Genomic DNA, 104186 nt, shown 5'->3' on the forward strand with positions numbered 1-104186 from the left:
GGCCTGGTAGAGCTTATTGACGTTGTCATGCCGATTGGCGCGGGAAATTATGCGCAGGTTTTTATTTAAATGCCGGCTGGTTAAGGTCACATAGACGTTAATCACATCGTCGCCGGTGATGCACAGAATGGCGCTGGCACCGCGGCAAATACCGGCGTTGATCAACACTTCATTGTTACTGGCATCGCTTTCTATCGCCAGATAACCGCGTTTCTTGGCCAAATCAATCCGCGCCGGCACTCTATCGATGATTAAAAATTTTTGTCTGTCGTTGTGTAAATGCCGGGCAATTTCCTGCCCTACCCGGCCAAAACCGCAAATGATGATGAAATTGTCATAGCGGTCCAGTTCGGCGTAGGTTCTGGATTCACGAACCGACAACATTTTCTCGCTGAAGGCGGCAATCAGGATGGACGTGAAGAACGACAACACGCCCAAGCTGGCCAGTATCAAAAAAATTGTCACCCAGCGGCCGCCTGTGGTTTGCGGGGTAATGTCGCCAAAACCCACCGTCGCCAAAGTCACGATGGTCCAATAAAAGGCGTCGAATAAATTATGGATGCCGCTATCGGTAGCTTGATACTCGAACATGTAAATCGACACGCTGGCGATAAACACCAAAAAGCAGGTGAATATCAACAAAGTCATCAATTCGAAGCGTTTGCTGGCCAAAGCGTCGGCGAACAATTTGGCGCTATTGGAGTATCGAAATAGTTTGAATAGCCGGAAAATGATGAAGATACGCAGGATTGCCAACGGCCGGTAGCTGGGCAAAATGGCCAGAATATCGATAATCGCAAACGGCGAGGTGATGTACTCAATATCCCTGACGAAGGCTTTGCGAAACACCCCGAGCAGATTGAAATCCAGATTCAAATACAGCGCTTTCTCGTATTCCTCAATGATGACTTTATAGGTGTCCGAATAAATCCAGCCCCTGATCAGATATTCGACGATGAATACCATCAAAATTGCCAGCTCGAAATAACCGCCCATCTTGCTGTCTTCGTGCTCTATATCGTAAATCAGAAAAATCACGCTCAAAATCAGCAAGCCGATCATTGTCGCGTCGAAATATTTCTTTTTGCGGCTATGGCTGTTTTCTAACAAATCGTAAAAAAACAGCTTAGCTCTGCGATACCCGTCGGCGGATTTGAGGTAATAAGCGCAATAAACGATGAGTTTGGCTAGCATGTGGGGTTATTTCTTAAATTCGATCACTTTGCTGGAGGGATTTAAATTGATTTCGTCGATGACGCAGTGCGGGCCGGCTTGCAGGATATAAGACACCGCGTCGGCAATATCCTCCGCCAGCAAGGCTTGGCCGGACTGTTTGCCGGGCGCGAACGACAATGCATCAAAAAACGCGGTGTCGACCATGCCCGGATTGACCAAAGACACCCGCACCGAGCTTTTACCGCATTCGTCGCGCAAGGCCTGGCTAAAGCCGCGTAAGGCAAATTTGCTGGCGCAATAGAGGCTTCCGTTGCGGCTGCCTTTTAACGCGGCTTCCGAACCGATATACACCAAGTTGGCGTGTGCTTTTTGCTTCAATTTCGGTAACAACGCCCGCGTCAGATAGGCTTGGGCGGTAAAGTTGACGGTCATCAGCGTCTCGATTTGCGCGTAGGAAAACTGCTCCAATCCGCCGAATTGGCCGTAACCGGCGGCAAATACCACCGCATCCAAGGCCGGGAAATCGCTTTGCAGCTGCTTGGCAAACGGCGGCAGGTCGGCCAATTGCGCTAAATCCAGCTCGCGGCCGATAAACTGGGGGTGATGTTTGGAAAACTTCCGGCAGTCGCGCGATGTGCCAATCACTTGATGACCTTGCGCCAGCAATTGCCGGGCAATCGCCCGACCGATGCCGGAACTGGCGCCGGTCACCAATACCGTGCGCTTTACAGTGTGCATGGAAAATAGGCGCTGTGCGGGATATATTCCAGCAGCATTTGCGCGCAATCGGCCATCATCGCCTGTTCCAGATCGGCGCGGTAAGACACCATGCCGGACGCGGTTTGCAGCGGGCTGGCGAACAATCTTTCATCCGGATATAGCTTATGCATTTTTTTGAAATATTGCTCCGGCAAACGAAACACCCCCAAGCTGACCGAATGCAAGGCTTGCGCGTCGATCACCGCGAATACCTGTTCGAACAAGGCCCGGTATTGCTGCCGATAATCGTGCTGATAAATCAACGGGTCGAAACGCAAACCGATTTGCCAGCCCTGTTGCTGCAACTTGGCAGCGGCTTCGATGCGCTTGGCTACGTTTGGCGCCTTGGCTTCCACTTTATCGGCCACCGCATCCGGCGACAGGCTGAAAGCCACCACGCAGCGCGGCACCACCTCACGGTTTAATAGGCTTCTGATCTGTGTGCTCTTGGTACGCAATTCCAGCCAGGCATTGGGCAGTTCGGCAAACACCGGCAGAAATTGTTCGGCAAAGTCGGTGACCGGTTCAAAAGCCAAGCTGTCGCAATCGTAACCCGAGAAAAAATACACATCCTGATCGGGCGTTTGCAGACAGGTCTGGCGAATCTGCTCCTGAAAGTCCTCGTAATTCACAAACAGCACATAGTTGGCCGACTGGTACATGCCCTGCAAAAAGCAATAGCGGCAGTCGTACAAGCAATTCAGCATGTGCGAAAAATAATAATTGCGCTGGCCGCCGATACCGTAACCGGCCGGCGCGGGCAACACGAACTTTTGGTACTTTTCCGCCAGAATCAGGGCCGGATGTTGCTTTTGTAAGCGAAAGTTTTGCGCCTTGGGATTGAACACCTCGCCGCATCGCTCGCAAACCACTGTCCGTGCTTGCGGAAAACGCCGCCGAATCGTCGCTACGCGCGGGTGCTGCTCGATAGCGGATTCGATGTATAGCGTGTCTATCATGATGGCTGAATGCGGCAAAAGGCGGGAGAGCATTATAAATGATTGCCAGCGACGGGGCGCCAGCTTGCGCCCGATAAATCTGCAAATCCGCGCGTTGCGGCCACTTGTCGCAACTACCCGGCGCAAATGGTCCGTTGCCGGCACGCTAAATCCGTTATGATGGCTCCTGAAAAGCAATAACGTTTTTCAATTGGACCCAGTAGGAAAAAAGATACTTCCCATCAGCATGGATTTGCTTCAAGCCTTTTGCCGGCTATATGGCAAAAGGTGCTGTACCGGTGCTACTTCACGACGAACTTAGACCTATAAGTTGCCGGTGCAAAAAATCTATTCTGTGATGACGTGTTTTTTAGGGCATTGGACCTATTAACCATCACACAAAATCTACTTAATGAAATCATTTACAAAAGCAGTTTTAACGCTGTCATTGGCAGCATCTTTGAGTCTGGTCAACGTTTGCGCCTTTGCTGCTGAAGAAGCGCCAGTTGCAGCAGCACAATCAGGCGCCGCAGGCATCATCGCTCACATCGAAAAAGCGCTGGTTGAAGTGAGCAAAAGCGATTTCTCCGCTGCGCAGATTCATCTGAAAGCCGCCAGAACCAGTTCCGAAGCGATTGCCGGCAACTCCGAAGCCGCGAAAAAAGCTCACGCCTCTTTGATGCAAGGACAAATCCAGTCTAAAGCCGGTAACGTAGCTAAAGCCACTGAAGAATTGACCAAGACTATCGAACTGTATAAAGCGCTGTAAGGCTTGAACAGGGCTGGGCTGTAATGTCGGTCCAGCCTAATTCAGGGGCAAACCATAGCCCCTACATCCCAAAATAGGCATAGCCGCTCACAGCTATAACGCCGATTCCGACAATCTTGATCTTATCCACCAGCGCTTGCTGGCTCCAAAAATAAAGACAACTGGCTTTTTTGCGGCACCAGAAGGCTATCAGGCTATTGCCGGCCCGCCGACAATTCCGGGGAATAACGCGCCAAAGGAAGTACAGGCCAACCAGGCCTAGCGTACACAGAATGTAAAAAACGATGACTTGGGTAGTATGCGTATCGGTATGGAATGCGTGTTCTATGACATGATCCAGATTATATTCGGCATACTCGAACATCAAGTGTGCCACATGCAAAACCACTTCGAGAACATGATGGATCAAGCCCATCAGCAGCCCGAATGCGGCATCCGGCATGGCCAGAATTAATAAGGCCAGGCTTAACAGCAGGCCGTTCACGGCCCGCTGTTGTGTTTTGGTTTTGTCGATATGCTTGTTTAACAGCGCCGTGTCTTCAGGCGTCAAATTGACGAATTGGGCGCCGATTAAATACGGATAACGGTCGCTTTCGTAAGGGTTGCTGGGCTTGCAATACACTACCTTACAGCAGGTCATGATTGCGGTCATGCTGGATAACAGCAATATTCGCAGCATTAGATAATCGCCGGTTTGCAGCGGCTCTTGCGCAGTAAAGGCGATACCGCTGGCGCTGATATTGACGTTGAGCGTGTCGTTTTCCTGGCTTTGCGAATCGGGTAGCGCTTGAGGCGAGACGGTATCGGGCGGATTGCTGTTGCCGAGTAAATCATGGAAATTTTCCGGCGCTTGCATTTGTCCATCGTGATCAAGCTTGCGATAGAACAGATTGGCTTGCTCATGGATGCGAAAAGCCACTCTGCGATTCAATTTCTTGCCGTTTACCTTAGCCATATTCATCAAACCCTAAAAATCGCCTGTTACGTAGTGTCGATGATAGTCCAAGACCGTAAACTCTCAATCTGCATAAAAAAAGCCCTGACGCAGACTGGCGCGATTGTTCAGGTGTCGTCTTTACTGACCCACTGTTTTACGGCGGGCGGCTGGTAATTGACATAGCGGTCCAATAACAAATTTGGATCGGACTCGACCATCAACATGTCGCGATGATGCGGTTTGACGAATTGTTCCGCCGCGACGTGGTCCAGGAAATTAATCAAGGCATCGTAATAGCCCGCCACATTTAATACGCCGCAGGGCTTTTGATGAAAACCCAGCTGCGCCCAAGTCCAAATCTCGAATAACTCTTCAAGCGTGCCGATGCCGCCGGGTAGCGCGATAAAGCCGTCCGCCAGTTCGGCCATCAGCATTTTTCGCTCGTGCATGGATTGGGTGACGTGCAATTCGGTGAGGTTGGGATGGGCGACCTCCTTGTGCGCCAAGGCTTTGGGTATAACGCCAATGGCTTGGCCGCCGAGCTTTAACACCTGATCCGCCACCGTGCCCATGATGCCGATGCCGGCGCCGCCATAAATCAAGCGGATGTTGCGGCTGACCAGGGCTTGGGCCAGCGCCTGCGCGGCCTCGCCATACGCATCAAGCCGGCCGGGACTGGAGCCGCAATAGATGCAAATGCTGTTTATCGTTGTCATGTCGGATATGCCGGAGAATTAGGGTGGCTTATATTCGGTGGAAAACCATGACGCGGCAAGACGAAATTTACTGCCGCCCCATGCACGGGCAACAGCCGGCATGGTCGCTCAGCGGTGGTTACTGATAGAATTAGGCTTTTTAGTCAGACAGCCATCATGCGCCTAATCAGGGGTTTAAATCATCTTGAGCCGTTACGCGACGGCTGCGTGTTGACCATAGGCAACTTCGACGGTCTGCATCTTGGGCACAAGTTGGTCATCGAAAAGCTGGCCGAGCATGGCCGGCGGTTGAATTTGCCAACGGTGGCAATGGTCTTTGAACCTCAACCGTTGGAGTATTTCCTCGGCGACCATGCGCCATCCAGACTGACCCGGTTGCGCGAAAAAACCATTCAGTTTGCTAAATTACCGGTCGACGAATTACTGGTTTTACCCTTTAACCGCAGCCTGGCCGATTGCGATGCGGAGCATTTCATTCGCGATATTTTGGTCGAGCGCTTGCGCGTCAAGCATTTGGTGGTTGGGGACGATTTTCACTTTGGCAAGGCGCGGCGCGGCAATTTTGCGCTGTTGCAGCATCGCGGCGAGGAGTATGGTTTTGCGGTAGAAGATAGCCATTCTTTCGAGCTGGCCGGTTTGCGAGTCAGCAGCACGCTGATTCGCGATGCCCTGGGCGAAGGCCAATTGGAGCAGGCCAAGCTGATGTTGGGCCGGGACTATTCGGTCTGCGGCCGGGTCGCACACGGCGACAAACGCGGCAGGGAGTTGGGCTTTCCTACGGCCAATGTCAGAATGTTTAGAAAGAATACCCCCGTCGTCGGCGTATTCGCGGTGACGATGACCGGCTTGAATGGCAACGAATACCAAGGGGTCGCCAATGTCGGCACCCGCCCCACCTTCGACGGTGGCGCTAAAGTGGTCTTGGAAACGCATTTATTCAACTTCAATCAAGACATTTATGGCCATTACGTGGAAGTGCATTTTAAAAAGAAGCTGCGCGACGAAATCCGTTTTGCCTCGCTGAGCGAATTGAAACTGCAAATCAGCCGGGATGTCGAACAGGCTCAGCAGTTTTTCAGTGAAACATTGGATATGAAATGATTAACTCCGCAAACTTCCCGGCATCGCCTTGTGTCCGTAACTGTTGCCTGAACGACGAGGATATTTGCTTGGGCTGTTACCGCTCCCTGGATGAAATCCGCCTGTGGTCTAGCGCGGATACGCAGACTCGCGAACTGTTTTTGCAGCAGGCTGCCGAGCGGCGTAGCAAGATTTTGCAGGCCGCTCGGTTGAGGTCTGCTTATGTCGAACAGTTGCCGAAAGCTTAAGCGCTACGCCGCCTTTGTAATATCGGCCTGACATCCAGCCAAGCCGCAATGCCTATGTAAGTAGCCAAGCCCAGGCTACCGGCCAGCCAGACATTCACCTGATAAATATCCAACACGTAGCGATTGGCAAAATATAGCGCCAGACCCAATGCAAAATAACCGGTGATCTTGAAGAGCGGATAGCTCACCGGATAATAGTGCCGGCCCAAAGCCCAAGATAAAACCACCATAAACAAATAACAAGCCAGCGTTGCCCACGCCGAGCCGACATAGCCCCAAACCGGTATCCAACAGATATTCAAAACAATCGTCAGGCCTGCTCCGGCCAGCGATACCCAGGCGCCCAAGCCGGTGCGGTCGCTCAGTTTGTACCAGACTGACAGATTGACATAGATCCCCAGCAGCAAATTAGCCATCAGTAATATCGGCACCACCTCCAGGCCCACTCGATACTCCTCGCCGATAAAATATTTGAACAGGTCGATGAACAGCATCACCACTAAAAAAATAAACACTCCGGCAATCACAAAATACTGCATCACTAGTGCATAAGCGCGTTTGGCGTCGGCACGACCGGCATAGGAAAAGAAAAACGGTTCGCCGGCGTAGCGAAAGGCCTGCACGAACAAACTCATCAAAATCGACAGCTTGTAGCAGGCGCCGTAAATGCCCAGCATCTTCAGGTTGGTGGGTAAATCGTAAGGCAGCAAGACTTTCAGAATCGCCCTATCCAGCATTTCGTTGACCATGCCGGCAAAGCCGATGATGACCATGGGCAGCGAGTAACGCAGCATGGGCCTGAGCACGCGCGGGTCGAGCTGGAAGCGCACCGCGCGAAATTGCGGCAGTAACAGCAGCAGCTTGCAAACACTGGCGGCCAGATTGGCTAAAAATATGTAACCCACGCCCAGTTTAGGGTCGTAATAAGCGGCCAGCTCGCTATCCGGCCATAAAGTATTCAGCTTCGGCCAGACCAGCAAAAACAAAAGATTCAAGCCGATGGCGATGAATATCTCGGTCATTTTGATGCCGGCGAAACGCCAGGCCCGGTTCTCGGCGCGCAATCGGGCAAACGGCAGTGCCGACAGGGCATCCAGCGCCAGAATCCAACCGAACCACAGCAAATACTCCGGATGTCGCGGATATTGCAGCCAGTCGGCCAATGGCTGTTGCCAATAGTAGATTGCCGCGATGAAGCCGAGATTGGCGATCAGCAAAAAGCTTAAAGCGCCGCGGTAAACCTCATCGCCGCTAAACTCCGGCCGCTGCCGAAAGCGGAAATAACCGGTCTCCAAACCTAGCACCAACAACACCGCAAAAAATCCGGCATAGGCGTAAAACTCGGAGACCACGCCGTATTCGCCGGCGCTGAAGGTGTAGGTGTACAGCGGCACCAGCAGATAATTCAAAAAACGGCCGACGATGCTGCTGAGACCGTAGATGGCGGTTTGGGAGACGAGTTGGCGTAGTGAGCTCAAATGCGCTTAAGTCCAAAGAATGATGGGACCTCCGGGTGAGGCCTAAGGTAGCCATATTGTAAGGTAGTTGCCGGCTTACCGCTCTATACGACACAGCCAGCTGCCCGGGCTACGTTTATTCTGCGCAGGCTAAACTTTGCTCGATCAGGACTTTCGCTGCGGCGGCGGCGGTGCGCATTGCCCCGGATTCTCGGCGTCTCTGTTCGCTAACCATGGCCCCGGAAATCAGCATTGCCAATTGTTGGGACAGTGCTTCCGGATCCCGCGCGCCGGCTTGTCGGGCTAAATCTGTCAATACTTGTTGAAAGGTGTCGGAAAACTCGGCGGCGGCCCGTTGAACAGGATTGGCGGCCTCGGCAAATTCGGCAGCGGCATTGATAAACGGGCAGCCACGAAACTCCGGGCTGGATGATAATTCATCGAATACCGCAAACACCGCCAGCAACTTTTGCTTGGGTTCGCTGGCGCGCTGTTCCATACCGATAAGGATACGATTCAGCATGGCCTCTCTGCTTTTGCTTAGATGTGCCAATACCAGATCGTCTTTTGACGGAAAGTACTTATACAGACTCATTTTGGTGGTGCCGGCGGCTTTTACTATTGCATCGACGCCGGTGGTCTTGATGCCTTGGCTGTAAAACAACGCAGAGGCAGTTTGCAAAATGTGATCTTGGAGATTACGGGCCATAATTTAAGTACCTGGAAAAAACAGCTTGCAACTATACAGACCGGTATGTATTATTTCAATAGACTGACCGGTCTGTTATAGCGCAGTCTTTAATTCAACTACTGGAGATTATTCGATGATTACTTTGTACGGCGTGGCAATCAGCAACTATTACAACAAAGTCAAATTTGCGTTGATGGAAAAGGATATAGCATTCATCGAAGAGTTTACCCCACCCAGCCAGAGCGAGGATTTGTTGCAACGATCCCCGCTGGGAAAAGTCCCGTTCATCAAAACCAGCGACGGTTATCTATCCGAATCGCAAGCGATACTGGAGTATCTGGAAGATGCATTTCCGGAACATCCGCTGTATCCGGCCGATGCTTATGAGCGCGGCAAATGCCGGGAGTTTATCCAACATCTTGAATTGAACGTCGAACTGATTGCGCGCCGCCTGTATGGGGAGTTTCTGTTCGGCAACACCGTATCGGCAGAAACCAAGGACGAAGTCAGAGCCAAGCTCGATACCGGATTAAAGGGCTTAGCCAAACTGCTGAAATTATCGCCCTATGCCCTGGGCGACCGTTTCAGTACGGCAGACATCGTAGCCTGGCCGCATCTGCAATTGGTGGGTTTTGCCACCCAAAAAATCTACGGCGAGAACTTGGTGAATACGCATATTCCGGGCATTGAAGCTTATATACAACTGATCGAAAGCCGGCCGCACGCGCAAATCGTCGGTGCCGACCGGGCAAAGGCCTTAGAAGCCTTTTTTCGGAATAAATAGGCCCCGCTCTGCTATTCCTCAGGTGATTTAGCACAAGACCCTCTTATCACTTTCTGGCATTAAGCCGTCGGCGTAATGATGCCGGCGGCCACTCCATAGTGATTTGCGTATTCCGATCAAATCAGTCAAGGCGGACCGACCGAGTGGAGTCCCTGCTGTGCTAGGGCTTCGGCGCCTGCTATTCAGGACATTTACGCATAGACCAATTCAGAACTAATTGTCTATACTTCGCTTCCTAACGGCTATCACAATTTGTTTTCGAACATTTAGCGGGAGCCAAGCTCCGCAACCTTCAATTTAGGAATTTACTCATGCGACTATTAGCCACTGAACCCGCCAGTATTGCGAAAATTTTGGATGCCAGTATCAAACTGTACTCGGCCTGCTTCAGCAGACTATGGGGCATTCTTTCAATACTTGCCGTGCTGTATATCGCCATGGGTTTGCTGACTGCAACTTTGCAGCCCGATCCGGCCGCACCACAGACTGCGGCGCTGGAATTATTGTCTGAGAACCTGTTACTGATATTAGCGTTTGTCATTGTTTTCTCCTTGGTGTCTTTCGTGCTCTATGCCGCCCTTATTTACCGCTTGGATAATGTGACCAATGAACGGGAAGACAGTTTTTCCGAAGCGATAACGGCTGGATTCAGAGCCTTTCCCTCAATGTTCCTCGCCGCGTTCCTGTACATGGTTGTGATAATCGTGGGCTATATCCTGCTGCTGATACCGGGCTTGATCGTGACCTTATCGCTGATGTTTTATCTCTATTTCATCGTCATCGACGGCCTTGGCGGCTATAGAGCTCTTAGAGCCAGCCACTCTTTGGTTTGGGGAAATTGGTGGCGGACTGCGACAATCTTTACCGTACCGATGATCATCTGGATGGCAGTGATGTTTGCGCTGGGGTTTTTGATGGCTTTTCTGGCGCCGGCAGACAATCAAGTCTTGATGCAGATTTTGATGAATTTATTGTCGGTGTTTTTCATGCCCTATTTTTTCGCGCTGGGTTACGTGCAGTTTCACGACTTGAAGTTGCGTAAATCGGGCAGCGACCTTGCCTCTCGCCTAGGCAGATAATGCGGTTTGCTGCTTTACTGCTGTTGTGTCTGGCCGGCTCATCCCAGGCGCAAGACAACAGCTTACAAGCCTGCCTGAACCTTGCCCGGCAACAATCCGGGCAACAGCTAGATATTAAAAAACACTGTCCGGCTCTGTTCAAGGAATTGGCAAACCAGGGCCTGCTGACCAGTTTCGATCCACCATTAACTGCCGACGTTAGTGCCACGCAACTGGCGCTTTTAGCCGACAGCCTGAATAATTCTGGGACCATCCGCCAGGAAGGCCTGACGCTATTGTTAGCTGAAATTTTGATCACGCCAACCGACGACTCGCAAGCGAATTGGTGGCAAGCCGTCCTGAACTGGCTGAATAGCCTCAAGCCGGCGGACCATGAAGACCAATACCAGCAGTTGCAGCGCTGGCTCGCGGCCTTGAAGCCATCGCAACAAGCGGCCGAGATTATCATCTACGTGTCGATTGCCTTATTGCTGGGGCTATCGGCCTGGCTGGTGATTAGCGAGTTGTATCAGGCCGGGGTTTTTCGCAAATTTTCCGGCAAGCGCCAGCCCGTCACTCCCGCCGATAAGCTCGCTGAAACGCAGTCATTAGCTTCGCATCCGACGATTAAGACCGTAACCCCGCAAGCTCAAATCGGCGCCTTGCTGGCGCAACTGATAAACGCACTAATCCAGCGCCAACTGCTTCCGGCCGACCCCAGCCTGACCCATCGGCAACTCGTTAGTCATTTTCAACAACAAGCCCGACAAGCGGATTCGGCATTTTCCCGTTTGGTCCGCCAAGCCGAACCCTTGCTTTACGGCCATCGCCCTGTTGATGCGGACTTGGTCGGCAATTACCGGCGCGAGGTGCAGGCGCTATTGGGCAATTTGCGCTCATGAAAGAACGCCTGATTACCCTTCTAACCGCACTGGCGGCATTGGCGCTGGTGATTTTGTTGTTGTCGCCGCGCCATCCCGATGCGCAGAAGCCGCTATCGCTACCGACTAGCGAAGACCGCGGAGCAGATGGTCTGAAAGGGCTTTTTACCTGGCTACACCGCGAAGGACTGAATGTCGTCAGTTTTCGCAAACGCTACAGCGATCTGCATAAGGACAAAACCCTTCCGGAGCGCGGCAATGTGCTGATTGCCAGCATGCCCGCTTCCAAAGAAATCCGAGAAACGGAGTGGCCGGCGCTGGCGGACTGGCTGGAGCAAGGCAACACGCTGATCGTTCTAGGCGCCGTGTATCAACACCCGGGCTGGGCCGCTGCCGAGGATTGCTTTTGCGATGTTAAGGAACTTTTGTCACGCTACGACTGGATCCTGGATTCCGCAGATCAACAAGACGAGCCAAACACCCCGGAAACACAGACGGATCAAACCCTGCAAAGCACCCTAAACACCCTACAAAACAGCCTCAAAGGCGCTCTCCCGCAAGACAGCCAGTTGCTTGCTCAATCCTCGCACCCCCTGCTGCAGGGCGTAACCATCCTACAGACCCAAACCTCGGCAGACTTGTTAAAAGCCGCATGGACGCTAACCGGCAGCGAACCTGAGAATCTCTCGCTGCGCTTGCTGTCCGAGCGCGATAGCCATCTCACCACCGCCTGGTGGATGAATGCCGGCGCCGGCCGGATCGTGTTGCTGCTGACCCCGGATTTGTTTAGTAACCAGCGGTTGGGGCAAGCAGACAACGCCCGGTTTATCGGCAATTTGCTCAAGCAATCCCTCGCGCCAGCAGGCCGATTGCTGTTCGACGATTACCATTTCGGCTTGTCCGAACTATACGATCCCGAGCACTTTTTTAAAGACCAACGGCTGCATCAAACCTTGTGGTGCTTTGGCATATTCTGGCTGCTTTACGTGGCCGGCTACACCAGCCGCCTGGCGCCGGTGCGCCAAGCCGGCAGTCAACTATCCACCCGGGATTTCATCAAGGTTACCGCCGAATTTTTCGCGCGCCGCCTGAACCAGCCTGTATTGGCCGAGGCCCTGGTTAAGCATCTGCTGGCGGATATTCATGCTCGGCGGGGCATGCGCAGCGAAGCGGAAGTCTGGCTTTGGCTGGAACAGCATAGCCGGGTAAGCAACGATCAGATCACACTATTAAAACGGGCGTTAGCCAAACAACGTCTTTCATTACTGCGTTTATCCAACACTATTACTTACATCAGGACAGTCACGCTATGAGCAACAACGCGGCGCAAAATTTGAATCTCCACCTGCGGCAACAAATAGGCAAGGTGGTATTCGGCATGGATGAGGTGCTGCATGGCTTGGTCATCGTCTGGATTGCCGACGGCCATGTGCTGCTGGAAGGTGCGCCGGGCCTGGGGAAAACCCTGTTGGCCAAATCACTGGCGCAATTGATGAGCGGCAGTTTCGGGCGCATCCAAGGCACCGCCGATCTGATGCCGTCCGATATTACCGGTCTGCATATCTTCAACACCGAGGCTAACAGTTTCGAATTCGTCCCCGGCCCCTTGTTCAACGAAGTGGTGCTGGTTGATGAAATCAACCGCGCCGGCCCCAAGACCCAATCGGCATTGTTGCAGGCAATGGAAGAAAAACTGGTGACGCTGGATAGAAAAACCTATCCGCTAGCAGAAAACTTTTTTCTGATTGCCGCTCAAAACCCCTTCGATTTCGAGGGCGTTTATCCCTTGCTGGAATCGCAACTGGATCGCTTTTTGGTGCGTCTGGACATTAACTATCCGCAACTGCCGGCGGAGGTGGCGGTGCTCAGGCACTACGATAAACCGGGCGGCGGGCACAGCACGGCGTTGCAACAAATCCAAGCCCTGCCCGATACGCTACTGCAGCAAGCGCGCCAAGAAGCCGCCGCTGTTCACGTTGAAGACTGTTTGTACCAATATGCCATCATGCTGGCGGAAGCCAGCCGTAACCATCCGCGTTTAAGCCTGGGCCTGTCGACCCGCGGCGCACTTGCCATCATTCGCTGCGCACGGGTTGAAGCGGTGCTGGACGGCCGCGATTTCCTGATCCCCGATGACATCAAAGCGGTCGCGCCGCTGGTAGTCGGGCATCGTTTACTGCTCAGTTCCGAAGCCATGCTGGAAGGTTACTCCGCCATTCAAATCTACCGGGAAATCGAAAATCAGGTCGCCGTTCCCCGCAGTGCGGAAGCGAAATAATGTCGATATCGCGTTTGACACTGCTGCTGGCCGGCTTGATTGTTCTGCTGGCCATCGCCGGTATCTGGAGCGGCGAGCCGCTGCAAGGTTTCTGGCGATGGCCGGCGGCCTTGCTGATAACGCTGATGGCTTGGGAACGCTTCAGGTTGATGGACAATATTGAGTTGCATAGACAAGTTCCGGCCACTTTGGCACTGGGCGAGTCAGTCGGCTACAGCATTCAAGTCTGCAATCGGGCCGGCGCCAAGGTCCGCTTCGAAACCCAAAGCGACTACCCTGCCGCGATTGTCGGCGACAACTCGCTGCAGCGTTGGCTACTGGGCGCACATGAAACCCAAAGCCGGCAGTTTTCGATTACGCCCACCCGCTTGGGCGGCACGTCCTTGGGCAGTTTGTATGTAAAACAGCTGGGCGCGTTCGGCTTGTGCTGGTGGACGCGGCGGATAGACGACGATATCGCCATGCGGATAGAACCCGCCCGGCTGAACAACTTTGTAGACCTATCCGGCATGCAGCAGCTTGGTAGCCGCGGCAGCGTCCAGGCTCGCAGTAGTGGCGTCGAGTTTTTGGATTTAAGCGAGTATCGGCGCGGCGATTCCTTGCGCAGCATAGACTGGAAGGCCACGGCCCGGCGCGGCAAGCCGATGGTGCGGCACTTCGAGCGCGAACATTTGCTGGAAATTGCGGTGCTGATCGATTGCGGTTTGAGCAGCCGCCTGCAAAGCGAACACATGGACCGCTTACATCATTACATCAATGTCGCCGCCAAATTGACGGAATTTGCCAGCTACCAAGGCGACCGGATCGCCTGTCTGGCCTACGCCCAACAAACTGTCGATAAAACGCCGATGGCCGGCGGCATGAACTCGGTCCGGGCCATACGTCAGCTGTTGAGCCGGCTCACAGTGTTTAACGAGAACGGCAATGCCCTGAATGCCGCACTGGAGGTCAAGCAACTGCTGAAACGGCGCGGTCTGGTGATTTTCCTGACCGAACTGGAACAGCCGGAAGCCGCTTTGCAGTTGGTTCAAGCCGGGAAATTACTTTCCACCAAACATCAAGTCCTGGTCGCCACAGTCGATGAGCCGGCGATTGGCGACGATCTGAAACAAAACGGGGTCTACTGGCAGGACCCTTATCGGAAATTCGCCATTCTCGAATACCTGCGCGGCCGCGAGTTGACCCGCAAGCGTTTACAGGGCAGTGGGGTAGCGGTAACCAGCGCCACCGCACAGAATCTGGACCGGCGGATACTGGCTTATTACCGGAACAAGCGCGACACCATCGCGGCAGCCTGATGTTAAATACCCGGTACCAACCTGTGTAAACAACTGACCTGTTTTTAATAAGATGATGAATAACCCCCTGAATAAACCCGGTTCGTTCCAGGATTATCTGCACATACAATCGGCAGACGGTATGGATTACCAGTTGGAAATTGCCGGAATGGGCGCACGTACCTATGCCTTCGTCATCGATTGGCATATACGGCTGTTGTTGGCGATCAGTTGGGTTGCGATCTGCGGCGTGGCGTTTTTTAACTGGGAAGAACTGCGCAACGTGTTTAAACCGGGACATCCCGGCTATACCGGCCTGATTTTAATCTTGCCGACCCTGCTGATATATTTTTTGTATCACCCGGTGCTGGAAATCCTGATGGCCGGACGAACGCCGGGCAAGCGCATGACCGGGGTTCGCCTGGTGGATTTACAAGGGCATACCCCCGGCATCGGCGCGCTGTTGTTGCGCAATGTGTTTCGCCTGATCGACTCGCTACCCGGCTTTTATTTTCTTGGCCTGGTGGCAGTCGCCTTCACCGGCAAACACCAGCGGATCGGCGATTTGGCGGCGGGCCTGGTACTGGTGTATGACAACGTCGACAAGACCCATTCCTTGCAGCAAATTTCCACGTTAACCCTGCATTCCCGTTTAAGTGGCGACGATCAGACCCTGCTGCTGGATCTGTTGAAGCGCTGGGACGAACTGGCCTCCGAACGCCGGATCTTGTTCGCCACACAATTTTTAAGCCGAATCGGCCGCGACATTCCTGAAGCAAGTGACAAACAGACGCAAGAACAGGCCTTAAAACGGGCTCTGAAAAGCTTGTTAGGCGAACCCTGAGCCGACGATGCAGCAGTTAAACAACCAATCTCAAGCATTGTCTCACTGGTTAAATGCCCGGAAAAGCCAATGGGAAAGCCTGGAAAACACCCTTAAACCGACGGCTAGCCGCCGCGCCCAGGAAATCAGTGATGCCCGCCAGCTGCTGTCAGGCTATCGCGCCCTGTTGAGCGATTTGTCCTTGTCGCGCCGGGTAAACGGCAAAGCCATGATTACCCGTTACCTGGAAAACCTGTTCTTAAAAGCCCACGAAGAAATCTACCGTCCCGCCAATCATCCTTTGGCGCGTTTGATCGATTTATATCATTGGGAAATACCGCGGCTGATGCGAGAATTGAAAACCGCAATTTTCAGCGCCTTTGCGCTGTTCGCACTGGGTATTGCCGCCGGCTGGTGGCTGATTGGCAGCTATCCCGATCTGATCGGTCTGCTGGCCTCGCCGAAGATGATAGACCACGTTCAGAAAGGCGAATTATGGACCGACGGCCTGCTCAACGTCGCGCCGTCCTCGGTATTGTCGCTTAGCATTGCCGCCAACAACATCACGGTGACACTCTTCGCTTTTGGCTTGGGGGCATTCTACGGCGTCGGCACCCTCTACATCATCGGCTTCAACGGTTTCATGCTGGGCGGAATCTTTGCCTTTACCGCCGCTTACCAGCTGGACGGGCGGTTGTTTGCCTTCATCATTGGCCATGGCGTGGTCGAATTAAGCGTCATCATCATCGCCGGCGCGATGGGCTTGCAACTCGGCGAAGCCCTGATACGGCCCGGCGCCCGCAATCGACTGCAAGCGTTTCAGGAAACCAGCATCAGTGCCGGCAAAGTACTGCTTGCGGTAACCCCGTTTCTGATTTTTGCCGGTTTGATCGAAGGCTTTGTCTCTCCCGATCAAGCCTTCAATTTGCCGCAAAGAGCGGTGATCGGCTGCTGCAGCGGCATGATATTCTGGCTGATTCTGTTGTTCGGCGTGCCGGGAAAATCCAGACAGCAGTGACAGTACTTCGCAGCTATTCGGTATAGGCTAATACTGCTTAAGGTATTGCCTTGCCGATAATAGCGATAGCTTGGTTGTCGAAACGATAGGTTGAATTGGAGAGGACGAGGTAGAGGCTTGCTGCTTTTTAAGCTCGGCTAGCGCCAGTCTTGTATTGAAAAGCCCGAGTAATAAGTCTGGCAAAAGTGGCGCGGACGGGCCTGTGAGGACGCCGGCCCGCGCCTTCTAAAGCTTAAGCTTCGTAGTTGGCGCTGGCAAATTCCCAGTTAACCAAGGCCCAGAACGCTTCCAGGTATTTTGGGCGCAGATTGCGGAAATCGATGTAATAAGCGTGTTCCCAAACATCGCAAGTCAACAACGGCGTTTGGCCGGCGGTCAACGGGCAACCGGCGTTACTGGTGCTAACCAGTTCCAAGCCGCCTTTATCGTTTTTCACCAACCACGCCCAGCCTGAGCCGAAAGTGGTGACCGCGCATTTGGTGAATTCTTCTTTGAATTTCTCGAAAGAACCGAAAGTTCTGTCAATGGCATTTGCCAGACCACCGGTAGGTTCGCCGCCGCCGTTGGGAGACAGGCTGTTCCAATAAAAGGTGTGGTTCCAGATTTGCGCTGCGTTGTTGAATACGCCGCCAGAGGATTTTTTCACGATCTCTTCCAGAGACAAGCCTTCAAACTCGGTGCCGGGAACCAGATTATTCAGGTTGGTAACATAAGTTTGGTGATGTTTGCCGTAGTGAAATTCGATCGTTTCTGCGGAAATGTGCGGCGCCAATGCGTCTTTTGCGTACGGTAATGCAGGTAATTCAAAAGCCATCTTTATTCTCCAGATTGATTGAACAGCAGCAGTGATTAGGCGCGGGCTTACCGCCCAAACCTAATTACCCAGCATTATAATAAAGAATTATTGCTTAACACTACCTAATCTAAGGAAAACAACGATGGCACTTGAGGTTGAACATAAGTTTTTGCTGGCGAACGACGACTGGCGCGGCGAAATCGATCATTCCGTACACTACAAACAGGGCTATTTGAGTAGCAGTCCGCTTAGCTCAGTAAGGGTGCGGATTTCCGATAGCCAGGCTTGGCTGAATATCAAGAGCGCCACTATCGGCACCCATCGTCAAGAATTTGAGTATGAAATCCCTTTGCCTGACGCCAACAGTATTCTCGACGAACTATGCCACAAGCCGTTGGTGGAAAAAACCCGTCATTTTGTTTATCGGGATCGGCACGTTTGGGAAATTGACGAGTTCATGGGCGATAACCAAGGTTTGATTGTCGCCGAAATCGAATTGTCGACAGTAGGCGAGGCCTTTGTTAAGCCGGACTGGGTCGGCATGGAAGTTACCGACGATATACGCTATTACAACAATAATCTCTGCAAGTATCCGTTCAAGGATTGGGATAAATAAGCGGCAACAAGCCAGATAGGCGATAAAAGTTGCCGTTTTCCGAGGTTTGCGGCGCTTGTTGCAAAACTGGGACAAGATATTCGCAGAATCGCTACAGCGCTACAAATGCATACCTAGCCTGCCTCACTAAAGCCTGGCGCTTAGCGAATTTTTGCGATAGGTAATACTTTGTTAAAACAATAATTTAAAGGACGTATTGAAATCCAAAATGCAATGCTCTATATTGAATGTATGAGCAAAGCTACTTTTGTTGTTTTATTGATACTTTTTGCCGGTCCGCTGCATGCATCGGAGCTGGCGACCGCTATTGCCCGTTTGGAAAGCGAGTGGGCCAACGTTTATTATCAAAGCGACGAAACCCGGCAAAGACAAACTTATCCGCAATTACTGGAAACAGCCGCGGAATTAACCAAACGCTACCCGAATGCCGCCGAGCCGAAAATCTGGCAAGCGACGATTATCGCCACCAATGCGGCGTTTCAATCTTCGTTGAGCGCCTTGTCCAGCCTGCAAACCGCCAAGACACTGTTGGAAGAAGCCATCGCCCAAAATCCCAATGCGCTGGATGGCGCGGCCTATGTCACGCTGGGCACACTGTATTACATGGTGCCTGGCTGGCCGGTATCTTTTGGGGATAATCAGCTTGCGGAGCAAATGTTGAAAGCCAGCTTGAAAATCAACCCCAACGGTATCGACGCCAATTACTTCTACGCCGATTATTTGCTGCAACAGGATCGCAGCGCGGAAGCTGAGGAATATTTGCACAAGGCCGTCCAGGCCCCGCTGCGCAAACAGCAAGTATTTGCCGATACCCAGTTGCAAAACGAAGCCAAAATGGCGCTCGCACACACCCAGCAACGTAAATCCAACGCCGGCAAAAATAAATTTCAATCGTTGTTCACTTCCGCGACAGCCGACTAAATACGCCTGGCCCGTTTGCCTTTGGCTGTAGAATAACCCTACTTTCAAAACAGGCCACGACTGGCATTTATGAAAAAAACCATTTTCGGACTGTCCGCGGTATTTTTTTTACTGTTTTGTACGTCCAGCGCCGCCGGCACACCCGCAGCAAACCGGCCGCTGGAACCAGTAGCGCTGCAATTGAAATGGTTTCACCAGTTCCAATTTGCCGGTTATTACGCGGCTATCGAGCAAGGCTATTATGCCGAGGAAGGCTTGCAGGTAGAGATACGTGAGCGCAATCCTGACCAGGACTACGTAGAACAGGTCGCATCCGGGGGAGCCGAATACGGCATCGGCGATTCCGGCATCATTGCCCAGTATGCCAACGGCAAGCCCATCGCGGCTCTAGCCGCCCTATTTCAGCACGATGCGCTGGTGCTGTTCAGCAAACAAGCTTCCGGCATCGTCAGCCCTTATGAAATGGCCGGCAAGCGCATCATGTACGATGTGGTCGGCGAGAATAATGCCCAGATTCGCGCCTTACTCGCCGAAGCCAATCTAAACGAAAGCCGCTATCAAAAAGTTGCCGAGACCTTTAACAACGCCGACTTTATTGCGGATAAAGTCGATGTGATGTCCGGCTATATCACCGACCAGCCATTCAGCTTTCGCGCCGCCGGCATCAAATTCAATATTATCAATCCGCAAAATTACGGTATCGACTTTTACGGCGACTTGCTTTTCACCAGCCGCAACGAACTAAAGCAACATCCCGGCCGCGCCGAGCGCTTCCTCCGGGCCAGCCTGAAAGGCTGGGAATATGCGCTGTCTCACCCCGATGTACTGATCGATCTGATCCAGCACAAATACCCAAGCAAACTTAGTCCGGAACAACTGCGCTACGAAGCCGAGGAAACCCGTAAGCTGATCATGCCGGACTACATCCCGCTGGGCCAGATAGAAGCTACCCGCTTACGCCGGGTAGCCGACATTTATGCCAACCTGAAATTAGCGCGTCCTTTAAGCGACGGCCAACTCAATGAGTTTGTCTATGGCAACAAACAATCCGCCGATTTGCCATTGAACGACGCGGAACGGCAGTGGCTGGCCGAGCATCCAGAAATTCGGGTGGGCATAGACAGGAATTTTCCGCCATACGAATGGCTGGATGCCGCCGGCATGCATCAAGGCATGATTGCCGAACATCTCAAGCTAATCGAACAGAAACTGGGGGTTAAGTTCGTCCTGATCATGGACAAATCCTGGCAGGAAGTGCTGGACATGGCCAAACGCGGCGAACTGGACATGCTCGCCGGGGTGACCAAAACCCCGGATCGCGAGCAATATTTAAGCTTTACCCAGCCTTATATCAGCACGCCGACGGTGATCATCGGCGACAAAAGCAGTGCTTATATCGATTCCCTGCCACTACTGACGGGGAGACGGGTCGCTATCGAACAAGGGTATTTTGTGCAGGAATTGCTGAGCAGAGACTACCCAGGAATACAGTTGCTGACAGCCCCCTCGGTGCAAGAAGCGCTGAATCTGCTGGCCGAAGGCAAGGTGGATGCTTATATCGGCGATGCGGCTTCGGCTAGTTATGTGATCAAACAACAAGGCTTATTGAATCTGCATATTGCCGGCCAACCTGGCTACGTCAACGAAACCCGGATGGCCGCACTCACATCTCAGCCGCACTTGCGGTCGCTACTGGAGAAAGCTCTGTCCAGTATCAGCCAAGCCGAACATGACGCCATTATTAACCGCTGGATGGCTTTGAAGGTCGAGCAAGGCATTCAACTGGACGCGCTATTGAGATCCGCCGCCGTTGCGCTGCTGGCCCTGTTGTTTTTCGTCTATTGGGTGTTCAGGCTGCGTAAGGAAATCAAGGCTCGCAAACGTAGCGAGGCCGACCTGGCGCGGCTTTACACCAATATGTCGCTGGGCTTTGCGCTACATCAGGTAATACGCGACGACAGCGGCAAAATCGTCGATTATCGCTATCTGGATATCAACCCGGCCTTTGAAAAAATGACCGGCATTGCCCGCGAGAACTGGATAGGCAAAACCGTGAAGCAGGTTTTGCCGAATACCGAGGGAGCCTGGATCGCCAGTTTTGACGGGCTGGATACCAGTGGCGAGCCGCAACATTTTGAAAACTGTGTGACCGATCTGGGCCGCTGGTATGCCATCGATAGCTATAAAGCCGGCCCCGACCGTTTCGTCGTGTTAGTCCAGGATATTACCGAGCGCAAACAGACCGAACTGGCACTAAAAGAGAGCGAAGAACGCTTTCGGATCAGCCAAATCTATGGCGGCGTCGGTATTTGGGAAGCAGATTTGTTGAAAAACCGCCAGTTCTGGTCGGAAATCGTCACAACTGAATTGGGTTTTCCGCATAAGCCACTCAATACCTGGAATGATTTCCTGGAAGTGGTTTGTCCGGAGGATAGGCCTTTAATTTTGGAAGCGACCCGCGAGCACCTTGAACGCGGCGCCAATTACGATGTGGAGTACCGCATCCAAACCCCTAACGGCGAAAAGCGCTGGATGCGCTCGGTGGGCCAGGTCGAGCGCGACGGTAACGGCAAACCGGTGCGGATGCGCGGGATTGTCCATGATGTTAGTAAACGCAAAGCGGCCGAGGAAAAACTGCGGCTGTCGGCGCGGGTCTTTTCGGACGCCCACGAAGGCATCATCATTACCGACCTCAACGCCTGTATCATCGATGTCAACGCCGCCTTCACGGACATCACCGGCTACAGCCGCGAGGAAGCATTGGGACAAAATCCCAGCTTTCTGAAATCCGGCCGGCAAGCGCCGGAGTTTTACGAAGCCATGTGGGCGATCATAAACCAGACAGGGCATTGGCAAGGCGAAGTCTGGAATCGGCGGAAAAATGGGGATTTGTATGCCGAACTGTTAACGGTTTCGGCTTTGCGCGATGACACCGGCAATATCATCAATTATCTGGGCTTGTTCTCGGACATCACCGAGAGTAAACAGCAGCAGCAGGCGCTGGAAGTGCTGGCGCATTTCGACCCGCTTACCCAATTGCCCAATCGCGCCCTATTTGCCGACCGCTTTGCCCAGGCTATCGCCCACAGCAAACGCGCCGAATCGCTGTTGGCGGTGTGTTATCTGGATTTGGACGGATTCAAGCAGGTTAACGATAACTTCGGCCACGAAACCGGCGACCAGTTATTGGTGGAAGTCGCCAAACGCATCAAGTTAAAGCTGCGCGAAGGCGATACGGTTTGCCGGCTGGGCGGCGACGAATTTGCGTTGTTATTTGAAAACTTGCAATCGGTGCAGCAATGCGAGGATGCCTTGACCCGCATTCATCAGGCCATGGCCGAACCGTTCGAGTTAGAAAACCGCCATGTGCGGATTGCCGCCAGTAGCGGCGTGACCATCTATCCGCTGGATTTGGAAGATCCGGATATTCTATTGCGCCACGCCGACCAAGCCATGTATCAGGCCAAATTGGATGGCCGCAACCGCTATCGGATTTACGATCATTTGCCGGGACAATCGAGCAGCATCAATCATCGCCCCAGCCGTTTGGAGCAAGCCTTGGCCGAAGTCGGCCAAGCGCTGATGGATAACCAGTTTTGCATGTACTACCAGCCCAGAGTCAATATCAAAACCGGCGAAGTGGTCGGCGCGGAAGCGCTGATCCGTTGGCATCATCCGCAACGCGGCGTATTGCCGCCGGCCGAATTTCTGCCCATAGTCGAAAACACTACCTTGGAAATTGACCTGAGCAACTGGGTGCTACGGCAAGCCTTTAAACAATTGCAGGTCTGGCACGATCTCGGCCTGAATCTACAAGTGAGCGTGAATATTTCCCCGCGCCATCTGCAATGGCCGGATTTCATCAAAACCCTGGAAACTTTACTAACGGAATACCCGCAAATTCCTTCCTGGCAATTGGAATTAGAAGTATTGGAGAGTAGCGTACTGGAGGATTTGATCTCGGTTGGGGAGACGCTGAAACAATGCTTTCACGACCTGGGCGTACCCTGTGCGCTCGACGATTTCGGCACCGGTTATTCGTCGCTGGCGCATTTGCGGCATTTGACCATCAATACGGTAAAGATCGATCAGAGTTTTGTCCGCAACATGATAGACGACCCGGATGACATGGCCATCGTCGAAAGTGTGATTGCGCTGGCTAAAGCCTTCAAACGCGAAGCGGTTGCCGAAGGCGTGGAAGATATAGAACACGGGATTTTTCTGATCGATTTAGGCTGCAGCATCGCCCAAGGTTCCGCCATCGCCGAAGCGATGCCGGCCGACGCGCTGTTGACTTGGGTCAACAGCTATCGCAACCCTCAGGCCTGGACCGATTGCGCCAGACTTTCGCTGACTAATTGGCAAAACCAATTGGAATTACTGAAACTTCAGCAGCAGTATTGGTTGCGCCGTCTGGAACAATGTCTGCATCCCCCAACCGGCAGCAGTCCGCGCTGGCCTATCCTGAACTCGAAAAAATCGCATCTGGGTAGATGGCTGGAACGGCTCAAACACGAACGCGGCATTGATGCGCGCTTACTGGAACAACTGGAGCGGGCCCAAGCCCGGCAACAAATCCTAGCGGAACAACTCCAACGTCATCGGCTGGACGGCAGAAACGGCGACAGCGCAGATTTCAGCCAATTACGCGAAGTCAATCTGCAAATAGTGCAGCTACTGGAGCGCCTAGAACCCGCGGCTTAAGCCTGTTCTGATCACCCCCAGCAAGCTGCCGATACAACGCCAGGCGGATTTTGAACCCGTTAGACCAGCCACAATCCGCCTGACGAAACAAACACTTGACGGGCCACCTCCACATGCTTAAGGGCAAAGCCACAAGGCTTGCGCGAATCGCTTATTAGCCTGCACACGAGGCTTTCAGGTTTGGGGTTGCGCCCATTTGGTTTAGCCGAATCGCTTTTTACCTGGCCCGCAACGTTATCGTGGCTTGCGGTTAAAGCAATTTGCTATCGGCGAACACTGTTTCTGCTTACGCGCTTGCCCAGACAGCTTTGCGATTGAAGCAATTTGCCTTGCACGAACGGCTAAATGGCTTGCGCGCAAGGTTGAGTAGGCTTGGGTTTGAACCAAATTGGCGAAGCCGAATAGCTTTTTGCCTCGCGCGCAAAGTTATATTGGCTGGCAATTAATGCGATTTGCTATGGGCGAGAACGGTATTTGCTTGCGCGCTTGCTTGAGCCAGTTTGCGATTGCAGCTATTCGCCTTGCGAGCATAGCATTTTGGCTTGCCGCCATTCCACATTGCTTATCGGTTAAGGCTAAAAGGCATTCGGGAAGGGCAAAAAGCCTGGCGTGAGTAGCGTTAAAGCTCAGCGGTATAGCACTGCGGTCGGCCGTCCCCCGCGGCCGGTTGCAAACTCCACCGTCAAGCTTAGCCGGCGGTTGGTTCGACTTTGCTCTTGGCGCCGCGATTGAAGCGCACCGCCATCGCTTGCCGTAGCGTTTCCAAAGCCGCGCCTTTGCCGGCGATTTTTAAAGAAGCGTAGGCGTCCAGGCAAAAGCTATAAATATCGCTGCCCAGCGCCATGTCGGTATCGTCGCCGCGCACCTGCAAATCCCGCAGCCGATGCAAGCGCGGCCGGAGTTGATCCAGACTGGTCATGTCGGCTTGCGCCTCAGGCATGTTCAGATTGGGCGGAATCGCCTGAGCATTTTGAGCCGCCAGCAGCATAGTCTGCCGGCAGAACGCTTCAGTCTTATCGCCCATCTTCAAAATATTGCGGCGCTGGTCGGGCGACAGCGATGCAAAGCCGGCGAAATGGGTTTCCAGGGTATTCAAAGCCGCGTCGATCTCCGCCAGCGCGGCGTCAGTGAACGTTAAAGATAATAAGTTCTGACTCATCTTAATCTCCTACATGGTTGCCGAATACGCGAACCGGCAAAACCAGTCCGCAGAGAAAAAGCGTAGGCTATTTTTCTAAAAAGGAGTGATTTTATATGTTAGATACGGGTGTTTTTATTTGGTAAGGTGCGTAGTCTGGATGAAGCGGAATCCGATTGAACTGCAAATTTCCATGGATTACTTTGATCCTGTCTGACCGGCCGCCCTCAGAAGGGGAAAGCACAAAGCAGCCATAAGCGCTGGACGAATTCAAGAGTGCCAATCGCAAATGCCTACAAAGGCAAGCGTAGGGTGTGGAGAGTTTACGAACCGCCACACATCGCGACCGATGCGCTTCACGCTGTTCAGCACATCTTGTATGCCATTGTCAGCGGCGGTAAGCGCTCTGGCGTACAAATCGGCCCTTAATCCGATTTTCTCGGCCAGCACGGCATTGTCAGGATGGCCGTCTTGCCACAGTTGATCGAAAGTCTGTATAACTTGGCTGAGACTCGCGCCATTGTTTAAGCCCCCTGTGCCTGCGGAGTTGAACAGATAGGCATGGTCGATTGTAATCGGCAAATTTCGTTCCTGGACCAGCATCGTAAACGCGGTGGCCAAGTGGCCGCCCAACGAATAGCCGGTGAGGGTGACATGCGCACCGGCAGGCAAATTTAAGCCTTGAAACCATTTCATCATGTCGCTGATCTGACCGAAGGCCCAGCCGTAATCGCTGATCGAGTTGTTGGTGCCGAAGCTGTCGCGAATGTTGTCGTCGACGAATTCGGTGCTGCGGAAGGAGATGACGTATTCGCCGTCCGTACTTTTGAACAGCGTGCCGCTGAAGCCAGTGTCGGTGTTGGCTTGTTGGGCGAGGACTGTCCAATCGGCTTTGAAAGCCTCTATTTCGGTTGTGGTGAGTTTGCTGGTGTGGGTGTTGCCGTTTATCAAGGCCTTCTCGTATTCGCCTTGAGGCATGCCCGGAGTTAAGAGGTTGCCGAATTCGTCGGTCAGAAATGCCTCCGCTACCACCTGCAGTCGCATGTATTTCAAATAGCTTGTGATTGGCGATTCAATCATGGATTATCTCCTTGCTTGGATGAAGTATTTTGAAAATAAAACCAGGTTTATTATTTGCCGGTGAAAACCAACTTGGGCACGACCAGCCTTTTCCTCTCATAGCGTGAGCCCATGGTTGCCGGGAGGAGCCACTAGCACCGCCGCCACCGTCATGCAGATAGCCGATGCGCTGTCCCAGCAACTCGCCGGTTCCGAGATCGATCACTTTCAGCGAGCTACCGGCGATCCACATCTTGCGTTCTTCCGGGGTTTCCAGATCATCGTAGGTCACGCCGTAGCGCGGCGGCGGATTGCCGGCCGGTTCTCGGCTCAATACGAATTCGACGCGGACGCCGTCTATCCAATCAACCGGCTCCAGCATCTCTCGCGGGATATATCCCCACTTACGGATCAGTTTTCGCCATCTATCCCAATCATTGGTATCGACCTTTTGCCAACTGCCGGTGTAGCGGTAACGTCGATGGTCCGAGGGGTCGATGGCTTCGACGTAGCGGAATGCCGGTAATGGTTTGATGTTTTTGACATCTTCAATTGGAAATCTGTCGGAAATCGCTTTGTCACGCAGGAAAGATGCTATATAGCCGTCGAAGCTCATATAACCGACCGCATGGTCGTTTTTATAAAGCCCGCTTTTGTCGAAATCCCCGAGACTTTCATACGGACTCTTGGCATCGATGCTGTACTGGCTGATGCCGGAACTTTCATCGAACTCAAGCTTCATCAAAAACACGCCGTCGACATCGTCAACCGAGCGATAAATCTTCTCGCCCGCGCCATTACACAGTTCGTGATAGCGATCCAAGGCCTTGGTCATGGTGGCGAGCTTGGTGTCGATTGCTTGTTGTTTCTGTGAGCGATGATTGGCGAAGTAACCGGTTGGCAAAACCAGCAACACCGTCAATTCCAACACCACGGCCAAGTAGCGGTATCTGCGCTCGCGCAGCCAGCGCCAAGTGGCGGACACGGTGAGCCAGACCACGATCAAATAAGCCGCCAGGGTGATCAACAACGCCACAAATTTGAACGGTCCACCCGCCCCCAACAAAACCAGCCAAGTCAATATCTCAACCATATTTAGAGTGCTCTGGAATGTGCTTGTAGCATTTGACGAAGGTCGGGATGCGTATGTGGCGAGTTATCCATTTCGTGCGTTCATCCCTGATTTGTAGATGGGTTAAATAAGACCGTAAGGCGCAATAGCCCACGGGGATTGCTGTTAGTATTGAAGTATTCAATTTATATTAATCTCAGTTATTCCCGTGATCATCCAGGGCCGTAGGGTGGATAAGCGAAGCGCCATCCACCTATTTAAAAATCTTCTATTCTTGGTGGATGGCGCCTCGCTTATCCACCCTACAACTTCCGAAATTTGAATGGTCAATTTAAATTTCAAACCGACATTCAAGAATAAATATACCAATTTCCGCTCGGAGTCGATCGACCTTCCCCCGTCATCATCTAACTAGATGTTCAACGACTAGACCGCAACTCGCAAAAAAGGGTTTGCCGAACCCGACAAACCCTTAAATTCAAACTGAACAAACACAGAATCCGTTCCGTCAAATCCTCCGCTATTCCACCGTCACCGACTTGGCTAAATTGCTCGGCTGGTCGACGTCGGTACCTTTGAGTACGGCGACGTGGTAGGACAGCAGGACCGTAGGGTGGATAAGCGCAGCGCCATCCACCTAATTTAAAATTCTTCTACTCTATGGCGGATGACGCTACGCTTATCCACCCTACAACTTTCGTTATTTGAATATCAAACCGGCGTGCCGGATTAAATACACCAATTTCCGCTTGGGTCCGATCTCTCCTCCCGGTCGTCGGAAAATTCAAAACACAACGAGCAAATCACAGCCAATAAAAAAGGATTTGCCGAGACTTAACCCGACAAACCCTTAAACCCAAACCCAACATATTCGGAATCCATTCCGTCGAATCTTCCGCTATTCCACTGTAACCGATTTTGCGAGGTTCCGTGGTTGGTCTACATCGGTACCTTTCAGTACGGCGACGTGGTAGGACAACAGTTGCAGCGGGATAGTGTAGATGATCGGCGAGATGGCGTTGGCGACGCTGGGCATTTTGACGATTTGTACGTTCTCGTCGGCGGCATCGCTTTCCGCCAAGTCCTCGTCCATGAACACGATCAACTGCCCGCCGCGGGCGCTGACTTCCTGGATATTGGATTTCAGCTTTTCCAGCAGATTGTTGTTAGGCGCCACCGTGACCACCGGCATTTCGGCGTCGATCAAGGCCAGCGGGCCGTGCTTCAATTCGCCGGCCGGATAGGCTTCGGCGTGGATGTAGGAAATCTCTTTCAGCTTCAACGCGCCTTCCATCGCGATCGGGTAATGAGTACCACGGCCGAGGAACAGCGCGTTGTGCTTGTCGGCGAAACGCTGCGACAACAGTTCGATGGCATTGTCCAGCTTCAACACTTTTTCGATGTTGCCGGGCAGGGCGAACAGTTGCGAGACGATGTGTTCCTCTTGGTCAGCGCTTAGCTCGAAGCGGCGGCCGACCGCGATGATCAGCATTAATAAGGCCACCAACTGGGTAGTGAAGGCCTTGGTCGAAGCAACGCCGATTTCCGGGCCGGCGCGGGTCATCAACACCAGATCGGATTCGCGTACCAACGAGCTTTCCGGAGCGTTGCAGATCACCAACGAGTGGCTGACGCCGAGCTTTTTGGCTTCCTGCAATGCGGCCAGCGTGTCAGCAGTTTCGCCGGACTGGGAAATGGTGACTACTAATGTATCCGGTGCCACCACCGGGTTGCGGTAGCGAAATTCGCTGGCAATTTCGATCGAGCAGGGCACTCGGGCGTATTTTTCGAACCAGTAGCGAGCGACCAGTCCGGCGTGGTAACTGGTACCGCAGGCCAGGATCAGCACCGATTTGATCTGGTCGAACACTTCGCCGGCGTTGTGGCCAAAGGCGTTGTCCTGCAAACGGTTGTCGATGAAGCGGCCTTCCAGGGTTTCGGAAACCGCCCAGGCTTGCTCGTAGATTTCCTTGAGCATGTAGTGGCGGTATTTGCCTTTGTCGACCGAGTCGGCTTTCAGCTGGCTTTCGATGACCGGGCGGACCACGCGGCGGCCTGCTTCGTCGAAAATGGTAACACCGTTGATGGTCAATTCGGCCACATCGCCGTCTTCCAGGAAGATGAAGCGCTGGGTAACCGGCAGCAAGGCGGCAATGTCGGAGGCGATGAAATATTCGCCGATGCCGATACCGATGACCAGCGGGCTGCCTTTACGGCAGGCAACCAATAAATCCGGTTGTTCGCTGTCGATGACGCCCAAGGCATAAGCGCCGCGTAGGCTTTTGACGGTTTTGGTGACGGCGTCGAGCAGGCTGTCGGCGTCTTTCAGTTCTTCAGCAACCTTATGCACGATGACTTCGGTGTCAGTCTCGGAGGTGAAGACGTAGCCGTTTTCCTGTAATGCAGTGCGTAAATGATCGTGGTTTTCAATGATGCCATTATGTACCACCGCGACACGGTCCTTGCTGACGTGGGGGTGGGCATTGCGAGTGCTGGGCTTGCCGTGAGTAGCCCAGCGGGTGTGGGCGATGCCGATGCGGCCTTCGATTGGGTCGGCGGAAATCAACGCTTCCAACCCTTTAACCTTACCCAACTCGCGCTTGCGGAATATTTCTCCGCTATTGACGACGGCCAAGCCGGCAGAGTCGTAGCCCCGGTATTCCAGACGCTTCAAACCCTCTATCAATATCGGTACCACATTGCGTTGGGCAACGCCCGCGACTATCCCACACATACTATTTCTCCGACTGACTAGGAGCTAACGAGTGCGGAGAATTGTCGGGAACAATCTCCGCCAGTTTGACCGGACGCTGCCAGCTAGGCACGCTAAGCTGCTTACTCCGGCTAAGGGTTAATTGATTTTCCGGCGTATCGCGGGTAATAGTGGAACCGGCGCCGATTGTCGCATTTTTTCCGACCGTTACCGGCGCCACCAATTGGGTATCGGAGCCGATAAACGCGCCGTCTTCGATGATGGTTTTAAATTTATTCACGCCGTCGTAATTGCAAGTAATGGTGCCGGCGCCGATATTGACCTTGCTACCCACTTCGCTATCGCCAATATAGCTTAAATGGTTAATTTTGCTGCCGGTGGCGACAGTGGATTTTTTGATTTCTACGAAATTGCCGATATGCACGTGGTCGGCCAGTTCGGTTTGCGGCCGCAGCCGGGCGAACGGACCGATGCGGCTGCCGGCGCCGACCGAGGCGTCCTCGATTACGCTGTTAGCCAGAATTTCAACATCGTTGGCGATGCTGGCGTTTTTAATCAGACAATTGGGACCGATTTTTACATTGGAGCCGATGCAATTAACGCCTTCGAAAATCACGTTGATGTCCACATCAATATCCTGACCCAGTTCGGCAAAACTGCCTCTGACATCCACCCGAGCCGGATCGCGCAGTGTGACGCCTTTTTCCATCAATGCTTGCGCCTGTTCCGCTTGATACACGCGCTCTAGATGCGCCAATTGGCTGCGATTGTTTACACCCAGCACTTCGTCCTGGCTACCGGCTTGAGTGGTTTCAACGGTTAAGCCATCTTCCACGGCCATTTCGATAATATCGGTCAAATAGTATTCATTTTGCGCGTTGTTATTGCTCAGCCTGGACAACCACTGCTTCAACTGGCTGCCTTTGCAGGCCAGGATGCCGGTATTGCCTTCGCTGATTTGTAATTCCACTTCGTTGGCGTCTTTTTGCTCGACTATTTTGACAACGGCATGATCTTTATCGCGGACTATGCGGCCGTAGCCGGTGGGGTCGTCCAGGTTGACCGTCAGCAATGCCAAGGACGTCAAGCTAACCTTGTGCAATAAGGTTTGGATGGTTTTTGCTTTTAATAAAGGTACATCGCCGTATAGAATCAATACGGTGTCCGGATCGTCGACGTGGTGAATGGCTTGCTGTACCGCGTGCCCAGTGCCTAGTTGCTGCTTTTGCTCTATCCAGGTAGCGTCCAAGCTACTCAACGCTTGTTTGACAGTCTCACCGCCGTGGCCGTAGATGATAAAAATCTGATTATTTTCCAGCGAAAGACTTGTTTCGTAGACATGCTGCAACAACGCTTTATTGGCGATTTCATGCAGTACTTTAGGCCGCGAAGAACGCATTCTGGTGCCTTGGCCGGCCGCCAAGATGATGGTTTTAATCGACATTGCTATTCCTTAAAACAAAAAAAGCCCGATAACGTTGCGTCATCGGGCTTATATTTTTACGCGATAAATGGTTTACGCACCACGTTTTCTTAATCTTTCCAAGGTTCTTAATTGGTTTACAGCTTGCGCCAATTCGGCTTGCGCAATCGCGTAATCGTATTTACCCGATTTATCGCTGAGCATTTCTTCCGCTCTGGCTTTGGCTTGTAACGCCGCCGCTTCGTCAATGTCTTTTGCTCTGATCGCGGTATCCGCCAAAACGGTCACCAAATGCGGCTGCACTTCCAGAAAGCCACCGGACACGTAAAACGCTTGATAATCCTTATCGCTCAGCTTAACCCGAACTTCACCGGGCTTAAGCTTGGTGATTAACGGCGCATGGCGCGGCGCAATGCCTACATCACCCATTTCCGCCGGTGCAAAGACCATTTCAGCCAAGCCGGAAAAAATTTCCTGCTCCGCGCTGACGATGTCCACATGAATTGTCATTGCCATGTTAAAACTCTCCTATGAGGTGGTTTACATGCCTTTGGCTTTTTCAATGGCTTCGTCGATTGTGCCGACCATGTAGAAAGCTTGCTCGGGAAGACTGTCGTATTCGCCGCTGATAATGCCTTTGAAACCGGCAATGGTATCTTTCAGGGACACGTATTTACCTGGTGAACCGGTGAAAACTTCGGCAACGAAGAACGGCTGAGACAAGAAGCGTTGGATTTTACGCGCTCTGGATACGGTCAGTTTGTCGTCTTCCGACAATTCGTCCATACCCAAGATGGCGATAATATCGCGCAGTTCTTTGTAGCGTTGCAAAATACCTTGTACCGAACGGGCTACTTCATAATGCTCTTGGCCGATAACCAAAGGATCCAGCTGACGACTGCTGGAATCCAGCGGATCAATAGCCGGATAAATACCCAGCTCGGCGATTTGGCGGGACAATACGACGGTCGCGTCCAAGTGAGCAAATGTTGTAGCAGGCGACGGGTCGGTCAAGTCGTCCGCTGGTACGTATACCGCTTGGATAGAAGTGATGGAACCGGTTTTGGTGGAAGTAATCCGCTCCTGCAGTACACCCATCTCTTCAGCCAGTGTAGGCTGATAACCTACCGCGGAAGGCATACGGCCCAGCAGCGCCGATACTTCGGTACCCGCCAAAGTGTAACGATAAATGTTGTCAACGAAGAACAGTACGTCACGACCTTCGTCACGGAAAAACTCCGCCATGGTCAAACCGGTCAGCGCGACGCGCAAACGGTTGCCAGGTGGCTCATTCATTTGACCGTAAACCAGTGATACTTTGTCGATAACGTTAGAGTCGGTCATTTCGTGATAGAAGTCGTTACCTTCACGAGTCCGCTCACCGACGCCAGCAAATACCGAGAAACCGCTATGCTCAATCGCGATGTTACGGATCAATTCCATCATGTTAACAGTCTTGCCTACGCCGGCACCGCCGAACAGACCAACTTTACCGCCTTTCGCGAACGGGCAAACCAAGTCGATTACTTTGATACCGGTTTCCAACAATTCGTTGGCTGGCGCTTGTTCGTCGTACGAAGGCGCGTCACGGTGGATAGTCCACTTCTCTTTCTCACCGATAGGCCCTTTTTCATCGATCGCTTCACCGAGGACATTCATTATGCGTCCCAGAGTTGCTTGACCGACCGGTACCTTGATCGCTTCGCCAGAGTTGCTGACTTCAACACCACGGCTCAAACCGTCGGTGGAACCCATCGCAATGGTCCGGACTACGCCGTCGCCCAATTGCTGCTGAACTTCCAAAACCAGACCGCCCTTAACATTTAACGCATCATATACTTTCGGCAGGTTATCGCGTGGAAACTCCACGTCTACGACCGCACCGATGATCTGAACGATTTTACCCAAACTCATTATGTCGTCCTCTTTTAAAATCTCTAAACTTGTCTTGATGCACTAAACAGCGGCAGCGCCGGCCACGATTTCGGAAATCTCTTGCGTAATTGCCGCCTGTCTGGCTTTGTTATAAACCAGTTGCAATTCTTTAATGATATTCCCGGCGTTATCGGATGCGCTTTTCATTGCCACCATTCGGGCAGCCTGCTCGCAGGCGTTGTTTTCCACTAAACCTTGGAAAACCGCGGATTCCACATATCGGATCAATAAACTGTCCAATACTTCTTTAGCATCAGGTTCGTATAAGTAATCCCAGCGACCTTTGGACTCATCAGCCAAGTCACTCACAGCAACCGGCAACAATTTTTGTACCACCGGTTTTTGTGTCATGGTGTTTACGAAGTCATTACTAATCAAAAACAACTCGTCAATTTCACCGGCGGCAAACGCATCCAGCATGATTTTGATCGTGCCGATAATTTCGCTCTGATGCGGTGTATCCCCCAATTTCGAGACTTGTCCGATCAGGTTAGCTTTGATCATGCTGAAAAAACCCGCCGCTTTGCTACCGATGGTGCAGACGTCTACTTCAATCTGGCGGCTTTGCCATTGCTGCATTTCGCCTAAAACTTTTCGAAACAAGTTGGCATTCAGACCACCGCACAAACCTCTATCGGAGCTCACTACGATGATGCCGATGCGCTTCACTTCGCGTTCGATCAAAAACGGATGCTTATATTCGGGATTGGCATAAGCCAGATGTTTGATGATCTGGCCTATCTTTTTCGCGTAAGGCCGGGTGGCCTGCATTCTGTCTTTGGTTTTACGCATCTTGCTCGCCGCCACCATTTCCATGGCCCGAGTAATCTTCTGAGTATTTTTAATACTCGCGATCTTGGTACGTATCTCTTTGCCAACAGCCATGTGCGGACCCTTTACCAGCTACCGGTTTTGACGAAACGTTCAATGGCGTTGTGGATGCCTTTTTGAATGTCGTCGTTGTAGTCGCCTTTCTCGTTGATTTTAGCCATCAAAGCAGATTCGTCGGCATGCATGAAGTCCAGCAAGGCCGCTTCGAAATCGCGGACTTTTTTAACTTCCAGACCATCCAGGAATCCAGCGTTAGCCGCGTACAAGGAAACACTCATGTCCGCAACCGACATCGGCGCGTATTGATTTTGTTTCATCAGCTCGGTAACCCGTTGGCCGCGTTCGATTTGCTTGCGTGTGCTTTCGTCCAAATCGGAAGCGAACTGCGCAAAAGCGGCCAATTCGCGGAACTGCGCCAAATCCAAACGAATACCGCCGCCCAGCTTTTTGATGATCTTGGTTTGTGCCGCGCCGCCAACCCGAGATACTGACAGACCGGCGTTAACCGCAGGACGAATACCCGAATTGAACAGACCGGTTTCCAAGAAGATCTGGCCGTCGGTGATGGAGATTACGTTGGTTGGTACGAAAGCCGATACGTCGCCGCCTTGGGTTTCGATAATCGGCAATGCAGTTAATGAACCGGTCTTGCCTTTTACTTTTCCGTTGGTCAGTTTTTCGACTTCAACCGCGTTAATACGCGCAGCGCGTTCCAGCAAACGTGAGTGGATGTAAAACACGTCACCAGGGTAGGCTTCACGACCTGGCGGACGACGCAACAGCAAGGAAATTTGGCGATACGCCCAAGCTTGCTTGGTCAAATCGTCATAAATGATCAGCGCATCTTCACCAATGTCGCGGAAATATTCGCCCATTGAGCAACCGGTGTAGGGTGCAATAAATTGCAGCGCTGCCGATTCAGAAGCCGAAGCCACCACGATGATAGTGTGCTCCATCGCACCATGCTCTTCCAGTTTGCGAACCACGTTGGCGATAGAAGAACGTTTTTGGCCGATAGCGACATAGATACATTTGATGCCGGTGCCTTTTTGATTGATGATCGCATCAATCGCAATGGCGGTTTTACCGGTTTGTCTGTCACCGATGATCAACTCACGTTGGCCGCGGCCAACCGGAATCATCGAGTCAATCGCTTTCAAACCGATTTGCACCGGTTGATCTACCGATTGTCTGGCAATAACGCCGGGGGCAATTTTTTCGATTGGGGAGCTTAACTTGGTTTCGATGGCGCCTTTACCGTCGATAGGGTTACCCAAGGCATCGACCACACGGCCCAACAATGCTTCACCCACCGGCACTTCTAAAATTCTACCGGTACATTTAACGGTATCGCCTTCGGTGATGTGTTGGTAAGCACCGAGCATTACCACACCGACCGAGTCTCTTTCCAGGTTCAAAGCCATGCCGTAAGAGCCGCCAGGGAATTCCAGCATTTCGCCTTGCATTGCTTCCGACAGACCGTGAACCCGAACAATACCGTCTGTGACACTGACTACGGTGCCTTCGGTATGTGCCTCAACATGGGCGTCGAAGTTCTCGATCTTCTTTTTGATCAGATCACTTATTTCTGATGGATTTAATTGCATTTTATTTTCCCGCTCTAACTCTTAAAGTCTTTTAGCTAATTGATGAAGCTGGCCTTTGATAGAACCGTCGATGACTTTGTCGCCCGCTTTAGCGAGGATGCCCCCAATTAACGATTTATCGACAGAAACGGATGCATTGACCTTTTTATGCAAAAGCTTTTCCAGCATGGCGACATACTTGCCTTGCTCGGCTTTTGTCAGAGAATACGCGCTGTATAAATCCACATTGGCGTAGCCTTCATCGTCCGCTTTGTACTGCTCGAACATCACCGAAATTTGCGGCAGTAAGGGCAGCTTGTCATTTTCTATCAACACTTTCAGAAGATTCTTGGCTTCGTCATGTATCTGATCCTGGCAAATATCCAGAATCAACTGTGCTGTATGCTGTTTGCCAACCCGAGGATTTTTGACAATGGCAGCCAATGCCTCATCCTGGATGACCAAAGACAAAAACGTCAACGAATCGGACCATTGTTTGGACGACCCCGTTTCCTTGGCACGCTTGAAAGCTGCTTCCGCGTAAGGTCTTGCTAATGTCGATAACTCAGCCATTGCTTAACCCAATTGATCCGCTGCTTTGCTGAGAATGTCTTGATGCTTGGCTTTGTCGATTTCTTCTTTCAAAATCTGTTCAGCGGCACGCAAAGCCAGTGAGGATACTTCCTTGCGCAAGCTCTCTTTGGCTTGCAGCATTTCCTGCTCTATCTGGGCTTTTGCTGCTTCAAGCAAACGCTCGCCTTCTTTTTTGGCTTGATCTTTCGACTCTTCAACCAGCTGATTGGCGCGTTTTTGCGCTGCACTGACGATTTCCGCCGATTGTTCTTTTGCTTCCTTCAGCAGGCTCTTGGCTTTTTTCTCGGCCAATTTAATTTCTTCCTGACCTTTCTCGGCCGCGGCCAAACCTTCGGAAATTTTGGTTTTGCGCTCTTCCAGAGCGGCAATGATCGGTGGCCAGACATACTTCATGGTAAACCAAACCAGAAGTGTGAAAGTTATCATCTGCCCGATCAGAGTAGCATTGATGCTCATTGATGCTTTCCTCGTAATGCCGTTGTCATTCTATCGGTATGCGAATAAGGCTTAGCTTATTCAAATGAATCCGATAATTGCTAATTAACCTGCAACAGATTGAACGGCTGAAAGGAATGGGTTTGCGAAGGTCAACATCAGAGCCAGACCAACACCGATCATGGTTACCGCGTCAAGCAAACCGGCAATGATGAACATTTTGACTTGCAACATTGGAACCAACTCAGGTTGACGAGCAGCGCCTTCCAGGAATTTACCGCCCAACAGACCGAAGCCGATAGCAGTACCGATTGCGCCCAAGCCCAAAATGATGCCAACTGCGATAACGGTGAAGCCTTGTACGTTGGCAATTAATGATGCGAGTTCCATAGTGTCTCCTAAATATTGATATGAAAGTTGAAAATAAAACTATTAATGATCTTCGTGCGCCAAGCTCAAATACACAATGGTTAACACCATGAATATGAAGGCTTGCAGGGTAATAACCAGGATGTGAAATACCGCCCAAGGAAAACCCAGCAATGGCTGAACGATAGGTGGCAGCAAAGCGATCAGGATAAATACCAGCTCACCGGCATATAAGTTACCGAATAACCGCAGGCCCAGCGAGATAGGTTTCGCCAATTCTTCAACTGTTTTCAGCAGCAGATTGAACGGCATCATTTTCGGGCCGAAAGGTGTGCAAGTCATTTCCTTAGCAAACCCCATCAAGCCTTTAACCTTTATGCTGTAAAAGAATATCAGGAAGAATACGCTGATAGACAATGCAAAGGTACCGTTCAAATCGGTACTCGGCACCACGCGCATGTATTCCATGCCCATCAAACTGCCTATCATCGGCAACAAATCCACCGGCAACATGTCCATGGCATTCCACATGAACACCCAGCAGAAAATCGTTAACGACAGCGGCGCTATTAAAGGACTACGGCCATGAAAACTGTCCTTAACTTGGGTATCAACGAATTCGACCAAGGTCTCCGCAATATTTTGCGCCAACCCCGGCACGCCGGATGTCGCTCTTTCCGCTACCGTTTTGAAAAACAGAATGAACAATCCGCCCAAAAACGCGGAGAAAAACAAGGTATCCAGATGCAATGTCCAAAATCCCTCACCCACCGACAACGGTGTCAAGTGATGGACTATATAACCGGTTGCGCCACCTTCAGTACTCATTTGTCCTCGCTAAAAAACTAATCACGCCACCAAAACAGCGCAAACCAAAAAACCGACAACACTGCGATGTAACCCACCATCAGCGTTAAGAAATCAACAGAGGGAATCTGTAAAACGATAGAAAACAGGGCTACCGTCAAAATTAACTTAACCGTTTCGCCTGCATAAAATGCATTAACGATGCCCTGCGCGCCCAAATCCTTGGCCAGATAGATTTTGTAGGCAAAATACAGATTGGGCAGTAAAGCCACAAACCCTCCGAATAATGGAGACACCGCACTTTTCCAACCGCCTATCAATAAAAATCCCGACGCCACTAATGCAGCCATCAGGACTTGTCCAAAAACTACTTTTCTGACAGTAGAAAAATCATTTCTAGCTGTCATGTACTTCCCCTTTCGTCTTGAGCTGGGCGATTATATCCAGCCAGCACGTCTAAAGCAAGGTAAGCACATTCAGCAAGAAGCAATCAGCGTCGCCACCTTGTTGATTTGGCAAGACTATCCCAACGAGCCCACTGTCCACACCTAGCCACTACAGACGTATTCCAAACGCTCAATTCCAACGCTTACAGCAATACACATGCCATTTCGTAACATATTGATTTTCTACAATGTTACCCAAAACGGCAATGTAGCAAATCCGACAAAGCACCGAACCATGACCGAAATACGACATTTGCCAGCCCCCGAAGCACTCAATTGATTTTCTTTATGATGCCCTCCAGCTCTTCCAAACTGGTGTAAGTAAAAATCAATTTACCTTTGCCACTGCTCTGATGATTAATTTCCACCTTGGCACCGGTTCGCTCACTCAGGTCACGCTGCAAACGCAAGGTATCCGGATCGACTTTTTTTACTACCGCAGGTTTATCTTCATGCTGTTCGCGCACCAGCTTTTCTACCGCTCTGACGGTCAAGCCTTGTTTCACAGCTTTATTGGCAATTTCGATTTGTTTGGCTTCGTCCAACCCCAGCAAGGCGCGGGCATGCCCCATTTCCAGTAAGCCCTTGCCCAACATGCCTTTCACTTCGCCGGCCAACTCCAGCAGACGCAATAAATTAGTGATCGTAGTGCGCGACTTGCCTACCGCCGTGGCGATCTGCTGATGGGTGAGTTCAAATTCGTCCTGCAAGCGGTGCAAGGCCTCGGCTTCTTCCAGCGCATTCAAATCCTCGCGCTGAATGTTTTCAATCAAGGCGATCGCCATCACCGAGCGATCATCCAAATCCTTGACCAACACCGGCACGTCCCGCAGTTCTGCCAATTGCGCGGCGCGCCAGCGGCGTTCGCCGGCGATGATTTCGTATTTCTCGCTATCTATTTTTCGAACAATGATAGGTTGGATGATGCCTTGCGCAGCAATCGAATCGGACAACTCCTTCAGCTTCTCCGGATCCATATCCTTGCGCGGCTGATACTTGCCGCGCTGCAAAAATTCAATAGGCAAATTTTGCGTGTCTTGAGATTTTTCCGCCACCGGCGCGCTCACATCGCCCAACAACTCGCTTAAACCCCGCCCTAAACCGCGTTTTTTTTGCATCATTTTTTTGCCGCTTTTTCTTTTCTGATCATTTCGCCGGCCAGCGCTATGTATGCCATCGCCCCGCGCGAAGCTTTATCGTAAGCCAGCACCGGCACACCATGACTTGGCGCCTCTGCCAGACGGATGTTTCTGGGAATAGTGGTCCGGAAGACTTTGTCGCCGAAATACTCAATCAGTTGATCCGAGACGTCTTTGCCCAACCGGCTGCGGCTATCGACCATGGTTCTGAGGATGCCTTCCAGATACAAACCGGGATTGACGCTATCGCGGATGCTGCGCAGGGTGGACATCAGTGAAGACAATCCCTCCAGCGAATAATACTCGCACTGCATCGGAATCAATACGCTGTTGGCGGCCACCATTGCATTCAAGGTCAACATATTTAACGACGGCGGACAGTCGATCAAAATGTAGTCGTATTGATCTTTAATGGTCAGCAAAGCATCGGCCAGACGCCGTTCTCGATGCTGCGCACTCATCAACTGCACTTCAGCGGCGGTTAAATCGGCGTTACCCGGAATCAAATCAAAACCCAGCTGCTTGTTTTTCACGACAATCTCGGAAACCGGCACTTCTTCCAGCAACAACTCGCAGCTGGAATATTCGATTTCTTCCTTATTCACGCCGCAGCCCATGGCCGCGTTGCCTTGCGGGTCCAGGTCGATTAACAACACCTTGCGCTTGGTAGCCGCCAATGCCGCCGCCAGATTGACGCTAGTGGTGGTTTTGCCGACGCCGCCTTTTTGGTTGGTAATCGCGATAATCTTAGCCATGCTTGGGTTTCTCCAGTCGAATCAGGCAGCGTTCGGCGTCTATGCCGGGCACCGTCAGCGGAATCACGCTGTATGTTGCGGCCAAGTCTATCAGCTCTTGCTCGGGCTGCTGACCTTTCATCGCCAGCAGCACACCATCCTCCGCCAGCAAATGACCGGTGAGCTGCAGAATGTCGGGCATGCTGGCAAACGCCCTGCACAGCACCGTGGAAAATAATTCCGCCGGTTGCAGCAGTTCAACGCGGCTATGCACGACCTCGACATTTTTCAGCTTTAACTCCAGCACAGCCTGCTGGACGAAGCGGGTTTTCTTGGAATTGGAATCGACCAAGGTGAAATGACAATCCGGCCGGCAAACCGCCAACGGAATCCCCGGCAAACCAGCACCGGTTCCGATGTCGGCAACACGCGAACCATGAAGATACGGCAGAATCGCCAAGCTATCCAGAATGTGTAGACTGACCATCTCCAGCGGATCGCGCACCGCCGTCAGGTTATAGGCTTTGTTCCATTTTTCAATTAGTTTTATGAAGGCTAGCAAGCAAGTGACTTGTGGCTCAGACAGCGCAAGATCGGCAAGGCCGGCATTTAAACGGGTGATAAGTGAATCCATGTCAATTCAAAATGAAATCCAGGCAAGCCTTTTCAAAGCGAACCCCGTCAGAACTCGCGTTATTTCGAACATTTAAAGCTTTAGCTCCAAAACAAACTCAACATACCGGCGCATTGCGGAACAGTAGTTGCGAATGGTTTTTGGCTCCCTTTGACTAGTGAATTTTTGCACGATGTTGTTTATATCTTCCTCTGATTTGAGTAACGACGGCGTTATCTCTTGCCCAATAAGCGTTGCTACTGAGCGAAGATAGGAGATATACGAATCTGGTGACGAAGCAACATGATCATTTGCGCCAACACCGCGTTTCTGAATAAACTCAAGATATTGCTTTTCATGCTGAATCATTAAATTGTTCCTAGCTCCCATATTTTACAGTGGACAATCCTTAGTTATAAACCGAGGAACGATGATCCAACCCTACCACCAGAATCAAAAGCCGGTCATCGACTATCCGTGCCAGAATTCGATAATCGCCAACGCGATAACGCCACAACCCCGCCAAAGGCCCTTGCAAGGCTTTGCCGTTAGCACGCGGGTCGTCGAGCACTTGCAATTTTAACCAGTAATCCTGCAGCCGCTTTTTGGTGGTGGCGTCCAGTTTGGCGAATTGCTTGGCGACTTTGGGGGTAAATTCGACCCTATACCCCATGCTCGGCAATTAATTTGTCCAAAGGTATCGAGGCTTCGCCACTGGCGATGAAATCGCGGTAGGCGGCTTCCGCAGTCTGCGCATCGGCCTTGTCTTCCAGATAACTTTCCAGCAAGCGGTCAACAAATTGCGCAAGACTTTGACCTTCGTCTTGCGCGGCATGAATCAGGCGGCTTTCGACATTCGCAGGTAATTCAATCATCGCATACGCTCCTAAAGTGGGCTAATGTCTTGGCAGATTATCAAGCGCTTTTCTTCTTCAAATGCACCAACAACAATGAAATCGCCGCCGGGGTAATTCCGGGAATCCGCGAGGCTTGGCCCAAGGTTTCCGGACGCTGCTTTTTCAATTTTTCGCTGACTTCGTTAGACAGGCCCGATACTAGGCTGTAATCGACGTTTTCGGGTAATTTCAAATGTTCGTAGCGCTGAGTCCGGTTAATTTCGGTTTGCTGCCTGTCGATATAACCGGCGTATTTGGCTTGGATCGCCACCTGCTCGGCCACTTGTTCATCCACCTCGGTTTCATCGCTGAAACGCAGCAGATTCTCGACATCCACTTCCGGCCGGCGCAGCATTTCCATCAGGCTGGCTTCTTTCAACAGCTTTTTGCCCCACAATTGCTCGGCCAGCGCGGCTTCATCCGATTCGGTGCGTATCCATTTTTTAGCCAACTTGCCTTGCAAATTGGCGATGGCCTCGCGCTTTTCTTCAAAGCGCTGCCAGCGGGCATCGTCAACCAAGCCCAGTTCTCGACCTTGTTCGGTCAAACGCAGATCTGCATTGTCTTCGCGCAGTTGCAAACGATATTCGGCGCGACTGGTAAACATCCGGTACGGCTCGGCGGTGCCGCGCGTGATCAAATCATCGATCATCACGCCGATGTAGGCTTCGTCACGGCCGGGACACCAACTTTCCAGGCCTTTGGCCAGACGCGCCGCATTCAAACCGGCGATCAAGCCTTGGGCAGCAGCTTCTTCGTAGCCAGTGGTGCCATTGATCTGGCCGGCGAAGAACAGTGCGTTCATATGCTTGGTTTCCAGCGAGGTTTTCAAATCGCGCGGATCGAAAAAATCGTACTCGATCGCATAACCGGGACGCACGATTTCCGCATTCTCGAAACCCAGCATGGTCCGGATGAATCGATACTGAATATCAAACGGCAGGCTGGTGGAAATGCCGTTGGGATAGACTTCGTTGGTGGTCAAACCTTCCGGTTCAACGAAAATCTGGTGTGAATCGCGGTCGGCAAAACGCACTACCTTATCTTCAATGGACGGACAGTAACGTGGCCCCACGCCTTCGATAATGCCGGAATACATTGGCGACCGATCCAGACCGGAGCGAATGATGTCGTGGGTTTCTTGATTGGTACGGGTGATATGGCAGCAAATTTGCCGTGGGTGCTGTTCGCGGCTACCCATGAACGAAAATACCGGCAACGGCGTGTCGCCGTGCTGTTCCTGCAACTTGCTGTAATCGATAGTGCGGCCGTCGATACGCGCCGGGGTACCGGTTTTCAAACGGCCAATACGAAACGGCAGCTCCCGCAAACGCTCGGCCAAGGCAATCGATGCAGCATCCCCGGCGCGGCCGCCGCTGTAATTTTCCAAGCCGATGTGGATACGGCCCGCCAAAAAGGTACCGGCGGTCAACACCACCGCTCTGGCGTTGAACTCCAGCCCCATTTGGGTTTTGACACCGGTCACGCGGTCGCCCTGCACGATCAGATCGGATACGGTTTGTTGAAACAGCGCCAGATTGGGCTGATTTTCCAGCGCTGTGCGCACCGCTTGCTTGTAAAGCATCCGGTCCGCCTGCGCCCGGGTCGCCCGTACCGCCGGGCCTTTGCTGGCATTCAAGATACGGAACTGGATGCCGCCTATATCGATGGCCTGCGCCATAATGCCGCCCAGCGCATCCACCTCCTTGACCAGATGACCCTTACCAATCCCGCCGATGGCCGGGTTGCAACTCATCTGCCCTAGGGTCTCAATGTTTTGCGATAACAACAGAGTTTGCGCACCAGAACGGGCAGCAGCCAAGGCTGCCTCGGTACCGGCATGGCCACCACCCACTACGATCACATCAAAGTCTTTCTGGAATTTCACAGGCAATCTATGTTCAAATAAAACGTTATTTTAATAGCTTGCGGAGAAAAAAGCATGAGAAAACAAAACCCCAACAAGGACTTGCAAGACAAGCCCAACAAAAACCCGGTGGCGAAATTCGCCCATCAGTTCAACAAAGCGCAGGTTTTCGCCGACAAAACTCGCTATAGCCGCAAAGCCAAACACGCTGGCCTGGAGCCTTTCGTAATCGTTGCCAACTCAGCAATTACGAAAGGCTCCAGGCATATGAACATCGCTTCTGCCGCTAAGCAGTCGCGGGCAATTGCCGCTTAATGCCGCAGATTGAGGACTCCCACAGCAGTGAAAGCAAGCATAGAAGATAAAGTTCAAACCCGAATTCCCACCAAGCACGGCGAATTCATCCTCCACTACTACAGCAACAGCCTCGACAAAAAAGAACACGTCGCCTTCGTGAAAGGCGAGGTAGCCGGCAAGGAAGACGTTCCGGTACGCATCCATTCCGAGTGTTTCACCGGCGATGTGCTGGGCTCACGGCGCTGCGACTGTGGCGAACAGCTGGATATGGCGCTGGATTTGATCAACACCGCCGGCTGCGGCGTTTTGATTTATTTACGCCAGGAAGGCCGCGGCATCGGTTTGCTGAAAAAGCTCCAGGCTTACAATCTGCAGGACCAAGGCCTGGATACCGTCGATGCCAACATCAAGCTAGGCCACCTCGCCGACGAGCGCCAATACGACATCGCCGCGCTGATTTTGAATAGCCTGCAAGTGCGCTCCATTGAGCTCATCACCAACAATCCATTGAAAATCGACGAACTCACCAAGCTGGGGATTCAGGTGAACAACCGTATCGCTATCGAAACCCGCATTCATCAAGACAATCTTGAATATCTGAAAACCAAAGCCGAACGCATGAGCCACATGCTGTCGATGCCTAACAGCAAATAACCCGCATCATGCTTGAACAATTGAAATTGCCGGTCTCGGCCCTGAAGCTGGCGATTGACCTGCCCAGTGCCGCGCCAAGCGCACAACACAACGTCATCCTCGGCCAAACTCGCGCCCAATCCGCTTTAGCGTTTGGCATTGCGATGAAGGCGCCGGGCTATAACATCTTTGTGATGGGCGACCCCGGCACCGGCCGCTTGTCCATGGTCAGCCATTATTTAAGCACCTATGCCGAACAGCAAGAATCGTCGCTGTCTTATGCCTACGTCGATAACTTCGAGAATCAGCGCGAGCCAGTGGCTATCGAATTGCCGTCCGGGGAAGGGCATAGTTTTGCCAAGGACATCGAAAAGCTGATTGATGACGTGCTGGCCACCTTTCCGGCCGCCTTCGAAAGCCCTAGTTACCAACAGAAAAAGACGGCGATAGAGCGCCGCTTTAACCAGCGTTACAACGCCGCCATCGATCTGGTCGACGCCAAAGCCCGCGAGATGAGCGTGGCGCTGTATCGTGACAGCGACACCATCACTTTTCTACCAATCCGCAACGACAAGGCGCTAGATGAAGACCAATTCACTCTACTGCCGCAAGCGGAGCGCGACGCCTTCCACCAACACACTGAAGAGTTGGAAGAATTTCTCGGCGACGTATTGCTGGAACTGCCGCAATGGCGGCGTACGCTGGTGGAAGAAACCCGCCAGCTCGACAACGACACCATCAAGCAAGCGTTGGAGCCGCTGCTGGCCGAGCTGAACGACAAATACCAAAATGTCGATGACGTCATTTCTTACTTGGCGGAAATCGAAAAAAGCCTGAGCAATACCATCGGCGAATTGCTGATGCCCAGCCGCAGCCAGGATAGCCGAGAGATCATCGCCAAGCGCTTGGCGCTAATCGAGCAATATCTGCCCAATATCCTGGTCGATTGCAAACACGACGGCAACGGCGCACCAGTCATTTACGAACCACATCCGATCTATCAAAATCTGTTCGGCCGCATTGAGTACATCAGCGACCAAGGCACGCTGTTGACCAGCTATCGGCGCATTTGCCCTGGCTCCTTGCATCGCGCCAACGGCGGTTATCTGATACTGGATGCGGAAAAAGTCCTGACTTATCCCTTCGTCTGGGAAGGCCTGAAACGGGCATTACAGGCCGGCCGCATCGAGATTGAATCACCGTATTCCGAGTTGGGCATCAATACCATCACCCTAAAGCCCGGCGTAATCCCGCTCAATGTCAAAGTGATTCTGGTCGGCTCCCGCGATATTTATTATTTGCTGGAAGAGCTGGATAGCGAATTTAACGAAATGTTTCGGGTGCTGGCCGACTTTGATGACCATATCAAACGCAGCCCGGACAACGTTAGCCAGTTTGTGACCTTGCTAAAACGCCACGCCGCCGACTCCGGCGCCAAAGCCTTGACCGATGGCGCTTTGCTGCGCTTGATCGAATACAGCTGCCGGCTGGCGGAAAACCAACAACGCCTGTCCGCGCACGTCAACAGCTGTCTGGAAATCATCGCCGAAGCCAACCTGCTAGCCGACCAAACCAACGCGATTAATATTGATAAGGCCGAGATCGAACTGGCACTATCGGCACGAGAACAACGCAACGGCCGCATCGCCGAAGCCATCCTGGAAGAAATGCTGGAAGGCACCATCCTGATCGACACCGACGGCGAAGCCATCGGCAAGGTCAACGGCCTGACGGTGATGGACATCGGCGGCAGCAGCTTCGGCGCGCCGGCGCGGATCACCGCCACCGTGCATCCCGGTTCCCGAGGCATCGTCGATATCGAGCGCGAAGTGGAACTGGGCCAACCCATCCATTCCAAAGGCGTAATGATTTTGAGCGGCTATCTCGGCCATTGCTATGCCCAGCAATTTCCGTTGGCCATCTCCGCCAGCATTGCCATGGAGCAGTCTTACGGCCACATAGACGGCGACAGCGCCTCCTTGGCCGAGCTGTGCTGTTTGATCTCGGCACTGACGCGCACGCCGATTCAACAAGGCTTTGCCATGACCGGCTCGATCAATCAGTACGGCGAAGTACAAGCCATCGGCGGCGTCAACGAAAAAATCGAAGGCTTTTTCGAACTCTGCGCGGCGCGCGGTTTGACCGGCAAACAAGCCGTGATCATTCCGGCATCCAACAAACGCAATTTGATGCTAAAGCAACAAGTGGTGGATGCCGTCGAGCAAGGCCTATTTGCCATTTACACCGTTTCCAGCGCCGATGAAGCGTTAAGCCTGCTAACCGGCCAGGAAGCCGGCAAGCTCAATGCGGAAGGCCAGTATCCGGAAGGCAGCGTCAACTTCAAGGCTGTGGCCCGTTTAAAGGAAATTTCCGATATGTCGGTGGACGAGGATAAGGAGACCGAGACCGGGGCATAACGCCGCGTCGCTCGGCTCATCAACCAAGATTGCAGCAAGATACAACCCGCGCAGTCGGTGGCAACCGATTGAAAATGCTCACTATAGCTGAGACATGCGTGAGGTCAAACCCTTAAAAGCGCGGGCTTCAATAAACCTGGTTAGCCTTAATCGAAGACATTCGGATAAGGCTAACCAAGCAGCTTAGAATACAAAAAAGTTATCGCAAGCTAGGCCATATCGCGCTTGCGATTCAGCCATGACAGGCCGAACAGGGCCGCGCCGAAAGACCAGACCGCTGCAGGTAATGGAACCGGAGCAGGCGCGCCGTAAAGGTATTGAATGCCGGCAATGTCGTCTGCATCCAACGTACGATTGATCTTGCCGAAACAGGAACCGCCCACTTCCATCACCGGGCAACTACTGTCAAAGGCGGCCGGGTGCGCCAAACCCAAGGCGTGTCCCAGTTCGTGCAGCAACAGACTTTCGAAGTCATTCGGTGTGGTAGAAGAGCCTCCCGGAAAAAAAGTATCGCCATCCTTGCCCGGTTGAAAGCCATAAAAAGAGTTAGCATCAAAAATTATATCGCCGCTACCGGTGCCGCCGTTGGGTGGTGGCGCATAGCCAACCGCACCGCCGCCGGAAGCAAAAGCAAATACGCCGATGCGTATATCCGGGTTGCCGGCCGCCGGGTTATTGATGGCTAATCCGGAATCTGTAAACGGTCCGACAAAGCTGATGTTGGCGACGCTGGCCCATTTATCCATCGCGGCTTCAATGGCGCCCTGTAAATCCGTCAGCAACACCGAGGTGTAACCGGTGCCCGGCGAATTTTCGATGTTGAGCATGGTTTGAGCGGTGCCCGGGCAGGCATCGCCGCAATAAGCCGACCCAGCGGTGCCGGCCGGGATAAAGCCCCAACTTATTGTACCGCCCGGCGTGCCCGGCGTATTGCTCCCGCCCCACTTCAACACCCCACCGCTGCCGTCATCAAAGGTGTTAAACGCCATCGCAGCATTGGCAACCAGCAAAAAGCCGATGCCGGCAAACACTCTACACAATCTGTTAACCATGGTAATTCCCCCAATTTCCGTCTTCAATCCAACCGAGACCGCAAACAATCGCGACCGCACCAAAAGCAAGCGGCATTTTTGCCCGTATGCTTTTGTGATTCGTTTAACATATACTTGAAAAATCGCAAAAATAAATTATCGATACTCACTGTGTGGGCAAAATGGGGATTGGCCGCTAAACTTTGTTTCGAAACGCTATTTTCTATCACAGCAGACTGTCTATGAGTCCAGGGCTACTAAAATGTTTGTATTATCCGTAGCCTCAAGGAGATTTGGCGTTGAAATCCAATTCCGACTATAAAGCCTGCATCCTCATCGCCGACGATGTGAAACTGATGCGGGACATCCTCCGCACATATCTGCAATCTGCCGGTTACGAAGTTCAATCCGCCGAGGACGGGCTCGAAGCCTGGCAGATGTTGAACAGCAGCGAAAAGCCGTTTGACATTGTGGTTACCGACCGCAACATGCCGCAGATGGATGGCATGGCCTTATTGGCCAAGATCAAAGCTGACCCGCGCTTTAGCGATCTGCCGGTTATTTTCCAGACCGGTGAGTCATCGCGGGAGTCGATCGTGGAAGGCATTCAAGCCGGGGTTTACCATTACCTTACCAAGCCCTACGACGAAAAAATTTTACTGGCTTTCGTAGCGGCAGCGCTGGAAGACAGCCGCCGCCACAAGACTTTGAGAACCCGGATTAGCAACAAAAAGGTGGCGCTGGGTTTATTGAGAAAAGCGGAGTTTTCTTTCCGGACCTTGAGCGAGGTCAATGGCTTGACCGCGCTGCTGACCGGGTTGTCATGCAACCCGGAAAAGGTCGCCACCGGGCTTTCCGAATTGCTGCTCAACGCCGTCGAGCATGGCAATTTGGGCATTAGTTATCAAGAAAAAACCGAAATGGTAGGTCAAGGTTGTTGGCGGGAAGAAATCGAGCGCCGACTGGGTTTGCCCGAATATAAAAACAAATTCGTGCAGGTTAAAATCGTTAGAACACCCACTCAGACCATCTTTACCATCAAAGACCAGGGCAAAGGCTTCGATCCATCTCCTTACCTGGATTTCTCCCCGGAACGCGCCTCCGATCTGCATGGCCGCGGCATAGCCTTGTCGCGAATGCTGAGTTTCGACTCACTGGAATACCTTGGAAACGGCAATCAAGTGATTGCCACCGTTAATTTACCGACCTAGGTTCTGCGCTTAAACAAGCTGGCTTACAGGCACTTTTCCAATAACTCCAAAGACAAATCCGCCACTTTTGGCGTCCACATCTCGGGATTTATCGGAAACGCTTTGCTGATGCCGGTACGCCGATAGCCGCGCCGTTCGTAAAACGCCATCAGCTCGGTCCGACAAGGGATCACCGCCATCACCAAATGATTAACTCCCCAAGTTTGTACGGCCTCTGCTTCCGCCGCCGCCAACAAACGCTTGCCAATCCCCAAACCTTGCATAGCCGGCGCGACCGCCAACATGCCGATATGCACCTGTTGATCGACTTTTTGTAAATGCACCGAACCTAACAAATCTCCCTGCCGCCGACACTGCAAAATCATAGACCCCGCACCGGCGATTAAGTCCAGAATATCCGCCGCATCGGTGCGCCGGCCATCCAGCAAATCGGCTTCGGTGGTCCAGCCCTGCCGGCTGGATTCGCCGCGATACGCCGCATTGATAAACTCCGCCAATTGCTCGGCATCGGCCGGTTCGGCTCTGGTAAATGTCAGTTCCAACATGATTAACCTCAAAAAACTCGCTGCTTCGGCAAGCTACCTTACGCACAAATAAAACCTTGCCGAAGCAGAAAAAATCCCCACCTTGCTGCTAAGGTTTATGGGCACTAAGCTGCGTTCATCTTCCCCCACCAAGCCTGGAGCCCCAACATGAAGCCATGCCCCAAGTGTCATCGGGATGTGCTGCCCGCGGAGGAATCCTGCCCGCACTGCGGCATCGTCTTTGCCAAATATTACAAATACCACGGCGATACAAACTCCCCGGCGGCGGAACATCAACAAGTTGTCATTAATCTTGAAGCCCCCGCAGACACCCTATTTGGCGACGACACCTACCGGGACAACGAAGCCGTTTTTCTGGGCCGCTGCCTATTATTACCAGGATTTTTGCTGTGGAGCTGGTTGCTGATTACGCCGGGCCTGGCGAGCAACGCGGTCGGCGCGTCGTTTCTGCATCTGGTCAACCTGCCGTTTCACGAAGCCGGCCATGTGATTTTCCGGCCGTTCGGGCAATTTATCACCTCACTGGGCGGCTCCCTCGGCCAAATTCTGATGCCGACGATTTGCATGTTGACCTTGCTGCTAAAAACCCGCGATCCGTTCGGCGCCGGCTTGTGTTTATGGTGGGTGGGTGAGAACTTCTTGGATATTGCCCCGTATATCAACGACGCCCGCGCCGGGCAACTGCCCTTGCTGGGCGGCAATTTCGGCCATTCCGCCCCTTACGGTTTTCACGATTGGGAATATTTACTGACCGAATCCGGCCTATTGGCCCAGGATCATGCGCTGGCTAAACTCGCGCAGCTACTCGGTGCAATGTTGATGATAGCGGCGCTGATCAGCTGCGGTTACGTGTTGTTCAAACAGCGGCAAAAACTGACTGGCTCAAAACCCGATTAGCCGCCAAGAATTTAGCCCAACCATGCTTTCACTTTTGCCTTCACCTGCGCTTTTACCTGCCGCGACCAACTGTAGATTTCAGTATCGACAATCTTGGCATGCGCCCATTGCAGCCAACCCATCACGGTGTGATAAACAAAAGCGATAAGCCCGAACGTCAGCAACTGCGGCTTGGTCAATTTAAACACCCGCGACACCAGCAAGGTACCGAGTAACTTAGCGAACACTTCCAATAGAATGCCTTGCAACAACAGGCCATGCACGATCAAAGACAGCGCAGCCAGATTCAGCGGAGTGACGATCAATACCGGAATCGCAAATGCCAGCAAAGCCATGGCCGGCGAAGTTTGCGCCAACCAACGCTCAACACTTTCCAGCCTGAGCAGCAGAGCCAGATAGTGCCCGCAAGCCGACAGAAAATCCCACAACCATTCCTCAATGATCAGCAGGATGGCCAGCAGCGTAAGCAGGAGTTTTTTCATGGTGATTTCCCGATAGTAGACGCAGACACTATACCCAAGCGCACTTGCGCTTGTCGCCAATTTAAGTCTTAAAGGATTTGAATTGCCGGGATGTGTAGCTTAGCGGCAATCCGCTAACAGCCTAATCAACACTATGATTTGATTCCGCTTGCGCCGACAACTGGGCAATCATCTCGGCAAATCGGCGCAAGGTTTCATTGTCAGCTTGCAACATTTGTAACAGACTGAGAATGCCACGCGCTTCTTGCCAATCCTGCCGGCCCAAATTTTCGTACAGCGCCCGATACAACTGTTGGATCAAGAAGCCATGTAACAGCTTAGCTGCCGGCGTTTGCTTGAAACTCAAGGAGCGCAGCACCGCCGGCACCGCGATAGCCAAGCGTCCGGCCCGCGCGGTTTGTAATGCGACGCCCAACCACTGTTCGGCCAAGCGTTCGCTACGGAAGATGTGCTGCAACTCCGCACCGCAACGTGGGCACGCCGTGGCCGCACCGAGCCGGGCGTTGCAAGCCGGGCAGCGCGGTATCACGATTCCAGGTAGTAGAGGATGTCGTTCAAGCGCTCGACCGGCTGTTTCAGACCGACCTCGTCACCGCTTTCCAGACACGTCGAGATAGCTTCGATCAGATCCACCATGTCTTCCTTGTCTTCGGCGGAAACGGTTTCGAATAAGGCTTCGGCCTTCTTGATGACTTGCCGCGCGGCAGCCACGGCCGGGCTTTCCGGAACCGAATCCGCCTCGCCACCGGCCGAATCGCCGAACAAGCCGTCGATACGCTGTTTGGCGCTGCTCAGTTCGCCGCTATCGAAGCGGGAAATCGCGTTGTTGATGGTAATGGCTTTTTCCTTGCCGGAGGCTTTTTCTCGCGCCGACACATGCAAGATGCCGTTCAAATCCAGGTCCAGCGTCAAGGTGATGATGTTGCCGGCCGGCACGTCCAACAAGCCTTCGACCAAAAATTCGCCGATTTCGACGTTGTTCAGCGCATCCGGGTCCTCGCCTTGAAAAATCCGCACGTTCACTTCGCGTTGATTGTCGTGAAAGGTTTCGAAAGCTTCGGACTTGCGCACCGGCAACACGCTGTTTTTATGCACGATGGGGATGTATTGATACGGATAAGGCATGCCGTCCAGGTAGCCGACCGCGCAGGTGCCGAAGGTATAGGGCGTCACATCGACCAAGACCGTGCCGATGTCCTCGCCATTAATCATCGCCGCCTGCATCGCCGCGCCCATCGCCACGCACAGATCGGGATCGACTTCGCCGTGCGGCTCGAAACCGAATTCCTCGAACAGCCGCTCGCGGATGCACGGCGTGCGCGTCGAGCCGCCGACCAGAATGATTTCGTCGATGTCCGAGGCGATCAGTTTCGCGCCCTTCAGCGCGATGTGGGTAGCGTCCAGCGTGGCGTTGATGTGGTCGGCGATCAGATCTTCGTATTCCGAACGCGCCAATTCCATTGTCAAATGCAGTGGCGTGCCTTGGCGTTCCAGCAAATATTCTTCCTCTATCGTCGCAAACGGCGCGTCGGACAGTACCAGTTTCGCCTGTTCCGCCGCCCGCACAATACGCGCCATCGCCTTGCCGTGCGGCTCGACTTCGATACCGAATTGCTGGCGAATATGCGCCAAAATCCGCTCGACGATCAGTTGATCGAAATCGTCACCGCCCAGGTGATTGTCGCCATGGCTGGCCAGCACTTCGACGACACCGCTCTGCACGTTGACCACCGATACATCGAAGGTGCCGCCGCCCAAGTCGTAAACCAGCATGCGCTTGGCTTCGAGCTGGCCGGCGCCGTAAACCAAGGCGGCGGCGGTCGGCTCGTTAATCATCCGCACCACCTCCAGCCCGGCGATTTCGCCGGCTTCGCGGGTCGCCTGGCGCTGAGCGTCCGAAAAATAGGCCGGCACGGTAATCACTGCCTTGGCTATCGGCCGACCAACATAGGCTTCGGCAATGCTTTTCAAGCGTTTCAGGATAATCGCTGAAATTTCCTGCGGCGTGTAAGCCTGGCCGGCCATCGTGACTCGCGTATCTTGGCCCATCAGGCGCTTGATCGACTTGACCGTGCGCTCCGGATAAATCAGGTATTGATTGCGGGCGCTGGCGCCGACCAGAATCTCGCCGTTATCGTCCAGCCCGACGAAAGACGGCAATATTTTTGTGCCGCTGTCGGCGATCACGGTGACTTTGCCGTTTTCGACGATGGCTACTTCGGAGTTGGTGGTCCCTAGATCGATGCCGATGATGATGTCGTTCATATGTGTTCCCTGAATGCTTAAAGTTTATTGACCTTGACTTCCGCCAAGCGTAGCACTTGGTCTTCCATTAAAAAGCCCTTGCGCAGTTCTTCCAGCACAATGGCGTTTGCCTGCGAGGGATCGTTGCCGATGGCGATGGTCGCCATGGTCCGTGCGTCGAAGGGCCGGCCGACGCAATCGATGGCAAACACCCGCCGGCGTTGCAGCATCTGTTCCAAGCGCTTCAGCGTGATTTCCTGGCCATCGCCAACGCTGGCGATGAAGCGCACGTCCTGCGGTTTGGAATGCCGGAACAAGCTATCCGCCGGCCGATACTGTTGCACGGCCCGATAGCCGGCATCGAGCCGGTCGTAAATATCCAGCCACTCCAGCAGCAGCGCCCGTTCGTGCTCGCGGCGTTGTTGCTGCAGGCGTTCGTTGGCTTTCGCCAGTTCGTCCGCCAAGGCTTGATTGTCGGCTTTCAAGGTTTCGACTGCCTCGCTCAAGCTATCCAGCGTGGCTTTGAATTGCCGCGACTCGGCTTTGACTTCGGTTTTCAAACCGGCTAGATCGCTGAATAAAGCGGTCAAATCCGGTTGGTCGATTGCGGTCAGATGGGCGAAGTCGGTTTCCTGTAGATAGTGCTGCAAGGCTGTCAGCAACTCGTCTTGCGGGGTGTCTGTCGTCATGATGGCGTTTTAGTCAATTGAGCGAGCGATTTTTCGATGGTCAGCGTGCTCGCCAGCTTTAGGAAATCGTCCGCAGGCATAGTCTCGCCAGTAGCCGATTGGCCGAAGGCTTGCGCCAGCAACGTGTCGAATTCGACACGCGGCATAGCAAACAATGCATGGCGCAGCCGACTGTCTTGGTCTTTGATCGCTTCGAAAGCCTCCTGGATTTCGCGAAAGCGCGCGGGATCGCGGTCGGGCGGATTGTCCTTGACCCGCTGCAAATAGGCTTGTTTGATGTCGGCGTCGCTAGTTTGTTCGGGCACGCCCAGAATACGGTACGGTGAAATCATCGGTACTCAATTGAAAGGCAGTGAATATTGTGGGGAGTTATTCTCAAATCGCGCGAGGATGTCGTCGAAACCGACGCCGATCTCGACCTTAAGTTCCTCCGCGCCGGCGAGTATAGCCACCGACCAGAGGAAATCCTGGTTCATAAACAAGATCGCCAGACGTTGCTGGCCGAGCTGGTCGCCGTATTGACGCATAATTTGGGCGGCGAAATAATCGGGACCGCGTTTGCGCATGATCTCCTCGATTTTCTTTTCGATGCGCTTGAACATGGCATCCGGAATGGGGCCGAACAAGTCCTCTATCGGATCGTCGCTGATTAACGGCTGATCGAAGTCTTCAGCTTCATCTTCGAGCGGCTCGGGAGTGCCGCTGACCCGTTCGAGCAAGCGCGCGATCAACCCGGCGGTCCTGTTGTCGTTATCCGCCCGCGCGTCTGCCAACCCAATTTTCAAGCGGTATAAGCTCATTAAATCCAAGTGGCTGGCATCGCCTTGGCATTCGGCCAGCGTCCGGTAATACATCAAAGCCGGCGTGTGTCTGCGGGCCTGAGCCATTTTGGCGCAGTGCTTCAATAGCTCGTAATGGCCGACGCTTTCCAAAGCTTGGCACCAGGCGAGCAGCAGCGCCTCATGGTCCAGCAGCCATTCCACCGACTTTTTCAGCGGCGCTTTGACTTTGTCCAGGGCTTTCAGCACCAAGCTGTTATCGTCCAATTGCTCGTCGTAATAATTAAGCAAGCCGATCAGCCGCTGCAATTGTGGGGCGGACAGCAGATAGTCCTTAAACGCCGGCAGCGCGCGGCTAAGCCCCTGTGTCGGCAGTTCCAGCAATCCGGCTTCGATCTGCGCTTGCACATGCATATTGACCGGATCGTCATACAGGCTTGCCAGCGTATCGGCGATGCGTTGCAAGCCCTGGGTTTTGTCCTCGGCCCGCCACAGATAAAAACCACGCAACAACTCGGCTTGGCGGCGCAGGCTTTTATCGATGGTCAATTGTTCGGCCGCTTGAATTTCCTTTTCGACCAAATGAAATTTCTCGGTTTTGATCAAACGACGGGCATGGGCCATATGATTGGCAAACAATAGCTGTTTAGCCAAAGTATTGACCGGGTCTATCTGCAACAAGGCTTTGGCATAGGCCGCCGCCTTTTTAAAGGCTTTTCTGGCGGCGGCCGATTTGGCTGCCCGCACCAGCAGATCGGTATCGTTGGGGAAATGTTGCAGGCCACGTTCCAACCAGTGTTCGTACTGAGCCGCATTCGGCCGCTGTTCCTGGTAAACCGTTAACAGTTTTAGATAGCTTTGCCGGTCGTCGGGGTCGTACTCCAGGCTGTCGGCTAACATCGCCGCCGCTTCGCCGGAATAGGCCTTGTCGGCCATGCGCCTGAGGATCAACGCAATTTTTCGGTCATTGGCCGGCCGGTCTTGTTTCAGAATATCGATGCAGCGTTGCCAAAAAAAACCGGCGTCGTAGGCGTTTTCGGCTTGCTCGTGCAATAAGGCTTGCAAGCGGTTTTCCTCGAACGGGTCCTTGCTGGCGAAGTGTTTGAAATAGTCTTTCTCGCCGCCCGGATACTCGGCCAACGCGCCCAGGCAATAGGCTTGCGCGGCGTCGTTGCCGAATACGTCGCGATATTGTAGGACCAGATTGAAGCGGGTCTTGGTGTCGGGCTGACCGTTGAGTTTGACCAGCGCTTCCAATAACTGGCTCTGACGGGCGTTGAGACCTTTGGCCTGAGCAACGATGCGGCGCTGATTGTGTTCCAGACTCGACAGGCTGGCAACGAAATCCACGCCGGATTGCCGATACGCCAAGCAGGCCTTAGCCAGCTGTTGATAGGGTGATTCGTCGGGGATTTTGGCTAACATGGCCGGGGCTTGTTCGATTTCCGCGCCAGCCAGCAGCTGCGCTTTCAGCAAGCTGCGCAAATCGCGAAACGCCGAACGAAACGGCAATGGTTTTAAGGCCTGCTCGCAAGGTTCCCGCTCGCCGTTGCGATAGGCCGCCAGCGCCGCGTTTATACACTCCCAATGCTTGAGCAATGCGGAATCCTGGGGCAAATGCGGCAACAATTCCGTGACCCCGGAGACCAGCAGCATCCCCAGATAAGCCGAAAGCACCGGAAACTCTTCGTCCAACTGCCGAGCATTCAACCCATCCAATAGGGCGTAAGCTTTGCGCTCGTTTTTGCCGGCCAACAGCCACAACAGGTAAGCGTCTTGCGCTTGCAGCGGTGGTTGCGCGTTAGCCGCGTAATTTTCCCAAAGTACGCAGGCTTCCTTGAACATGGCCTTGGCCGCCATTCCCCTGGCCCTTTGCAGATAACAATCGGCCAAGCAGCGTTTGGTTTCGGCGTCGGCCGATTGCTTTAACAGTTCCTTGAATAAATCGCTCGCTTCCTTATAGCGCCCGGCGGCATAGTGCGCCTGCGCTTTTTCCGGTAACGACGATTCCGAGAGCCCGGCGGAAATTTTCTGGATGATTTTTTTCATGGCTGTGCAGGCAATAGCCCATGCTTCAAAATGGCATTATAAAACAGCAACGGCATATGCCGCCTGCTATGCTTTCATATCAAGATGCTGATTCGATCCGAGTTCTCTTGATTGGCTCAGCGCTTGGGCCTGGGTGGCTTTCGACGCCACACCGAAGGCTTACTTCGGAAGATCAACAGGGTACTTGCGAAGCTGCCCTTAGACCTTCCGAGCGACCTCGTCCAGTTCCCGAAGTACCCCAGCGATATGCGGAAGTATCACCTCGATTTTTTGCTCGTCAAAGTGGATCTTTCAAGGAGCCAAGCCGACTTTCCGAGAATCCCGGCCGATGGTTTGAGAGTCCAAGCCAAAGCGAAACGGGAAACAAACTATCATTTGCTGTCGAAGCTTTGCTGGGTCGGCGGACTCGCCCCTAAGCCGACAAATAAGATTAAATTGCAGGGCAGCAAATGGGAAATAAGCCGTCCTTCAAAATGTAAGCACGATTAGCTCACGTAATCGCATATTTCAAGGCCAACATTTCTCCAATTCCTCTGCCTATAATTGGAGCAGACTATCAACAACGGGTCGTCATGCACAGAACTCAATCCGCAACAACCAACAAACAATTTTATGCATCTCCCAAGAGCCCCTTGGCCAAATATCGAAACAGCTTGTGGTGGTGGCTGGTTGCTTCCTGGGTATTTCTTATTGTCATCAGCAAGAAACACGAATACGGCAGTCTTTGGCTTCCGATTGTTTTCACATATGTGGTTGTGGCGATATTCGATAGCTTTCTTAAACGCCGTTTACCCTACGACCAACCAATTATCACATTGGATGACGATGGCATAGAATCGCTACTGTTTGCGGGCGCAATTAAACGGCATAGCTGGGGCGAGTTGGTGGAGGCGAATGTTTCCAAATTCAAGAACATGCCTTTCATTCAATTCAGATTGCAAGCTTTGGTAGGCGTTATTGATGACTCTATGACCTGGACTGGCATTAACCCCGCGCGACCAGTGCTACCTATATCGTCTTTGTCTGCAGAAGATCAAATCGAGTTGCTGGAAATAATCAATCAGCGTTTGGGTTTCGCTCAATCAACTAGCAAATCCACTGGTAATTCTAGCGCCAGTCAATCGGCCAACAATTTCGCCACTAATCCGCTTGCCGAGGAAAAAGCGTTTCATGATCAGTTGGAGGCTTATGCTCCCATAGCGTGGATCACCTGGTTGCTAATTGGTGTCAACGTATTGGTTTGGATTGCAATGTGGCATACCGGGGCGAAAATAGAGCAAACGCCACCCGAGCAGCTACTGAGTTGGGGCGGTAATACTGCATTTGATGTTCAACGTGGCGAATGGTGGCGAATGGCAACCGCCATGTTTCTCCATGGTAGCCTGATACATTTAGGCATCAATATGGCGGGGCTATATGTCGTTGGTGGGGTGGTGGAACGTATATACGGTCATCTGCCTTTTACACTGATTTATTTAGGTTCCGGTTTGATCGGCAATGGGCTCAGCCTCTATTTTGGTGCGCAATACGCAGTCTCCGCAGGTGCGTCCGGGGCTGTGTTAGGCGTTACTATTGCGCTAATGGTTGGTATGTATCAACACAGGGAGCGCTTACCAAAAATTTTTAGTAAACGAAGGTTGAGCGGCATAGTGTTGTTTGTTTTTTATGCTTTGCTGTATGGATTTATCAATCGCGGCATTGATAACGCGGCGCATATCGGCGGTATGCTAACTGGTTGCTTATTGGGTTTACTGTTACCGGAACGCTTGGACATGGAAAGTTTCAAACACCGCGTCAAAAAACACCTAATAATAGGCCTGTCGTCGACGGTTATCGCTACAACAGCTTTAGTCTCGATGTCGCCCCAGGCAACATTGAACATTAAATCAGAGCTAAAAAATCAAGCCTTATTGGTGCAGGGCGCTAATAGTATTTTTCATGAACTTGTTTTACTCGATCTCGACATAGTTACTTTTCGCAGAGGCCAAATGTCCGCAGCGGAGTTGAACTCAAAGATCAAAAACACTTACCTTTCAGGCTTAAAACAAGCGATACAACAATTATCAGAAGTCAGACTAGCGGAATCGGATCAGCGATTACAGATGTTACAAGAGATGAAACTATCAACAGCCCTGTTAGTATCGATCTTCGAACTCGCCCCCTTTCAAAAACCTGGAAGCGGTAAAACTCAGCCAACCGATCTTGAACGTGCGACCCTTATCAAAGACAAGTTAAAGGCAATAACAGCTCGCATATTGCATGAAGGCCATAAGGTGCGCAGATTATAGGGTGCTGCCGTCAGGCGCACCGTTCGTGATTGTTGCGCCTCGCATAGCTCTGCACAACCTATAGGTGGCCGCACCTTTTTGGGATTACGTCTGGCGGTTATAGATCTATCAGCAGACCTTCGTCAGAAAAACCATCTGTCTGCCTTTGGCCGAACTCAGCCGACAATATCAAGCACCCAACCCATCACCCCACGCTAAGCTCACTCAACAATCCCGGATTTTAGTAGCCTCAGTAATTGACGCCCAGGCCGCTATCACCGAAGATCAAGGCTTTTTCGGGAGCCGTGATGAGCAGCAACGACTTTATTCTCTCCGCCGGCGTGCGTATGCCGGGCATTATTTACGGCACGGCCTGGAAGCAGGAGCGTACCGCCGCGCTGGTGGAACAGGCGCTAACGCTGGGATTTCGCGGCATTGACACGGCTTGTCAGCCCAAGCATTATCACGAGGCAGGGGTTGGCGAAGGTGTACTGGCGGCTTGCCGGAAGTTGGGCTTGCAGCGTTCCGAGCTATATTTGCAAACCAAGTACACGCCGCTGAACGGCCACGATCCGTTACGCATCCCTTACGACCCCAAAGCCGGTCTGCCCGAGCAAGTCGCACAATCCTTCCAAGTGTCGTTAAAAAATCTGCAAACCGATTATCTGGATGGCCTGGTGCTACATTCGCCGTTGGCGGATCGCGGGCAGTTGTTGGAGGTTTGGCAAGCGCTGGAAGTTATCCAGCAAAGCGGCGGCGCCAAACAACTGGGTATCAGCAATTGCTATGATCCGAAATTATTCCAATTTTTGTACGACAACGCGACGGTTAAACCGGCCGTATTGCAGAACCGGTTTTATGCCGATACCGGCTACGACAAACAGCTGCGGGCGTTTTGCCGGCAGCGGCAGATCGTTTATCAAAGCTTCTGGACGCTGACGGCCAATCCTAAAATCCTGGCTGACGCGGCTGTGAAAACGCTGGCGGAAAAATACCTGCGCGGCCCGGCGCAGATATTCTTCCGCTATTTAACGCAGAACGGCATCGTGCCGTTAACCGGCACCACATCCGCCGAGCATATCCGCGAGGATTTGGCTATTTTCGAGTTTGAGTTGAGTAGCGCGGAATGCGCGGCGGTGGAGGCCTTGCTTTAAGCGTTTCGATGGCGCTAAGACTCAACAGCCAATTCCCAAAAAAAGCCTCTCCCCCGGCAGAGGCTTATAGAACGGCGGTAAGTCACTGTTTTATAACCCTCATCCTAACCTTCTCCCGAAGGGAGAAGGAACAAAACTCCTCTTTTACGATACCCCCTGGGGGAGAAGCTTTTATTAAATCCCACAAGCTGCCAAGTTTGTAATGGATCTCTATTGACCTGACCCATCATCAACTGATTTGCCCAGTTAACGGTTAAGGCTTTTATAATAACGGGAACCTTGCCTCTTCAAGCCCAAATGTCATGCTGATTAACCGTTATCTGCGTCAATTTGCCTACCTATGCAGCGGGCTTTGCCTGGTGCATGCCAACGTGCTTGCTCAAGGCAATCCAGCCGACATCGAAGCGACCAACGAATTGCTGCCGCTAAGTTGGGAGGAACTCACCGAACTGGAAGTATCCAGTCTGGCGCGGCAGGAACAAACGGTTAAAGACAGCCCAGCCGCAGCATTTGTAATCACTTCCGAAGACATCCGCCGCTCCGGCGCCACCAGCTTGCCGGAAGTTCTGCGCATGGTGCCTGGTATGAATGTGGCTAAAATCAACGCCTGGAATTGGGCGGTCAGCGCGCGCGGTTTTAACGATCTATATGCCAACAAGCTGCAAGTGATGATAGACGGCCGCAGCATTTATGATCCGCTGATCAGCGGGGTCTATTGGGGCCAGCAAAATCCGTCGCTGCCGGATATAGAACGCATCGAAGTGTTGCGCGGCCCCAGTGGCAGTTTGTGGGGCGCGAATGCCGTGAACGGCACCATCAACATCATCACCCGTTCGGCTCGCGATACTCAGGGCGGTTTGCTTAATGCCGGCGGTGGCACCGAGGAACGCGGCTTCGGCGGGATTCGTTACGGCCAGAAATTATCCGAATCCACCTTTCTGCGCGGCACGATCAGTACGATGGTGCGCGACGCCAGCATCGATCTGGCCGGCAGGCAAGACACCCACGACACCGGCGATACCGAAACCGCCAATTTTCGCCTGGACAGCCAACTCAGCGCCCAGGACAAACTGATGGTGGAAGCCAACGTCTCCCGCTACCGGTTGGGCGGCTACTATATCGGTAAAACCTCGACGACAGCACCGCTGTGGCAAAACGACGACTTTGGCAGGGACGGCGTGACCGGCAGTTTGCAGGGCAATTGGTCTCATCGCACCGACAGCGGCCACGACTGGCGACTGAATATGGCGTTTACCCAAACCGAATGGCAATTGGCGGTGAATCGGATGAGCCGCTCGCATTACGATTTGGACTTTCAACACACCCTGCCGGCCATCATCGACAACCACAAACTGATGTGGGGGGTGAACTATCAAAATATCTCCGATAGTTTCGATAACACGCTGACTCTGGGTTTCGAACCCGAGCAATTAACGCAGCACAATGTCGGGGTATTTTTACAGGATCAAATCGGCTTGACCGACGACCTGACCCTAACGCTGGGCAACCGGGTGGAGCATTTCACCTTCACCGGCTGGGAAACCGAGCCCAACGCCCGGCTACTGTGGACACCCAATAAGCAGCACAGCCTGTGGGCCGCGGTGTCGCGCGCCGTGGTCCTGCCGAATCGGGCCCAACACAGCATTCGTTTATTCAAACAAATCCCAGATACCAACCGATTTTTCGAAGCCAAAGCCAACCCGGACATGTTGACCGAAAATCTGTTGGCCTACGAATTGGGCTGGCGTTGGCAAGTTTCCACTAGTCTGGATATCGACAGCGCCTTGTTTTACAACATCTATGACCGGATGCAAGGCACTAAATTTACCAGTGTGACCTATAACAACCCAACGTACGGCAACATCAAGCAGGCCACCGTGGCCAATTACCGGCAAGTGGACAGTTACGGCCTGGAGTTGGCGGTCAATTACCGGGTAAACCACGATTGGCGGCTACAAGCCTCTTACAGCGCCAACCAATTCTCGGTCAATTACGATAAAAACCAGCCCTGGTTTCGCGATCCACTCACCGAAGAACATTTCAATCCGCAACACAATCTCTCACTGCGCTCTTTGTACAACCTGACCAGCGAAATCGAACTGGATGCCTGGGCGCGCTATGTCGATGAACTGTATATCGATAGACGCAGCATTCCGGCCTATATCTCCTTGGACTTACGCCTGGGCTGGCATCCGCACAAAAATCTGGAGTTATCGATAAGCGGGCAAAATCTGCTGGATGATCAACATCCTGAATTCAGCGACGTGCTGTACATACCGGTCGCCAGCCAGATTCAACGCGGCTATCTGGCGCAAATCTCCTGGCATTTTTAAGACGGTTGATTGCGCCAATGCGTCTGCACACCCTTTTGCTACTCAGTGTCTGCGTTTGGTTCGCCGGTTTCGCGCACGCGGAGGAAAATAGCCAAAGCCGCGAGTTTCAATTAAAGACTGCCTATTTGTTCCATTTTGCAGAATTGGCGCAATGGCCGACGACCAAGCCGGTGACGATTTGTTTGCAAGGCCGCAGCCTGTTACGCGCCTACTTGCCGGTTTTGGAAGGCCAGCAAATCAACGGTAATGCGGTGCATGTCAATTTGGCCGACGCCCCCGACATCACCCAATGCAGCATCTTGTTTCTAAGCGACTTGGCCGGCTTAACACCGGTATTAGCCGAGCAAGCCCGGCAGCATCACGTGTTGTTGGTCGGCGACGTGGAAAACTTTGCTAACCACGGGGGTATGGTGCAATTTACGTTGCGCGACAACAGGTTAAAACTGGTGGTAAATTTAGCGGCGGTGAAATCAGCCGATTTAAAGCTGAGTTCGAAATTACTGCGGATGGCCGAAATAATAGAATGACAGCGTCAACAGATCCTCGCATTTCCATCAGCCGCAAGCTGGGTAAAATCCTGCGAGTGATGGTGATGTTAAGCCTGATGGTGGCGACGGTATCGCTGTCGATTCGGGAATATTCGGCTTTGCAGCAGAACATTGGGCAAAAATTGACCTTGACCGCCAATATGATCGGCCAAAACGGCAGCTTTGCCTTGTTGTTCGACGACAATCAAACCGCCCAGGAAATATTGGATGCGCTGGCCCACGATCCGGACATCATCGCCGGGCAAATCCAAACCCCCAGCGGGGTCACGCTGGTCCGTTACGCAAAACCGGCAAGCAATTGGCACGGCTGGTGGCCGGCCTGGCTATCGAAAACCCGGCAGATCACGCAGCCGATTTTGCATAAAAATAAACAGATTGTCGGCCACATTACCCTGGTTGCCGACCTGAAACGCGCCTACCACTCCTTGCTGTTCAATACCCTGATTAACACCGGTATTATCTTGATCGCCTTGAGCGTGGTGGCCTTGTATGTGCAGCGCTTGCAACGTTCGTTTTTAGGCCCGCTGTTGAAATTGGCTAATACCGCGCGGCAAATCGAAAAAGACCACGATTACAGCCGGCGCTCGGATTATGCCGGTAACGACGAAATCAGCGATTTGGCCGAAGCCTTTAATAATATGCTGGCGCAAATCCAGGCGCACGAGACCGACTTGGAAAGCCAGGTGCGAAGCCGCACGCAGGAGCTTGAGCTCGCCAAGCGGGAGGCGGAATCCGCCAATCAGGCCAAAGGCCAGTTCCTGGCCAATATGAGCCATGAAATCCGCACGCCGATGAACGCGATTGTCGGCTTGGTGGAGCTGTGCCTGAATAGCGAACTGAGCTTTAAACAACGCGAATATCTGAAACGGGTGGAATCGTCCGCGCAGTCCTTGATGACACTGATAGGCGACATTCTGGATTTCTCCAAAATGGAAGCCGGCAAAATGCAGATGGAGACCATACCCTTTCTGCTGGAAGAGATGCTGGAGCATGTGTTTTCCACCATGCTGCAACTCAGCGCGAACAAGGGGATTCAACTGATCAGGCCGCCGGTCGGCGAGTATCACGCGGTAATCGGCGATCCGCAACGGCTGCGGCAGGTGTTAATCAATCTGATCGGCAACGCCATCAAGTTTACCGAGCACGGCGAGATAACCGTCAGTTTCAGCGAAATCAGCCGCGATGCGCACTCGGTGCGTCTGCAATTTGCCATCAGCGACACCGGCATCGGCATCACCGCCGAACAGCAAACCAAATTGTTCCAGGCTTTTAGCCAGGGCGACAGCAGCGTGACCCGCAACTACGGCGGTACCGGCCTGGGCTTGATTATCTCCAAGCAGCTGATCGAACAAATGGGAGGGACGATAGAGGTCAGCAGCGAACCCGGCGTCGGTTCCACCTTTACCTTTAATGTGCTGCTCGGCGCCACCGATTTGAATACCATCCGTAATTTCCAAATCCGCCGTCACCGTACCAGCATAGACATCGGAAAATTGGCGCGGCTGCAGGGGCGGCGGGTATTGCTGGTGGAAGATAACGAAATCAACCGCATCGTCGCCATCGAGCTGTTGGAACAAGCGCAATTACAGGTGGATATTGCCGAAAACGGCGAACTGGCCTTGGACAAGCTGCGGCATCACGACTACGACTGTGTGCTGATGGATGTACAAATGCCGGTGATGGACGGCTATCAAGCCACCCGGCTGTTACGGCAAATCCCGGCTTGCCGCGACCTACCCGTCATTGCGATGACCGCCAACGTGATGCACGGCGATCATCAGCACTGTCTGGCCGCCGGCATGAACGACTTCATCGGCAAACCGATTCTACCGGCCACGCTTTACGAAACCTTATTGAAATGGATTAAACCGGTTACCGACCAGCCTTTGGACCTGGGATAGCATTAATCAACGCCCTATTTACCCCAAGGCATCACCGGCACCGTCGACACACTGTTGGCCGGTGCACCTTCGATCACTTTCCGGCTAATCGCCAGATAAACCAGGGTGTTGTGCTTGGCATCCCATAAACGGGTAATGTTGGTGGACTTGAAAAACAGCGAGGTGCTCTCCGAAAATACGGTTTCTTCCGTGCTCAGTTTGGCCGGCAATGTGATCGGCCCGGTTTGCCGGCAAGCCAGCGAAAATTCCGACGGATCTTCCGACAGACCCAAGCCGCCGGAAATCCCCCCCGATCTGGCCTGACTGATATGGCAAATCACGTTAGGGATTTTCGGATCTTCAAAGGCGTCGACACAAACCTTGTGATTGGCACCGATTAGTTTCCAGGCCGTGGTCACGCAACCCACTTCATCGGCCTGCGCCGCGCCCGCCAGCATGAGCAACAAGCCACAGCATAAGCGGCCGCTATGTTTTAAGGATATTTTCAGCATAAATTTCTCGCAGACAGTGAGTAGATGGAAAGGGTCAGACTCAGGGTAACAAGCGCCAGTCGCTAAAACAAGCCGCCTGACCAACATAGCGTTGCGCGCTATCGTGGACATTCCACACCACCGCGCGCTCGATCAAAAAACGCTTGCCGGATTTGGCGATCCGCACGCCACTGTAATTGTCGATATAGCCCTGGCTGGTCACTTGATTCAATAGTCGCTCGCGCTCTTCACGATTGACCGGCTCCGCCGAAAAACGCGAAGGCATACCGATAAATTCCGGCCAACTTAGCTCGAATAAATCCTGTGCGGTGCGGTTGGCGTAATTGAATACAGGATCGGCAGCAGTGTTATGCGACAACAGGGCAAAATCGGCTTCATAGACTTGCCGGCCCAGCGCCATGTTTGCGGACTGTTCCAACAGCGGCTTGCCCAGCAATTGCTGATAGCTTTGGAGCAGCAATTGGATATGGGTTTCGTAAAAATCGTTTTCTTGGCTGGGTACTGGCAAATCGAGCATGGCTATCCGTTACACACCGGGCTGGTAAAGTTCTTTTTTATAAACCGCGCTGATTTGCCTGCCGTCCCACACATAGCAATAATGCGCGCCTTGCTTGACCGGCGCCAGCAAACGCGGTTTAAACACCGCCACACATTCTCCGCCCGCCGCCCGCACGCTGGAATAGACGATACCATCCGCACCGTCCGCGCGTAACTGCCTGGCCCAGGCCTGCGCGGCGGCGTAATTGCCGGTGTCGGCGTCGTAAATTTCCGGTAATTCGGTTTGCCGACCGCGAATGTCGTGCAGCTCGGCATTCAAATCCGAGGCATAGCTGCGCATGTCGATGTCAATCGGCGCTTGTCGGGTCGCGGCCAGAAACCGGCTGCGATGAAAACGGGTTTCGGCTATCGCGGTATCGATGTCTTTGGCGGCGTAATACACGCCGTAACTGCCGTCGCAAAACCGGCTGCCTTCCGGATTTAAATGCGTGAACGCGGCCATGATCGGCGTAGTCCCCGGCCCGGCAATTCGGTCCGCCACGGCGACCAAACTGATTTCGCCGGCTTCGTCGCGCAGCCTGTCGTTAGTCAGCGCTTCAATGGCGAACACTACTTCCAGATCAGCCGGGTCTGCCACCCTATCGAACAAACCCGTCGGCGGAAACCGGCTAGGCACCAGGCGCCAGCAAGGTCGCCAATCTATCCGACTGATTTTCGCTACCGCCATTAGGCCCAACCGCACTGCGCATCCAGATATTGGCGCACTACATACAAATCCGCCACCCGCCCGGACAACATGCGTTGCAAGGCGGTTTGCCCGGAAAACAGCGCGGCCTGATTGGCTTGATGCAGCCAGCCATCCGCCGCTGCCGGCTTGGGCAGTAAAATCTGCAAGGCTTTATAAATCCCAAAGATGTAAGACAACCTTTCCAATTTATCGGCGTTAAGACTGGCGCTTTCCGGATTTTTCTTCCACTTAAAATACGTGCTGCGCGAATCCAGCCCCAGTAAAACCATGGCCTGCTCGACATTCAAACCCCAGGCATCGGCGATATTAAAAAAAGTCCGTAAAGCCGCACCGGCCACCAGCGCGCTGTCGGCCGGTAATTGCACATGAGCTGTTGACAACATAAGCCCTCCAAAACAACTTATCTAAACTTTACGTTAAAATAAGTCTATTTATGGACTTTGTCAAAGGGGTTTTGGGTTTTATTCTTGGAAAAGGAGTTTTGTTTGGGCCGGGTTTTTATTTGGGCAAAACAGACCGCGTAGATACTGTTATCCAAGTCAAGCCAGATGAATAGCCGAGTCGAAGGGTTTTGCGGATTTCAAGACACCGAATGCCACATGAATCAATTTACGCATCATGGCACCGATAATCAGCTTATTGGGTTTACCAGCACCGGCTAATCGTCCACGGAATTGTTTACCCCAGGCTGTTTTATAAAGCGTCACCATGGCCGGCATATAGAGCGCTTTGCGCAGGAAGGCATGGCCTATTTTGGAGAGCCTGGGCTTGCCCTTGAGGCTGCTGCCCGATTCGTATTGCCGGGGATCGAGTCCGGCAAAAGCGGCGGCCTGCCGACTATTGGCAAAGCGCGAGGTATCGGCGTAGAACGCGAGGATGATGGCGCTGGTGCGCTCGCCAATGCCGGGAATGCTATCGAGCAGTTCGCGCTGTTGCTTGAGATCGGGATGGCGATCAATGTGATCGTTGATGGCGTCGATCAATTGTTGGATCGCAGTATCCAGCCAATTCAGATGCTGTTGAATGTCCTCACGCACGGCCTCGCGCGCCACTAGCAAGCGGTTGTTTTCCTGGGTGCGCATGGTTTGTAAGGCGTCCAGCCGTAATACTAGTGCGCGCAGTGTGACTTCCGCCTCGCTACGGGGCTGCCAAGCAGGCGGTTGGCGCTCGGCGCAGAAATCGGCGATGAGTTTAGCATCGACCGTATCGGTTTTGCTGCGGGTGAGCCGTGAAGCGCCATAGGCCTTAATTTGTGCTGGATTGACGACGCTCACGGTGAAACCAGCGGTTGCCAGATGCTGAGCAACGTCTTCCCAATAAATGCCGGTCGCTTCCATGCAGACATGAGGCGATTGGGCCTTTTGAGCGGCCAACCACGTCAACAACGTCGCGAAGCCGTCGAGAGAATTGGGAATGACTTTGGCGCGAAACTTGCCGCTGTGCAGACGCAATGCGCAATCCAACTTGGCTTTAGCAACATCGATACCGAGATAAAAATGGGACATGAAAACCTCAAATGATCTACCTTGTGAATGCAGGCTGCCGGAAACCGGGCCGAAGAGACTGTCCGATCGTTGATCGAGAGTGGGTCGCTGCTGCAAAGATCTACGCCGGGGATTTCGAAATCCAAGCTCCGATACGGCATCCAGCGACCCAAACCTGAGGTGCCCCTCAGGTGTGTTTTCACGAATTACTATCCTTTGAAAAGCACGCTTGGATAATACAAGCTCCGATTAGCGCAGCGTAATCGGAGGAACGACGTCAAACATGCGTCCGATTACGCTATCGCTAAGCGGGCCTAAGGCCTTTTTTGTCTAAGGGGGTTTGCTTAGCGGTTTTTAGGCCAGCTATTCGGATTTCTAGCATCATGCACTACAGCCAACACATGTACTAAATCGCCGCGCACTACATAAAACACGCCGAATGGAAAACGCGGGAGTAATGCGCCGAACGTTTGGAATTACCTCGGCATAGAGCAACGGTGCTTGTTCCAGCCTTTTTAGCTGCAGCTCTAAAGCGGCAATAAATTCATCTCCGAGACCGGAGCTTTGCGACTCGTACCATTCTTGGGCTTCGCCCGTTTCACGTAAAGCGCGTGCGGAAAATTTCAGGCGGTACGCCATGAGCCATCTTTAAGGCACGATTTTACTTGATCCCAGGAATAGCCGGACTCCGGATTCCGCTCAAACTCAATCATGCGCCGTTCCAGTTCGGCTTTAAGCGCCGGCGATACTTCCACAGCTTCAGGTACTGCGGCGACGCTGTCCCAAATAAGCTCAACGAGCTGAATGCGTTCCTGCAACGGAAGTTCCAGAATATCGGTAATCGAGATATTGTTCATGGCGGACAATGTATCCATTTTTGGTAAAAATCAAAAGCGACACTTATAAACGGCCCGACGATTTAAGTTTTTGCACGACTAACTCATCAACTTGATTATTCGGTGTGGCCGGAGATAAGCCCGCGTAGCTCCGATTAGCGAAGCGGAAGCGGGTTGGCTTGAGCGAAATGTGGGCATCACTGCGTTTCACTTATCAACTGCCCATGCTCATCAAAGCGGCGCTCGATGCGCTTCATACCCTGTACATCGTAACGCTCCTCAATGCGAGGTTGCCCGTTCGGATAGTAGTAAATCTTTCCGGCAAGCAACTGGCCGTCGTACATCTCAGCGTAAGTAGCAACCGCTTGCTCGTTGTGATGAAGGATGCCAATCAGAGCACCGTCCGGTCCATAGCGATTTATGCTCTTGATCGCTCCGGAATCATAGAATTCCTTAACGATTTTCTGTCCCCCAACAGCACTGAGCGTCTCTGGCTCTTTAGCGAATAAGACCGTAACGGTGGCAAGCAAAAGTACGGCAACAAGATTGATGTGCGTCATGTTCATTTGTTTGTTGCTCAACATAATATATACGACATTTTTTGCCTTATAATCCCAGCCATCTGTCGTATAACTCCTTATTCCTGAGTTTAAATAATTGATAAAACTGCGCTTTATTAAACAAAGAACCAGCCCTGGCCGGAAAATACGACAAATGTCCAAGGCTTATGAGCCACTTTTATTCAAGCCCCAGACTATCGAGTTCGCGGAAATAAACATTTTGGTTCCGTATTTCTTGCAAAGATACCCCAAGACCCAAACTAATCAAAGAACATTCCAACGCTCAACCTCTGTCAGTCTGTTTGCCTAGCGGCCCAAGCGCCTACAAACGATTTGGGTTAATCCTGTTCCGATCTCGACTTCCAGGCCGCTCGGGCCACTAGAATCGCCGCCGTTAGAAAACCGACCGTGGTCAGCGTAAAACTGATGCCAGCCTGAATCGGGAAGTGCGGTTCGACCGGTAAAGCGGAGGCCACCGGCTTGGCCGACAATCCCCTTAGTAAAAACGATAGCGGGTTGAAAAACGCCCCGAAGCAGCAGGCACTCACCACCCAGACCGGCGGCGTGACCGCATATTGCCGAAACAGCAAAAAGAAAATGAACAGAAATTGCGCCATCATCAGGTAATCGATGTGGGCGCGAATAATGTCGGCCCGTTCGACCAGGTGGCTGGCCAACGCGCCGTCGGGATAAAACAGCGTAAAGCCCAATACCCAGGCGATACTCAACGCTATCGCCAGACAGAATATCGCAAACACCAGCAAAAACACGTTTGCCAACGGTTCGGGTGGAAATTTTTGATTGCTCATGTGTATCCTCATTTTCAAGAGGCGCTTGGCCCCAGTTATCGAACGCCGCAAAGGGCAAACGCGCCGACCCCGTTGCCAAGCTCAAACGCTTTGACTAGACTGCCCGGCAAAAATGCCGGTTGGCCGAACGCAACGGGGAGCTTAAACAATGACCAATACACCACGCTTGTATGAACGTGCTACTGCCTCGGCGGTCCCTTTCGATGCGCTCTGGGACATCAGCGGCGGCCGCACGTTTTTTTGCGGTCCGCTGTATTACAACGCCAACCACCAACACGGCGCTCCGGTGTTTCTGGCCGGTCTGTATGGGAAGTTTCGTTTGAAAGTGGCGGGTAGCGATTGGCTGTCTTGCCGCACGGCGGTAATTCCGGCCGGCGTGTGGCACGAGCTGGATGTGGGCGGCGACCCGCTTGCGGTGTTTTACATCGAACCGACCATCGCCGGCGTCGAGGCGCTGTTACCTTTAATCCGCGATACCCGCTCAGTGAACGGTGCCTTGGTCGGTAACGGCGGCGAAATCGCCTTCATGCGCGATCTCTACGAAGATCGCTACAGCCCGAATTGGACCGCGCAGCCCCTGGCCGATTTGCTGGATTTTTCGAAACGCCGGTCTCAAGCCGACAGACTAGACCCACGCATCAGCCAAATCGTCGAATTTTTATTCGCGCAAGGCGACGACCTGACGTCGGTGATTACGCTGGCAGCGAATGTAGGACTATCCGCATCCCGGCTACAACATCTGTTCAGCCAGCAGATCGGCGTGCCGTTTCGCCGTTATCGCAGCTGGAACCGGATGCGGCAAGCGATAAAAGAAGTCATCAAGGGCCACAACTTCACGACTGCCGCGCACGCTACCGGGTTTTCCGATTCCGCCCATTTCAGCCATGAATTTCGCAAGACTTTCGGTGCCGCGCCCACAGTGGGTTTGCATAATCTGGCGCGGCTGCAACCCTAGCTTAAATCGACTCCCGCACCAAATCTGCCAAAATCCGCAAGCCTGATTCGGCATCCTCGCTACTGGAGTGGCTGAAATTCAACCGTAGCTGGCCGCAAGCGTCCACCGCCATCGGTAGGAAGGGTTCGCCGGGCATAAAAGCCACGCCGGCTTCGATAGCCTTAGGCAACAGCTGACGGGTATCGATGCGGCGATTCAGCGTCAGCCAAAAAAACAAACCACCGGGCGGGGTTTGCCAAACTGCCAAATCCACAAAATGCCGGCGCAGCGCAGCGTCGAATGCATCGCGGCGCTGGCGGTAATGGCCGGCCAAATCCGCCAATTGCCGGCTGCGGTCGGGATTGTTCAGTTGTTGTAGTACCAGCCATTGGCTAAGGCGATTGCTGTGCAAATCGGCCGCCTGCTTCAAGCGGGTCAAAAAAGGCATCAGTTCCGGCGACGCGACCAGGTAACCCAAGCGCAAGCCCGGCGCCAGGCTTTTGGAAAACGAGCCTTGATAAATCCATGGCGCTTGTTGCAACCTGGCACATACCGGCGTGCGTTCGCAATCGTCGTACACCAGATCACGGTAGGGATCGTCTTCGAATAGGGGAATATTGCCGGCATCGCAAGCGGCGGCCAGGGCACTGCGCTCCCCGGCATCCAGGCAGCGGCCGCTGGGATTCTGGAACGTGGGGATCGCATAGGCAAACGCTGGCTTTTCCCGCTGCCAGGTATCCAGATCGGGCGCCCCAGCATCGTAAGCCACGAAGCGGGCGCCGAAAAAGCGGAACACCTGCAAAGCCGCCAGATAAGTAGGCGCTTCCACGGCCACCGGCGTGCCGGGATCGATGAACAGTTTGGCGACCAGATCGATACCTTGCTGCGAACCGGACAGGATCAACACCTGTTCGGCCGAACATTTAACGCCCAGGCTTTGCATGTCGGCGGCGATACGCTCGCGCAACTCCGCTTCGCCTTCGCTGGCGCCGTATTGCAACATGTGCTGCGGCATGGCCTCTAGCGTGAATTGCGGGAAGCTGTCCAACGACGGTAATCCGCCGGCAAAGGAAATCATGCCGGGTCTGTCGACGACGGCCAGAATTTCGCGGATTGGTGACGGATGCAGGTCTTGGGTACGAGCGGAAAAGCGGATAGGGTGCTGCGGCGATAATGAGTTCATGGTGGGCATTGATAAATGTCAATAAAGTTGACCTATAGCCATGCTAACGGCTGCCTGCCTATAATGTCAACATGGTTGACCAAATAGCCGCTATCGATAATCCCCTGCTTGATGAAACGCCGAAGCCGGACAGGCGCGAAGCCGCGTTACGTCTGGCTATCGAACAATTTTACTTCGGCTATCGCGCCTTTACCGTACAGCCGGACCGCATCCTGGCCGAGCGCGGGCTTGGGCGGGTGCATCACCGGATCTTGTATTTCGTCGGCCGCAACCCGCGGATTTCCGTGAACGCGCTGCTGGGCATGCTAAGCGTCAGTAAACAAGCTCTGAACGCGCCATTGCGGCAGTTAATGGACATGCAGCTGGTCATGATAGACACGGCCGCGCATGACAAACGGGTACGCGAACTCAGCTTAACGCCGGACGGCGCGGAATTGGAAGCGCAACTGACCGGCACGCAAATGCAACAGCTGCAAACGGTATTCGCGCAAGTCGGCGCCGAAGCCGAAGCCGGCTGGCATGAAGTGATGCGTAGCTTGAGTGCACAGAGCTGAGCAGCCGTGCGCGAAAAAATCGACGCCATCTACCAAAGCGAATCCCGCCAGGTACTGGCCACCTTGATTCGGCTGCTCGGCGATTTCGATGTGGCCGAGGAAGCGCTGCACGATGCCTTTCGCGTTGCGCTCGAACAATGGCCGCGTGACGGCTTACCGGCCAATCCGCGCAGTTGGCTGGTGTCGGCCGGCCGCTTCAAGGCTATCGACGGCCTGCGCCGGCAAGCCCGCTTCGATGTGCTGGAGGATGCCGATACCTTGGCGGATCCAGCCAGCGAACCCGGCGACACGGATGACGAAGGCCTGGAAGACGACCGCCTGCGGCTGATCTTTACCTGTTGCCATCCAGCGCTATCCCCGGATGCCCAAGTCGCATTGACGCTACGCGAAGTTTGCGGCCTGGCCACCGAGGAAATCGCCCGCGCCTTCCTGACGCCGACACCGACGCTGGCCCAACGCATCGTCCGCGCCAAAACCAAGATCCGTGATGCCCTCATTCCCTATCAGGTACCGTCGCCTTCAGAACTCCCACAACGCCTCGATTCGGTGTTACGGGTAATTTATCTGGTGTTCAACGAAGGCTACTCCGCGTCGTCCGGCGACGCGCTAACCCGGCATGATTTGTCGGAAGAAGCGATACGCTTGGGACATTTGCTGGTCGAGTTACTGCCGGAGCCGGAAGCGCAAGGCTTATTGGCGTTGATGCTGCTGCACGAATCCCGCCGCGCCGCCAGAACCACAGCCGACGGTGAACTCATTTTGTTGGATGACCAAGACCGCAGCTTGTGGGATAAGGAACGCATCGTCGAGGGCTCTGCACTGGTACAGCGGGCCTTAGGGTCGCGGCGCTTCGGCCCTTATGCGTTGCAAGCCGCCATCGCTGGGCTGCACGCCAACGCCAGCCACGCCGCCGCCACAGACTGGCCGCAAATCGTCGCACTCTATGAAGTCTTATTGCGCATCGAAGCCTCGCCGGTAATCGAATTAAACCGGGCCGTCGCGGTAGCGATGCGCGATGGACCTTTAGCTGGACTGGAGTTGATCGATGCCATTTTACAAAACGGCGACCTTACCGATTATCACCTCGCGCATGCGGCACGAGCAGATTTGTTCCGGCGTCTGGGCAGAACCGACGAAGCGGTCGCAGCTTACGAACAAGCCCTGGCTTTGACGCGGCAGGAGCCGGAACGGCGCTTTTTGGCGCGCAGACTGCGCGAAATCCGCTTGGAGTGACGATATCAGTAAAAAATTGGCGATTGATTTTAAAGTGATATTTAATCATTTGCGTCGCGCACCAGACGCGCTTTTTGACACAACAAATGAAAAGTTTCGCGCCGCGCCATTCTGATAGAGCAAGTTCGGCCAAAGCCCCCTTACTTAAAAAGGTGCCATCCGCCATGAAATTGCGTCGATTGAAGTCGGGCCATTGTAGCCTCGATGCAGCGTTAGCGGAATCGAGGGCGTCGGCCTGCCGGCCATCAAACCCACATAGACAATTAAAAGAAGCTGGGCTTCGAAACCTCGATTCCATCGAGGCTACTTGCTAATTGCCCGTGGATCAAACAAGTAGAGCTCAGACAATCTCATTATGAAGAAATAATTACTATTTGTAATTCATGCGTTTAGGTTCAAAGTATTGCCTATAATGAGGCCTGCCAATCTCGCCGCGTTGGCACAGCGGCATCAATACAAAACGAATCGCAGCATTCGGTATCGACAAGTTGGTATAAATGCATTAATAATCGATTAGTTGGAAGAAAAAATAGACTTATGACCACCGCCAACATCAACACGACCATGCTGACCTGGGCGCGCGAACGCTCCGGCATCGCCGTGTCTGAATTTGCCCGGAAGTGCGGTGTCAGCCTAGACAAGCTCTGCGAATGGGAGTCCGGCCACCGCTCTTTGACCTTTAAGCAGGCTATGACCTACGCCGAAAAGGCACATATCCCATTCGGCTATTTGTTTCTTGCCCAGCCTCCAACCGACGAATTGCCTATTCCCGATTTAAGAACGATCGAAGGCCAAACCAACCGTAGACTCAGCGCGGAATTGCTTGATCTGATCAAGCTGATGCAACAGCGCCAGGAATGGTACAAAGACTATTTGCAACAGCATCTTGTCGGTCCAAATCCTATCGTTGGCCGCTTTGTCGTCAAAGATGGGGTAACCGCCATCGTGCGCGACATTCGCACCGCGCTCGGCGTCGGCAATCACCCGCAACGCGGCAGCTGGGAAGACTATTACCGCGATCTGGTCAACCGTATCGAGTCTGTAGGGGTGTTGGTGATGCGCCAAAGCGATGTGGGCCACTACACGCGACCATTGCGCGTCGAAGAGTTTCGAGGTTTTGCAATTGCTGACAATTACGCGCCGATCATTTTCGTCAACCATGCAGATGCCTTGGGTGCACGGCTGTTCACCCTGATCCACGAACTCTGCCATATCTGGATCGGCCAGTCTGGCATTTCCGACGCTAGCACGCAAACCCATCGGGCAGAAGAGATTCTTTGTAATGCGGTAGCCGCCGAGTTTTTAGTCCCGGCCACTGAATTTCAGACCATATGGAGGCATGATCTGGACAACTGGCAGTCCAATTTGCCGACTTTGGAATCGCATTTCCACGTCAGTACGTGGACCTTGGCGCGCCGCGCACTGGCTTTAAACTACATAACTCAGGACGAATACCAGCGTTATATCAACACCCAGCAAGCGACTTATAAGGATCGCGACGATAACGGCGGCCCCGGTTATTACCGTACCAAAAAAGCCCAGATTAGCCAGCGTTTTTCCCGCGCGGTCGTCAGTGAGGCTCTCAGCGGCCAACTTTTACTCCGTGAAGCCAGCCAGTTATTGGGTGGTATCAAACCCGACAAAATCGCCACCTTTGCCAAGGAGTTGGGCGTTTGAAATATCTTCTCGATGCCAATACCTACATACAAGCCAAGAATTTCTATTACGGCATGGACATCTGTCCTGCTTATTGGGATTGGCTGGATCGGCAATTTCAAGCGGGTTTGGTCGCCAGTGTTCAGATGATAGGCAAGGAACTTAAAGACGGTCACGACGAACTAGCCGCATGGGCCAAGGCGCGCTCAGAACACTTCATCAACAACGACGACACCGAAACCCAGTCGGTGTTTTCCGAAATTGTTCAAAGTGTCGCAGCCGGCGACTATAACCCCGGCAACCGCGACAACTTCTTAGCAAAAGCCGATCCCTGGCTCATCGCCAAAGCTAAAACCCTTGGGGCAACGGTGGTCACCCACGAAGCCTTTCTGGCGCCGAACACTAAGAAAGTCAAAGTTCCCAACATTTGCCTGCAATTCGGTGTGCCTTGCCTGGATACGTTTCAGTTTCTGCGGGAATTGGATGCGCGGTTTGTTTTGGAACACTAAAGCAAAATGCACTGAGTTGTGACAACCGGCAATCGTAGAATAGTTATCCGGCTAGCTGAGATAAATACTGCATTTCTTTGACCTCGGAAATGTGATGGCGATGAAATTCCGCCAGGCCCGGTTCCGATGCGATTTTTTCTACATAACCTTTCAAAACCGCTAGTTGCTGTTCGGCAATCTGTTGGGCATTAGGGTGGCGAACGCGGTCAGAAACGACGAAAGGCTGGTCACCACTTGTCCGCCTTTGGGTTTAAGCGACACTTTGACCAGACTATCGACCAGCTGTGGCGTGTACTTCAACATATAGTCCACATAGCGGCGAATCTGCGGGATCTGTTCCTCCAAGGCCTGCCTTTCTGCATCAAAATCCTCGCGAGACAGGATTTTCTTGTCGGCAAATACCGGCGCCGCCAATTCTTTCCGGTTGGCTAGTTTTATCGTGGCGCCCCGCTGGTGACATATAGCCATTCGCCATTTCCGTGGCGTTGCGGATTTCCAGGCTGCGCCACTCGCATTCCTCAGCCATCCGCTCGGCTTCAGCCCGATTAAAATCCTCTTTGATTTCCGGCGCATGGGTGCGTTCGACATGGTCCAGCTTGCGTTGTACGAAAGCCGTGTAACGCGAACGCATCAAAGCTTCGGTGGTGGGCGCCGGCGCACCGTCGATAATCGGGCCGCAGCATTCGGCATAATCCAGTTTGGAGCCGCCAGGGCAAAGCGTCATAGTTCATCTCCGGTTAGGTTGCGAAAAATTGAGGTCGATCTTTCAATGGTAAGCGACAGCCGGCTTCGGCTCAGGGCAAGCACTGGAAATTGTCGCCATGCATCGACACCACTTTCGGTAGCTCGTTTCAACGATAAAAACGTTCCAGTTGTCGAATATGCCCGGCGCCGAACGACTACTCAGTGCGAACATTATTTTTAACCCAGGAGTTGACCATGAAATACCTATGCCTGATTTGCGCCGAAACCGTGATGGAGGGAATGTCGAATGACGCGGCAGCCAAACACTTTGACGAATACGCCGAATTTACCCAAGCTATCCGCAACAGCGGCCATTACCTGAGCTGCAATCGGCTGCTGCCGGCCAATGCGGCCATCACGCTGCGGGTGCGCGGCGGTAAAGTCAGCATCACCGACGGCCCGTTCGCGGAAACCAAGGAACAACTCGGCGGCTATTATCTGATCGAGGCTAGCGATTTAAACGAGGCTATCCAGGTGGCCGCGCGGATTCCCGGCGCCAAGCTAGGCTGTGTGGAAGTGCGGCCGATAGCCGAAGACCGGCAAACGCTGCAAGCGTTGGGTTTTTTGGAACCGGACAATTTGCGTTAGCCGGCAAGTTTGCCAACTAGTGGAAAAAATTTCTGCGGCTTGTCGATTTCGGCATTCGCGGTTCGACAACAGGCGTAAGCAGTCTTTTTTCCACAACAAACCTAAAACCAGGAGCACAGTCATGAACAACATCAAACCGATCCCCGACGGTCACCACACCTTAACCCCTTACCTTGTAGTACGCGGCGCGGCGGCGGCACTGGAATTTTACGCAAAAGCCTTTGCCGCCACCGAGCTGTTGCGTCTGCACGCACCCGGCGGCGCGATTGCCCACGCCGAATTCAAAATCGGCGATTCGCATTTCATGCTGGCCGACGAAAGTCCCAATTGCGGCGACATATCGCCACAGGCGCTAGGCGATACGCCGGTAAAATTGCATCTCTACGTCACGGATACCGACGCGGTATTCGCGGCTGCCATACAAGCCGGCGCAACAGAAATCATGCCGCCCACCAACCAGTTCTGGGGCGACCGAATGGGCGCGCTGACCGACCCGTTCGGCCATAAATGGCTGATTGCCACGCATATCGAAGATGTCGATCCGAGCGAATTTCAGGGCAGAATGGAAGCTTTCTTCGCCGCTCAGACAACAGCCGGTAAACCTTAAATCGGCCGATTTCGGCATCCTCGCACCTTCAAAGAGAGCAATATGAACACGCAAATATTCGTCAATCTGCCGGTAAAAAACCTCGATCAATCCGTGGCGCTTTTTACCGCGCTGGGCTACAACTTCAACCCGCAATTTACCGATGAGACCGCGACCTGCATGATCGTCAGCGAGAACATCTTCGTCATGCTGTTGACGGAAGACAAGTTCCGCACGTTTACGCCCAACAGCATTTGCGACGCCACGAAAAGCACGGAAGTACTGATCTGCTTATCCTGCCAAAGTCGCGAGGCGGTGTACGACATGGTAAGTAAGGCGGTTGCAGCCGGCGGCAGCACTTATAACCAGCCGCAAGACCACGGCTTTATGTATGCGCACGGTTTTCAGGATTTGGATGGCCATATCTGGGAACTGGTCTACATGGCACCGGATGCGGTATCCCAGCACTAACGGAGAAAGCGATGAAATATATGCTACTGATTTATCTCGAAGAACACAGCCTGGACGAAGCCGACCGGCAAGCTTGTTATGCCGAATCCACCCAACTCGCGCACAAGCTCAAAGCCAACGGCCAATATCTGGCCGCCAGCCCGTTACACCCCACAGCCATGGCGACCAGCGTGCGGGTGCGCGACGGCAAACGCTTCATCACCGATGGCCCGTTCGCGGAAACCCGCGAACAACTGGGCGGCTACTATCTGGTCGACGTCCCGGATCTGGACGCGGCTCTCGCTATCGCCGAACAGATTCCGATGGCACGCAAAGGTACCGTCGAAGTGCGGCCGCTGATCGAGATTCCGGGTTTGCCCGGCGATTGAACTTACCATGCTTTAGGAGCAGACCATGATCAAAACCATCCTTATCGTTCTCGTCGTCATAGTCGTCGCGCTACTGATCTATGCGGCAAGCAAACCCGATACCTTCCGCGTACAACGCGCGATCACCATCAAAGCGGCCCCGGATAAGATTTTTCCGCTGATCAGCGATTTGCACAATATGCAAACCTGGTCGGCTTGGGAGAAAGTCGATCCGGGCATGAAGCGGACATATAGCGGTGCTGCCAGCGGGCCGGGTGCGGTCTATGAATGGGAAGGCAACCAGGAAATCGGCCAGGGGCGCATGGAGATTCTGGAAACCAATCCACCGGTAAAGCTGATGCTGCGGCTGACTTTCATTAAGCCATTTCCAGCCGAAAACACCGTGGAATTTACGCTACAAACCGAAGGCGTTGTTACTCATGTCACTCAGGCCATATACGGCCCCAGCCCCTTCCTATCGAAAGTGATGAGCCTGGTGTTCAGCATGGACAAAATGATAGGCGGCAAATTCGAGGAAGGTTTAGCCGAGCTAAAGACCATCGCCGAAAAGTCATCATCTATTTCAATTTCAGAGGACAAGCCATGAAGCCAACAGAACAAACAGCTGAATCGCGTGAATTAATGCTGACGCGCCTGATCGATGCGCCACCCGAGAAACTCTATAAAGCCTGGACCGAACCGGCACTGCTCAAGCAGTGGTTTTGTCCGAAGCCCTGGACCGTGGCTGAAGCCGAACTCGATGTCAGAGCCGGCGGCACCAGCATCATCGTGATGCGTGGCCCGGACGGCGAGGAGTTTCCAAACCAAGGAATCTATCTTGAAGTCGTGCCAAACGAGCGTTTGGTGTTTACCGACGCCTATACCAGCGCCTGGGAACCCTCCGCCAAACCCTTCATGACCGGCATCATCACGTTTACACCTGAAGCCGGAAAAACCCGCTACACCGCGCGCGTGTTGCATTGGACCGCGGCAGACCGGAAAGCCCACGAGGAAATGGGCTTTCATGAAGGCTGGGGCAAGGCCACCGACCAACTGGCCGAGCTGGTAGCCGGCTTTTAAGACGGGAAAACCGGTCATTACTTTTTAACACTAACCGAGTAAACACCATGCCCAAAATCACCCCATTTTTATGGTTCGACGACCAAGCCGAAGAGGCGATGAATTTTTACGTATCCATTTTTAAACATTCGAAAGTCTTGAGCGTTACTCGCTACGGCGACGCCGGGCCAGGACCGAAGGGCAGCGTGATGACTGCCAATTTCGAGCTGGACGGACAAGTATTTACCGCGCTCAACGGCGGCCCGACGTACCCGATGCAACCGTTTTCCCCAGCAATTTCGTTTGTCGTACACTGCGAAACTCAAGCAGAAGTGGACCACTATTGGGAAAAACTATCCGCGGGCGGCAAGCAGAATCAATGCGCCTGGCTGGAAGACAAATTCGGCGTAACCTGGCAGATCGTGCCGAATGTGCTGCTTGAATTGATCAGCGATCCCGACCCGGTAAAAGCCGGACGGGTGATGCAGGCCATGCTGAAAATGACCAAAATAGACATAGACACCTTAAAACTAGCCTACGCACAATCCTGATGAAACCGCTATTCGCCACTCTACTGTTACTACTTGCCGGCCGGGTTAACGCCATCGAATGGGTGGATAGTCCTGCGCTCGCCACACTGTTCAGCGAAGCCGGCGTGCATGGCACTTTCGTAGCCTACGATGTCGATGCGGATAGGCTAATCGGCCACGACCAAACTCGCGCGGAAACCCGCTTCATCCCGGCCTCGACCTTCAAGATTGCCAATAGTTTGATCGGCTTGTCGGTAGGCGCGGTCAGTAGCGTAGACGAGCCGTTGCCATACGGCGGCCAACCACAAATGATCAAAGACTGGGAACGGGATATGGGCTTACGCGAGGCGATCAAACTATCCAACGTGCCGATTTATCAAGCACTGGCGCGGCGCATCGGCCATGAGCGGATGCGCGAGGGAGTTGCCCACCTGGGCTACGGTAACGCCGATATAGGAGATACGGTTGATCGGTTTTGGCTGGATGGTCCGCTGCAAATCAGCGCGGTGGAACAGACGGCATTTTTGGCCCGCTTGGCGCGGGATCAATTGCCGCTGGCAGGCGATGTTCAGGCCAAAGTGCGGGAAATCCTGATGCTGGAGCAGCAGGGCGCACGAAGTTTATACGGCAAAACCGGCTGGTTAAACGCGCCCAATCCCGGTATCGGCTGGTGGGTGGGCTGGGTCATGCGCGGAAATCGTCTGTACAGCTTTGCATTGAACATCGACATCACTCAAGCCGCCGACGCACCCAAGCGGGTAGAGTTGGGCAAGGCCTGTCTCAAGGCCTTGGGAATATTGTAACCGTAAGGCCTTATTTGGCTCGCAACGCCAATGCGGTTTTCGCCAGACGTTCCCCCAGCACCCAGCACAGGCGTTTTTCATGCTCGGTGAGTTCGGCATCAGTATCGGCGACATGGCTGGGCCCGTAGGGCGTGCCGCCGCTGACCGTTTCGCGTAGAGCAATCTCGTTGCACGGCAGACTCATCAGCAACATGCCGTGATGCATCAAGGGCAGCATCATTGATAACAGCGTGGTTTCCTGACCGCCGTGCATGCTGCCGGTGGACGTAAACACGCCGGCCGGTTTGCCGGACAAGGCTCCGGAAAACCATAACGCGGTCGTGCCATCCAGAAAATGCTTTAACGAAGCCGCCATATTGCCGAAATGGGTGGGGCTGCCCAGTGCCAAGCCGTCGCAGGTTTCCAGATCCTGCAGGGTCGCATAGGGTGCGCCGGCATCGGGAATGCTATCGGCGATTTTCTCGCATACCGCCGAGACTTCCGGTACCGTGCGCAAAATCGCTTCCGCGCCGGCCACCGATTCCACGCCCCGACCGATCTGTTGCGCCATCCGCGTGGTGCTGCCGTCGCGGCTGTAATAAAGAATCAAGATTTTCGCCATCAAAGTATCGCCAACACGCTTTCCGGCGGCCGGCCGATGGCGGCTTTACCGTCTTTCAACACGATGGGCCGTTCGATCAATTTGGGAATTCTGATCATCGCTTCGATCAAATCCGCATCACTCAAGGACTTGTCGTCCAAACCGTTTTCTTTATATTCCGGCTCTTTGGTACGCATCAAGTCGCGCGGCTTGATATTTAACTTGGTCAGAATGTCCTGCAGTTCAGCGGCGGTAGGCGGTGATTTAAGATATTCCACAACTTCCGGCTTAACGCCTTGCGCTTCCAATAGTTTCAAGGTGTCGCGGGATTTGCCGCAACGCGGGTTATGGTAGATTTTGACGCTCATGGTTTGCACCTTAATCATGACGGGTTGCGGCTATAATAGCACCCTTCGAATCACGGATAAGCTCCCAAAGCCATGCAATTACCCAACTATTCAACCGCCCGCGTGCTGGTGGTCGGCGACCTGATGCTGGATCGTTACTGGCACGGCGCCACTTCACGGATTTCCCCGGAAGCGCCGGTGCCGGTGGTACACGTCAAACAAGACGAACAACGGGCGGGCGGCGCCGGTAACGTGGCTTTGAATATCGCCGCACTGGGTGCAAAAGTATCGCTGCTGGGTTTTACCGGCGAAGACGAAGCGGCGACGGCGTTGAAAGCTTTGCTGCAACAGGCCAAGGTTTTATGCCTGTTTCAAGCGGTGCCGGGTTATCCGACCATCACCAAATTGCGGGTAATGAGCCGCCATCAGCAATTGATCCGCCTGGATTTTGAAGACGGTTTTAATCATGTCGATAGCGACGCGTTATTGCATCTATACCATGCAGAGATGATGCAATCGCAGGTCATCGTGCTGTCTGATTACGGCAAAGGTACTCTAAACCAGGTACAACAATTTATTAAATTGGCAAAGCAGCTGAACAAACCGGTGTTGGTCGATCCGAAAGGCAGCGATTTTTCGATTTACCGGCAAGCCACGCTGATTACACCCAACCTCAGCGAGTTTGAAGCGGTGGTGGGCCGCTGCGCCGACCAACAGCAAATCGTCGAGCGCGGCGTAAATTTGCTGGCCGAACTGGAATTACAAGCGCTATTGGTCACCCGCGGCGAAAACGGCATGACCCTGCTCAGCAAGGACGAAGAACCCTTGCACCTGCCAACCCATGCCCGCGAGGTATTCGATGTCACTGGCGCCGGCGACACGGTGATTTCCGTGCTGGCAGCCAGCCTGGCCGCGAAAAAACCGCTGGCCGAAGCCACGCAACTCGCCAACATCGGCGCCGGCATCGTCGTCGGCAAAATGGGTACCGCCACCGTCAATACCGACGAATTGCATGCCGCCTTGCAAGGCCCGCGCGCCCATCACAAAGGCGTTTGCAGTTTGTCCGACCTGCTTGCAGAACGCGCCGACGCCAAACAAAACGGCGAAAAAATCGTCGCCACCAACGGCTGCTTCGACATCCTCCATCCCGGCCATGTCCGCTATCTGCAACAGGCCAAAACCCTGGGTGATCGATTAGTCGTGTTAGTCAACAGCGATGCCTCCGTGCAACGCTTAAAAGGCCCGGAGCGCCCGGTCAACAAACTGGATCACCGCATGGAAATGCTGGCCGCACTGGAATGCGTGGATTGGGTCGTGGAATTTGAGCAAGACACCCCGAAAGAAGTCATCGACCAATTACTGCCCGACATCCTGGTCAAAGGCGGCGACTATACCGACATCACCAGCATCGCCGGTCACGAAAGTGTATTGGCGAATGGCGGCGAGGTGAAGATCTTGTCGTTTATTGAGGGGCATTCGACGACTTCGATTATTCAGACGATTAGAGATAAATCCGTATAACTTCTAATGCAAAATTTATAAGGCAATTTATGCCAGAACAAAATAACACTCATCTTCATCAAATAACACTTAAAGGCTTCAAATCTATAAAGAGCCTTAATTTAAAGATGAACCCAATAAACATACTTATTGGCGCAAATGGTGCAGGCAAAACAAATTTCATTTCCCTGTTTACGTTTCTGAGAAATTTATCCGAAGGAAAACTGCAGTCTTATGTTGAAAAGCAAGGCTTTGCAAATACATTCTTCCATTTTGGCTCTAAAGCTACTCCACGAATTACCATAGATATTGAAATAGGAAATAACAGTTATCATACTGAATTTGTTCACAGCGACAGCAACGATGCTTTGGTATTCGATATAGAGTATTGCAAGGTTAACACTTCAAAATCCAACTGGTCAATAAGAGGTAAGCTGGGAGAAAGTGGACTACTACCTGGATCAGAGTCTGATAGCGAATACGTGAGAAAATATACTAGAGAATATTTACAAAAATGTAGAGTCTATCATTTTCATGATACTAGCCCCACTGCTGGCTTTAAACTGGCACAAAAGCTAAGTTCAAATGTATTTTTCAACTCCGATGCCAGCAATTTAGCACCATTCCTTCTCTATCTCAGGAATCTTCATCATACTAGTTACCAAGAGATAATTTCAGCCATCCAAACAGTAGCACCTTTTTTTCACGATTTTTACCTTGAGCCAAACGGCGAGAACGGAGATAAATCACTGCTATTAAGATGGATTCATCGCGATTATGAAGAGCCCTTTTCAGCGAACCAGCTTTCGGATGGTACCGCGCGATTTATATGCATGGCTGTGTTGTTTCTTCAGCCCGAACGATATAGACCTAGTACGATTATTCTCGATGAGCCTGAGCTTGGCTTACATCCCGCTGCATTGAACGTGTTATCTGAAATAATCAAAACCACATCTAAGACAAACCAAATTATATGTTCAACGCAATCGGTTGCTTTTGCCAACCAGTTTGAGCCTGAAGACTTTATTGTTGTTGATCAAGAAAAGGGTGTATCTACATTTAAAAGACCAGATAAACAAGCTCTTGAACTTTGGCTTGAAGATTATCGAATGGGAGATATTTGGACCAAAAATCTAATTGGAGGTCGTCCGGAATGGTAAGGGTGGGAATTTCGGTAGAAGGCACTACCGAAGAACGTTTTATTAAGATACTACTAGAACCCTACTTATCCCAGAAAGGCATATTTGTTACGCCGATTCCGATTAATGGAAATGTAAGTATTGACCGAATAAAGTATGAACTAGCAAAAATTTACTATAGCTTTGACTATGTCAGCACTTTTTATGATTTCTATGGATTTAAAAATAAATCTGACGGCGAAACTAAAACCAGTCTGGAATCCAAAATTAGGCAATCAGTCAAAGAGGAATTGAGATCGAAAATTTTACCCTATATTCAAATGTATGAATTTGAAGGATTACTGTTTTCCTCTCCTGAAGCTATATCATCGATACTTCAAAATAATTCGCTTACAGCATGGGCAAACGATGTGCTAGCGCAATTTGATAACAATCCCGAAAAAGTGAACGACTCTAAAGAAACAGCACCATCAAAGCGCTTAGAAAAGGCTGCGGATTATAGAAAGACTACTCATGGGCCAAATATTTCGAGGCAGATAGGCCTGGCGAAAATGAGGCAAATGTGCTCGGGGTTTAATGACTGGTTATCTGAATTGGAAAGCCTTGTTAATTAGGCGACCAGCCCGTAACCAAATAATATGCCAGCTCCAATAAAGCTCTTCCAAATTCTAAAAGCCTAACCAATGAATAAACTCTCGGACCGCCTCCACCAATACTGGCTTCTAGCCCGCTTCGATAAACCCATCGGCATTTTCATTTTGCTGTGGCCGACATTATGGGCCTTGTGGATTGCCGGTGACGGTAGACCGGACAGTTTGGTGCTGACCGTGTTCATTGCGGGCGTGGTGCTGATGCGGGCGGCGGGTTGCGTGATTAACGATTACGCCGACAAGGATTTCGATCCGCATGTTGATCGCTGCAAGCTAAGGCCTATCGCGGCGGGCAAAGTCAGCCCTAAGGAAGCGTTGATTGTATTTGCGGTGCTGTGTCTTACTGCCTTTGGTTTGGTGTTGCTGCTGAATGGGTACACCATCGGTTTGTCCTTCATCGGCGCGTTTCTGGCGGCCAGTTATCCGTTCATGAAGCGCTTTACCCATTTGCCGCAGGCTTATCTGGGCGCGGCGTTTGGGTTTGCTGTGCCGATGGCGTTTGCCGCGCAAACCAACGAAATCCCCTTGGTAGGCTGGATTCTGTATCTAGCGGTGCTGCTGTGGGCGCTGGTCTACGACACGATGTATGCGATGGTGGACATCGACGATGATTTGAAAATCGGCGTGAAATCCACGGCCATTTTGTTCGGTAAGCGGGTGCGGGAAATAACCGGCGGACTGCAAATCGTCATCCTAGTGTTGTTGATGACAGTCGGCCTGATGAAGCAATTGAGTTGGCCATATTACGCCGGTTTAACCGTGGCAGCCGGTCTGGCGGTTTACCAGCAAAAATTGATTTTTCATTTCGATAAACCCAAGTGTTTCAAGGCTTTTTTGAATAACAACTGGTTCGGTCTGGCGGTGTTTGTTGGCATTGTGTTCGCTTATTGGCAATAACGGATCGAGGCGCTTAGGTTTGGAAAATCTCCCCAGCCCCTTTTTAAAAGAGGTTTTTGGAGACCTAAAACTCGACTTAACCCCATACCCATCTACCCAGCCTTTGTAGAACGGATTTTCAAACATACCCAATTGATTTTAGGATTTGCGATGAACTATCACGAGATGCTCGCCGTGGCGTTTGCCGAAGCAAAAGCCGGTTTTGACGAAGGCGGCGTGCCGGTCGGCGCGGCCTTGTTCGATGCTGATGGCAGCTTGCTGGGCCGGGGCCGCAACCGCCGCGTGCAAGATAACGATCCGTCTGTGCACGGCGAAACCGATGCCTTCCGCAATGCCGGCCGGCAGACCAGCTACCGCGACAAAATTTTGGTCACCACCTTGGCACCGTGCTGGTATTGCTCGGGATTGATTCGGCAATTCAATATCGGCACGGTGGTTGTCGGCGAATCACGCAACTTTTCCGGGCATCTGGACTGGCTAAGAGAAGCCGGCGTCAAGATTGTGGAATTGAACGACCCCGTCTGCATCGAGTTGATGAGCCGTTTTATTGCTCAATCACCAAAGATTTGGTTTGAAGACATCGGTGAGGATTGTTGTTAAACCAAAATTGGCCGCTGATTCCACCCGTTCAATAACACAGCCGTTGAACCCAACTAAACGTCCGTTGCAAAATGGCATTGCCCTATGCGGTTAATTATTATAAAACGGCGGGAATGATGCGCTGACACCTAAAGGCGTTCTTCGCTGTCAAACCTTCGAGAGTGGAAGGACTTTTCATTTCCCTGGGTTCCCTCATTCTCCGGGACGGAGATATCCGATTAAATAAATTCTCGATCCATAATCTGCAAAGGAGTTTTCGTTTATGAGTCTGTCCTTAGTCATCGGTAACAAAAATTACTCATCTTGGTCGTTACGGCCTTGGTTGTTTTTGAAATATCACGACATCGATTTCACGGAAATCCGCATCCCGCTGTATAGAGAGGATTCAAAAGACAAACTGCTGCAATACTCGCCGACCGGTAAGGTACCGGTTTTGTTGGATGGCGAACTTAAGGTTTGGGATTCACTGGCAATATTGGAATATCTGGTGGAACGCTTTCCGCAAACCCAAGGCTGGCCGGAAGATTTTGCCGAACGCGCTGCGGCCCGCTCCTTAGCTGCCGAAATGCATTCCGGATTTACGGCGCTGCGTACCTATTGCGGGATGAATTGCAAGCGCAAACCCTCAGCCAAACCCTTGCCGGAAGCAGTACATCCCGACATCGAACGTATCGGTGAAATTTGGCAACACTACCGACAACTGCACCGCCACGACGGTCCGTGGTTATTTGGGCGTTTTACGATAGTCGATGCGATGTTCGCCCCCGTCGCCTTGCGATTTCACAGCTATCAACTGGCAACCAATAAAGAGGCGCAGGCCTATGTGGACTCAGTGCTGGCTTGCCCGGCTGTAAGCGCCTGGATGGAAGCCGGCAATTTGGAAAGCGAGGTAATCACCGCGTTTGAATAATCGGTTTACAACGTTGCTTATCACCAAAATAAAATGGTCGCTGCTTTACTGAAATGATCGATATTTTCAAAACTGAGTTTTGCCGATATGCCAGTGCAGATGTAAAAGGCAACTGGAAAGATCAACTCATTGACCAGCCATTAATCGGTCGTTCCCGTAATGCTTTTCTCCAGTTCATACCGGGGCATTCGAAACCTGAATTTCACCCACGCGAAAACACCGGTTTCTAAACCTTAAAAATTAAACAGTGATTCTGAACCAAGCTGCATATAAAGCCGGCAAAAACAGCAGCGTCAACGCAGTCGCGACGGTCAAACCTCCCATAATCGCCACTGCCATTGGGCCGAAAAAGGCGCTGTGGGTGAGGGGAATCATGGCCAATATTGCCGCCGCCGCCGTTAATACGATGGGGCGAAACCGGCGCACCGTCGAATCGACAATCGCATCAAAATCCGAACGCCCGGCCTGCTTATCCTGATCGATTTGATCGACCAGAATTACCGAGTTGCGCATGATCATGCCGGAAAGTGCGATGGTACCCAACATCGCCACAAAACCGAACGGTTGTTGAAAAATCAACAAAAACAAGGTCACGCCGATTAGTCCCAGCGGCGCTGTTAATAACACCAAGGCCATCCGCGAAAAGCTTTGCAACTGGATCATCAGCACAGTCAAGACCGTCAGAAAGAACAAAGGCATACCGGCAGCCACCGAATCGCCGCCCTTGGCCGATTCTTCCACCGCGCCGCCGGTCTCCAGGCGGTAACCGGGCGGTAATTGCCGCTTTATGTCGACCAGTTGTTCTTCTATCTGAGCCGACACCATCGGCGCCTGCATATTGCCATACAAATTCGCGCGCACCGTGACGGTAGGAATGCGATTACGCCGCCAAATCAAACCTTCCTCAAAACCGTATTCCAGTTCCGCGACTTGCGACAGGGGCACACTGCGTCCGCCGGGGATCGGTATCATCAAATTTTGCAGACGCGATAAATGCTTACGTTCGATTTCGGCGCCACGCACCAATAAGTCGATGCGCTCGATGCCTTCACGAAATTCGGTCACATACAAGCCTTGTAGCGCACCATTGACAATATTGGCAATATCACTGGAACTAATCCCCAGCAGTCTGGCTTTCGATTGGTCAACATTCACGCGCACGACTTTCACCGGCTCTTCCCAATCCAACTGCACGTTGGACGGGTAAGGGTTGGCGCGCATCACATCTGCCACTTGGCGGGCAATCGTGCGTAGCGTTGATAAATCGGGCCCGGAGACTCTGAATTGCACGGGAAAACCTACCGGCGGGCCGTTCTCCAAACGTAATACGCTGCCGCGCATATCCGGAAAATCCTGTTCAAACAAATGTATGAGTTTATCGCGCAGTTGTTCTCGTTCCGCTGGGCCATTGGTCAACACCACAAACTGCGCAAAGCTGCGTTGCGGTAGTTGCTGATCCAAAGGTAAATAAAAACGCGGACTGCCGTTGCCGACATAAGCCACGTAGTTATCGATGCCGCTTTGCTCATCCAGCCAGGCCTCCAGTTTTTTCACATCGGCTTCGGTGGCGGCATACGACACACCCTCAGCCAAACGCAAATCGACGATTAACTCCGGCCGAGTGGAATCCGGAAAAAACTGTTGCTGGACAAACTTAAAACCGAAGATCGCGGTAATAAACATGGCTATGGTTAAAACAATCACCAGCCAACGGTGGATAACGCAAGCGGCCACCAGTTTTCGGAAGCGCAGATAAAACGGCGTTTGATATAGCTCGTGGGCGTGGTTCTTGGGCTGTTCGGCATGTGGTTGTTTCCGCAACTTGGCCCAAATCCGCGCCCAGCTCGACGCTTGCTCTTGTCCCTTGCTCAAGTCAGGCAATAAGCGATGTCCCAAATACGGTACAAACACTACCGCCGCGAACCAGGAGACCAACAAGGCGATAACCACCACTTGAAAAATCGAGCGGGTGTATTCGCCGGTAGAAGACGCCGCCGTGGCAATCGGCAAAAAGCCGGCAGCGGTTACCAATGTGCCGCTCAGCATCGGCATCGCGGTGGATGTATAGGCAAATGCGGCAGCACGAGTTCTATCCCAACCCTGTTCCATCTTAGACGCCATCATTTCCACGGCGATAATGGCATCGTCCACCAACAAGCCCAAAGCCAAAATCAACGCACCCAGAGAAATTTTGTGCAAGCCAACGCCAAACAGATGCATCAGCCAAAAAGTGACTGCCAACACCACCGGAATCGTGATCGCGACCACGATGCCGGTGCGTAACCCCAACGACAGCAGGCTAACGCCCAACACTATGACGACCGCTTCGGTCAGCGATTTGGCAAACTCGTTAACCGAACGCTGCACCGCTTTCGGCTGCGAAGACACAGTATGCAATTCCAAACCCACCGGCAATTGGGCTTGGGTAGTTACCACGGCCTGGTCCAAATCGCGGCCCAGCTTGATGATATCGCCGCCAGCACGCATCGCCACGCCGATCAACAGCGCGTCATGACCTTTATAACGCACCCGGTCCTTGGGGGGATCTTCAAAGCCGCGGCTGACTTTGGCGACATCACCCAACCGAAATTCGTTGTTATTGGCGCGAAAACGTACATCCCGCAGTTCTTCCAATCTATCGTAACGACCGGTTACCGCAATCCGAATATGCTCGTTTTCAGAATCGAAACTACCGCTGCCCGTCACCAGATTCTGCGCTTGCAAGGTGCGGAGCAAGGTGGCAACGTCGATGCCGATGGTCGCTAATTTGGCATTGGACAATTCGACGTAAATGCGTTGTTTCTGCTCGCCGAAAAAGTCAACCTTGGCAACATCGTTCACTCTGAGCAGTTCGGCGCGCAACGTTTCCGCGTGACGCTTCAGTTCCGCATAGTCGTAGCCGTCGCCGGTCAAGGCATACAAGTTTCCGTATACATCCCCAAACTCGTCGTTGAATGTCGGCCCTTCAACGCCTGCCGGCAGGGTGTAAGCAATATCGCCGATTTTTTTGCGAACCTGATAAAAAATGTCCGGGACTTGCACCGCTGGTGTGGAGTCCTTGGCCGACAGAAAAATTAAGGATTCGCCCGGTCTGGAATAGCTGCGTAAATTGTCCAGCCAGGGTACTTCCTGGAGTTTTTTCTCCAGTTTATCGGTGACTTGTTGTTCCACTTCCTGCGCGCTGGCACCGGGCCAACCGGTGCGGATAACCATCACTTTGAAAGTGAACGGCGGATCTTCAGACTGGCCCAGCCTGGTATACGAAAGCATCCCCACCAAGGTCAGCATCAACATGGCATATAACACCAATGCCGGGTGCCGCAAAGCCCACTCGGAGAGATTGAAGCCCGATTTCATGGTTGGCTCCGCAGCGGCGTTGCCCTAACTTTCTGGCCGGGTATCAAAGTTTGCACCCCCGCCACTACTACTTGTTCGCCTTTTTGGATACCGCCGGCAATCAACACGCCATCTTCGCGAAACGCGCCGGCCTGAACGGTTCTAGGCTGAACTTCACCGTTCGCCGGATTCACCACCCAGACGACGGATTGACCGTCACGCTGAGTAAGCGCTGTGGTGGGTAATAAAAAATCCTTGGTGTCCTGATGATAAAAGCGAACGCCGGCCGTCATGCCCAAACGCACCGAATCGTCGGCATCCAGCAAAACCACACGTACTTGAAAAGTACGTGTGAGATTATCGGCCGCCGGTGCCACTTCCCGGACTTTACCGTGATATACGGTAGTGGGGTTGGCCCACAATCTGATTTCCGCCGGCACATCGGCAGCGATGCCCAGCATGCGCGACTCGGGAACGGCTATTTCGACTTCTTTATTTTCCGGCACGGCAATACGAACAATAGGCTCGCCGGCGGCAACCACTTGGCCCGGTTCGGCCTGAATGCGGGTAACCACGCCATCCCGCTCCGCCAGTAACTGCGTGTAGCGCGACTGATTGCCGGTTACCGCGGCTTGCGCGCGGGTTTGCTTTACCCTGGCCGCCGCCGCCTTGAATTGCGCTTCCTGAATATCCAAAGCCTGGTTGGAAATGAATTTGCTGGCGTGTAATTGGCGTTGTCTGTCCAGCTCGGCTTGGGCCAAGGCCAGATCGGCTTCCGCCGCCCGGACTTCCGCCTGCGCCGCTTGGGTGGATAAACCGGTATCCATACTATCCAGTTTGGCCAACAGCTGGCCTTTCGTCACCACTGCGCCTGTATCGACATTGCGTTCGATAATTTTGCCGTTGATGCGAAAACCTTGAGCACTTTCGTAGCGGGAGCGAATTTCGCCTATCAATATGATAGGAGCGGCTGTGGTTTGTTCGCCTACTGTCACCACTAAAGCCGGTCTGGGCGCTGATGCCGTGGGCGCTGGTTTTTCGCAAGCGGCCAGCAATAGCGGCAACGTCAACAACAAATATTTCATTTTATCCCCTAAAAAATGGCACTAGCTGCATCCAGAGTTATTTATGCCATGGCCTTGCGGATTAACTCCAGCGGCACCAGCGAAATCAATGCTCTAAACAACAAGGCGTTGTGATTGTTGACTAGGCCGTAACATTCGTAATCCAAGGGTGTGGCGTTCAAATCGCCGAAATCGTGCGCGGCACAATCCGCTGCGGGTTTGATCAAAATATGCACCGCGTCGTTACTTTTAAGCTGCGACAAACAACGTCTGTCGATGGAAATTTTGTGCGAAGTATAGACCATGGGGTTACGCTCGAAATCGTGCAGCCATTTCAAGGCCTTTTCCAGCAACGCACTGGAGAGCAATGCGCACGGAAACATCTCCGGGAAAATCACCTTATCCTGTAGCTCGTCGAAATACTGGGTTTGATCACGCAGTGATGCACACAAAAAATTCTTGGCATTGCTGGTCATCATGAACTTGCGTTTGAGAAAAAAACCATTGCTCAAAAAACAACGGTCAGGCTGGATTTTTAATTCGCCGACCCGAGACAAATCCGGCTGATCTAAAAACAGCGGTTCGGCGGTTTCTTTTTTATAGCCGGTCAAGGCCAGTTTGCCGTCGGCTTTGACGATAATCCGGTTGCTCAAGCTTGGCGACGGTTCGTTCTTAAATACCGATTCTTTAATATCCACTTCAATCGCCTGGTTCGGCTTAATGGCATTGGCAAAAGCAAACTGGTAATTGCTGAAGTTCAAGCCCTGTTCGGCTAGCAATTTTTCTTCGTCATGTTGCCGGCGATAATCCGCTATCTTGCCTTCGATCAAGGACTCCAGCTGAAACCCCAAGGTAATCGGGCCGTTAAACGGGTTGCCATTGATGTTCTGCCACTTCCGGCTATCGTGGAACAGATTGAAATCGTCGGTGGAATTGCGGGCGATGTCGATATGTAGCTGACTGAAAACATCAGCATTGTTTAGATTCATGTGGGAAGCCTCCGCTCAGCTATCGTCGAAACGACAAGTTTAATCCCATGCGAGCAACTTATCGAGGATAGAACTTACATCTACCGTTTACCCGTTTAGAAACAGAAATTTTTGATTCTGTTCATGATCGACAGCAATTGCCGCAAGCTTGTCGAACCCCACATACTCTTTGAGGAGTCATTAGCTAACTCAACTTATTCAATGTTTCTTAAAATCCAGGATAGCTATCTGATCAGAACTTCCCTACATAAATCGTAGGTATTGTCTGATTTTTTTACAGTTGAAAAAATACCTTGGTCCAATTGCTAATTAACATCTTAACTGATAAGAAAATTTGTCCTATCGGTATATTTATTGCTGTTCTCAATCCGAGCTGACCATTCTGGAACCGCTCAACATTCAATTTTTCAACTTCCTAACTAAATGATATGAATCAAAGCAATTGTACCCAGTTGCCGCTTGTCGACCAGCAATCGGAACCCCCGAGAACCAAAATAAATGCTCTTTCTGTTTTGGCGATAGTTTTATCGACGTGCTATTTCCCAGCCACTCAGGCCGTGGTGTTTTTTTCCGACGATTTCGAGCGCACCACACTTGAACAAAGTGCAGGTTCGCCGAACGGCTTCATTCAAGACCAAATGCCCAATAGCGCCTATCAGTATTTTCCCAAAACCCGAGTTTGGACTGCAGGCGACAATAATCTGGAATTGCTGACAAATGGTGCCTCCGGTGTCAACGCGCACAGCGGCAGACATTTTGTCGAATTGGATACGTGGGCCAATTCCAGCATGTCCACCAAAGTTAAATTGGTCAACGGCCAACATTATCGTCTGCGGTTTCACAGCCGCTCAAGAAGCCTTTTCCAGTTGGGAGGCGGTTTGCGTGCCGCAGTGACAGCACCCAACTTTAACAGCGGTTATTTTTCTGTTGTAGGAACTAGCAACTGGACGGAGTGGCAGTTCCTGTTTTTGTATAGCGGCCCAACCGGTGAAGCTACATTAAGTTTTGAAGCCACTGGCACGTCTGATGGCATAGGTACTTTCCTGGATGATGTTTCGCTGGAAACTACGATTTCAGGGGATCCCAACACCCCTGAAGCCTTGACCGGCATCTTACCGCCTGCCACACCCGGCCTATTTGGCAATGAAAAAACCCGAACCGACATTGTCACCCCTATTGTTGTCGATAAATCGGCCGCGATTGCTCTGGGTAAAGCGTTGTTCTGGGAGCAAGGTGTTGGTAGTGATCAAATGGCTTGCGCCAGTTGCCACTTTCACGCTGGCGGTGATAACCGGGTAAAAAACCAGCTTTCGCCCGGCTTAACCCATGCTGCAGCAACAGGCACTACCTTTGAACCCACTTTGTCTGGCGCGCTTGGTGGTCCAAATTACACCCTGACTAAAGCCGACTTTCCCTTTGACCCTGCCAATGACGACACGGTGACCTCCTCAGGTACCTTCTCGGGTCAATTCTTCTCGACAATTGCTGACAGCAATAACGAGGATTGCGACCGCGATGTGTCCCCCATCTTCCATGTCAATGGCGTGGGTACCCGGAATGTTGAGCCGCGAAACTCACCAACCGTGATCAATGCCGCTTATAACTACCGTAACTTCTGGGATGGTCGAGCCAACAATGAGTTCAACGGTGTGTCGCCCTTCGGCTCGCGCGACGTTGCGGCGGGCGTTTACATCAACGATAACCTAACCCGGAACGTGGATTTCCAACAGGGCACAAACAATTTCAGCGGCACTGTCGACACCTATCTCGACGCCAGCTTCAGGAATACAGCGTATGCGACCGCTACTTCCCTGTTAGTTGACGATGGCTCTCCCAATCAGAAAAACATTCTGATTCGTTTCGACGGCTTGTTTGGGAACGGTCCAGGACAAATTCCGCCCGGTTCGAAAATCGAAAGCGCGTCACTGAAGGTATTTGTGACCAAAACCGATGGTCTGGATTACGTCGGAATCAATCAAATGTTGGTGCCCTGGAGCGATACTTCGACCTGGAACTCTCTCACCAGCGGTATTTCGACCAACAATGTGGAAGCGAGCAGCACCCAATTGTTCCGCTTGTCCGCAGGCGGTTCAGGAAACCAAAGTTTCGACAACTTGGCTTCATCACTTCAAGCTTGGTCCAATGGTGCGCCCAATTACGGCTGGGTGATTAACACGGGCTCAACAGACGCCGATAACTGGACTATGGCCAGCGCCCAAGCAGCCACCACATCACAACGGCCAAGACTGGTCGTGACCTACACGCCACCGGCCAAAATCGTCAAAAAACCGCTCAAATTGAACAACGCCTCCTTGGCGTCTCAAGCGGTTGGTCCAGTCGGTAGTGATTTTGAAATGGCTTGTCGGGCGCGTAAATTTGCCGACGTCGGGCGTAAGCTTTTGAATAGAAAGCCCTTGCAGTTCCAATCGATAGCGGCTGATGACAGCGTGTTGTCTGCTTTACCTACGCTGCTGGGCGGCAACGGAACCTATAGCACCCTGATCCAAAAAGCCTTTGCACCCGCTTACTGGAACGGTGATTGCGGCAGCCAATGCGGTACGCCCAGTACAGGGGTGGCGCCTAACGCGGCTTACAATCAGATGGAAGCCAATTTCTCGATGTATTTTGGTATTGCCTTACAGCTCTATCAAGAAACATTGGTATCCGATGACAGTCGCTTCGACAAATGGAAACGCAGCTTGTACATCCCCACCACAGCCGAGCGTAACGGTGAAGCGATATTCAACGGTAAGGGGGAATGCAATGCCTGTCATAAAGGGCCAACGATGTCCAACGCCACCAACTTGCAAACCAGTGACAATGTCATCGAAGGCATGTTGATGAAAAACAACCAGGTGGCGATTTACGATAAAGGCTTTTACAACATCGGTGTCGTTCCAACCGATTACGATATTGGTGGCGGCGGTCTGGATCCATTCGGTAACACGCTGTCTTTGTCACGCCAGTATGTGCAAAGTCAGTTTGTCGACAGTTTTGGTGTTGAACCTTGTAAGTTTGACCAAGATAACGGCCTATGTGCGGATAACTCACCGGCGCGACGCGCTCAGAACACTGCTGTGGTAGATGGCAGCTTTAAAGTACCGACGTTGCGTAATGTGGAATTTACGGGACCGTACATGCATAACGGTAGCTTATCAACGCTGGAACAAGTGGTGTCCTTTTACAACCAAGGCGGCAACTTTGATAATCCGCAAAAACATCCGGATGTCAAACCGCTGGGTTTAACACCGCAAGAACAAGCGGATTTGGTGGCATTCATGAAAACTTTCACGGATCCCCGAGTCAGTTATGAACGCGCACCTTTCGACCACCCATCACTGACCATTCCGCATGGCCATGTCGGTAACGAGTTTTTCGTAACGGATGGTAATCAATTGGACCCAGCTCTGGGTGTGGATGAAAATCGCACTTTGCCGGCCGTTGGCCGCCTTGGCAAATCGGCTCCATTGCCTACCTTCGAAAGTGGCTTGAAATAAACGACCGCTTAAATCTCTTCACCCACCGATTAAGGCTGGTGGAGAGATCCCATTCAAAAAGACATGGGCACGGGCTGATAAGCCTGTGCCTTTTTTATGTAAGCCTGCAACACTAGGGCTGCCCAGGGATTTTCCCTTTTTTCCGAGTGTTAGTTCAATCTCCTACACAAGTCTGACGGCCCATCCCAATTGCATTTTTCCTATAGTTTGCAACAGCTGTTCAAAACCTGTTGTTTAAATAGCTATAAATTTGTGGATAAGTAGCCAAAGAAAACCTAATTTTTGGTTATCCCCAAGCTGTGAACAAGCACAATAGCCGATGCCTAACAGCCTTATTTTTTAATAAGTTATTGAGTTAAAAAATATAAATATGGTTTTCCACAGGTTTTTTACAGCTAATAGTAATAATAATTTTAAGATCTTTATAAAGTTATTACTATTATTGCGCCCAGATTCTGGCCATTAAGCCCCCCAAGAAACATCAATCTTCTGCGGATAGTTGTTCGGTTAGGCTTTTAGGTAGCTTCTTCTTAACTTTGACTCCCAATTCTTCTAAGGCGCTAGCTTGACGCAGCAAATTACCGCTGCCGCTACTGAGTTTGTTGACGATGCCTTCGTAGGTTTTTTGTACCGTGCTGAGTTGATTGCCCAGTTTTTCAATGTCTTCTACAAAACCTCGGATCTTGTCATACAGACTGCCGGCCTTATCGGCGATCAAGCGGGCGTTTTCGTTTTGTTGTTCGTATCGCCAGATGTTTTGCACGGTGCGCAAAGTCGCCAACAAGGTAGTCGGGGTGACGACGACGATTTTGTGTTCGAAAGCATCGTTGAATAATTTTTCGTCGGCCTGAAAAGCGGCCATGAAGGCGGCTTCGATAGGCATGAACAGCAATACAAAATCCAGTGAACGTAAACCTTTCAAACTGGAATAGTCTTTATTGCTTAAACCTTTGATGTGATTTCTGACCGCTTCGGTGTGTTGTTTCAGGGCTTCGATGCGTTGGTTATCGTCTTCCGCCGAGCAATAGCGCTCGTAAGCAAGCAGCGAGACTTTGGAATCGATGATCACATCTTTATTTTCCGGCAACCGCACGATCACATCAGGCTTGAACACGCGGTTGCCTTCATCGCGAAACGCGCCTTGGGTTTCGTATTCGATACCTTTGCGCAAGCCGGATTGTTCCAAGACTTTTTCCAGGATCATTTCGCCCCAGTTGCCTTGGGTTTTATGATCGCCTTTTAACGCGCGGGTCAGGTTCAGCGCTTCCTGATTCATCTTAGCCGTATCGCGGCGTAGCGAGACGATTTCCTCGCGTAAGGAAATGCGGTCTTTGGTTTCGTTATCGTAAACGCTTTCGACGCGGCTTTTGAATTCACCGAGTTGTTGCTTAAGTGGTGCAACCAAACTTTCGATACTGACTTTATTGTGTTCGGTAAATTGCTTGCCGCGTTCTTCGAAGATCTTATGCGCCAGATTCTCGAACTGAGTTTTTAATTGATTTTCCGCATCTTGCAGTAGGCGGATTTTCTCGGCGTTGCTTTTGTGTTGTTCTTGCTGACGCGCGTTGAGATCCGCGTTTTCGGTTTTCAATTCCAACAATTGTTGTTGCAGCAATTGCAACTCGGATTCTTTTTGCGCCAACAGCAAAACCCGCTCTTCGCCCACGGCCAATTTAACGGCCTGTTGTTGGACTTGCTGTTGCTGCTGCTCTAACTGATTTTGCAATTCGCGCTGTCGCTTACCGCTCAGCCAGGCGCAAGTCAGGTAACCCAGCAAAGCCGCCAACGGTATTGCCGCCAGCGCCATCCCTATTTCTGTTTCCATCGAAATCCTCTTAAAGAATCAAGCGAACTGCTTAACGCGGCTTGATCGACAAATCCCCAATCGTAAAACCAATGTCAAAGCCCTTGCCTTTACCCATCAACACCAGGGAGATTTCGCCACGGGTCAATACTTGCCTATCCACCGAGTTTTTAATACCAAAGTGATTACCCAGCGAAATGTAATCGCCAAAAATTTCGCTGATATATTTCACATCGGTGAAATGGCCTTCGCCTTCGATAACCGAATAACCAATCGTAAAGCCTATGCTTTTTGAGGACAGCTTGACCGCTGCCTTTTGGCCATTACGACAGGTGATTTCGCCGGTGCCGTCGTATTGCTTATAAGCCAGCGAAAAGCCCTCCATCTTGTAGGTCATGCTGCAAGTACCCAGTTTCTTTTCGCCAAACTGCTCGTTAAAGTCAATCTCGGCCTGATTAGGCTGGCCGGTATCAGTGGCTTCCGGAACGGCCGGCGCTGCCGGTTCCGATGGCTTTGGAGACGGTGCGTCGGTTAGCGGATGGGTAACAAAATCGGCGTGGCTTATATTGGAAAACCCGACAAGTAGACAAGTGGCGTAAAGCAGTTTCCGACCAGAAATCTTACGCTGGGCTAAATTACTCAGGTTTAGGCGATACCTCTGCTTTTTGGGGCAGGGGGCTGGCAAGTTAGTTGGCTGCTTATTCATCTATTTCGTCCAAATCAGTTAGACACGGAATATACGATTTGGCCAGAGAGCACAAATCGTTGGTTTTCAAAGCTGGGAAAGCGTGCTTTGAGTTATCAGGAGAGATTGTAGGCTTGGGATTAGCGGGTGGGAATGGCGAAAATCAAAATTGTACCGCTGGGCGATGGCGACGCTCAGATACTGACATTCAATGTTGCTCGTAATGTCCGCCGATAGCAAAAATATAAATGCAGTTATCGTCGAACTTATAAATCAGCCGGTCTTTATGCGAAATTCGCCTGGACCAAAGTCCGGCAAGATTGTGACGCAAGGGCTCCGGTTTGCCCAAACCGGTTGCGGGATCGCCGCGCAGCATTTCCTTGAGCAGTTTGCACAGCGCTTTGTGTAAAACTTTGTCTTTGTCTCTAAGCTCTTCGTAAACCGCCCAAGTGTTACCTTCAAATGCCAGCGATCTCATTGAATTGCTCTTCGCTTGGCCGGTAGCCTTGTTGTTGAGTATGTGTGGCGGCGGAAGCAGCGATTTGTGCCATCAGGCAGGCGTTTTGCAGCACATAAAGCGTTTCCTGCTCCCGTTCCCAATCGTCCGCGCTGATTACCACAAACGCCTCGCCAGCTCGTCGGGTAACTTTCAACGGCTCGTGATTATCGACCACTTGCTCGACGTAGCTTTTTAAATTGTCCCGAAATTGATTGACGCTGACAGTTTCCATAATCGCTTTCTCCTGTACGGAAGTTCCGTACCATTATAGGATGAAAGTCGTTATTGGGCTACGGCTATGAATGATGCTAGCCACTCAGCTATTCGCTATGTCAGAAAAAACAAGGTTTGGTAGGTGCGGTTAGCGGAGCGTAACCGCACAAAAATAATAGCTTTACATGCCTTCGGTTAGAACGATATTTCAGTGCTATCCCATTGAATTGACTTGATATACATAGCCTCAGAGCTTTCTAGTGCTATCTCAGTATACGGTAAGTGTAATTTTTGATTGTTGTCCAATGACCTAAAACAAAGCCAAGTTCCGTTATTGGTAACAGCTATGGAAATGCTTGGTAAAGGATCCTCTATACCTGAAGCATTCCTAACAAAGATTTTCGGTGAGAACGCCGCTCCATTGGGGCCGACAAATTTCGGCGGTACCACCCCATTTGGACCGAATACTGCGTCCGCAACCACATATGGCTCAACTGGAAGCACGCAAACAGAATCATAATCGTTCGGGGTTCTTATATGTTCTGGGTTTTTGATTGACACCCGTGTGTTCGCGGGGATCTGAAGTGGCCCACTTACCACGCCATATTCAAACTCACGAGAGCAGCCAATAAGAGTTAAGGTAACAATTACAGCGAAATAGATGTAGGGATTATAGTGATACATAAGCCTAACAAGTAATTTAAAGGTTTTCATACATTACTCGGACACCACAATCTCACAACGCTTTAAACACCTCCGCCGCCGCCTGCAAATCCTCCTTGGTATGCGTCGGTCCGTGGTGCTATTAGCAGCGTGTATACCGCACGAACGATGTTAGGCTATTCAAGCCAAAAGCTTGGCAAGCAGCGGCATGACTTCGGCGGCAAATACCAAGCCGAGCATCCATTTGACGATCAATAAATCCGATTTGACCGGCGCTAGCTCGATTTGCAAATCCTTTTTGGTGAGCGGATCGGCTTCGGTTTGGGCGTCGCGAAAAGCTTCCGATACAGCCTCCGCCTGTTTTTCGTCAAAACCGGCTTCTTTCAACTTACGCGCAAATTTGTGAGTATCAAAAGTCACACTAGCCATTGCATATCCCCTTTCAATTTGCCTGTCAGTGTACCAGAATTCAATGAGTTTTCAGGGGTTTGAACATACGCTACATTCAATCCAACAAGCACTTAAACACCTCCGCCGCCGCATCTACCGTTGCCTGCAAATCTTCATCCGAATGCGCGGCAGAAACAAACTCAGCCTCGAATGCCGACGGTGCCAGATATACGCCTTTGTCCAACATGCCATGAAAAAAGCGTTTGAAACGATCAACATCGCAAGCCATCACCTGAGAAAAACGGTTGACCGATTTTTCATTGCTGAAGAATAAACCAAACATGCCACCGACTTGGTTGGTGGTAAAAGCAATACCGGCCTGATCGGCGGCAGTTTGGAGGCCAGCCAACAGTTTTGTGGTTTTGGCGGTCAAGGCCTCGTAGAAACCCGGCTGGTTGATCAGTTCCAGGGTTTTCAAACCAGCAGCCATCGCCACCGGGCAGCCGGACAAGGTGCCGGCTTGATAAACAGGACCCAGCGGCGCCAGATATTCCATGATTTTGCGGCTGCCTCCGAAAGCGCCGACCGGCAGGCCGCCGCCGATGATTTTACCCAGTGTGGTCAAATCCGGTTTAACGCCGTACAGGCCTTGCGCGCCTTGCAAACTGACACGGAAACCGGTCATTACTTCATCAAAAATCAACACGCTGCCGTATTGGTCGCAGACATCGCGGAGAGTTTGCAAGAAGCCTGGTTCCGGCGGAATACAGTTCATATTGCCGGCCACCGGTTCGACGATGATGCAGGCAATCTTGTCACCCAATTCAGCAAAGGTGCTGCGGACTGCATCGCTGTCGTTATAAGTCAGCGTTAGGGTATCGGCGGCCACCGAGGCTGGCACGCCAGGCGAACTGGGGACGCCGAAAGTCAAGGCGCCGGAACCGGCCTTGACCAATAGGGAATCGGAATGGCCGTGGTAGCAGCCTTCGAATTTAACGATCTTGTCACGGCCGGTATAACCGCGTGCCAGGCGCAATGCGCTCATGGTGGCTTCAGTGCCGGAGCTGACCATGCGGACCATTTCTATGGATGGCAGCAGTTCGCAGACTGTTTGCGCCATCAGCGTTTCTATCTCGGTGGGCGCACCGAAGCTCAAGCCTTTTTCGGCGCAGTGTTTAACTGCGTCGATCACGGCCGGATGCGCATGCCCCAAAATCATTGGTCCCCAGGAACCGACATAATCGACATAACGTTTGCCTTCGCTATCGTAAACGTAAGCGCCTGCTGCGCGGTCGAAATATACCGGCGTACCGCCGACACCACTGAAGGAACGCACCGGCGAGTTAACGCCACCGGGAATGTATTGTTTGGCTTGAGAAAATAATTCGGAAGATTGGGTCATTGGGGGAATGAAAGATTGGGTAAATCGGTAGGTTGGGTTTACCCTGAATAAGCTCGATAGAGGGTAACCCAACATTTAAGGCCGACGTGTTGGGTTACGGCTAACGCCTTTTATGCCCTTTCGGGCAAACCCAACCTACATCGTTATTGCGGTTTGCCAAACAAATGCGGGCCTTTGGGCTGCGGTTTGTTTTGCAAACAGAAATACGCCGCAGCATCGAATTTGATCTGCAAGGTGTGGGTGTCTTCGTGGTCTTCCAGGTATTTCTCGGCATCGATTTCCGACAGGTCTTTCATGATGTGTTCGGCAATGCAGTCGCAACTTTCTTGGAAGCGTTTTTCATCGACATCTTTGTTATTCGAGTTTTTCAGTTCCCGCGCGACGCATTTGGCTGAAAACTCTTTTTCGAATTGACGTTTCTCGGGTTCGGTCGCTTCGCCGCTATCCACGCGGTGGACAGCTTTTTTACTTGCAGACGGGGCACTGGCTTTGGGTGTTTCCGCTTCATCGCTGGAGCAGCCGGCAAGGGTCAACGCCGAAACAATCAGCGTGGCAAACAGATAAGACGTTTTTCTAGTTTTCATAAGTATTGTTAGTTCTATTAGTTAAGTAAATCTTGCAGCAATGTTGCCAAGGTTTTTTGTTGTTGATTTTGGGTTAAGCGGTTTGCGGTCACAATGCTTTTTAATTGCTGCAACGCCAGATTGAAATCGTCGTTAACGATCAAATAATCGTACTCCGGATAATGGCTCATTTCCGTCACCGCATCGCGCATGCGCCGGGCAATCACCTCCGGATTATCCTGGCCGCGGTTTTGCAAACGCTGGCTCAATACCTCGATAGACGGCGGCAAGATGAAGATCGACAGGCTTTCCGGCAACATCCTTCTGACCTGCTGAGCGCCTTGCCAATCAATTTCCAAGATCACATCCAGCCCTTTGGCCAGATTATCTTCCACGGTCTGTTGCGCGGTGCCATAAAAGTTGTCGAACACTTGCGCATGCTCTAAAAAAGCTTGCTGCTCGATCATGGCTTTAAAAGTCTCTACCGAGACGAAAAAATAATCGACACCATCCTGTTCGCCGCTGCGCATCGCCCGCGTCGTATGTGATACCGACACTGCCAGATCGTCCATCTCGGCAATCAGTTGTTTAACAAGACTGGTTTTGCCTGCCCCGGATGGTGCGGAAATAATATAAAGTTTGCCCGAAATCATGTGTGTTTATGAGGGTAATCCATGCGGCCGTCATTCTTTTCTGATAACGTCCATAGAGTCAAGCCCTAAGCGGTCACTGTGGTATCATGCAAGGCCTTTCTAAGCCCCTTCTTGAATGCCG

107 protein-coding genes (1 of these 107 running past the window's edge) are annotated in these 104186 nt (G+C 52.3%); 45 read left to right on the forward strand and 62 right to left on the reverse strand.

All coding sequences use genetic code 11. The features are described from left to right. The 3 genes in view from JL719_RS23375 to JL719_RS23385 are tightly spaced (at most 6 nt apart) and all read right to left on the reverse strand, a layout consistent with a single transcriptional unit that may run on beyond the window. A protein-coding gene (locus JL719_RS23375) for an NAD-binding protein (RefSeq protein WP_033156928.1) crosses the window boundary here: on the reverse strand, nt 1-1194 show its 5' portion. 411 nt of this gene lie to the left of the window's left edge; 1194 of the gene's 1605 nt are visible here — the first part of the coding sequence; it begins with the start codon at nt 1192-1194; its stop codon lies off the left edge, out of view. A 6-nt stretch (nt 1195-1200) separates the two neighbouring features. Further along, nucleotides 1201-1914 carry an SDR family oxidoreductase gene (locus JL719_RS23380; protein WP_033156929.1) on the reverse strand — a complete coding sequence of 238 codons (714 nt, stop codon included), beginning with the start codon at nt 1912-1914 and terminating at the stop codon, nt 1201-1203. Next, nucleotides 1902-2894: an SPL family radical SAM protein gene (locus JL719_RS23385; protein ID WP_033157012.1), complete on the reverse strand. Its 993-nt coding sequence runs from the start codon at nt 2892-2894 to the stop codon at nt 1902-1904. Before JL719_RS23385 ends, JL719_RS23380 begins: the two co-directional genes overlap by 13 nt. A gap of 391 nt (nt 2895-3285) precedes the next feature. Between JL719_RS23385 and JL719_RS23390 the strand changes: the two genes are divergently transcribed. After that, nucleotides 3286-3642: a hypothetical protein gene (locus JL719_RS23390; protein WP_033156930.1), complete on the forward strand. Its 357-nt coding sequence runs from the start codon at nt 3286-3288 to the stop codon at nt 3640-3642. A gap of 61 nt (nt 3643-3703) precedes the next feature. On the opposite strand, the gene JL719_RS23395 is transcribed toward JL719_RS23390, so the two are convergent. Further along, complete coding sequence (locus JL719_RS23395) at nt 3704-4597, reverse strand: PilZ domain-containing protein (protein ID WP_203531402.1); 894 nt, start codon at nt 4595-4597, stop codon at nt 3704-3706. Between the two features lie 107 nt (nt 4598-4704). Further along, nucleotides 4705-5295, reverse strand: coding sequence for an LOG family protein (locus JL719_RS23400; protein WP_033156932.1), 591 nt, complete (start codon nt 5293-5295; stop codon nt 4705-4707). Nucleotides 5296-5451: 156 nt separating this feature from the next. Here JL719_RS23400 and ribF point away from each other — a divergent pair, with 156 nt between their 5' ends. Both ribF and JL719_RS23410 read left to right on the forward strand, forming a co-directional pair. Further along, nucleotides 5452-6396 carry a bifunctional riboflavin kinase/FAD synthetase gene (gene ribF, locus JL719_RS23405; RefSeq protein ID WP_033156933.1) on the forward strand — a complete coding sequence of 315 codons (945 nt, stop codon included), beginning with the start codon at nt 5452-5454 and terminating at the stop codon, nt 6394-6396. Next, nucleotides 6393-6623 carry a DUF1289 domain-containing protein gene (locus JL719_RS23410; protein WP_033156934.1) on the forward strand — a complete coding sequence of 77 codons (231 nt, stop codon included), beginning with the start codon at nt 6393-6395 and terminating at the stop codon, nt 6621-6623. Before ribF ends, JL719_RS23410 begins: the two co-directional genes overlap by 4 nt. Here the strand turns inward: JL719_RS23410 and JL719_RS23415 are convergent. Next, entirely contained in the window at nt 6620-8101 is a 1482-nt protein-coding gene (locus JL719_RS23415; protein ID WP_033156935.1) for a polysaccharide biosynthesis C-terminal domain-containing protein, read from the reverse strand. The two genes, JL719_RS23410 and JL719_RS23415, sit on opposite strands and share 4 nt — an antisense overlap. A gap of 115 nt (nt 8102-8216) precedes the next feature. Then, the gene (locus tag JL719_RS23420; RefSeq protein WP_033156936.1) at nt 8217-8789 is read right to left on the reverse strand and encodes a TetR/AcrR family transcriptional regulator; all 573 of its coding nucleotides are present in this window, start codon (nt 8787-8789) and stop codon (nt 8217-8219) included. A gap of 115 nt (nt 8790-8904) precedes the next feature. Between JL719_RS23420 and JL719_RS23425 the strand changes: the two genes are divergently transcribed. The 8 genes from JL719_RS23425 to JL719_RS23460 all read left to right on the forward strand — a co-directional run bounded on the left by JL719_RS23425 (nt 8905) and on the right by JL719_RS23460 (nt 16890). Further along, on the forward strand, nt 8905-9555 hold the full coding sequence (locus tag JL719_RS23425; protein WP_033156937.1) for a glutathione S-transferase family protein: 651 nt from the start codon (nt 8905-8907) through the stop codon (nt 9553-9555). A gap of 311 nt (nt 9556-9866) precedes the next feature. Then, nucleotides 9867-10634, forward strand: a complete 768-nt coding sequence (locus JL719_RS23430) for a YciC family protein (RefSeq protein ID WP_033156938.1) — start codon at nt 9867-9869, stop codon at nt 10632-10634. Continuing rightward, a complete protein-coding gene (locus tag JL719_RS23435; protein WP_033156939.1) occupies nt 10634-11515 on the forward strand; it encodes a DUF4129 domain-containing protein in 882 nt (293 codons plus the stop codon). The genes JL719_RS23430 and JL719_RS23435 overlap by 1 nt, the downstream gene beginning before the upstream one ends. After that, a complete protein-coding gene (locus tag JL719_RS23440) occupies nt 11512-12807 on the forward strand; it encodes a DUF4350 domain-containing protein (protein ID WP_033156940.1) in 1296 nt (431 codons plus the stop codon). Before JL719_RS23435 ends, JL719_RS23440 begins: the two co-directional genes overlap by 4 nt. Next, on the forward strand, nt 12804-13772 hold the full coding sequence (locus JL719_RS23445; RefSeq protein WP_033156941.1) for an AAA family ATPase: 969 nt from the start codon (nt 12804-12806) through the stop codon (nt 13770-13772). Before JL719_RS23440 ends, JL719_RS23445 begins: the two co-directional genes overlap by 4 nt. Continuing rightward, nucleotides 13772-15070 (forward strand): DUF58 domain-containing protein, encoded by a 1299-nt coding sequence (locus tag JL719_RS23450; RefSeq protein WP_033156942.1) that lies wholly within the window; start codon nt 13772-13774, stop codon nt 15068-15070. The genes JL719_RS23445 and JL719_RS23450 overlap by 1 nt, the downstream gene beginning before the upstream one ends. 52 nt (nt 15071-15122) lie before the next feature. Next, a complete protein-coding gene (locus tag JL719_RS23455; protein ID WP_084153301.1) occupies nt 15123-15893 on the forward strand; it encodes an RDD family protein in 771 nt (256 codons plus the stop codon). Nucleotides 15894-15900: 7 nt separating this feature from the next. Further along, entirely contained in the window at nt 15901-16890 is a 990-nt protein-coding gene (locus JL719_RS23460; protein ID WP_051670024.1) for a stage II sporulation protein M, read from the forward strand. A gap of 232 nt (nt 16891-17122) precedes the next feature. On the opposite strand, the gene sodB is transcribed toward JL719_RS23460, so the two are convergent. Continuing rightward, a complete protein-coding gene (gene sodB, locus JL719_RS23465) occupies nt 17123-17704 on the reverse strand; it encodes a superoxide dismutase [Fe] (protein ID WP_033156944.1) in 582 nt (193 codons plus the stop codon). A gap of 124 nt (nt 17705-17828) precedes the next feature. Here sodB and JL719_RS23470 point away from each other — a divergent pair, with 124 nt between their 5' ends. From JL719_RS23470 to JL719_RS23480, 3 genes are all read left to right on the forward strand, one after another. Then, the gene (locus tag JL719_RS23470; RefSeq protein WP_033156945.1) at nt 17829-18302 is read left to right on the forward strand and encodes a CYTH domain-containing protein; all 474 of its coding nucleotides are present in this window, start codon (nt 17829-17831) and stop codon (nt 18300-18302) included. Nucleotides 18303-18533: 231 nt separating this feature from the next. After that, nucleotides 18534-19223 carry a tetratricopeptide repeat protein gene (locus JL719_RS23475; protein WP_033156946.1) on the forward strand — a complete coding sequence of 230 codons (690 nt, stop codon included), beginning with the start codon at nt 18534-18536 and terminating at the stop codon, nt 19221-19223. Nucleotides 19224-19292: 69 nt separating this feature from the next. Continuing rightward, nucleotides 19293-23927, forward strand: a complete 4635-nt coding sequence (locus tag JL719_RS23480; protein ID WP_033156947.1) for an EAL domain-containing protein — start codon at nt 19293-19295, stop codon at nt 23925-23927. 688 nt (nt 23928-24615) lie between these two features. Here the strand turns inward: JL719_RS23480 and JL719_RS23485 are convergent. From JL719_RS23485 to JL719_RS23550, 14 genes are all read right to left on the reverse strand, one after another. Further along, nucleotides 24616-25086, reverse strand: coding sequence for a hypothetical protein (locus JL719_RS23485; RefSeq protein ID WP_033156948.1), 471 nt, complete (start codon nt 25084-25086; stop codon nt 24616-24618). A gap of 249 nt (nt 25087-25335) precedes the next feature. Next, nucleotides 25336-26145, reverse strand: a complete 810-nt coding sequence (locus tag JL719_RS23490; RefSeq protein ID WP_033156949.1) for an alpha/beta hydrolase family protein — start codon at nt 26143-26145, stop codon at nt 25336-25338. Continuing rightward, complete coding sequence (locus JL719_RS23495) at nt 26138-27217, reverse strand: hypothetical protein (protein WP_033156950.1); 1080 nt, start codon at nt 27215-27217, stop codon at nt 26138-26140. The genes JL719_RS23490 and JL719_RS23495 overlap by 8 nt, the downstream gene beginning before the upstream one ends. A gap of 877 nt (nt 27218-28094) precedes the next feature. Continuing rightward, entirely contained in the window at nt 28095-29930 is a 1836-nt protein-coding gene (gene glmS / locus JL719_RS23500; RefSeq protein WP_033156951.1) for a glutamine--fructose-6-phosphate transaminase (isomerizing), read from the reverse strand. Between the two features lies 1 nt (nt 29931). Beyond that, nucleotides 29932-31353: a bifunctional UDP-N-acetylglucosamine diphosphorylase/glucosamine-1-phosphate N-acetyltransferase GlmU gene (glmU, locus tag JL719_RS23505; RefSeq protein ID WP_033156952.1), complete on the reverse strand. Its 1422-nt coding sequence runs from the start codon at nt 31351-31353 to the stop codon at nt 29932-29934. Between the two features lie 72 nt (nt 31354-31425). Next, entirely contained in the window at nt 31426-31848 is a 423-nt protein-coding gene (locus JL719_RS23510) for a F0F1 ATP synthase subunit epsilon (RefSeq protein WP_033156953.1), read from the reverse strand. Between the two features lie 24 nt (nt 31849-31872). Next, on the reverse strand, nt 31873-33246 hold the full coding sequence (gene atpD / locus JL719_RS23515; protein ID WP_033156954.1) for a F0F1 ATP synthase subunit beta: 1374 nt from the start codon (nt 33244-33246) through the stop codon (nt 31873-31875). A 42-nt stretch (nt 33247-33288) separates the two neighbouring features. Continuing rightward, the gene (atpG, locus tag JL719_RS23520; protein WP_033156955.1) at nt 33289-34152 is read right to left on the reverse strand and encodes a F0F1 ATP synthase subunit gamma; all 864 of its coding nucleotides are present in this window, start codon (nt 34150-34152) and stop codon (nt 33289-33291) included. 11 nt (nt 34153-34163) lie between these two features. Further along, nucleotides 34164-35705 carry a F0F1 ATP synthase subunit alpha gene (gene atpA / locus JL719_RS23525; protein ID WP_033156956.1) on the reverse strand — a complete coding sequence of 514 codons (1542 nt, stop codon included), beginning with the start codon at nt 35703-35705 and terminating at the stop codon, nt 34164-34166. Nucleotides 35706-35726: 21 nt separating this feature from the next. Then, complete coding sequence (locus tag JL719_RS23530; RefSeq protein ID WP_033156957.1) at nt 35727-36257, reverse strand: F0F1 ATP synthase subunit delta; 531 nt, start codon at nt 36255-36257, stop codon at nt 35727-35729. A 3-nt stretch (nt 36258-36260) separates the two neighbouring features. After that, the gene (locus JL719_RS23535) at nt 36261-36734 is read right to left on the reverse strand and encodes a F0F1 ATP synthase subunit B (protein ID WP_026602690.1); all 474 of its coding nucleotides are present in this window, start codon (nt 36732-36734) and stop codon (nt 36261-36263) included. An 84-nt stretch (nt 36735-36818) separates the two neighbouring features. Next, nucleotides 36819-37103: a F0F1 ATP synthase subunit C gene (gene atpE / locus JL719_RS23540; protein ID WP_020484117.1), complete on the reverse strand. Its 285-nt coding sequence runs from the start codon at nt 37101-37103 to the stop codon at nt 36819-36821. Between the two features lie 42 nt (nt 37104-37145). Next, nucleotides 37146-37910, reverse strand: a complete 765-nt coding sequence (gene atpB / locus JL719_RS23545) for a F0F1 ATP synthase subunit A (protein ID WP_026147085.1) — start codon at nt 37908-37910, stop codon at nt 37146-37148. Between the two features lie 17 nt (nt 37911-37927). Beyond that, on the reverse strand, nt 37928-38296 hold the full coding sequence (locus JL719_RS23550; protein ID WP_033156958.1) for an ATP synthase subunit I: 369 nt from the start codon (nt 38294-38296) through the stop codon (nt 37928-37930). Between JL719_RS23550 and JL719_RS23555 the strand changes: the two genes are divergently transcribed. Next, on the forward strand, nt 38295-38441 hold the full coding sequence (locus JL719_RS23555; RefSeq protein ID WP_165385999.1) for a hypothetical protein: 147 nt from the start codon (nt 38295-38297) through the stop codon (nt 38439-38441). The genes JL719_RS23550 and JL719_RS23555 overlap by 2 nt on opposite strands. Before the next feature lie 166 nt (nt 38442-38607). Here the strand turns inward: JL719_RS23555 and JL719_RS23560 are convergent, their stop codons facing one another. The 7 genes from JL719_RS23560 to mnmG form a co-directional block, all read right to left on the reverse strand. Beyond that, nucleotides 38608-39456 (reverse strand): ParB/RepB/Spo0J family partition protein, encoded by an 849-nt coding sequence (locus JL719_RS23560; RefSeq protein WP_033156959.1) that lies wholly within the window; start codon nt 39454-39456, stop codon nt 38608-38610. Further along, complete coding sequence (locus tag JL719_RS23565) at nt 39453-40229, reverse strand: ParA family protein (RefSeq protein WP_020484113.1); 777 nt, start codon at nt 40227-40229, stop codon at nt 39453-39455. The genes JL719_RS23560 and JL719_RS23565 overlap by 4 nt, the downstream gene beginning before the upstream one ends. Further along, nucleotides 40222-40842: a 16S rRNA (guanine(527)-N(7))-methyltransferase RsmG gene (gene rsmG, locus JL719_RS23570; protein WP_033156960.1), complete on the reverse strand. Its 621-nt coding sequence runs from the start codon at nt 40840-40842 to the stop codon at nt 40222-40224. The genes JL719_RS23565 and rsmG overlap by 8 nt, the downstream gene beginning before the upstream one ends. Before the next feature lie 72 nt (nt 40843-40914). Next, nucleotides 40915-41190, reverse strand: coding sequence for a hypothetical protein (locus tag JL719_RS23575; RefSeq protein ID WP_051670026.1), 276 nt, complete (start codon nt 41188-41190; stop codon nt 40915-40917). Nucleotides 41191-41230: 40 nt separating this feature from the next. Next, nucleotides 41231-41494: a type II toxin-antitoxin system RelE family toxin gene (locus tag JL719_RS23580; RefSeq protein WP_033156961.1), complete on the reverse strand. Its 264-nt coding sequence runs from the start codon at nt 41492-41494 to the stop codon at nt 41231-41233. Then, complete coding sequence (locus tag JL719_RS23585; RefSeq protein WP_033156962.1) at nt 41484-41696, reverse strand: YlcI/YnfO family protein; 213 nt, start codon at nt 41694-41696, stop codon at nt 41484-41486. The genes JL719_RS23580 and JL719_RS23585 overlap by 11 nt, the downstream gene beginning before the upstream one ends. Nucleotides 41697-41736: 40 nt before the next feature. Beyond that, nucleotides 41737-43605: a tRNA uridine-5-carboxymethylaminomethyl(34) synthesis enzyme MnmG gene (mnmG, locus tag JL719_RS23590; protein ID WP_033157015.1), complete on the reverse strand. Its 1869-nt coding sequence runs from the start codon at nt 43603-43605 to the stop codon at nt 41737-41739. A gap of 54 nt (nt 43606-43659) precedes the next feature. On the opposite strand from mnmG, the gene JL719_RS23595 reads away from it, so the two are divergent. From JL719_RS23595 to JL719_RS23605, 3 genes are read left to right on the forward strand one after another with little or no spacing between them, the layout of a single operon-like run. Continuing rightward, nucleotides 43660-43899 (forward strand): DUF7230 family protein, encoded by a 240-nt coding sequence (locus JL719_RS23595; RefSeq protein ID WP_033156963.1) that lies wholly within the window; start codon nt 43660-43662, stop codon nt 43897-43899. A gap of 27 nt (nt 43900-43926) precedes the next feature. Next, nucleotides 43927-44535: a GTP cyclohydrolase II gene (ribA, locus tag JL719_RS23600; protein WP_051670028.1), complete on the forward strand. Its 609-nt coding sequence runs from the start codon at nt 43927-43929 to the stop codon at nt 44533-44535. An 8-nt stretch (nt 44536-44543) separates the two neighbouring features. Further along, nucleotides 44544-46931 (forward strand): Lon protease family protein, encoded by a 2388-nt coding sequence (locus JL719_RS23605; RefSeq protein ID WP_033156964.1) that lies wholly within the window; start codon nt 44544-44546, stop codon nt 46929-46931. Nucleotides 46932-47140: 209 nt separating this feature from the next. Here the strand turns inward: JL719_RS23605 and JL719_RS23610 are convergent, their stop codons facing one another. Continuing rightward, a complete protein-coding gene (locus JL719_RS23610) occupies nt 47141-47983 on the reverse strand; it encodes a matrixin family metalloprotease (RefSeq protein ID WP_084153302.1) in 843 nt (280 codons plus the stop codon). Between the two features lie 278 nt (nt 47984-48261). Between JL719_RS23610 and JL719_RS23615 the strand changes: the two genes are divergently transcribed. Next, entirely contained in the window at nt 48262-49173 is a 912-nt protein-coding gene (locus JL719_RS23615) for an ATP-binding response regulator (protein ID WP_033156966.1), read from the forward strand. A 23-nt stretch (nt 49174-49196) separates the two neighbouring features. Here JL719_RS23615 and JL719_RS23620 read toward each other — a convergent pair whose 3' ends face one another. Continuing rightward, on the reverse strand, nt 49197-49718 hold the full coding sequence (locus tag JL719_RS23620; RefSeq protein ID WP_033156967.1) for a GNAT family N-acetyltransferase: 522 nt from the start codon (nt 49716-49718) through the stop codon (nt 49197-49199). Between the two features lie 147 nt (nt 49719-49865). Here JL719_RS23620 and JL719_RS23625 point away from each other — a divergent pair, with 147 nt between their 5' ends. Then, nucleotides 49866-50615, forward strand: coding sequence for a hypothetical protein (locus JL719_RS23625; RefSeq protein WP_033156968.1), 750 nt, complete (start codon nt 49866-49868; stop codon nt 50613-50615). A gap of 11 nt (nt 50616-50626) precedes the next feature. Here JL719_RS23625 and JL719_RS23630 read toward each other — a convergent pair whose 3' ends face one another. The 6 genes from JL719_RS23630 to JL719_RS23655 all read right to left on the reverse strand — a co-directional run bounded on the left by JL719_RS23630 (nt 50627) and on the right by JL719_RS23655 (nt 56858). Further along, nucleotides 50627-51097, reverse strand: coding sequence for a hypothetical protein (locus JL719_RS23630; protein WP_033156969.1), 471 nt, complete (start codon nt 51095-51097; stop codon nt 50627-50629). A gap of 121 nt (nt 51098-51218) precedes the next feature. Then, the gene (locus JL719_RS23635) at nt 51219-51626 is read right to left on the reverse strand and encodes a hypothetical protein (RefSeq protein WP_084153303.1); all 408 of its coding nucleotides are present in this window, start codon (nt 51624-51626) and stop codon (nt 51219-51221) included. Then, nucleotides 51623-53362 carry an Hsp70 family protein gene (locus JL719_RS23640; protein ID WP_033156970.1) on the reverse strand — a complete coding sequence of 580 codons (1740 nt, stop codon included), beginning with the start codon at nt 53360-53362 and terminating at the stop codon, nt 51623-51625. The genes JL719_RS23635 and JL719_RS23640 overlap by 4 nt, the downstream gene beginning before the upstream one ends. 17 nt (nt 53363-53379) lie before the next feature. Further along, a complete protein-coding gene (locus JL719_RS23645; protein ID WP_033156971.1) occupies nt 53380-54030 on the reverse strand; it encodes a nucleotide exchange factor GrpE in 651 nt (216 codons plus the stop codon). Then, complete coding sequence (locus JL719_RS23650; protein WP_033156972.1) at nt 54027-54362, reverse strand: J domain-containing protein; 336 nt, start codon at nt 54360-54362, stop codon at nt 54027-54029. The genes JL719_RS23645 and JL719_RS23650 overlap by 4 nt, the downstream gene beginning before the upstream one ends. 6 nt (nt 54363-54368) lie before the next feature. Next, nucleotides 54369-56858: a hypothetical protein gene (locus JL719_RS23655; protein WP_033156973.1), complete on the reverse strand. Its 2490-nt coding sequence runs from the start codon at nt 56856-56858 to the stop codon at nt 54369-54371. A 572-nt stretch (nt 56859-57430) separates the two neighbouring features. Here JL719_RS23655 and JL719_RS23660 point away from each other — a divergent pair. From JL719_RS23660 to JL719_RS23680, 5 genes are all read left to right on the forward strand, one after another. Further along, on the forward strand, nt 57431-59146 hold the full coding sequence (locus tag JL719_RS23660; RefSeq protein WP_051670029.1) for a rhomboid family intramembrane serine protease: 1716 nt from the start codon (nt 57431-57433) through the stop codon (nt 59144-59146). Nucleotides 59147-59433: 287 nt separating this feature from the next. After that, complete coding sequence (locus JL719_RS23665) at nt 59434-60279, forward strand: aldo/keto reductase family protein (protein WP_033156975.1); 846 nt, start codon at nt 59434-59436, stop codon at nt 60277-60279. Nucleotides 60280-60581: 302 nt separating this feature from the next. Next, the gene (locus tag JL719_RS23670; protein ID WP_033156976.1) at nt 60582-62612 is read left to right on the forward strand and encodes a TonB-dependent receptor plug domain-containing protein; all 2031 of its coding nucleotides are present in this window, start codon (nt 60582-60584) and stop codon (nt 62610-62612) included. A 17-nt stretch (nt 62613-62629) separates the two neighbouring features. Further along, the gene (locus tag JL719_RS23675; RefSeq protein ID WP_033156977.1) at nt 62630-63139 is read left to right on the forward strand and encodes a YfiR family protein; all 510 of its coding nucleotides are present in this window, start codon (nt 62630-62632) and stop codon (nt 63137-63139) included. Continuing rightward, complete coding sequence (locus JL719_RS23680; protein ID WP_033156978.1) at nt 63136-65061, forward strand: hybrid sensor histidine kinase/response regulator; 1926 nt, start codon at nt 63136-63138, stop codon at nt 65059-65061. Before JL719_RS23675 ends, JL719_RS23680 begins: the two co-directional genes overlap by 4 nt. Nucleotides 65062-65075: 14 nt before the next feature. Here the strand turns inward: JL719_RS23680 and JL719_RS23685 are convergent, their stop codons facing one another. The 8 genes from JL719_RS23685 to JL719_RS23720 all read right to left on the reverse strand — a co-directional run bounded on the left by JL719_RS23685 (nt 65076) and on the right by JL719_RS23720 (nt 70487). Continuing rightward, nucleotides 65076-65552, reverse strand: coding sequence for a CreA family protein (locus JL719_RS23685; RefSeq protein ID WP_033156979.1), 477 nt, complete (start codon nt 65550-65552; stop codon nt 65076-65078). 40 nt (nt 65553-65592) lie between these two features. Continuing rightward, nucleotides 65593-66069 carry an MEKHLA domain-containing protein gene (locus JL719_RS23690; RefSeq protein ID WP_033156980.1) on the reverse strand — a complete coding sequence of 159 codons (477 nt, stop codon included), beginning with the start codon at nt 66067-66069 and terminating at the stop codon, nt 65593-65595. 9 nt (nt 66070-66078) lie between these two features. Beyond that, on the reverse strand, nt 66079-66777 hold the full coding sequence (locus JL719_RS23695) for an RES family NAD+ phosphorylase (protein ID WP_033156981.1): 699 nt from the start codon (nt 66775-66777) through the stop codon (nt 66079-66081). Then, nucleotides 66777-67181 carry an MbcA/ParS/Xre antitoxin family protein gene (locus JL719_RS23700; RefSeq protein WP_033156982.1) on the reverse strand — a complete coding sequence of 135 codons (405 nt, stop codon included), beginning with the start codon at nt 67179-67181 and terminating at the stop codon, nt 66777-66779. Before JL719_RS23700 ends, JL719_RS23695 begins: the two co-directional genes overlap by 1 nt. 156 nt (nt 67182-67337) lie before the next feature. After that, nucleotides 67338-68303: an IS110 family RNA-guided transposase gene (locus tag JL719_RS23705; RefSeq protein WP_033156983.1), complete on the reverse strand. Its 966-nt coding sequence runs from the start codon at nt 68301-68303 to the stop codon at nt 67338-67340. A 602-nt stretch (nt 68304-68905) separates the two neighbouring features. After that, nucleotides 68906-69157: an addiction module protein gene (locus JL719_RS23710; RefSeq protein WP_201799006.1), complete on the reverse strand. Its 252-nt coding sequence runs from the start codon at nt 69155-69157 to the stop codon at nt 68906-68908. A gap of 158 nt (nt 69158-69315) precedes the next feature. After that, a complete protein-coding gene (locus JL719_RS23715) occupies nt 69316-69684 on the reverse strand; it encodes a toxin-antitoxin system YwqK family antitoxin (RefSeq protein WP_129871455.1) in 369 nt (122 codons plus the stop codon). A 332-nt stretch (nt 69685-70016) separates the two neighbouring features. Beyond that, entirely contained in the window at nt 70017-70487 is a 471-nt protein-coding gene (locus tag JL719_RS23720; protein WP_033157662.1) for a hypothetical protein, read from the reverse strand. Nucleotides 70488-70635: 148 nt separating this feature from the next. Here JL719_RS23720 and JL719_RS23725 point away from each other — a divergent pair, with 148 nt between their 5' ends. Continuing rightward, nucleotides 70636-71442, forward strand: coding sequence for a helix-turn-helix domain-containing protein (locus JL719_RS23725; RefSeq protein ID WP_033157661.1), 807 nt, complete (start codon nt 70636-70638; stop codon nt 71440-71442). A 1-nt stretch (nt 71443) separates the two neighbouring features. Here the strand turns inward: JL719_RS23725 and JL719_RS23730 are convergent, their stop codons facing one another. Continuing rightward, nucleotides 71444-72604: an aminotransferase-like domain-containing protein gene (locus JL719_RS23730; RefSeq protein ID WP_033157660.1), complete on the reverse strand. Its 1161-nt coding sequence runs from the start codon at nt 72602-72604 to the stop codon at nt 71444-71446. 71 nt (nt 72605-72675) lie between these two features. Between JL719_RS23730 and JL719_RS23735 the strand changes: the two genes are divergently transcribed. The 4 genes from JL719_RS23735 (at nt 72676) to JL719_RS23750 (ending at nt 76556) form a co-directional block, all read left to right on the forward strand. After that, nucleotides 72676-73158 (forward strand): MarR family winged helix-turn-helix transcriptional regulator, encoded by a 483-nt coding sequence (locus JL719_RS23735; RefSeq protein WP_084153347.1) that lies wholly within the window; start codon nt 72676-72678, stop codon nt 73156-73158. Between the two features lie 6 nt (nt 73159-73164). Continuing rightward, nucleotides 73165-74391 carry an RNA polymerase sigma factor gene (locus JL719_RS23740; protein WP_033157659.1) on the forward strand — a complete coding sequence of 409 codons (1227 nt, stop codon included), beginning with the start codon at nt 73165-73167 and terminating at the stop codon, nt 74389-74391. A 537-nt stretch (nt 74392-74928) separates the two neighbouring features. After that, nucleotides 74929-76068: a helix-turn-helix domain-containing protein gene (locus JL719_RS23745; RefSeq protein ID WP_033157658.1), complete on the forward strand. Its 1140-nt coding sequence runs from the start codon at nt 74929-74931 to the stop codon at nt 76066-76068. Next, nucleotides 76065-76556, forward strand: a complete 492-nt coding sequence (locus JL719_RS23750; RefSeq protein WP_033157657.1) for a DUF4411 family protein — start codon at nt 76065-76067, stop codon at nt 76554-76556. The genes JL719_RS23745 and JL719_RS23750 overlap by 4 nt, the downstream gene beginning before the upstream one ends. Before the next feature lie 159 nt (nt 76557-76715). On the opposite strand, the gene JL719_RS23755 is transcribed toward JL719_RS23750, so the two are convergent. Both JL719_RS23755 and JL719_RS23760 read right to left on the reverse strand, forming a co-directional pair. Next, a complete protein-coding gene (locus tag JL719_RS23755; RefSeq protein WP_051670133.1) occupies nt 76716-76901 on the reverse strand; it encodes a hypothetical protein in 186 nt (61 codons plus the stop codon). 16 nt (nt 76902-76917) lie between these two features. After that, nucleotides 76918-77280 (reverse strand): YchJ family protein, encoded by a 363-nt coding sequence (locus tag JL719_RS23760; RefSeq protein ID WP_225892937.1) that lies wholly within the window; start codon nt 77278-77280, stop codon nt 76918-76920. 215 nt (nt 77281-77495) lie between these two features. On the opposite strand from JL719_RS23760, the gene JL719_RS23765 reads away from it, so the two are divergent. The 8 genes from JL719_RS23765 (at nt 77496) to blaOXA (ending at nt 81684) form a co-directional block, all read left to right on the forward strand. Beyond that, nucleotides 77496-77888, forward strand: coding sequence for a YciI family protein (locus tag JL719_RS23765; RefSeq protein ID WP_033157656.1), 393 nt, complete (start codon nt 77496-77498; stop codon nt 77886-77888). 121 nt (nt 77889-78009) lie between these two features. Then, nucleotides 78010-78495, forward strand: a complete 486-nt coding sequence (locus tag JL719_RS23770; RefSeq protein WP_033157655.1) for a VOC family protein — start codon at nt 78010-78012, stop codon at nt 78493-78495. Between the two features lie 42 nt (nt 78496-78537). Beyond that, nucleotides 78538-78945, forward strand: coding sequence for a VOC family protein (locus JL719_RS23775; protein WP_033157654.1), 408 nt, complete (start codon nt 78538-78540; stop codon nt 78943-78945). An 11-nt stretch (nt 78946-78956) separates the two neighbouring features. Further along, nucleotides 78957-79313, forward strand: coding sequence for a YciI family protein (locus JL719_RS23780; protein ID WP_033157653.1), 357 nt, complete (start codon nt 78957-78959; stop codon nt 79311-79313). 25 nt (nt 79314-79338) lie between these two features. Continuing rightward, the gene (locus JL719_RS23785; RefSeq protein ID WP_033157652.1) at nt 79339-79899 is read left to right on the forward strand and encodes an SRPBCC family protein; all 561 of its coding nucleotides are present in this window, start codon (nt 79339-79341) and stop codon (nt 79897-79899) included. Then, nucleotides 79896-80372: an SRPBCC family protein gene (locus JL719_RS23790; protein WP_033157651.1), complete on the forward strand. Its 477-nt coding sequence runs from the start codon at nt 79896-79898 to the stop codon at nt 80370-80372. The genes JL719_RS23785 and JL719_RS23790 overlap by 4 nt, the downstream gene beginning before the upstream one ends. A gap of 47 nt (nt 80373-80419) precedes the next feature. After that, entirely contained in the window at nt 80420-80902 is a 483-nt protein-coding gene (locus JL719_RS23795) for a VOC family protein (protein WP_033157650.1), read from the forward strand. Further along, entirely contained in the window at nt 80902-81684 is a 783-nt protein-coding gene (gene blaOXA, locus JL719_RS23800; RefSeq protein WP_033157649.1) for a class D beta-lactamase, read from the forward strand. The genes JL719_RS23795 and blaOXA overlap by 1 nt, the downstream gene beginning before the upstream one ends. A 10-nt stretch (nt 81685-81694) precedes the next feature. Here blaOXA and wrbA read toward each other — a convergent pair whose 3' ends face one another. Both wrbA and arsC read right to left on the reverse strand, forming a co-directional pair. Continuing rightward, complete coding sequence (gene wrbA / locus JL719_RS23805) at nt 81695-82285, reverse strand: NAD(P)H:quinone oxidoreductase (protein ID WP_033157648.1); 591 nt, start codon at nt 82283-82285, stop codon at nt 81695-81697. After that, nucleotides 82285-82632, reverse strand: a complete 348-nt coding sequence (arsC, locus tag JL719_RS23810; RefSeq protein ID WP_033157679.1) for an arsenate reductase (glutaredoxin) — start codon at nt 82630-82632, stop codon at nt 82285-82287. The genes wrbA and arsC overlap by 1 nt, the downstream gene beginning before the upstream one ends. 72 nt (nt 82633-82704) lie before the next feature. Between arsC and hldE the strand changes: the two genes are divergently transcribed. From hldE to JL719_RS23840, 6 genes are all read left to right on the forward strand, one after another. Then, nucleotides 82705-84132: a bifunctional D-glycero-beta-D-manno-heptose-7-phosphate kinase/D-glycero-beta-D-manno-heptose 1-phosphate adenylyltransferase HldE gene (gene hldE / locus JL719_RS23815; RefSeq protein ID WP_033157647.1), complete on the forward strand. Its 1428-nt coding sequence runs from the start codon at nt 82705-82707 to the stop codon at nt 84130-84132. A gap of 29 nt (nt 84133-84161) precedes the next feature. Continuing rightward, nucleotides 84162-85271, forward strand: a complete 1110-nt coding sequence (locus JL719_RS23820; RefSeq protein WP_033157646.1) for an AAA family ATPase — start codon at nt 84162-84164, stop codon at nt 85269-85271. A gap of 2 nt (nt 85272-85273) precedes the next feature. Next, nucleotides 85274-85864, forward strand: a complete 591-nt coding sequence (locus tag JL719_RS23825) for a DUF4276 family protein (protein WP_201799007.1) — start codon at nt 85274-85276, stop codon at nt 85862-85864. Between the two features lie 69 nt (nt 85865-85933). Further along, nucleotides 85934-86797, forward strand: a complete 864-nt coding sequence (ubiA, locus tag JL719_RS23830) for a 4-hydroxybenzoate octaprenyltransferase (protein WP_033157644.1) — start codon at nt 85934-85936, stop codon at nt 86795-86797. A 150-nt stretch (nt 86798-86947) separates the two neighbouring features. Continuing rightward, nucleotides 86948-87397, forward strand: coding sequence for a nucleoside deaminase (locus JL719_RS23835; protein WP_033157643.1), 450 nt, complete (start codon nt 86948-86950; stop codon nt 87395-87397). Between the two features lie 262 nt (nt 87398-87659). After that, on the forward strand, nt 87660-88307 hold the full coding sequence (locus JL719_RS23840) for a glutathione S-transferase family protein (protein ID WP_033157642.1): 648 nt from the start codon (nt 87660-87662) through the stop codon (nt 88305-88307). Nucleotides 88308-88547: 240 nt separating this feature from the next. Here the strand turns inward: JL719_RS23840 and JL719_RS23845 are convergent, their stop codons facing one another. From JL719_RS23845 to JL719_RS23855, 3 genes are read right to left on the reverse strand one after another with little or no spacing between them, the layout of a single operon-like run. After that, nucleotides 88548-91664 carry an efflux RND transporter permease subunit gene (locus JL719_RS23845; RefSeq protein ID WP_033157641.1) on the reverse strand — a complete coding sequence of 1039 codons (3117 nt, stop codon included), beginning with the start codon at nt 91662-91664 and terminating at the stop codon, nt 88548-88550. Continuing rightward, the gene (locus JL719_RS23850; RefSeq protein WP_033157640.1) at nt 91661-92728 is read right to left on the reverse strand and encodes an efflux RND transporter periplasmic adaptor subunit; all 1068 of its coding nucleotides are present in this window, start codon (nt 92726-92728) and stop codon (nt 91661-91663) included. Before JL719_RS23850 ends, JL719_RS23845 begins: the two co-directional genes overlap by 4 nt. A gap of 41 nt (nt 92729-92769) precedes the next feature. Then, the gene (locus JL719_RS23855; RefSeq protein WP_033157639.1) at nt 92770-93696 is read right to left on the reverse strand and encodes a hypothetical protein; all 927 of its coding nucleotides are present in this window, start codon (nt 93694-93696) and stop codon (nt 92770-92772) included. Nucleotides 93697-94253: 557 nt separating this feature from the next. On the opposite strand from JL719_RS23855, the gene JL719_RS23860 reads away from it, so the two are divergent. Next, the gene (locus tag JL719_RS23860; RefSeq protein ID WP_051670131.1) at nt 94254-97193 is read left to right on the forward strand and encodes a cytochrome c peroxidase; all 2940 of its coding nucleotides are present in this window, start codon (nt 94254-94256) and stop codon (nt 97191-97193) included. Between the two features lie 481 nt (nt 97194-97674). Here the strand turns inward: JL719_RS23860 and JL719_RS23865 are convergent, their stop codons facing one another. From JL719_RS23865 to gmk, 9 genes are all read right to left on the reverse strand, one after another. After that, nucleotides 97675-99018: a DNA recombination protein RmuC gene (locus JL719_RS23865; RefSeq protein ID WP_225892939.1), complete on the reverse strand. Its 1344-nt coding sequence runs from the start codon at nt 99016-99018 to the stop codon at nt 97675-97677. A 31-nt stretch (nt 99019-99049) separates the two neighbouring features. Further along, on the reverse strand, nt 99050-99703 hold the full coding sequence (locus tag JL719_RS23870) for a hypothetical protein (RefSeq protein ID WP_051670129.1): 654 nt from the start codon (nt 99701-99703) through the stop codon (nt 99050-99052). Between the two features lie 187 nt (nt 99704-99890). After that, entirely contained in the window at nt 99891-100160 is a 270-nt protein-coding gene (locus tag JL719_RS23875; protein WP_033157637.1) for a Txe/YoeB family addiction module toxin, read from the reverse strand. Next, nucleotides 100141-100413 (reverse strand): type II toxin-antitoxin system Phd/YefM family antitoxin, encoded by a 273-nt coding sequence (locus JL719_RS23880; protein WP_033157636.1) that lies wholly within the window; start codon nt 100411-100413, stop codon nt 100141-100143. The genes JL719_RS23875 and JL719_RS23880 overlap by 20 nt, the downstream gene beginning before the upstream one ends. 176 nt (nt 100414-100589) lie before the next feature. Continuing rightward, entirely contained in the window at nt 100590-101108 is a 519-nt protein-coding gene (locus JL719_RS23885) for a hypothetical protein (protein ID WP_033157635.1), read from the reverse strand. 129 nt (nt 101109-101237) lie between these two features. Further along, on the reverse strand, nt 101238-101486 hold the full coding sequence (locus tag JL719_RS23890) for a CCDC90 family protein (RefSeq protein ID WP_033157634.1): 249 nt from the start codon (nt 101484-101486) through the stop codon (nt 101238-101240). Between the two features lie 76 nt (nt 101487-101562). Continuing rightward, on the reverse strand, nt 101563-102849 hold the full coding sequence (hemL, locus tag JL719_RS23895; RefSeq protein WP_033157633.1) for a glutamate-1-semialdehyde 2,1-aminomutase: 1287 nt from the start codon (nt 102847-102849) through the stop codon (nt 101563-101565). Nucleotides 102850-102992: 143 nt separating this feature from the next. Then, nucleotides 102993-103433: a hypothetical protein gene (locus JL719_RS23900; RefSeq protein WP_033157632.1), complete on the reverse strand. Its 441-nt coding sequence runs from the start codon at nt 103431-103433 to the stop codon at nt 102993-102995. A gap of 17 nt (nt 103434-103450) precedes the next feature. Next, nucleotides 103451-104065 carry a guanylate kinase gene (gene gmk, locus JL719_RS23905; protein WP_033157631.1) on the reverse strand — a complete coding sequence of 205 codons (615 nt, stop codon included), beginning with the start codon at nt 104063-104065 and terminating at the stop codon, nt 103451-103453. Nucleotides 104066-104186: the final 121 nt, after the last annotated feature.

It is taken from the genome of Methylomonas sp. LW13, from assembly GCF_016865255.1.
Classification (GTDB): Bacteria; Pseudomonadota; Gammaproteobacteria; order Methylococcales; family Methylomonadaceae; genus Methylomonas.

Coding starts and splice junctions, on each gene's coding strand:
- JL719_RS23380 (WP_033156929.1), bottom strand. CDS start 1,914: ATGCACACTGTAAAGCGCACGGTATTGGTGACCGGCGCCAGTTCCGGC.
- JL719_RS23385 (WP_033157012.1), bottom strand. CDS start 2,894: ATGATAGACACGCTATACATCGAATCCGCTATCGAGCAGCACCCGCGC.
- JL719_RS23390 (WP_033156930.1), top strand. CDS start 3,286: ATGAAATCATTTACAAAAGCAGTTTTAACGCTGTCATTGGCAGCATCT.
- JL719_RS23395 (WP_203531402.1), bottom strand. CDS start 4,597: ATGGCTAAGGTAAACGGCAAGAAATTGAATCGCAGAGTGGCTTTTCGC.
- JL719_RS23400 (WP_033156932.1), bottom strand. CDS start 5,295: ATGACAACGATAAACAGCATTTGCATCTATTGCGGCTCCAGTCCCGGC.
- ribF (WP_033156933.1), top strand. CDS start 5,452: ATGCGCCTAATCAGGGGTTTAAATCATCTTGAGCCGTTACGCGACGGC.
- JL719_RS23410 (WP_033156934.1), top strand. CDS start 6,393: ATGATTAACTCCGCAAACTTCCCGGCATCGCCTTGTGTCCGTAACTGT.
- JL719_RS23420 (WP_033156936.1), bottom strand. CDS start 8,789: ATGGCCCGTAATCTCCAAGATCACATTTTGCAAACTGCCTCTGCGTTG.
- JL719_RS23425 (WP_033156937.1), top strand. CDS start 8,905: ATGATTACTTTGTACGGCGTGGCAATCAGCAACTATTACAACAAAGTC.
- JL719_RS23430 (WP_033156938.1), top strand. CDS start 9,867: ATGCGACTATTAGCCACTGAACCCGCCAGTATTGCGAAAATTTTGGAT.
- JL719_RS23435 (WP_033156939.1), top strand. CDS start 10,634: ATGCGGTTTGCTGCTTTACTGCTGTTGTGTCTGGCCGGCTCATCCCAG.
- JL719_RS23440 (WP_033156940.1), top strand. CDS start 11,512: ATGAAAGAACGCCTGATTACCCTTCTAACCGCACTGGCGGCATTGGCG.
- JL719_RS23445 (WP_033156941.1), top strand. CDS start 12,804: ATGAGCAACAACGCGGCGCAAAATTTGAATCTCCACCTGCGGCAACAA.
- JL719_RS23450 (WP_033156942.1), top strand. CDS start 13,772: ATGTCGATATCGCGTTTGACACTGCTGCTGGCCGGCTTGATTGTTCTG.
- JL719_RS23455 (WP_084153301.1), top strand. CDS start 15,123: ATGATGAATAACCCCCTGAATAAACCCGGTTCGTTCCAGGATTATCTG.
- JL719_RS23460 (WP_051670024.1), top strand. CDS start 15,901: ATGCAGCAGTTAAACAACCAATCTCAAGCATTGTCTCACTGGTTAAAT.
- sodB (WP_033156944.1), bottom strand. CDS start 17,704: ATGGCTTTTGAATTACCTGCATTACCGTACGCAAAAGACGCATTGGCG.
- JL719_RS23470 (WP_033156945.1), top strand. CDS start 17,829: ATGGCACTTGAGGTTGAACATAAGTTTTTGCTGGCGAACGACGACTGG.
- JL719_RS23475 (WP_033156946.1), top strand. CDS start 18,534: ATGAGCAAAGCTACTTTTGTTGTTTTATTGATACTTTTTGCCGGTCCG.
- JL719_RS23480 (WP_033156947.1), top strand. CDS start 19,293: ATGAAAAAAACCATTTTCGGACTGTCCGCGGTATTTTTTTTACTGTTT.
- JL719_RS23485 (WP_033156948.1), bottom strand. CDS start 25,086: ATGAGTCAGAACTTATTATCTTTAACGTTCACTGACGCCGCGCTGGCG.
- JL719_RS23490 (WP_033156949.1), bottom strand. CDS start 26,145: ATGATTGAATCGCCAATCACAAGCTATTTGAAATACATGCGACTGCAG.
- JL719_RS23495 (WP_033156950.1), bottom strand. CDS start 27,217: ATGGTTGAGATATTGACTTGGCTGGTTTTGTTGGGGGCGGGTGGACCG.
- glmS (WP_033156951.1), bottom strand. CDS start 29,930: ATGTGTGGGATAGTCGCGGGCGTTGCCCAACGCAATGTGGTACCGATA.
- glmU (WP_033156952.1), bottom strand. CDS start 31,353: ATGTCGATTAAAACCATCATCTTGGCGGCCGGCCAAGGCACCAGAATG.
- JL719_RS23510 (WP_033156953.1), bottom strand. CDS start 31,848: ATGGCAATGACAATTCATGTGGACATCGTCAGCGCGGAGCAGGAAATT.
- atpD (WP_033156954.1), bottom strand. CDS start 33,246: ATGAGTTTGGGTAAAATCGTTCAGATCATCGGTGCGGTCGTAGACGTG.
- atpG (WP_033156955.1), bottom strand. CDS start 34,152: ATGGCTGTTGGCAAAGAGATACGTACCAAGATCGCGAGTATTAAAAAT.
- atpA (WP_033156956.1), bottom strand. CDS start 35,705: ATGCAATTAAATCCATCAGAAATAAGTGATCTGATCAAAAAGAAGATC.
- JL719_RS23530 (WP_033156957.1), bottom strand. CDS start 36,257: ATGGCTGAGTTATCGACATTAGCAAGACCTTACGCGGAAGCAGCTTTC.
- JL719_RS23535 (WP_026602690.1), bottom strand. CDS start 36,734: ATGAGCATCAATGCTACTCTGATCGGGCAGATGATAACTTTCACACTT.
- atpE (WP_020484117.1), bottom strand. CDS start 37,103: ATGGAACTCGCATCATTAATTGCCAACGTACAAGGCTTCACCGTTATC.
- atpB (WP_026147085.1), bottom strand. CDS start 37,910: ATGAGTACTGAAGGTGGCGCAACCGGTTATATAGTCCATCACTTGACA.
- JL719_RS23555 (WP_165385999.1), top strand. CDS start 38,295: ATGTACTTCCCCTTTCGTCTTGAGCTGGGCGATTATATCCAGCCAGCA.
- JL719_RS23550 (WP_033156958.1), bottom strand. CDS start 38,296: ATGACAGCTAGAAATGATTTTTCTACTGTCAGAAAAGTAGTTTTTGGA.
- JL719_RS23560 (WP_033156959.1), bottom strand. CDS start 39,456: ATGATGCAAAAAAAACGCGGTTTAGGGCGGGGTTTAAGCGAGTTGTTG.
- JL719_RS23565 (WP_020484113.1), bottom strand. CDS start 40,229: ATGGCTAAGATTATCGCGATTACCAACCAAAAAGGCGGCGTCGGCAAA.
- rsmG (WP_033156960.1), bottom strand. CDS start 40,842: ATGGATTCACTTATCACCCGTTTAAATGCCGGCCTTGCCGATCTTGCG.
- JL719_RS23575 (WP_051670026.1), bottom strand. CDS start 41,190: ATGATTCAGCATGAAAAGCAATATCTTGAGTTTATTCAGAAACGCGGT.
- JL719_RS23580 (WP_033156961.1), bottom strand. CDS start 41,494: ATGGGGTATAGGGTCGAATTTACCCCCAAAGTCGCCAAGCAATTCGCC.
- JL719_RS23585 (WP_033156962.1), bottom strand. CDS start 41,696: ATGATTGAATTACCTGCGAATGTCGAAAGCCGCCTGATTCATGCCGCG.
- JL719_RS23595 (WP_033156963.1), top strand. CDS start 43,660: ATGAGAAAACAAAACCCCAACAAGGACTTGCAAGACAAGCCCAACAAA.
- JL719_RS23605 (WP_033156964.1), top strand. CDS start 44,544: ATGCTTGAACAATTGAAATTGCCGGTCTCGGCCCTGAAGCTGGCGATT.
- JL719_RS23610 (WP_084153302.1), bottom strand. CDS start 47,983: ATGGTTAACAGATTGTGTAGAGTGTTTGCCGGCATCGGCTTTTTGCTG.
- JL719_RS23620 (WP_033156967.1), bottom strand. CDS start 49,718: ATGTTGGAACTGACATTTACCAGAGCCGAACCGGCCGATGCCGAGCAA.
- JL719_RS23625 (WP_033156968.1), top strand. CDS start 49,866: ATGAAGCCATGCCCCAAGTGTCATCGGGATGTGCTGCCCGCGGAGGAA.
- JL719_RS23630 (WP_033156969.1), bottom strand. CDS start 51,097: ATGAAAAAACTCCTGCTTACGCTGCTGGCCATCCTGCTGATCATTGAG.
- JL719_RS23640 (WP_033156970.1), bottom strand. CDS start 53,362: ATGAACGACATCATCATCGGCATCGATCTAGGGACCACCAACTCCGAA.
- JL719_RS23645 (WP_033156971.1), bottom strand. CDS start 54,030: ATGACGACAGACACCCCGCAAGACGAGTTGCTGACAGCCTTGCAGCAC.
- JL719_RS23650 (WP_033156972.1), bottom strand. CDS start 54,362: ATGATTTCACCGTACCGTATTCTGGGCGTGCCCGAACAAACTAGCGAC.
- JL719_RS23655 (WP_033156973.1), bottom strand. CDS start 56,858: ATGAAAAAAATCATCCAGAAAATTTCCGCCGGGCTCTCGGAATCGTCG.
- JL719_RS23660 (WP_051670029.1), top strand. CDS start 57,431: ATGCACAGAACTCAATCCGCAACAACCAACAAACAATTTTATGCATCT.
- JL719_RS23665 (WP_033156975.1), top strand. CDS start 59,434: ATGAGCAGCAACGACTTTATTCTCTCCGCCGGCGTGCGTATGCCGGGC.
- JL719_RS23670 (WP_033156976.1), top strand. CDS start 60,582: ATGCTGATTAACCGTTATCTGCGTCAATTTGCCTACCTATGCAGCGGG.
- JL719_RS23675 (WP_033156977.1), top strand. CDS start 62,630: ATGCGTCTGCACACCCTTTTGCTACTCAGTGTCTGCGTTTGGTTCGCC.
- JL719_RS23680 (WP_033156978.1), top strand. CDS start 63,136: ATGACAGCGTCAACAGATCCTCGCATTTCCATCAGCCGCAAGCTGGGT.
- JL719_RS23685 (WP_033156979.1), bottom strand. CDS start 65,552: ATGCTGAAAATATCCTTAAAACATAGCGGCCGCTTATGCTGTGGCTTG.
- JL719_RS23690 (WP_033156980.1), bottom strand. CDS start 66,069: ATGCTCGATTTGCCAGTACCCAGCCAAGAAAACGATTTTTACGAAACC.
- JL719_RS23695 (WP_033156981.1), bottom strand. CDS start 66,777: ATGGCGGTAGCGAAAATCAGTCGGATAGATTGGCGACCTTGCTGGCGC.
- JL719_RS23700 (WP_033156982.1), bottom strand. CDS start 67,181: ATGTTGTCAACAGCTCATGTGCAATTACCGGCCGACAGCGCGCTGGTG.
- JL719_RS23705 (WP_033156983.1), bottom strand. CDS start 68,303: ATGTCCCATTTTTATCTCGGTATCGATGTTGCTAAAGCCAAGTTGGAT.
- JL719_RS23710 (WP_201799006.1), bottom strand. CDS start 69,157: ATGGATACATTGTCCGCCATGAACAATATCTCGATTACCGATATTCTG.
- JL719_RS23715 (WP_129871455.1), bottom strand. CDS start 69,684: ATGAACATGACGCACATCAATCTTGTTGCCGTACTTTTGCTTGCCACC.
- JL719_RS23720 (WP_033157662.1), bottom strand. CDS start 70,487: ATGAGCAATCAAAAATTTCCACCCGAACCGTTGGCAAACGTGTTTTTG.
- JL719_RS23725 (WP_033157661.1), top strand. CDS start 70,636: ATGACCAATACACCACGCTTGTATGAACGTGCTACTGCCTCGGCGGTC.
- JL719_RS23730 (WP_033157660.1), bottom strand. CDS start 72,604: ATGAACTCATTATCGCCGCAGCACCCTATCCGCTTTTCCGCTCGTACC.
- JL719_RS23735 (WP_084153347.1), top strand. CDS start 72,676: ATGGTTGACCAAATAGCCGCTATCGATAATCCCCTGCTTGATGAAACG.
- JL719_RS23745 (WP_033157658.1), top strand. CDS start 74,929: ATGACCACCGCCAACATCAACACGACCATGCTGACCTGGGCGCGCGAA.
- JL719_RS23760 (WP_225892937.1), bottom strand. CDS start 77,280: ATGACGCTTTGCCCTGGCGGCTCCAAACTGGATTATGCCGAATGCTGC.
- JL719_RS23765 (WP_033157656.1), top strand. CDS start 77,496: ATGAAATACCTATGCCTGATTTGCGCCGAAACCGTGATGGAGGGAATG.
- JL719_RS23770 (WP_033157655.1), top strand. CDS start 78,010: ATGAACAACATCAAACCGATCCCCGACGGTCACCACACCTTAACCCCT.
- JL719_RS23775 (WP_033157654.1), top strand. CDS start 78,538: ATGAACACGCAAATATTCGTCAATCTGCCGGTAAAAAACCTCGATCAA.
- JL719_RS23780 (WP_033157653.1), top strand. CDS start 78,957: ATGAAATATATGCTACTGATTTATCTCGAAGAACACAGCCTGGACGAA.
- JL719_RS23785 (WP_033157652.1), top strand. CDS start 79,339: ATGATCAAAACCATCCTTATCGTTCTCGTCGTCATAGTCGTCGCGCTA.
- JL719_RS23790 (WP_033157651.1), top strand. CDS start 79,896: ATGAAGCCAACAGAACAAACAGCTGAATCGCGTGAATTAATGCTGACG.
- JL719_RS23795 (WP_033157650.1), top strand. CDS start 80,420: ATGCCCAAAATCACCCCATTTTTATGGTTCGACGACCAAGCCGAAGAG.
- blaOXA (WP_033157649.1), top strand. CDS start 80,902: ATGAAACCGCTATTCGCCACTCTACTGTTACTACTTGCCGGCCGGGTT.
- wrbA (WP_033157648.1), bottom strand. CDS start 82,285: ATGGCGAAAATCTTGATTCTTTATTACAGCCGCGACGGCAGCACCACG.
- arsC (WP_033157679.1), bottom strand. CDS start 82,632: ATGAGCGTCAAAATCTACCATAACCCGCGTTGCGGCAAATCCCGCGAC.
- hldE (WP_033157647.1), top strand. CDS start 82,705: ATGCAATTACCCAACTATTCAACCGCCCGCGTGCTGGTGGTCGGCGAC.
- JL719_RS23820 (WP_033157646.1), top strand. CDS start 84,162: ATGCCAGAACAAAATAACACTCATCTTCATCAAATAACACTTAAAGGC.
- ubiA (WP_033157644.1), top strand. CDS start 85,934: ATGAATAAACTCTCGGACCGCCTCCACCAATACTGGCTTCTAGCCCGC.
- JL719_RS23835 (WP_033157643.1), top strand. CDS start 86,948: ATGAACTATCACGAGATGCTCGCCGTGGCGTTTGCCGAAGCAAAAGCC.
- JL719_RS23840 (WP_033157642.1), top strand. CDS start 87,660: ATGAGTCTGTCCTTAGTCATCGGTAACAAAAATTACTCATCTTGGTCG.
- JL719_RS23845 (WP_033157641.1), bottom strand. CDS start 91,664: ATGAAATCGGGCTTCAATCTCTCCGAGTGGGCTTTGCGGCACCCGGCA.
- JL719_RS23850 (WP_033157640.1), bottom strand. CDS start 92,728: ATGAAATATTTGTTGTTGACGTTGCCGCTATTGCTGGCCGCTTGCGAA.
- JL719_RS23855 (WP_033157639.1), bottom strand. CDS start 93,696: ATGAATCTAAACAATGCTGATGTTTTCAGTCAGCTACATATCGACATC.
- JL719_RS23865 (WP_225892939.1), bottom strand. CDS start 99,018: ATGGAAACAGAAATAGGGATGGCGCTGGCGGCAATACCGTTGGCGGCT.
- JL719_RS23870 (WP_051670129.1), bottom strand. CDS start 99,703: ATGAATAAGCAGCCAACTAACTTGCCAGCCCCCTGCCCCAAAAAGCAG.
- JL719_RS23875 (WP_033157637.1), bottom strand. CDS start 100,160: ATGAGATCGCTGGCATTTGAAGGTAACACTTGGGCGGTTTACGAAGAG.
- JL719_RS23880 (WP_033157636.1), bottom strand. CDS start 100,413: ATGGAAACTGTCAGCGTCAATCAATTTCGGGACAATTTAAAAAGCTAC.
- JL719_RS23885 (WP_033157635.1), bottom strand. CDS start 101,108: ATGAAAACCTTTAAATTACTTGTTAGGCTTATGTATCACTATAATCCC.
- JL719_RS23890 (WP_033157634.1), bottom strand. CDS start 101,486: ATGGCTAGTGTGACTTTTGATACTCACAAATTTGCGCGTAAGTTGAAA.
- hemL (WP_033157633.1), bottom strand. CDS start 102,849: ATGACCCAATCTTCCGAATTATTTTCTCAAGCCAAACAATACATTCCC.
- JL719_RS23900 (WP_033157632.1), bottom strand. CDS start 103,433: ATGAAAACTAGAAAAACGTCTTATCTGTTTGCCACGCTGATTGTTTCG.
- gmk (WP_033157631.1), bottom strand. CDS start 104,065: ATGATTTCGGGCAAACTTTATATTATTTCCGCACCATCCGGGGCAGGC.